111 protein-coding genes, 4 tRNA genes and 1 pseudogene (1 of these 116 cut by a window edge) are annotated in these 115,343 nt (G+C 50.2%); 61 read left to right on the top strand and 55 right to left on the bottom strand.

Features of this window, described 5'->3' with window-relative positions:
- Nucleotides 1-374 carry the 3' portion of a retropepsin-like aspartic protease family protein gene (locus tag J4G78_RS01110; protein WP_207988057.1) on the top strand. The gene continues 148 nt to the left of window position 1, outside the view, so the window shows 374 of its 522 coding nt (coding positions 149-522); the start codon falls outside the window, past its left edge; the stop codon is at nt 372-374.
- A gap of 28 nt (nt 375-402) precedes the next feature.
- Here the strand turns inward: J4G78_RS01110 and J4G78_RS01105 are convergent, their stop codons facing one another.
- A complete protein-coding gene (locus J4G78_RS01105) occupies nt 403-1,074 on the bottom strand; it encodes a PEPxxWA-CTERM sorting domain-containing protein (RefSeq protein WP_243457173.1) in 672 nt (223 codons plus the stop codon).
- A gap of 425 nt (nt 1,075-1,499) precedes the next feature.
- Between J4G78_RS01105 and J4G78_RS01100 the strand changes: the two genes are divergently transcribed.
- From J4G78_RS01100 to J4G78_RS01090, 3 genes are all read left to right on the top strand, one after another.
- Nucleotides 1,500-2,156, top strand: a complete 657-nt coding sequence (locus J4G78_RS01100; protein WP_207988056.1) for a PEPxxWA-CTERM sorting domain-containing protein — start codon at nt 1,500-1,502, stop codon at nt 2,154-2,156.
- Between the two features lie 190 nt (nt 2,157-2,346).
- Nucleotides 2,347-2,631 carry a hypothetical protein gene (locus J4G78_RS01095; RefSeq protein ID WP_207988055.1) on the top strand — a complete coding sequence of 95 codons (285 nt, stop codon included), beginning with the start codon at nt 2,347-2,349 and terminating at the stop codon, nt 2,629-2,631.
- Between the two features lie 862 nt (nt 2,632-3,493).
- Nucleotides 3,494-4,561, top strand: a complete 1,068-nt coding sequence (locus J4G78_RS01090) for a sugar transferase (protein ID WP_243457172.1) — start codon at nt 3,494-3,496, stop codon at nt 4,559-4,561.
- A 460-nt stretch (nt 4,562-5,021) separates the two neighbouring features.
- On the opposite strand, the gene J4G78_RS01085 is transcribed toward J4G78_RS01090, so the two are convergent.
- Nucleotides 5,022-5,111 (bottom strand) — tRNA-Ser (locus tag J4G78_RS01085).
- A gap of 233 nt (nt 5,112-5,344) precedes the next feature.
- Between J4G78_RS01085 and J4G78_RS01080 the strand changes: the two genes are divergently transcribed.
- Genes J4G78_RS01080 through J4G78_RS01040 form a run of 9 tightly spaced genes read left to right on the top strand, consistent with a single transcriptional unit; the run spans nt 5,345 to nt 14,074 of the window.
- On the top strand, nt 5,345-6,385 hold the full coding sequence (locus J4G78_RS01080) for a lytic murein transglycosylase (RefSeq protein ID WP_207988054.1): 1,041 nt from the start codon (nt 5,345-5,347) through the stop codon (nt 6,383-6,385).
- The gene (locus J4G78_RS01075; protein WP_207988053.1) at nt 6,369-7,400 is read left to right on the top strand and encodes a septal ring lytic transglycosylase RlpA family protein; all 1,032 of its coding nucleotides are present in this window, start codon (nt 6,369-6,371) and stop codon (nt 7,398-7,400) included. The genes J4G78_RS01080 and J4G78_RS01075 overlap by 17 nt, the downstream gene beginning before the upstream one ends.
- A gap of 41 nt (nt 7,401-7,441) precedes the next feature.
- Complete coding sequence (locus J4G78_RS01070) at nt 7,442-8,602, top strand: D-alanyl-D-alanine carboxypeptidase family protein (RefSeq protein ID WP_207988052.1); 1,161 nt, start codon at nt 7,442-7,444, stop codon at nt 8,600-8,602.
- A 4-nt stretch (nt 8,603-8,606) separates the two neighbouring features.
- Nucleotides 8,607-9,233 carry a dTMP kinase gene (gene tmk, locus J4G78_RS01065; protein WP_207988051.1) on the top strand — a complete coding sequence of 209 codons (627 nt, stop codon included), beginning with the start codon at nt 8,607-8,609 and terminating at the stop codon, nt 9,231-9,233.
- Nucleotides 9,234-9,237: 4 nt separating this feature from the next.
- The gene (locus J4G78_RS01060) at nt 9,238-10,272 is read left to right on the top strand and encodes a DNA polymerase III delta subunit-related protein (RefSeq protein ID WP_207988050.1); all 1,035 of its coding nucleotides are present in this window, start codon (nt 9,238-9,240) and stop codon (nt 10,270-10,272) included.
- 48 nt (nt 10,273-10,320) lie between these two features.
- Nucleotides 10,321-11,895: a methionine--tRNA ligase gene (metG, locus tag J4G78_RS01055; protein WP_207988049.1), complete on the top strand. Its 1,575-nt coding sequence runs from the start codon at nt 10,321-10,323 to the stop codon at nt 11,893-11,895.
- A gap of 6 nt (nt 11,896-11,901) precedes the next feature.
- On the top strand, nt 11,902-12,678 hold the full coding sequence (locus J4G78_RS01050; RefSeq protein ID WP_207988048.1) for a TatD family hydrolase: 777 nt from the start codon (nt 11,902-11,904) through the stop codon (nt 12,676-12,678).
- Between the two features lie 2 nt (nt 12,679-12,680).
- Complete coding sequence (locus J4G78_RS01045) at nt 12,681-13,451, top strand: MBL fold metallo-hydrolase (protein WP_207988047.1); 771 nt, start codon at nt 12,681-12,683, stop codon at nt 13,449-13,451.
- Between the two features lie 2 nt (nt 13,452-13,453).
- Nucleotides 13,454-14,074, top strand: a complete 621-nt coding sequence (locus J4G78_RS01040) for a retropepsin-like aspartic protease family protein (protein ID WP_207988046.1) — start codon at nt 13,454-13,456, stop codon at nt 14,072-14,074.
- Nucleotides 14,075-14,148: 74 nt separating this feature from the next.
- On the opposite strand, the gene J4G78_RS01035 is transcribed toward J4G78_RS01040, so the two are convergent.
- Both J4G78_RS01035 and J4G78_RS01030 read right to left on the bottom strand, forming a co-directional pair.
- Nucleotides 14,149-14,541: a response regulator transcription factor gene (locus J4G78_RS01035; RefSeq protein WP_207988045.1), complete on the bottom strand. Its 393-nt coding sequence runs from the start codon at nt 14,539-14,541 to the stop codon at nt 14,149-14,151.
- Nucleotides 14,541-15,344, bottom strand: coding sequence for a response regulator (locus J4G78_RS01030; protein ID WP_207988044.1), 804 nt, complete (start codon nt 15,342-15,344; stop codon nt 14,541-14,543). The genes J4G78_RS01035 and J4G78_RS01030 overlap by 1 nt, the downstream gene beginning before the upstream one ends.
- Nucleotides 15,345-15,731: 387 nt before the next feature.
- Here J4G78_RS01030 and J4G78_RS01025 point away from each other — a divergent pair, with 387 nt between their 5' ends.
- The 3 genes from J4G78_RS01025 to mazG all read left to right on the top strand — a co-directional run bounded on the left by J4G78_RS01025 (nt 15,732) and on the right by mazG (nt 19,295).
- Entirely contained in the window at nt 15,732-16,133 is a 402-nt protein-coding gene (locus tag J4G78_RS01025) for a response regulator (RefSeq protein ID WP_207988043.1), read from the top strand.
- A 13-nt stretch (nt 16,134-16,146) separates the two neighbouring features.
- The gene (locus tag J4G78_RS01020) at nt 16,147-18,453 is read left to right on the top strand and encodes a CHASE domain-containing hybrid sensor histidine kinase/response regulator family protein (protein ID WP_207988042.1); all 2,307 of its coding nucleotides are present in this window, start codon (nt 16,147-16,149) and stop codon (nt 18,451-18,453) included.
- Nucleotides 18,454-18,560: 107 nt separating this feature from the next.
- Nucleotides 18,561-19,295 (top strand): nucleoside triphosphate pyrophosphohydrolase, encoded by a 735-nt coding sequence (mazG, locus tag J4G78_RS01015; protein WP_207988041.1) that lies wholly within the window; start codon nt 18,561-18,563, stop codon nt 19,293-19,295.
- Here the strand turns inward: mazG and hflX are convergent.
- The 7 genes and pseudogenes from hflX to dusB form a co-directional block, all read right to left on the bottom strand.
- The gene (gene hflX, locus J4G78_RS01010) at nt 19,292-20,587 is read right to left on the bottom strand and encodes a GTPase HflX (RefSeq protein ID WP_207988040.1); all 1,296 of its coding nucleotides are present in this window, start codon (nt 20,585-20,587) and stop codon (nt 19,292-19,294) included. The two genes, mazG and hflX, sit on opposite strands and share 4 nt — an antisense overlap.
- Nucleotides 20,584-21,102, bottom strand: a pseudogene (gene hfq / locus J4G78_RS01005) (RNA chaperone Hfq); the annotation flags it as partial. The gene hflX and the pseudogene hfq, both read right to left, overlap by 4 nt.
- A gap of 110 nt (nt 21,103-21,212) precedes the next feature.
- Nucleotides 21,213-22,595 carry a nitrogen assimilation response regulator NtrX gene (ntrX, locus tag J4G78_RS01000; RefSeq protein WP_207988038.1) on the bottom strand — a complete coding sequence of 461 codons (1,383 nt, stop codon included), beginning with the start codon at nt 22,593-22,595 and terminating at the stop codon, nt 21,213-21,215.
- Nucleotides 22,596-22,606: 11 nt separating this feature from the next.
- The gene (locus J4G78_RS00995) at nt 22,607-24,931 is read right to left on the bottom strand and encodes a sensor histidine kinase (RefSeq protein WP_207990305.1); all 2,325 of its coding nucleotides are present in this window, start codon (nt 24,929-24,931) and stop codon (nt 22,607-22,609) included.
- 83 nt (nt 24,932-25,014) lie between these two features.
- A complete protein-coding gene (gene ntrC / locus J4G78_RS00990) occupies nt 25,015-26,433 on the bottom strand; it encodes a nitrogen regulation protein NR(I) (RefSeq protein ID WP_207988037.1) in 1,419 nt (472 codons plus the stop codon).
- A 4-nt stretch (nt 26,434-26,437) separates the two neighbouring features.
- Nucleotides 26,438-27,511, bottom strand: coding sequence for a two-component system sensor histidine kinase NtrB (locus J4G78_RS00985; protein ID WP_259371345.1), 1,074 nt, complete (start codon nt 27,509-27,511; stop codon nt 26,438-26,440).
- Nucleotides 27,511-28,506 (bottom strand): tRNA dihydrouridine synthase DusB, encoded by a 996-nt coding sequence (gene dusB / locus J4G78_RS00980; protein WP_207988035.1) that lies wholly within the window; start codon nt 28,504-28,506, stop codon nt 27,511-27,513. Before dusB ends, J4G78_RS00985 begins: the two co-directional genes overlap by 1 nt.
- 79 nt (nt 28,507-28,585) lie before the next feature.
- Here dusB and J4G78_RS00975 point away from each other — a divergent pair, with 79 nt between their 5' ends.
- The 3 genes from J4G78_RS00975 to J4G78_RS00965 are packed head-to-tail and all read left to right on the top strand — an operon-like array spanning nt 28,586 to nt 30,821.
- Complete coding sequence (locus J4G78_RS00975) at nt 28,586-29,755, top strand: bifunctional 2-C-methyl-D-erythritol 4-phosphate cytidylyltransferase/2-C-methyl-D-erythritol 2,4-cyclodiphosphate synthase (RefSeq protein WP_207988034.1); 1,170 nt, start codon at nt 28,586-28,588, stop codon at nt 29,753-29,755.
- 5 nt (nt 29,756-29,760) lie between these two features.
- Entirely contained in the window at nt 29,761-30,291 is a 531-nt protein-coding gene (locus J4G78_RS00970; protein WP_207988033.1) for a hypothetical protein, read from the top strand.
- A 14-nt stretch (nt 30,292-30,305) separates the two neighbouring features.
- A complete protein-coding gene (locus J4G78_RS00965) occupies nt 30,306-30,821 on the top strand; it encodes a CinA family protein (protein ID WP_207988032.1) in 516 nt (171 codons plus the stop codon).
- Here J4G78_RS00965 and J4G78_RS00960 read toward each other — a convergent pair.
- Entirely contained in the window at nt 30,770-31,258 is a 489-nt protein-coding gene (locus J4G78_RS00960) for a type II toxin-antitoxin system RatA family toxin (RefSeq protein WP_207988031.1), read from the bottom strand. The two genes, J4G78_RS00965 and J4G78_RS00960, sit on opposite strands and share 52 nt — an antisense overlap.
- Nucleotides 31,245-32,183, bottom strand: a complete 939-nt coding sequence (gene lipA, locus J4G78_RS00955; RefSeq protein ID WP_207988030.1) for a lipoyl synthase — start codon at nt 32,181-32,183, stop codon at nt 31,245-31,247. Before lipA ends, J4G78_RS00960 begins: the two co-directional genes overlap by 14 nt.
- 86 nt (nt 32,184-32,269) lie before the next feature.
- On the opposite strand from lipA, the gene J4G78_RS00950 reads away from it, so the two are divergent.
- The 6 genes from J4G78_RS00950 (at nt 32,270) to putP (ending at nt 37,259) form a co-directional block, all read left to right on the top strand.
- Entirely contained in the window at nt 32,270-33,244 is a 975-nt protein-coding gene (locus tag J4G78_RS00950) for a sodium-dependent bicarbonate transport family permease (protein WP_207988029.1), read from the top strand.
- A gap of 3 nt (nt 33,245-33,247) precedes the next feature.
- On the top strand, nt 33,248-33,559 hold the full coding sequence (locus J4G78_RS00945; RefSeq protein ID WP_207988028.1) for a P-II family nitrogen regulator: 312 nt from the start codon (nt 33,248-33,250) through the stop codon (nt 33,557-33,559).
- Nucleotides 33,559-34,185 carry a carbonic anhydrase gene (locus J4G78_RS00940; RefSeq protein ID WP_207988027.1) on the top strand — a complete coding sequence of 209 codons (627 nt, stop codon included), beginning with the start codon at nt 33,559-33,561 and terminating at the stop codon, nt 34,183-34,185. The genes J4G78_RS00945 and J4G78_RS00940 overlap by 1 nt, the downstream gene beginning before the upstream one ends.
- Nucleotides 34,182-34,808, top strand: coding sequence for a pyridoxamine 5'-phosphate oxidase family protein (locus J4G78_RS00935; RefSeq protein WP_207988026.1), 627 nt, complete (start codon nt 34,182-34,184; stop codon nt 34,806-34,808). Before J4G78_RS00940 ends, J4G78_RS00935 begins: the two co-directional genes overlap by 4 nt.
- Before the next feature lie 206 nt (nt 34,809-35,014).
- Complete coding sequence (locus J4G78_RS00930) at nt 35,015-35,773, top strand: NYN domain-containing protein (RefSeq protein ID WP_207988025.1); 759 nt, start codon at nt 35,015-35,017, stop codon at nt 35,771-35,773.
- 4 nt (nt 35,774-35,777) lie between these two features.
- Nucleotides 35,778-37,259, top strand: a complete 1,482-nt coding sequence (putP, locus tag J4G78_RS00925; RefSeq protein WP_207988024.1) for a sodium/proline symporter PutP — start codon at nt 35,778-35,780, stop codon at nt 37,257-37,259.
- Nucleotides 37,260-37,273: 14 nt separating this feature from the next.
- Here the strand turns inward: putP and J4G78_RS00920 are convergent, their stop codons facing one another.
- Nucleotides 37,274-37,813 (bottom strand): hypothetical protein, encoded by a 540-nt coding sequence (locus J4G78_RS00920; protein ID WP_207988023.1) that lies wholly within the window; start codon nt 37,811-37,813, stop codon nt 37,274-37,276.
- 47 nt (nt 37,814-37,860) lie between these two features.
- The gene (ettA, locus tag J4G78_RS00915; RefSeq protein WP_207988022.1) at nt 37,861-39,540 is read right to left on the bottom strand and encodes an energy-dependent translational throttle protein EttA; all 1,680 of its coding nucleotides are present in this window, start codon (nt 39,538-39,540) and stop codon (nt 37,861-37,863) included.
- Between the two features lie 108 nt (nt 39,541-39,648).
- Between ettA and J4G78_RS00910 the strand changes: the two genes are divergently transcribed.
- From J4G78_RS00910 to J4G78_RS00900, 3 genes are all read left to right on the top strand, one after another.
- Nucleotides 39,649-41,031, top strand: a complete 1,383-nt coding sequence (locus tag J4G78_RS00910; protein ID WP_375140346.1) for a M28 family peptidase — start codon at nt 39,649-39,651, stop codon at nt 41,029-41,031.
- A 3-nt stretch (nt 41,032-41,034) separates the two neighbouring features.
- Nucleotides 41,035-41,277, top strand: a complete 243-nt coding sequence (locus tag J4G78_RS00905; RefSeq protein WP_207988020.1) for a hypothetical protein — start codon at nt 41,035-41,037, stop codon at nt 41,275-41,277.
- A gap of 170 nt (nt 41,278-41,447) precedes the next feature.
- Entirely contained in the window at nt 41,448-41,747 is a 300-nt protein-coding gene (locus J4G78_RS00900; RefSeq protein WP_207988019.1) for a hypothetical protein, read from the top strand.
- Nucleotides 41,748-42,110: 363 nt separating this feature from the next.
- Here the strand turns inward: J4G78_RS00900 and J4G78_RS00895 are convergent.
- The 4 genes from J4G78_RS00895 to J4G78_RS00880 form a co-directional block, all read right to left on the bottom strand.
- Nucleotides 42,111-42,187 (bottom strand) — tRNA-Pro (locus J4G78_RS00895).
- Between the two features lie 105 nt (nt 42,188-42,292).
- Nucleotides 42,293-42,369, bottom strand: a tRNA-Ile gene (locus J4G78_RS00890).
- Nucleotides 42,370-42,506: 137 nt separating this feature from the next.
- A complete protein-coding gene (locus J4G78_RS00885) occupies nt 42,507-43,523 on the bottom strand; it encodes a polysaccharide deacetylase family protein (RefSeq protein ID WP_207988018.1) in 1,017 nt (338 codons plus the stop codon).
- 38 nt (nt 43,524-43,561) lie between these two features.
- On the bottom strand, nt 43,562-45,106 hold the full coding sequence (locus tag J4G78_RS00880) for a sensor histidine kinase (protein ID WP_207988017.1): 1,545 nt from the start codon (nt 45,104-45,106) through the stop codon (nt 43,562-43,564).
- A gap of 295 nt (nt 45,107-45,401) precedes the next feature.
- Here J4G78_RS00880 and J4G78_RS00875 point away from each other — a divergent pair, with 295 nt between their 5' ends.
- Nucleotides 45,402-45,875, top strand: a complete 474-nt coding sequence (locus J4G78_RS00875; RefSeq protein ID WP_207988016.1) for an Lrp/AsnC family transcriptional regulator — start codon at nt 45,402-45,404, stop codon at nt 45,873-45,875.
- Between the two features lie 62 nt (nt 45,876-45,937).
- On the opposite strand, the gene J4G78_RS00870 is transcribed toward J4G78_RS00875, so the two are convergent.
- Nucleotides 45,938-47,233: a tetratricopeptide repeat protein gene (locus tag J4G78_RS00870; protein WP_207988015.1), complete on the bottom strand. Its 1,296-nt coding sequence runs from the start codon at nt 47,231-47,233 to the stop codon at nt 45,938-45,940.
- Nucleotides 47,234-47,451: 218 nt separating this feature from the next.
- Between J4G78_RS00870 and J4G78_RS00865 the strand changes: the two genes are divergently transcribed.
- The 5 genes from J4G78_RS00865 (at nt 47,452) to J4G78_RS00845 (ending at nt 53,187) form a co-directional block, all read left to right on the top strand.
- Nucleotides 47,452-48,210: a YaaA family protein gene (locus J4G78_RS00865; RefSeq protein WP_207988014.1), complete on the top strand. Its 759-nt coding sequence runs from the start codon at nt 47,452-47,454 to the stop codon at nt 48,208-48,210.
- Nucleotides 48,207-48,911: an SDR family NAD(P)-dependent oxidoreductase gene (locus J4G78_RS00860; RefSeq protein WP_207988013.1), complete on the top strand. Its 705-nt coding sequence runs from the start codon at nt 48,207-48,209 to the stop codon at nt 48,909-48,911. Before J4G78_RS00865 ends, J4G78_RS00860 begins: the two co-directional genes overlap by 4 nt.
- Nucleotides 48,912-49,028: 117 nt before the next feature.
- Nucleotides 49,029-51,776 (top strand): DNA gyrase subunit A, encoded by a 2,748-nt coding sequence (gyrA, locus tag J4G78_RS00855; protein ID WP_207988012.1) that lies wholly within the window; start codon nt 49,029-49,031, stop codon nt 51,774-51,776.
- Entirely contained in the window at nt 51,773-52,309 is a 537-nt protein-coding gene (locus J4G78_RS00850) for a GNAT family N-acetyltransferase (RefSeq protein WP_207988011.1), read from the top strand. The genes gyrA and J4G78_RS00850 overlap by 4 nt, the downstream gene beginning before the upstream one ends.
- Nucleotides 52,310-52,347: 38 nt before the next feature.
- Nucleotides 52,348-53,187 (top strand): TauD/TfdA dioxygenase family protein, encoded by an 840-nt coding sequence (locus J4G78_RS00845; RefSeq protein ID WP_207988010.1) that lies wholly within the window; start codon nt 52,348-52,350, stop codon nt 53,185-53,187.
- Nucleotides 53,188-53,189: 2 nt separating this feature from the next.
- Here the strand turns inward: J4G78_RS00845 and J4G78_RS00840 are convergent, their stop codons facing one another.
- Nucleotides 53,190-53,855, bottom strand: coding sequence for a lysoplasmalogenase (locus tag J4G78_RS00840; protein WP_207988009.1), 666 nt, complete (start codon nt 53,853-53,855; stop codon nt 53,190-53,192).
- 72 nt (nt 53,856-53,927) lie between these two features.
- Here J4G78_RS00840 and trmFO point away from each other — a divergent pair, with 72 nt between their 5' ends.
- Nucleotides 53,928-55,277, top strand: coding sequence for a methylenetetrahydrofolate--tRNA-(uracil(54)-C(5))-methyltransferase (FADH(2)-oxidizing) TrmFO (gene trmFO / locus J4G78_RS00835; RefSeq protein WP_207988008.1), 1,350 nt, complete (start codon nt 53,928-53,930; stop codon nt 55,275-55,277).
- Here the strand turns inward: trmFO and J4G78_RS00830 are convergent.
- Both J4G78_RS00830 and J4G78_RS00825 read right to left on the bottom strand, forming a co-directional pair.
- Nucleotides 55,274-55,744, bottom strand: coding sequence for an EF-hand domain-containing protein (locus tag J4G78_RS00830; protein WP_207988007.1), 471 nt, complete (start codon nt 55,742-55,744; stop codon nt 55,274-55,276). The genes trmFO and J4G78_RS00830 overlap by 4 nt on opposite strands.
- A gap of 37 nt (nt 55,745-55,781) precedes the next feature.
- Nucleotides 55,782-56,453 carry a hypothetical protein gene (locus J4G78_RS00825; protein WP_207988006.1) on the bottom strand — a complete coding sequence of 224 codons (672 nt, stop codon included), beginning with the start codon at nt 56,451-56,453 and terminating at the stop codon, nt 55,782-55,784.
- Between the two features lie 154 nt (nt 56,454-56,607).
- Between J4G78_RS00825 and J4G78_RS00820 the strand changes: the two genes are divergently transcribed.
- From J4G78_RS00820 to J4G78_RS00810, 3 genes are read left to right on the top strand one after another with little or no spacing between them, the layout of a single operon-like run.
- A complete protein-coding gene (locus tag J4G78_RS00820; RefSeq protein ID WP_207988005.1) occupies nt 56,608-58,614 on the top strand; it encodes a TadE/TadG family type IV pilus assembly protein in 2,007 nt (668 codons plus the stop codon).
- Complete coding sequence (locus J4G78_RS00815; RefSeq protein ID WP_207988004.1) at nt 58,614-59,207, top strand: TadE/TadG family type IV pilus assembly protein; 594 nt, start codon at nt 58,614-58,616, stop codon at nt 59,205-59,207. The genes J4G78_RS00820 and J4G78_RS00815 overlap by 1 nt, the downstream gene beginning before the upstream one ends.
- A gap of 5 nt (nt 59,208-59,212) precedes the next feature.
- A complete protein-coding gene (locus J4G78_RS00810; protein WP_243457171.1) occupies nt 59,213-59,920 on the top strand; it encodes a TadE/TadG family type IV pilus assembly protein in 708 nt (235 codons plus the stop codon).
- Nucleotides 59,921-59,927: 7 nt separating this feature from the next.
- Here J4G78_RS00810 and J4G78_RS00805 read toward each other — a convergent pair whose 3' ends face one another.
- The 4 genes from J4G78_RS00805 to eno all read right to left on the bottom strand — a co-directional run bounded on the left by J4G78_RS00805 (nt 59,928) and on the right by eno (nt 64,191).
- On the bottom strand, nt 59,928-61,322 hold the full coding sequence (locus tag J4G78_RS00805) for a pyruvate dehydrogenase complex E1 component subunit beta (protein WP_207988003.1): 1,395 nt from the start codon (nt 61,320-61,322) through the stop codon (nt 59,928-59,930).
- A complete protein-coding gene (pdhA, locus tag J4G78_RS00800) occupies nt 61,322-62,311 on the bottom strand; it encodes a pyruvate dehydrogenase (acetyl-transferring) E1 component subunit alpha (protein ID WP_243457348.1) in 990 nt (329 codons plus the stop codon). Before pdhA ends, J4G78_RS00805 begins: the two co-directional genes overlap by 1 nt.
- Before the next feature lie 205 nt (nt 62,312-62,516).
- The gene (locus J4G78_RS00795) at nt 62,517-62,828 is read right to left on the bottom strand and encodes an FtsB family cell division protein (protein ID WP_207988002.1); all 312 of its coding nucleotides are present in this window, start codon (nt 62,826-62,828) and stop codon (nt 62,517-62,519) included.
- A gap of 88 nt (nt 62,829-62,916) precedes the next feature.
- The gene (gene eno / locus J4G78_RS00790; RefSeq protein ID WP_207988001.1) at nt 62,917-64,191 is read right to left on the bottom strand and encodes a phosphopyruvate hydratase; all 1,275 of its coding nucleotides are present in this window, start codon (nt 64,189-64,191) and stop codon (nt 62,917-62,919) included.
- Nucleotides 64,192-64,407: 216 nt separating this feature from the next.
- On the opposite strand from eno, the gene J4G78_RS00785 reads away from it, so the two are divergent.
- Genes J4G78_RS00785 through J4G78_RS00765 form a run of 5 tightly spaced genes read left to right on the top strand, consistent with a single transcriptional unit; the run spans nt 64,408 to nt 66,537 of the window.
- Nucleotides 64,408-64,965: a hypothetical protein gene (locus J4G78_RS00785; RefSeq protein ID WP_207988000.1), complete on the top strand. Its 558-nt coding sequence runs from the start codon at nt 64,408-64,410 to the stop codon at nt 64,963-64,965.
- A gap of 42 nt (nt 64,966-65,007) precedes the next feature.
- On the top strand, nt 65,008-65,421 hold the full coding sequence (locus tag J4G78_RS00780; RefSeq protein WP_207987999.1) for a phage holin family protein: 414 nt from the start codon (nt 65,008-65,010) through the stop codon (nt 65,419-65,421).
- Nucleotides 65,418-65,744 carry a hypothetical protein gene (locus J4G78_RS00775; RefSeq protein WP_207987998.1) on the top strand — a complete coding sequence of 109 codons (327 nt, stop codon included), beginning with the start codon at nt 65,418-65,420 and terminating at the stop codon, nt 65,742-65,744. Before J4G78_RS00780 ends, J4G78_RS00775 begins: the two co-directional genes overlap by 4 nt.
- Nucleotides 65,745-65,747: 3 nt before the next feature.
- Nucleotides 65,748-66,284: a hypothetical protein gene (locus J4G78_RS00770; protein WP_207987997.1), complete on the top strand. Its 537-nt coding sequence runs from the start codon at nt 65,748-65,750 to the stop codon at nt 66,282-66,284.
- A 19-nt stretch (nt 66,285-66,303) separates the two neighbouring features.
- Nucleotides 66,304-66,537: a DUF4170 domain-containing protein gene (locus J4G78_RS00765; RefSeq protein ID WP_207987996.1), complete on the top strand. Its 234-nt coding sequence runs from the start codon at nt 66,304-66,306 to the stop codon at nt 66,535-66,537.
- 9 nt (nt 66,538-66,546) lie between these two features.
- Here J4G78_RS00765 and J4G78_RS00760 read toward each other — a convergent pair whose 3' ends face one another.
- From J4G78_RS00760 to carA, 8 genes are all read right to left on the bottom strand, one after another.
- Entirely contained in the window at nt 66,547-67,188 is a 642-nt protein-coding gene (locus J4G78_RS00760; protein WP_207987995.1) for a rhomboid family intramembrane serine protease, read from the bottom strand.
- A 6-nt stretch (nt 67,189-67,194) separates the two neighbouring features.
- A complete protein-coding gene (gene greA, locus J4G78_RS00755; protein ID WP_207987994.1) occupies nt 67,195-67,668 on the bottom strand; it encodes a transcription elongation factor GreA in 474 nt (157 codons plus the stop codon).
- Nucleotides 67,669-67,782: 114 nt separating this feature from the next.
- Nucleotides 67,783-71,118, bottom strand: coding sequence for a carbamoyl-phosphate synthase large subunit (gene carB / locus J4G78_RS00750; RefSeq protein ID WP_207987993.1), 3,336 nt, complete (start codon nt 71,116-71,118; stop codon nt 67,783-67,785).
- Between the two features lie 2 nt (nt 71,119-71,120).
- Nucleotides 71,121-71,936, bottom strand: a complete 816-nt coding sequence (locus J4G78_RS00745; protein ID WP_207987992.1) for a ribonuclease E inhibitor RraB — start codon at nt 71,934-71,936, stop codon at nt 71,121-71,123.
- Entirely contained in the window at nt 71,933-72,307 is a 375-nt protein-coding gene (locus tag J4G78_RS00740; protein ID WP_207987991.1) for a ribonuclease E inhibitor RraB, read from the bottom strand. The genes J4G78_RS00745 and J4G78_RS00740 overlap by 4 nt, the downstream gene beginning before the upstream one ends.
- A complete protein-coding gene (locus J4G78_RS00735) occupies nt 72,294-73,250 on the bottom strand; it encodes a hypothetical protein (protein WP_207987990.1) in 957 nt (318 codons plus the stop codon). Before J4G78_RS00735 ends, J4G78_RS00740 begins: the two co-directional genes overlap by 14 nt.
- Before the next feature lie 114 nt (nt 73,251-73,364).
- Nucleotides 73,365-73,649, bottom strand: a complete 285-nt coding sequence (locus J4G78_RS00730; RefSeq protein WP_207987989.1) for a hypothetical protein — start codon at nt 73,647-73,649, stop codon at nt 73,365-73,367.
- 182 nt (nt 73,650-73,831) lie between these two features.
- The gene (gene carA, locus J4G78_RS00725) at nt 73,832-74,992 is read right to left on the bottom strand and encodes a glutamine-hydrolyzing carbamoyl-phosphate synthase small subunit (protein WP_207987988.1); all 1,161 of its coding nucleotides are present in this window, start codon (nt 74,990-74,992) and stop codon (nt 73,832-73,834) included.
- Between the two features lie 152 nt (nt 74,993-75,144).
- Between carA and J4G78_RS00720 the strand changes: the two genes are divergently transcribed.
- From J4G78_RS00720 to J4G78_RS00695, 6 genes are all read left to right on the top strand, one after another.
- On the top strand, nt 75,145-75,597 hold the full coding sequence (locus J4G78_RS00720; RefSeq protein ID WP_207987987.1) for a GatB/YqeY domain-containing protein: 453 nt from the start codon (nt 75,145-75,147) through the stop codon (nt 75,595-75,597).
- Between the two features lie 10 nt (nt 75,598-75,607).
- The gene (dnaG, locus tag J4G78_RS00715) at nt 75,608-77,476 is read left to right on the top strand and encodes a DNA primase (RefSeq protein WP_207987986.1); all 1,869 of its coding nucleotides are present in this window, start codon (nt 75,608-75,610) and stop codon (nt 77,474-77,476) included.
- Between the two features lie 48 nt (nt 77,477-77,524).
- A complete protein-coding gene (rpoD, locus tag J4G78_RS00710) occupies nt 77,525-79,549 on the top strand; it encodes an RNA polymerase sigma factor RpoD (RefSeq protein WP_207987985.1) in 2,025 nt (674 codons plus the stop codon).
- A 125-nt stretch (nt 79,550-79,674) separates the two neighbouring features.
- Nucleotides 79,675-80,370 (top strand): DUF6975 family protein, encoded by a 696-nt coding sequence (locus J4G78_RS00705; protein ID WP_207987984.1) that lies wholly within the window; start codon nt 79,675-79,677, stop codon nt 80,368-80,370.
- 107 nt (nt 80,371-80,477) lie between these two features.
- Entirely contained in the window at nt 80,478-81,323 is an 846-nt protein-coding gene (locus J4G78_RS00700) for an AAA family ATPase (protein ID WP_207987983.1), read from the top strand.
- A 15-nt stretch (nt 81,324-81,338) separates the two neighbouring features.
- A complete protein-coding gene (locus J4G78_RS00695) occupies nt 81,339-82,523 on the top strand; it encodes a vWA domain-containing protein (protein WP_207987982.1) in 1,185 nt (394 codons plus the stop codon).
- Nucleotides 82,524-82,527: 4 nt separating this feature from the next.
- Here J4G78_RS00695 and J4G78_RS00690 read toward each other — a convergent pair whose 3' ends face one another.
- Nucleotides 82,528-82,830 (bottom strand): hypothetical protein, encoded by a 303-nt coding sequence (locus tag J4G78_RS00690; RefSeq protein WP_207987981.1) that lies wholly within the window; start codon nt 82,828-82,830, stop codon nt 82,528-82,530.
- A 134-nt stretch (nt 82,831-82,964) separates the two neighbouring features.
- On the opposite strand from J4G78_RS00690, the gene J4G78_RS00685 reads away from it, so the two are divergent.
- Complete coding sequence (locus J4G78_RS00685) at nt 82,965-83,267, top strand: hypothetical protein (RefSeq protein ID WP_207987980.1); 303 nt, start codon at nt 82,965-82,967, stop codon at nt 83,265-83,267.
- A gap of 2 nt (nt 83,268-83,269) precedes the next feature.
- Here the strand turns inward: J4G78_RS00685 and J4G78_RS00680 are convergent, their stop codons facing one another.
- Both J4G78_RS00680 and J4G78_RS00675 read right to left on the bottom strand, forming a co-directional pair.
- The gene (locus J4G78_RS00680) at nt 83,270-84,466 is read right to left on the bottom strand and encodes an exo-beta-N-acetylmuramidase NamZ family protein (RefSeq protein WP_207987979.1); all 1,197 of its coding nucleotides are present in this window, start codon (nt 84,464-84,466) and stop codon (nt 83,270-83,272) included.
- Complete coding sequence (locus J4G78_RS00675) at nt 84,450-85,007, bottom strand: DOMON domain-containing protein (protein WP_207987978.1); 558 nt, start codon at nt 85,005-85,007, stop codon at nt 84,450-84,452. The genes J4G78_RS00680 and J4G78_RS00675 overlap by 17 nt, the downstream gene beginning before the upstream one ends.
- 38 nt (nt 85,008-85,045) lie before the next feature.
- On the opposite strand from J4G78_RS00675, the gene tyrS reads away from it, so the two are divergent.
- Both tyrS and J4G78_RS00665 read left to right on the top strand, forming a co-directional pair.
- Complete coding sequence (gene tyrS, locus J4G78_RS00670; RefSeq protein ID WP_207987977.1) at nt 85,046-86,278, top strand: tyrosine--tRNA ligase; 1,233 nt, start codon at nt 85,046-85,048, stop codon at nt 86,276-86,278.
- 85 nt (nt 86,279-86,363) lie between these two features.
- Nucleotides 86,364-86,690: a PilZ domain-containing protein gene (locus J4G78_RS00665; protein ID WP_207987976.1), complete on the top strand. Its 327-nt coding sequence runs from the start codon at nt 86,364-86,366 to the stop codon at nt 86,688-86,690.
- Between the two features lie 2 nt (nt 86,691-86,692).
- On the opposite strand, the gene recG is transcribed toward J4G78_RS00665, so the two are convergent.
- The gene (gene recG / locus J4G78_RS00660; RefSeq protein WP_207987975.1) at nt 86,693-88,747 is read right to left on the bottom strand and encodes an ATP-dependent DNA helicase RecG; all 2,055 of its coding nucleotides are present in this window, start codon (nt 88,745-88,747) and stop codon (nt 86,693-86,695) included.
- Between the two features lie 91 nt (nt 88,748-88,838).
- Between recG and J4G78_RS00655 the strand changes: the two genes are divergently transcribed.
- Together J4G78_RS00655 and mfd are read left to right on the top strand one after the other, a co-directional pair.
- Nucleotides 88,839-89,105 carry an FAD assembly factor SdhE gene (locus J4G78_RS00655; protein WP_207987974.1) on the top strand — a complete coding sequence of 89 codons (267 nt, stop codon included), beginning with the start codon at nt 88,839-88,841 and terminating at the stop codon, nt 89,103-89,105.
- 35 nt (nt 89,106-89,140) lie between these two features.
- Nucleotides 89,141-92,611: a transcription-repair coupling factor gene (mfd, locus tag J4G78_RS00650; protein ID WP_207987973.1), complete on the top strand. Its 3,471-nt coding sequence runs from the start codon at nt 89,141-89,143 to the stop codon at nt 92,609-92,611.
- A gap of 11 nt (nt 92,612-92,622) precedes the next feature.
- Here the strand turns inward: mfd and J4G78_RS00645 are convergent, their stop codons facing one another.
- On the bottom strand, nt 92,623-94,722 hold the full coding sequence (locus tag J4G78_RS00645) for a putative bifunctional diguanylate cyclase/phosphodiesterase (RefSeq protein ID WP_207987972.1): 2,100 nt from the start codon (nt 94,720-94,722) through the stop codon (nt 92,623-92,625).
- A gap of 101 nt (nt 94,723-94,823) precedes the next feature.
- Between J4G78_RS00645 and moaA the strand changes: the two genes are divergently transcribed.
- The 3 genes from moaA (at nt 94,824) to J4G78_RS00630 (ending at nt 96,718) form a co-directional block, all read left to right on the top strand.
- The gene (gene moaA, locus J4G78_RS00640; protein WP_207987971.1) at nt 94,824-95,810 is read left to right on the top strand and encodes a GTP 3',8-cyclase MoaA; all 987 of its coding nucleotides are present in this window, start codon (nt 94,824-94,826) and stop codon (nt 95,808-95,810) included.
- Entirely contained in the window at nt 95,807-96,580 is a 774-nt protein-coding gene (locus J4G78_RS00635) for an NAD kinase (RefSeq protein WP_207987970.1), read from the top strand. Before moaA ends, J4G78_RS00635 begins: the two co-directional genes overlap by 4 nt.
- A 63-nt stretch (nt 96,581-96,643) precedes the next feature.
- Nucleotides 96,644-96,718, top strand: a tRNA-Asn gene (locus tag J4G78_RS00630).
- A gap of 270 nt (nt 96,719-96,988) precedes the next feature.
- On the opposite strand, the gene J4G78_RS00625 is transcribed toward J4G78_RS00630, so the two are convergent.
- Together J4G78_RS00625 and J4G78_RS00620 are read right to left on the bottom strand one after the other, a co-directional pair.
- Nucleotides 96,989-98,662 (bottom strand): hypothetical protein, encoded by a 1,674-nt coding sequence (locus tag J4G78_RS00625; RefSeq protein WP_207987969.1) that lies wholly within the window; start codon nt 98,660-98,662, stop codon nt 96,989-96,991.
- A gap of 185 nt (nt 98,663-98,847) precedes the next feature.
- Nucleotides 98,848-99,771 carry a DUF1521 domain-containing protein gene (locus tag J4G78_RS00620; protein WP_207987968.1) on the bottom strand — a complete coding sequence of 308 codons (924 nt, stop codon included), beginning with the start codon at nt 99,769-99,771 and terminating at the stop codon, nt 98,848-98,850.
- Between the two features lie 196 nt (nt 99,772-99,967).
- Between J4G78_RS00620 and J4G78_RS00615 the strand changes: the two genes are divergently transcribed.
- Nucleotides 99,968-100,432, top strand: coding sequence for a hypothetical protein (locus tag J4G78_RS00615; RefSeq protein WP_207987967.1), 465 nt, complete (start codon nt 99,968-99,970; stop codon nt 100,430-100,432).
- The gene (locus tag J4G78_RS00610) at nt 100,429-100,854 is read left to right on the top strand and encodes a LuxR C-terminal-related transcriptional regulator (RefSeq protein ID WP_207987966.1); all 426 of its coding nucleotides are present in this window, start codon (nt 100,429-100,431) and stop codon (nt 100,852-100,854) included. The genes J4G78_RS00615 and J4G78_RS00610 overlap by 4 nt, the downstream gene beginning before the upstream one ends.
- Here the strand turns inward: J4G78_RS00610 and J4G78_RS00605 are convergent.
- Entirely contained in the window at nt 100,839-101,765 is a 927-nt protein-coding gene (locus J4G78_RS00605) for a DUF1521 domain-containing protein (protein ID WP_207987965.1), read from the bottom strand. The genes J4G78_RS00610 and J4G78_RS00605 overlap by 16 nt on opposite strands.
- Before the next feature lie 266 nt (nt 101,766-102,031).
- On the opposite strand from J4G78_RS00605, the gene J4G78_RS00600 reads away from it, so the two are divergent.
- Both J4G78_RS00600 and J4G78_RS00595 read left to right on the top strand, forming a co-directional pair.
- Entirely contained in the window at nt 102,032-102,634 is a 603-nt protein-coding gene (locus J4G78_RS00600) for a hypothetical protein (RefSeq protein ID WP_207987964.1), read from the top strand.
- Nucleotides 102,635-102,842: 208 nt separating this feature from the next.
- Nucleotides 102,843-103,748 (top strand): DUF6683 family protein, encoded by a 906-nt coding sequence (locus tag J4G78_RS00595; protein ID WP_207987963.1) that lies wholly within the window; start codon nt 102,843-102,845, stop codon nt 103,746-103,748.
- A 14-nt stretch (nt 103,749-103,762) separates the two neighbouring features.
- Here the strand turns inward: J4G78_RS00595 and J4G78_RS00590 are convergent, their stop codons facing one another.
- Genes J4G78_RS00590 through J4G78_RS00535 form a run of 12 tightly spaced genes read right to left on the bottom strand, consistent with a single transcriptional unit; the run spans nt 103,763 to nt 114,919 of the window.
- Nucleotides 103,763-104,413: a hypothetical protein gene (locus J4G78_RS00590; protein ID WP_207987962.1), complete on the bottom strand. Its 651-nt coding sequence runs from the start codon at nt 104,411-104,413 to the stop codon at nt 103,763-103,765.
- Nucleotides 104,410-104,865: a hypothetical protein gene (locus J4G78_RS00585; RefSeq protein ID WP_207987961.1), complete on the bottom strand. Its 456-nt coding sequence runs from the start codon at nt 104,863-104,865 to the stop codon at nt 104,410-104,412. The genes J4G78_RS00590 and J4G78_RS00585 overlap by 4 nt, the downstream gene beginning before the upstream one ends.
- Nucleotides 104,858-106,216: a FliI/YscN family ATPase gene (locus J4G78_RS00580; protein ID WP_243457170.1), complete on the bottom strand. Its 1,359-nt coding sequence runs from the start codon at nt 106,214-106,216 to the stop codon at nt 104,858-104,860. Before J4G78_RS00580 ends, J4G78_RS00585 begins: the two co-directional genes overlap by 8 nt.
- A complete protein-coding gene (locus tag J4G78_RS00575; RefSeq protein ID WP_207987960.1) occupies nt 106,213-106,827 on the bottom strand; it encodes a FliH/SctL family protein in 615 nt (204 codons plus the stop codon). The genes J4G78_RS00580 and J4G78_RS00575 overlap by 4 nt, the downstream gene beginning before the upstream one ends.
- Nucleotides 106,827-107,408 carry a hypothetical protein gene (locus tag J4G78_RS00570; protein ID WP_207987959.1) on the bottom strand — a complete coding sequence of 194 codons (582 nt, stop codon included), beginning with the start codon at nt 107,406-107,408 and terminating at the stop codon, nt 106,827-106,829. Before J4G78_RS00570 ends, J4G78_RS00575 begins: the two co-directional genes overlap by 1 nt.
- Nucleotides 107,386-108,174 carry a type III secretion system inner membrane ring lipoprotein SctJ gene (gene sctJ, locus J4G78_RS00565; RefSeq protein WP_207987958.1) on the bottom strand — a complete coding sequence of 263 codons (789 nt, stop codon included), beginning with the start codon at nt 108,172-108,174 and terminating at the stop codon, nt 107,386-107,388. The genes J4G78_RS00570 and sctJ overlap by 23 nt, the downstream gene beginning before the upstream one ends.
- Before the next feature lie 4 nt (nt 108,175-108,178).
- A complete protein-coding gene (locus tag J4G78_RS00560) occupies nt 108,179-108,610 on the bottom strand; it encodes a hypothetical protein (RefSeq protein WP_243457169.1) in 432 nt (143 codons plus the stop codon).
- Nucleotides 108,611-108,612: 2 nt separating this feature from the next.
- Entirely contained in the window at nt 108,613-108,909 is a 297-nt protein-coding gene (locus tag J4G78_RS00555) for a hypothetical protein (RefSeq protein WP_207987957.1), read from the bottom strand.
- Nucleotides 108,902-110,203, bottom strand: coding sequence for a hypothetical protein (locus J4G78_RS00550; protein ID WP_207987956.1), 1,302 nt, complete (start codon nt 110,201-110,203; stop codon nt 108,902-108,904). Before J4G78_RS00550 ends, J4G78_RS00555 begins: the two co-directional genes overlap by 8 nt.
- Entirely contained in the window at nt 110,200-111,987 is a 1,788-nt protein-coding gene (sctC, locus tag J4G78_RS00545) for a type III secretion system outer membrane ring subunit SctC (RefSeq protein ID WP_207987955.1), read from the bottom strand. The genes J4G78_RS00550 and sctC overlap by 4 nt, the downstream gene beginning before the upstream one ends.
- Complete coding sequence (locus J4G78_RS00540) at nt 111,984-113,966, bottom strand: flagellar biosynthesis protein FlhA (protein ID WP_207990296.1); 1,983 nt, start codon at nt 113,964-113,966, stop codon at nt 111,984-111,986. The genes sctC and J4G78_RS00540 overlap by 4 nt, the downstream gene beginning before the upstream one ends.
- 2 nt (nt 113,967-113,968) lie before the next feature.
- Nucleotides 113,969-114,919, bottom strand: a complete 951-nt coding sequence (locus J4G78_RS00535) for a lytic transglycosylase domain-containing protein (RefSeq protein WP_207987954.1) — start codon at nt 114,917-114,919, stop codon at nt 113,969-113,971.
- Nucleotides 114,920-115,343: the final 424 nt, after the last annotated feature.

Here is a 115,343-nt window from a genome sequence, read left to right as displayed (position 1 = left end):
GAATCGATTCGTCAGGAAAACATCTTATACATCGTGCAGCGGATGGTCTTTTCTACGTCAATGGAAAAATAAACGGTATTCCGGTAAAATTCGCCATAGATACTGGAGCAACCGTCGTCGTTCTCAATGCAAATGATGCTGAGCGAGTGGGTTTAAAGCCCCAACTGACATCGACCCATCGTATTAGAACCGCAGCTGGCTATAGTGCGATGAAATGGGCTGATGCAGATGAACTAGTTGTTGCCGGAAAACGCCTTGGAAAAATTAATATTGCCGTTATGGACGGTGGCCCCACGGTTTCTCTGCTGGGGCTGAGCGCGCTGTCGCGTATGGAGACAGTCACGATCAAAAAAGACAAACTCATCATTCGATGAGTCATTCTATAATCAGGAGTGTGAATTTCTAAATGGCGGCGATTTTCCGTCGACTACGACGCAGAGCTGAACCAATCAAGGTGAAGCCGAGAATGAACATCGCCCACGTCATAGGTTCGGGAACCGGAGAAATGACAGGAGGATCTGCCACAGGAGGCTCATCTACCGGAGGATCAACCACAGGGTCAGGATCGTTTAATGTTCCCGGGCTACCGCCACCGGAGCCGCCGCCAATTCCACCGGGACCACCGCCACGATTGCGCGGCGTATTTCCAATGTTGCCGCCCGGTCCAGGATTTAAAATACCACCGGGAACCGTTTGAGCTTCTGCCAATTCAGTTGGTAGATCGCCAAATTGCGGGACAGCTGCAACCGGATTATTTCCTCCAACTGCCTGCGAAGCAACATCGCGAGGGTCAGAAGGCAAAAAACGAGATCTTAATCTACGCTCTGGGCCATTGGCTCCATATCCCATCAACCGATCCAGCAGGGCATCCGCTCCACCAATCGTGAGATATGTAATAGGCAGTTTCTCCGGGACTGCCGTAAAAACAAACGGAGTCTCCGTTTCGGGCACCCACATAGCGCGATCATTATAGGGGAAAAGTGAAGCCAAACCAATGGCAGAACCAAAGATTAGAACCGCAGCGCGGCGACGGCGATTCGCCGATGCTATCAATCCACTCAAATTATCTGACACAATTTAATTCCCTGATGTCACAAGCCAACGCGGCCAAATATCGTTATCAAACGGTTAATTAGGCAAATTTATCGAATTTTGCAACGTCGTTTACCAGTTTCGGCCGCTTTAAATGTACAAAATTGTAAAATATAATATTAGTACACGGCTTATCCTTAAGAACCGAGTTATTAAGAGCGCGATTTGCCACATCAAGCTCAATTTCAATATGTTATCAAAGCACCTCATACTAAATATTTTAATTTTTAACCCAATAGCACACTCAGCTTCTGTCCCATATCTGGACGCTATCTCTGAATCCAAACATCAGCGATCTAAAAGGTAAACAAAAGGTTTACGAATCAATGAAGAATGCCTAAAACTCAATCTAGGTCGTATTATTCACTAAGCTGCAAGCGGTTTGGTACAAAATAAGGTTTGTTTTTATGTCGCTAAAAAATTTCGCAAAAGCTGCAGGATTGGGAGCTTTACTTTGTTCAACGTCAGCCAATGCTGCTATTGTTCTTTCTTACGCCCCTGTTGACGCTGTCTATAGTGGAGCAACTCCCGTAATCGATTTCGATTCACCGACACCTGAATTTTCAGGTGCAATCGTTACGGGAACTACGCCAGGCGATTTCACTGAGCCTCTCGGCGCTTCCGGCAACTATGGAGCAGTTGGCCCACTACTGGGGACTCCCGAGACACTTGATCTTAGTGGTATTCCAGGAGATCTGGCAGCCATAAGCTTTATTTGGGGCTCGGTTGACTTTAGCAACGTTCTTGATGTTCTAGATGCTAGCGATAACGTCATCTATTCGTTAACCGGCAAGCAACTGCTTGATTTTGGTGCGCCTGGCGGTTTGCCTTACACAAACCCAGAGCTTAACCCAGTGGTTACCTTGAGCTTCACTGATGGCGATTTAGGTCTGGCGAAAAAACTGCAATTCTCGGCAACAAAAAACTCATTCGAGTTCGATAACTTCGCAGTAAACGCTGTGCCAGAACCAGCAACATGGGCATTTATGATTTTCGGTTTTGGAGCGATTGGTACCGCATTGCGGCGCCGTCGGTCTGACAAGCCAGCTCTCAAGCTCGCCTAGTAAAGTTCAAACAAAGATTTTTAAAAGGCCGGTCCAATAGGATCGGCCTTTTTTGTTGACGGAGGCGATATCTGAAATTGAGAAACTGCGGTATCCAAATATTAGACCACGGTGAATATTTCCCCTAATTTCCAGCTTATTAACGATTGGGAAACCAATTTCAGCGCAAACCTGTGTTGGGAGGCCCAATATGCATGCGCGAAAAATTCGATATGATGACACTTTCATTGCAGATGAAGATCAAAAAAATGTAGCGGATACGATCAAAGTTACATCGACCGATAGCCTTCCTGTAGATTATGTTCCATCGCCCGCGCGGCAATTACAGCAACAATTGAAAGAGCAGTTTGATGATACTGTTGCTGTCGAAAAAATTGAAAAATACAGCGGTCTGTCAAGCATATCCATCATCGTTGGTAGCTGTTTAGCCCTCTGGACTGGCATAATATCACTCGGTCTCTGGATTTTCCAATAGACCGCTAAATCTCTTTTGTCAGTCCTGGCTATACTCGGATGGACGAACGACTTTTGTCTGTCAAATTTACAACGCAGCCAGAAAATTACCAATAAATCAGCCTTTCATTATAGTTTTGCGCCATATCTCAGCTAAGGGCATTTATCTTCATATTACGCCGCCGAAATAGGCCCGTCCTTCAGCCGATATAAAAAGTACAACTCATTATGTGGAAGACTTTGACGCACTGACCTATCAACGAGAAGTTGATGGCAGTGTCATTTCAATCTGGCGACGGGGATAGTTGCCATCAGGAAGTTGTCCCAAATCGGGAAACTAAAACCGACTAGTTGTTAATGGCTCTCTCCCGTTATGTCGGCTATTTGGGGTTCATGGCCTTGATAACAGGTCTATTTTGGCTAATTTTCCATAAAAGAACAACGATATCATCGAGTTGTAAGATTTAGGTTAACAAATCATTAGTTTGTGGCCTTTTGACTCATTTTGCTCTACGCCATCCTAGGGTTGCACGAACGTGTAAAGATGGATGGTGCGTTAGTTGGACGAGAGTTACCCTTTTTCAGGACAGCGATTAGAAAGTGGGACAACGGAGCGTTGGTCCCTTAAATCTGTTCGTCTTACCCTATATATTCTTCTGCAATTTCTCGATGTCATCGCAATTGTCGTTGGTTTCTTTCTCGCAAGTTTTTTGCGGGAAGACAAATGGCTCTCACCGCAGGGGTATCATATTGTCCTGCTAGTCGTTCCCATTTTCATGATGTTCGCCTTTACGCGAGACTCATATTCCATAGGCTCGTTAAAAAGCCTTTCCGAAAGCGTTCGCAGGCCATTTTCCGCGCTATTCGCGACGGCATTGGTCGTAATGATGTTCACATTCTTTTCGCAGACTGGCACCGACATATCTCGCCTGGCCTTTGTGTTTGCATTTGCTGCCAGCGCAACTCTTTTGGCCGTTGGCCGCTTTTTGGTGCATCAGATAGTTTGGTGGAAGCTCCGCGGCATCGTTATAGATCAATTATTGATACTTGATGGTGTGCAGCCAATCGCGTTTGAGAAAGGCATGTATTGCGTCGATGCCAAGGCTGAAAAACTATATCCCGATCCAATGGATCCCCACATGCTTTCGCATTTGTCTGAGGTTGTAAAAGGCTATGACCGTATCGTCGTTGCTTGCACACGTGAACGCAGATCTGATTGGGCTCTATTTCTCAAAGGTTCTGATGTTACCGGGGAATTGTTGGTTAGCGGAGCCAATAACCTAGGCGCAATCGGCTTAGGGGATTTTGATGGAAATGATACATTGGTGGTTTCCAGAGGTACATTAAGTCTTGTCAATCGATTGAAAAAACGAGCATTCGATCTAGCAATCACCATCCCACTACTCGTTTTCTTGGCGCCACTGCTAGTGATTGTAGCCATTGCAATAAAATTGGATAGCCCTGGCCCGGTTTTGTTCCGGCAACCGAGGGTCGGGCAGGGAAATCGTATTTTTAACATTTACAAATTTCGCAGTATGCGAGCGGAAAATGGCGATAAAAACGGTGATCAGTCCACCCAGATGAATGACCAAAGGATAACCCGGATCGGCAATTTTATCCGGAAAACCAGCATCGATGAACTGCCGCAGTTGATAAATGTCCTGAGAAGCGAAATGAGTGTCGTCGGTCCGCGGCCTCATGCATTGGGTTCACTCGCGGGCGACAAGCTTTTTTGGGAAATCAACCAGCGCTATTGGCTGCGCCACGCTTTGAAACCCGGAATTACCGGCCTTGCTCAAATTAGAGGCTTTCGCGGTGCTACCAATCGTCAAGAAGATCTTGAAGCTAGACTACAATCTGATCTCGAATATCTGGAAGGGTGGAGAATGTGGCGCGACGTCACTATCCTATTTGGGACAGCAAAAGTACTAATACATCCGAATGCTTATTAAACAAGAGCCCCTTAACCTGCTCAACGCGATGTCATTGTTCGAAATTTGATCCCGTGTTCAGACCATCTTGTAATCAACTTCGTCATTGGTGCCTCAATCTTCAAATGAAACAAATGAGATAGGTAAATCGCTATTAAGGTGAAAATCGTTGTCATGAATAAAATCGGCACAACGGAAAGTTCCAACGCTTTCAAAACGGCCACTAACAGCGTAATAATCATTATATGCGCGAGATAAAGCGTATAAGAGCTATCACCTAGCGGCGACAATTTCTCGACAAACTGCGGGAGATGGTATTGCTCCATAACAACGACACCGAATATCAAAAAGGCGCTAGGAATTCCCCAGATGATGATACTGGGCAGACTCCCGTACCCAATCATTATACCGAAGACAAATAAACCTATCGCGGAAATATAGCTGCTAGAAGGTGAGTTCTAAAACATTTCATGAATTTGGCTGGCGGACAGGGTGGGATTCGAACCCACGGAGAGCTTGCACCCTCGCCGGTTTTCAAGACCGGTTCATTCGACCACTCTGACACCTGTCCGCATTAGCCGAGAGCCTACTAGCGTCCTCCCTCTCAAAGCGCAAAGATTTTTATCTCGATTAACTTCGAGGGCATTAAATACAGGAAAACCAAAAATATGAACGAACTTAAAAAGCTGTGTTACAAGGCCTCATCCGACTACTTATCAGTTAACTGGTTTCTGATCTGCGATATTTAGGGATTCCCCTGAAACCAAGTTTGTGCGACAACATATTGAAGAAGGGAAGTTTTTCATGCGTTTTACCTCTGCGATTGCTTTTAGCGCACTTGCATTTCTAACGATACCGTCCAGTCCTGGTAACAATAGTGCGACCGCCCAGTCAGCCACTGGGTTTGATAATTATATGCAAGACGTCGGTCAAAAGGCTCTACAGCAAGGGGTAAGCCAAAAGACTTTGGATAGAGTTTTACCCAGCCTTTCGTATAATCCCCGTGTCATTCAATTAGACCAAGCACAACCCGGTGGTCGGCCCAATAGTGCTATTCCTCCCTTTGCGCCATATAAGCGGCGTCACGTCGACGCCGCGCGAATCAATGGAGGCAAGGCGAAATATCGGCAGCTCATTTCAAAACTTGCTGAGGTAGAGCGCGAAACCGGTGTTCCGGGCCCAATGATCATGGCTATTTATGGGCACGAGACCAATTACGGTCGGATTACTGGCAATTTTGATATTCCCAGAGCACTCGCAACATTGGCCTATGAAGGTCGGCGACGCGCTTTATTCGAGGCTGAGTTCCTAGCAGTTCTGAAGATGATTGATGAGGGGGTTCCGCAATCTGCGATGAAGGGTAGCTGGGCAGGGGCGATGGGCAAACCACAATTCCTTCCATCCGTATATCTCAAGCTAGCCAAAGATGGCAGTGGCGATGGCTATGCTGATATATGGAACAGTGAATATGATGCGGTTGCTTCAATCGCCAATTATTTCGTCAATGCTGGTTGGAGAAAAGGCGAGCCATGGGGAATTGCCGTTCGGGTTCCGGCATCACTTAACCGGTCAGCAATTGAGAATAAAACGAAAGCCGTGAGGTGCCCCCGGGTTCACGAGCGGCACAGCCAATGGAAAAACATGGCAGAATGGAGAGCTCTGGGCGTCGCTCCCGCAACCGGGCGTCGGCTTAGCGACGAAACAATGGCCACGTTGCTTGAACCAGATGGTCCAGGAAAGACCGCATATTTACTTACCGGCAATTACCGTGTGATATTAGACTATAATTGTTCCAACTTTTATGCGTTATCCGTGGGGTTATTGGCAGATGAAATTCGCAGTTAAACTGTTTCAAGCGGGCTTATGTACGGCTCTTCTGACAAGTTGCGGGACTATTGACGGAATCAATGACAATGCTGAAAAACGCATCCCGCAAAAGTCCTCCACGTCCAAAAATGCTGGAATATCAGATTTTCCGATAAAGGTCGGGAGCCCCTATAAAATAGGTGGCCGGACATATACGCCGGAAGATGTCGCTAGCTATGATGAAGTCGGTTATGCCAGCTGGTACGGTCAAGAACTCTCTGGAAATTCAACCGCAAATGGTGAGCTTTTCAATCCGGATGGTATAAGCGCAGCCCATAAAACGCTGCCTCTGCCTACTTATGTTGAAGTTACGGCCCTCGATACCGGACGAACAATCCTGGTTCGGATAAATGACCGCGGACCTTTTGCGAATGATCGTTTGATCGACTTATCGCATGGTGCAGCCAAGCAGCTCGGCATTGATCGTCAAGGCGTTGCCGGCGTGCGCGTCCGAAAGGTCAATCCCAACGAACAGGAGCGATCCGTGCTACGTAACGGCGGTGCCGCGACCCAACGTATTGATACTCCAGATTCTTTACTTTCCATCCTTCGAAAAAATCTTGCGAAACTGCCGAAAGCGAAAGCACCAGTGCAGCAAGCATCCACCTCGATGGCTACTTCACCGATCAACGACAGTGGAGTTGGAGCATCTTACGTTTCAGTATCTCGCAGCGAGCCGATATCATCAGAAGATCGAGACGGGAAGTTCATTGTCGAACGAGCAGAACGCCAACCAGTTTCGCCAAAGAAGGCATCCATTGCCAGTGCGCCCGCTCCATCATCGGGATATATCGTGCAGGTCGCCGCCTTCTCAAATAAAAGCCGGGCCGATGTGATGGCACGGAAAATCGGTGCCAAAGTCGTGTCTGATCGCACACGTACTATTTGGAGGGTTCGGTACGGGCCCTATGCTAACGAAAATGATGCGAAAGTGGGACTCGCGCAGACGCAAAAGCGCGGCTATAGTGATGCAAGAATCTTGCGCGCAAATTAGTCGCGCGCGGATGCCATATCTGATTTGAAACCGGGATATTGATGAACAAGATTTTATTGGCTTCACTGCCGCTTATCGCCATTTCTTCTGCTGTCATGGCGGCACCCAAATATGAGACGGATGCCCCGATCGCCTATATGACGGACCTGTCATCCGGTGCTATTTTATTTGAAAAAGATGCAGACAAACCGATTCCGCCTGCGTCCATGGCCAAAATGATGACCGTGTATGTCGCGTTCGACCAAATCGAAAAAGGCAAATTGAAGCTCGATCAGAAAGTCGATATCCAGCGCGCGACTTGGCAAAAGTGGCAGGGGCAGGGCTCTACCATGTTTCTTGGCGTGAATGACAATCCAACCGTAAAAGATTTGCTTCACGGTGTCATCACGCTGTCCGGCAATGATGCTAGCGTGGTCCTGGCCGAAGTCATTGGAGGAACCGAGGAAAATTTTGCGGATATGATGACCAAGACCGCAAAACGCATCGGGATGAAGAATAGCCGATTTGGCAATAGCACCGGATGGCCTGACGAAGGCAAAACCATGGTGACGGCGCGGGATCTTGGGACTCTTGGGGCGCGTCTTCCCGACGATTTCCCAAAACTTTACAAAGATTTCTTTGGTTTAACTGAGTTCACTTGGGGCAAAACCAATAGCGGCGCCCCGATCACGCAGCCCAATCGCAATCCTTTGCTTGGTAAAATTCCCGGGGCAGACGGGTTAAAAACCGGCCATACGGAAGAAGCTGGATTTGGTTTTACCGGCTCCGCAGAACAGAAGGGACGACGCATTGTCTCTGTTTTAGCTGGTCTTGATAGCTATAGTGGGCGAAGCAACGAGTCAGTCAAATTCATGAACTGGGGGTTTAACGCCTGGGAACCAAAAGCCCTTTTCAAAGAAGGAGCAAAAGTCCAAAGCGCTGAAGTCCAATTAGGCGACTCTTCCTTAGTTGATTTAGTCGCTCCAAAGGATTTGTTTGCGACCGTACCGAAAGGCTCCGACGGCAAGTTGTCTATGAAAGTGCGCTACAATGGGCCAATCAAAGCGCCGATTCAAAAAGGTCAACAAATTGCAACCTTGATCGTTTCGACCGGAGAATCAGGCACGCAATCTATGCCGCTAGTTGCGGCGGAAGCGATTGATGAGGCGGGATTTTTCGGGCGTGTCTGGGCTGGATTAAAGTCATTGCTTGGTATGGGATAAAAACATGGCTGGACGCTTCATAAGTCTGGAAGGCGGCGAGGGGACTGGTAAGTCCACGCAGGCGAAAGCCTTGGCCAAGGCGATTGAAAGCAAGGGTATCACGGTCCATCTCACCCGCGAACCCGGTGGAACGCCAGGCGCAGAAATAATCCGAAACCTTTTACTGACCGGCCAAGAGGACAAATGGAACATGCGGACCGAAGCGTTGCTATTTGCTGCAGCGCGGGCCGAACACTGCCAATCGTTGATAGAGCCCGCCCTTGAGAAAGATGAGTGGATTATCAGTGATCGGTTCATCGACAGTAGCCGCGCCTATCAAAGCGTTAGCGGTCAATTGAACGATGAAGATATTATGGCGTTACATAGAGTGGGCAGTTGCGGCCTGATGCCTCATCGCACTTTCATCCTTGATTTGCCCGAGGAAGTGGCTGCACGCCGCGCTGATGCTCGTGATCGCGGTGATAGCGACCGAATTGGCGGACGTGATAGCGACTATCATCATTCGGTAATGTCCAAATTTCGCGAATATGCAAAAGATGAGCCCGGTCGCATCAAATTGATTGATGCCGCAGAATCACAAGAAGATATTACGGCAAATTTGCTGCATGATCTGAGCGATCTGCTAGATTGACGGCATGACGTCATTTTTAGGCCATGACAAAGCACTGCGCATATTCCGCCAGTCTTTTGACAAAGGAACACTACATCACGCCTGGATCTTGGCGGGATCAAAAGGGATTGGAAAAGCGGGTTTTGCCAAACAAGCCGCTCAGTTCTTATTGGACTCAGATTCCACAGCTAACGGCAAAGACTTCAATCTTGATAATATGAGTCAAAGCGCCCAACTGTTAGCTGCTGGTTCTCATCCGGATTTTAGGCTCGTTCAACGCGGCGGTAAAACAGATAAGGAAGAGAAGAAAGCACGCGAAGAGGGATTAGAATCGCTCGAAGAACATGAACTGAAGCGTAACATCTCGATTGCTCAGATTCGAAACCTACAATCGCTTTTTGCTACTCAAGCCTCGATTTCGCGCTACCGTGTAGTCATCATCGACGCGATAGATGATCTTGAACGTGGCGGCGCTAATGCATTGCTCAAAAATCTTGAAGAACCACCGAAAGATACTGTATTTCTGTTGGTTAGCCATACACCTGAGCGCTTGCTTCCAACGATCAGGTCACGTTGTCAGATATTACGGTTCGATCCGCTCGACGATGACCAAATGCGACAAGCTCTATCGGCCTTGGCTCCGAAATTGGACCAACCAGAACTTAATGCCTTGATCGCAGCTGGCGAGGGCGCTCCTGGAAAGTCTCTTCAATATATCGATGCTGGTCTAGCTGAGCTGGAAAGCTTTGCTCGTGATATCATGCGAACGGGAGACAAGGATAATCAAATTAAGAACGACTTAGCGCGCAAATTATCGCTGAAAGCTGCAACCCCACGATATCATGCGTTTCTATCCCGCGCTCCCAGTTTGATAGCGCAACATATCAAGGCCGAAGGGATCAATTCCTCTGATACGCTTTCCGGCAAAGCCATAGACACCTGGCGCGAGGCGAGCAACTTGGCCGCAATGGCTATACCAAAAGCACTTGATAATCAGGCCGTTATATTTCGTCTGGGTAGCTTGATGGGAGCGCTTGCCGAACCCGACATGCGCGCATAAAGAGGAGCGATATGCGGCCGTTTTTGCCGGGATTCGAGAAAGCAATTCATGTCCAAGCCTTTTTATATCACTACCGCCATCAGCTATCCCAATGGCCCACCGCATATCGGACATGCTTATGAGGCCATTGCTACAGATGCGATTGCCCGATTTCAGCGTCTTTCGGGCCGCGATGTGCGATTCCAGACGGGCACTGATGAACATGGCTTGAAAATGGCGCAGGCAGCCGCTGCTAAGCAAATCGCACCGCAGGAGTTGGCGGATGAAATGGCCAATCAATTCATTGTGATGTGCAATAAACTTAATATTTCATATGACAGGTTTATTCGCACGACAGAAATCGATCATCACAAAGCAAGCCAGTCTATTTGGCAGGCTATGGCCGACAAAGGTGACCTCTATCTCGACAAATATGAAGGCTGGTACTCTGTTCGCGACGAAGCCTATTATGACGAAAGCGAACTAATTGAGGCTGAAGGCGAGGGGGGATCGCAAGAAAAGCTGTCTCCTCAAGGTACACCTGTGGAATGGACAGTAGAGGAAAGCTGGTTTTTCAGACTGTCCAAATATCAGAAACCTTTGCTCAAACTTTTCAACGATAATCCAGAATTTCTAAAACCGGATAGCCGCCGGAATGAGATGATCAAATTTGTCGAGGGCGGCCTTAAAGACCTATCAATTTCTCGTACTAGCTTCGATTGGGGTGTAAAAGTACCCGGCAGTGAAAATCATGTCATGTATGTCTGGATTGACGCACTGACCAACTATCTTACAGGGCTGGGTTATCCTCAGGAAACGGGTCTTTATCCCAAATTCTGGTCTGAAGGCAGCGATGTTACCCATATCATCGGGAAGGATATTGTGCGGTTCCATACAGTCTATTGGCCGGCTTTTTTGATGAGCGCAGATTTACCTTTGCCTAAACAGGTATTTGGGCATGGCTTTGTGCTCAATCGGGGCGAGAAAATGTCTAAATCGGTTGGCAACGTGGTCGATCCTGTCGCGCTTGCTGATACTTTTGGCGTCGACCAGTTGCGTTATTTCCTTTTATCCGAGGTTATATTCGGAAAAGACGGCAGCTATTCTGCCGAGATGATCGTCACAAAGACCAATGCCGATCTTGCCAATAATTTTGGGAATCTAGCGCAGCGCAGCTTATCAATGATCGCCAAAAATTGTGAAGAAAAAATTCCTTCAGCTGGGCCAGAGACGGCGGCAGAAGAGCAGCTTATCAGAGACTTAGGATCCTGTTTCACAAATATGAAAGCGTTGATGGAAAATGGCGACTACCCAATCCACTCAGCAATAGACCTTCTCCGAGAAAGGCTCAGCGCGACCAACCAATATTTTGCCGACCAGGCTCCTTGGGCTTTGCGCAAAACTGATCCAGCACGTGCTGACACCGTGCTTTACTATACCGCTGAATCCATTCGCCAACTTGCTATTATGTTACGATGGGTTATTCCTCAAAGCTGCGACAAAATGCTAGACTTGCTAGCGCAAGATACTGACAAGAGGTCTTTTGCCCACATGGACAATGTGATCGAACCGGGATTGACACTTCCGGTTCCGAGCGGAGTGTTTCCGCGTCTGGAAATGCCAGCTTCGGAAGGGAAGGGATAGTCACGGATGCTCGTCGATAGCCACTGTCACCTAAATTATAAAGGTCTGATAGAAGAGCAGGGTGCCGTGCTCGATCGTGCGCGTGAGAGCGGTGTAACGGCCATGCTCAACATTTCAACCCGTGAAAGTGAGTGGCGTGACATTGTTGCGACTGCAGAACGCGAGAGCGATGTCTGGTCAAGCATTGGTATCCATCCTCATGAAGCGGATGCTCATCCCGATATTGATTTAGCGAAGCTTGTCAAAGAAGCGCAGCACCAACGCGTTGTTGCTATTGGGGAAACTGGCCTCGATTACTATTATGACCATAGCGACCGCGACCGTCAAAGACAGAGCTTTCGAACGCATATCCATGCTGCACGAGAAACCGGCTTACCAATCATCGTACATACCCGGGATGCGGAGGATGATACAGCGGCGATCATGACAGAAGAAATGGAGCAGGGTGCTTATACCGGCGTCATTCACTGCTTTACTGCCAGTGAAGATTTTGCCCATAAAGCATTGAATCTAGGTCTTTATATTTCGATATCTGGTATCGTAACTTTTAAAAATGCTAAGGATCTTCAAGCTACCGCTACGAAACTGCCAATAGATCGCCTGTTGGTAGAAACAGATGCACCGTTTCTCGCCCCAGTACCTCATCGCGGTAAAACCGGTGAACCTGCTTATGTGGCCGACACGGCAAAGTATCTCGCCGAACTACGTGGCGAAAATTATTCGGAACTTTGCGAGACAACCGCACAGAACTTCTATCGGTTGTTCAACAAAGCACATCCTTAACATTGTCATTGAAACTCATCATTCTGGGTTGTGGAACATCTTCAGGCGTCCCGCGGATCGGCAATGATTGGGGTGATTGTGATCCAAATGAACCGAAAAACCGGCGGACCAGAGTATCCATTATCGTGGAAAGTCCTACCACTCGTATCTTGGTTGACACATCGCCGGACTTACGCGCCCAATTTCTAGCTTGTGATATTGATGCTATAGATCATGTTATCTGGACACATGATCATGCCGATCATTGTCACGGTATCGATGACTTACGGCAAGTGTTTCAGCAGAAACGAGAGCCTATCCCGGCCTATGCTCGCTCATTTGCCCTAGAAAGTCTTAAACAGCGCTTTGCCTATGCTTTTGAAGGTCATAAATATTATCCCTCTATATGCGACGGCCGCTTGCTCGAAACCAAGACAGAAATTGGTGATATCGTTGTTAAAACCGTTGATCAACCTCATGGCGGCATTACCTCTGCAGGATTGCGTTTCGAGCATAATGAAAAATCTATTTCCTACGCGACTGACTTCGGAGAAGTGACTGAAGACATGCGAAAAATGTTCAGAGGCAGTGATATATTTGTAGTCGATGCGTTACGTGAAAAGCCGCATCCAACCCATGCCCATTTAAACATGACACGCGATTTTATAGACTCTGTAAAGCCAAGATTAAGCCTACTTACGCATATGGACAAGTCGATGGATTATAACCGGCTTTGCGCTATATTACCGAAAGATATTCAACCAGCCTACGATGGACTCGTGATAGAGATATAGAATTGACCGAAGATCAGAACATCAATCTTGTATTTGCCATCGGTGCGCTGGTTCTCGTTGCGAGTGCACTATTTTCCAGGCGCATTGGCTTGGGCGAAATTGTCCGGTCCGTTTTGAGCTGGGTCGCCATATTTGCGATCTTTATAGTCGCATTTTCTTATCAACACGAAATCGTTGGGATTTGGCACAAAGTCACCGGAGAATTGACCGGCACAAATGAACAGCAAGTTGTCGGTGACACGCTTAAGATACGTCAATCACCTGATGGTCACTATTGGGCAAATGCAGAAGTAAACGGCATGCCAGTAAGGTTTTTGATTGATAGCGGTGCTACGACAACCGCGATGACATTGAAAACGGCCCGTGCTGCCAGTATCGATATCAACGAAGGTGGTTTTCCTACATATTTGAATACAGCTAACGGAACTGTAGAGGCACAGCGTGGAACCATCCAGTCGTTGCGCGTCGGCCCAATGACAGCACTAGAATTGCCAGTGGTGGTTGCAGAAGCATTTGGCGATTCCAACGTGCTCGGAATGAATTTTCTGTCTGAAATGAAGAGTTGGCGTGTCGAAGGCAGGGAAATGATCCTAGAGCCGCCCGAGCGTGCTCGTCGTCAATGATTTAACATAATATATATTATCAACTAATTATATTGAGTTGACGACCTGATGGAAGTCAGCCGTACATAAAGGATTTAATGCGCCATGTTTCCGCCGGAACGTCCCTGTTGCAGCAATGAATCCGCTAAAAATATCAAATATTCGGGATCGAAAGGCTTTTTAATATAAGCGTCAGCGCCAGCAAACGCCGCAAGTTGCATATCTTTTTGGCTATGTCGAGCAGTCAACATAAGCACTGGTGTATGACAGAAGTCTCGATGTAGTCTGATGGCGCGCAACACTTCCATACCTGACATTTCGGGAATGGAACAATCAAGGATGATAAGTTCCGGCTGTTTAATGCTGATAGCTTGCAGCGCTGATTTCCCGTCCTCGACCACACCGACAACATGCCCTGCTGTAGCTAAAGTATCCCGGACGATTTCACTCATAATGTTGTCGTCTTCTGCATATATAATCCGGGCCATTACGCGGGCCTTCCATGTTGCGCGGTGACCATCATGTCGGCCACAGCTTTTCTGATTTTTTTCGGTCGGTCAGCCAGTTTCCAGCTGATAATTCCCTTTTCAAGCTGCCGCGCCTTGGCACCAAGCTCTGCTTCTCCGAACAGTGCAGCCGTACCAATAAGATCATGCAAATGATTACAGGTTTCTTTAAGCGCCCGATCTGAGAAGGTTCCAATTCTGACGAGACTGGCCAGGCTCGACATGGCTTGATCCCGCCTAGCAAGATAGCGGACGTCAAGGTCTTCCGACATATAACTGTCGTTATCGGCCAGAGATGAAGGAGGCAACGAGGCTTGATCAGCTACCTCCCCTGCCCGATCCGGGATCCATTTAGACAACATCTTTTGCAATTCCGGTATCATGACTGGTTTTGCAATATGATCCTGCATACCGGACGCAAAACAACAATCGACATCTTCCTTGTAAGCATTTGCAGTAATCGCCACGATTGGAAGAGATTCGCCGGATACTCCACTAGCTCGGATCATCCGGGTAGCTTCATATCCATCCATAAAAGGCATTTGAACGTCCATAAGGACCAAATCGATTGGACTGTCTGTAGAATATGCATCATCGATAACAGCTACGGCTTCTGCGCCATCCATAGCTAATTGAGTGTTATAACCCAAACTCTCGGTCATCGTTTGGATCAATATCCTGTTGACATCATGGTCTTCGACCAGAAGCAAACGCCCCTTTGATTTTTCCTCTCTGGACACTCTTAAATGATTGATGGATTGATTTTCACGCTGGTCTGTTGGCACGTTTTTATTCCTCTGAGCTTGTAGTTATGTTCTGCCTATTTTGAAATAGAACCTACCCACAGAACATCGAATTCCCCGGGCTCTTGTTCTTGTTTCTGCAATCTAGGAAAGCTTCTCCTTTTTTGGCGGTCAAACCTAATTACGGTTGATCCGTACAAAGTTAATTTCGCAACATCATAAAATCCGAAATTTCGCCAACAGACTCTTTATATTTGGCAATATACAGCCAATTTTATGCGGCTTCGCCCCATTTTCATTTTTTCTATGATTCCAACATTAATAATGTTCTGTTCGACCCGTTATTATTTCCACTTGGTTAGTCAATATCTCGATTTGATCGGAAAATAGTGATTTTGACTATGGGGGTTACGAAGAGGCATTTTTCGGATGGCACAGATTTTAATAGCAGATGATGATGCACTGATCGGGGAGGTTATATTCCATCGGTTACAAGATAAGGGGCATAACGTCGTCGTGGTCGATGATGGTGGGCGCGTCGTGGAACAAACCCTCCAAACCAAGCCTGAGATCATCATATTAGACAACCTAATGCCCGGCTTGACCGGCACCGAAATATTATCCGAACTGCAAAGAAATGCATTCACAGCGACAATTCCAGTGATCATGTTGACAGCGCAAACAGGCCGGAATCAAATGATTGAAGCCTATCGAGCTGGTGCATCCGATTATATGACGAAACCGTTCGATCCTGAAGAACTGATTGATCGCGTTGCTGGCGTAATTGGACCGTCAGTCGGTAATTCTGACTTAGAACAGCCCGCTTTGTAATTTGGTTACTTTGATGACCAATTTCATGAAGAATTTCACGCAAAATCAAACTATTGCCGTTATCGGAATTTTGACACTGATAGGGTCGGCGGCTTTGCTCGGCATCACGATCTGGGCTTGGAAAATCACTAGTGTTACTAGCTATGATCGTAACCTAGCTACCTTCGAGGCTCTGACCGCAGATAACCGTCATGCTATGCGTAGCAGGCTAGATAGTTATCGGCAAAGCCTTGATAGCGGAGCCGCATTGTTTGCGGCCTCTGAATTAGTCCCGCTCAGCAAATGGGAAGCCTTCGTAAATGTTTTGAATATTGAGGAGACCCTGCCCGGGATCAATGGGATTGGCTTTATCGTTCCAGTATTGCAAGAGGATATTGCTGCCTATCTGGAATCTGCCAAAGCAAATGGTGTAAAGAATTTGGAGGTTCATCCTCGGACCGACCGGTTAGAAATAATGTCCATTACCTATATTGAGCCGTTGGAGCCGAATAAGGAAGCTGTCGGACTAGACATTGCCTTTGAGGATCATCGCCGTGAAGCTGCTAACTATTCGCGCAACACCGGTCGCGCAACAATCACAAAACACATTGACCTGGTCCAAGACAAAACAAAAAGTGCTGGCTTTTTGCTATTGCGACCGATGTATGAAGGGGGGAAACCTCTCGAGACCGCTATTCAGAGACGTGCCGCTTTTAAGGGTTGGATATATGCACCCTTCATTGCAGCGCGCTTTATGAAGGATCTTACTACTAGCCAAGGCAAGAGTTTTGAGCTTCAGGTTTATGACGGCACGGCCCCTTTGCAGTCCGATTTAATTTTCACGAGCAATAAAAATCAAAAAATTGCGGACCGAAAATCTGAGTATCAGATTAGTCGCACTTTTCCGATGATGGAACAGAACTGGACGGTCGTTTGGAAAAGTACACCGGAATTTGAGGCTAGTGTTCGGACTCAAGAGCCGATTCTGATATTGATCGGTGGCCTCGCTTTAACTGCTGCGTTTGTTGTCATGATGGTTTTTTACGCTCGGAGGGAAACCTATGTTCGCAATGAGGTGGCAATCAAGACCGAAGCCTTGGTCACTAAAGAGCAGGAAGTTCGCGGTGCGTTGGCAAAAGCTCAACGTGCAACCGAAGCAAAATCAAAATTTCTCGCAAATATGAGTCACGAAATTCGGACGCCAATGAACGGTGTCATCGGATTTACTCAATTGCTGGACGATGGTAATCTGTGCGAAAAACAGCAACGCTATGTTCAGATGATATTGGACTCGGGCGCTGCGATGATGAACCTCTTGAACGATATTCTGGATATTTCAAAGGTGGATGCAGGCTTACTCGCAATAAATGAAGAGCCCGTTGATGTTCCCAACATTCTGAAAATTTGCATGAAGTTAATCTCGCCGACAGCAGAGACCAAAGGGTTGGAATCTATACTGGACGTTGATCCCAAAATTCCGTCATCAATTAAAACGGATGGGTTGAGATTGAGGCAGGTTGTGCTCAACCTATTGGCTAATGCCGTTAAGTTTACCGAGGTTGGGCATGTAAAGCTCGCTGTCAAATATCATCCGGCAAAAATCTTAGCTGGCGGTTTTGACCAACCTGCTGAAATGGCAATTACTGTTTCTGATACCGGGATCGGAATTGATCCTGAGCGACAAAAGGTAATTTTTGAGCCCTTTTTGCAGGCTGATGACTCTACGGCTCGCAAATATGGCGGCACTGGGCTGGGCCTAACTATCAGCAGCCAATTGGTAGAATTGATGCAAGGCCGTATATCACTGACCAGTAAATTAAATGGTGGTTCTAAGTTTACCGTTATATTGCCTGCCAAAACATATGAAGATCCTATGTCGAATGACACCAACGATTCTATTGATAGCAGAGCCAGACGGCAAGAATTCTCGACGAGAAGACTGAACATATTGGTAGCGGAGGACCACGATGTGAACCAGTTATTGCTTAGGGAAATGCTAGCAAAACTGGACTGTGATCTCATGTTAGCCAGCGACGGCGCCGAAGCGGTGGCAGAAGCACGAGCCGCAGAAACCCAGAAACGACCGTTTGATCTTGTGTTAATGGATATTCAGATGCCCAACATGGATGGATTGAAGGCTACAAAAGCAATACGGCGCCACGGGATCACTGCAGCCCAGTTGCCAATCATTGCATTGACCGCAAACGCTTATGCTCAAGACGTAGAGAATTGTTTCGAAGCCGGAATGCAGGCCCATCTCGCCAAACCTTTTTCTATAACCGAGTTGAAGGATATTTTAGAGATATGGGGAACGGATTACCAAGAAGCTGAAGCGGCCTAATTTTGTCTTTGTCCGGGCCAAAAAGCGTCCTGAGTGCAGTGCATTGGCATAGCTGATGATAAGCGATAGGAAGTACTTCCTATATTGATGCAGGGATGAACAAGATAATGATTACACCGCTTCTCGAAGTCATGCGGCGCTTACGCGATCCAGAGACCGGATGCGAGTGGGATACTGTCCAGACCTTCGAAACTATTTCTCCTTACACAATCGAAGAAGCCTACGAAGTTGCTGACGCGATCCAGCGCAAAGACATGGGCGCGTTAAAAGATGAATTGGGCGACCTGCTTCTGCAAGTCGTCTTTCATAGTCAAATAGCATCGGATGAAGGCCATTTCTCGTTTGAAGATGTGGTCAACGCCATATGTGAAAAAATGATCCGCAGACATCCACACATTTTTAGTGAGACTAAGGAAACTCCCGGCTGGGAACAGATAAAAGCAGAAGAACGAGCAAAGACGGGAAACTTGAGCGCTTTAGATGGCGTGGCATTGGCCCTCCCTGCCCTATCACGCGCGCAAAAAATACAAAAACGAGCCGCACGTGTTGGTTTTGATTGGCCCGATAAAGCGCCGGTTAAAGCAAAACTGTTAGAAGAGCTTGGTGAAGTGGAACAGGCTGTCAGCCAAGAAGATATTCACGAGGAAATTGGCGATTTGCTCTTTTCGGCCGTTAACCTCGCACGGCATTATGGAGTTGATGCAGAACAAGCACTTGTAGATGCCACTGGAAAGTTCTCGCTACGGTTCAACAAAGTCGAAAAATCGGTTGGCCAAGATATGAAAGACATGTCGATAGATGAACTAGAAGAAGAATGGCAAAGGGTAAAATCTTCGCTCTAAAGGGCGTGAAAGCGACCCCAATTTCGACTGGACATTTGTACAGCTAGCACCAAATCATCATTGGCCTGTTCGGATTCCAGAACCCGGCCATGCTCATGCAACCACGCCAGCCTTTTTCCATCAGATACCGGTAGTGTAACCCTCTCAACATTATGATTCCGAGATAAATTTTCCGTCACCATTTCTATGAGTCCGTCGATACCTTGCCCCGTGGCGGCTGATATCAAACAAACATTATGAGGAATGTGTTCCGGCAATTGAATAACGTCCGGATCGTCCACGTCAATTAGGTCGATCTTGTTCCAAGCTTCAATGATCGGAGCGCCCTCCCCATCTTGCAACTCCACTCCCAACTCCCGTAAGATTTGCTCTACATCACTTGCCTGCCCATCACTAGAAGAATGAGAAATGTCTCTGACGTGGATAATTACGTCTGCTGCTGTGACTTCTTCCAGCGTTGCACGAAAGGCCGCAACCAATTGCGTAGGGAGGTCAGACACAAAACCTACAGTGTCGGACATTATGGCTTTGTCGTAGCCTGGCAAAGGAAACTGGCGCATCGTCGGGTCCAGAGTTGCGAAGAGTAGATCTTCAGCGAATACGTCCGCACCAGTCAAGCGATTGAAAAGTGTCGATTTTCCGGCATTAGTATAGCCAACAAGTGCGATTACAGGCCATGGTGCTTTCTGACGTCTGGAACGATGCAAGGTTCGGGTCTTTCTTAAGTGTGAAAGATCCTTACGCAGTTTAGCCATACGATCACGGATCATCCGGCGATCAGATTCGATCTGAGTTTCACCTGGACCGCCCAGAAAACCGAAACCACCACGCTGGCGCTCCAAGTGTGTCCAGCTGCGGACCAAGCGCCCAGCTTGATAATCCAGGTGAGCTAATTCTACTTGCAAGCGTCCTTCCGCAGTCGCTGCTCTAGCGCCAAAAATCTCTAAAATGAGACCTGTGCGATCAATCACTTTAACCTTTAGTTCTTCCTCAAGATTACGTTGTTGGATCGCACTTAAGGTGCCGTCGACAATCAATATATTGGCATCTTCCTGAACCAATATCGTCTTGATCTGTCCAACCTGACCCGAACCAAATAATGTCCCCGGCTTTGGGGCACGAACCGTGAAATACCTCGCAGATGTGGCTTCGAGACCGATTGCCAATGCAAGACCCACGGCCTCTTCTAGTCGGTATTCCAAAGCATTTTGATTCAGCGCTCCCAAGTCAGGATGAACAATGACCGCTTGATCGTTTCTCCCGTCCAGTTCGTTTTTTTCAAATGGAATCAATGGGAGCCTTCATCGGTATTGTTGTAATCAGCCAGATTAATCGCGCCGTCAGGCTGAATTGTAGAAATTGCGTGTTTATAGACCAGTTGGGCTAAACCTTCTCGTTCCAGCAATATACAAAACAAATCATAAGCTGCCACTTCGCCCTGTAGCATCACGCCATTAACGAGAAACATCGTAACAGGGTCGTTGCTATCACGTACAGCCGTCAGGAACACTTCCTGCAGCACGCCATTTTTCGCTTTCGCTCGTTCCATAAGATCAGAAAATGCCTGCATATCGAGACTTTGTGATGGCATGATCGTAGAAATGGCATGCTTATAAACCAATTGTGATTGACCATCGCGGCGCAGCAAAACCGAGAAATTGTCAAACCATGTGACAATACCCTGCAACTTGACGCCTTTTACCAAAAACATAGTTACGGGCATTTTCGATTTACGGAGAGAATTTAAGAAGAGGTCTTGCAAATTATTTGATTTATCGGTCATTTTTGACTTCCGGTTTTTGGCGGTTCGATGACCGCAGACAGGGGTTTAAGATGCGGCCTTACTAATTGGGGGAGCCGCATTACAGACATATATGGATTTGATGCTGATGCTACAACAGCAATTAGATAAACCCGCTATTCGACGCTTTGCTTCTTTTTCGCTGCAAGCCCCAGAATTTTGAGCTTTCGATGTAAAGCAGAGCGCTCCATCCCGATAAAATTGGCGGTTTTCGATATATTTCCGGAAAACCTTCTGATCTGAACTTTTAGATATTCTCGCTCAAAACTCTCTCTTGCCTCGCGTAGAGGGGAGCCCATCAAAGATGCAACCCCTTGATCCAGATCATCATCATTGCCCAATATCTCGGGCGGCAACATCTCGATTTCGATTTTACTAAAATTATCTTTTGGCGCTAATATGATCGTCCGTTCGATAACATTGCGCAACTGACGGACGTTACCCGGCCAATCGCAAGCCTGCAGTGCTGCCATGGCTTCTGTAGAAATTTCCGGTGGATTCAAACGTTGATCAGCGGCAAAACGGGCTGAGTAATGTTCTACCAATGTGGGGATATCTTCCCGGCGTTGATTGAGTGGCGGCAATTCGACAGGCACCACATTCAACCGATAAAAAAGGTCTTCCCGAAAACGTTTTTCCTGGATTTCTTCGTCCAGATTCCGCGACGTTGCGGATACAACCCGAACATCTACCTTGACCCGCTGGGTTCCGCCGAGACGAACGAAACTCTGCTCGGTCAAAACGCGAAGAATCTTACCCTGTGTGTCCAGTGGCATGTCGGCTACCTCGTCGATAAACAATGTACCGCCATGGGCCTCCTCAAGCAGTCCGATTTTTTCGACAACACCGCTTTTCTCTGTTCCGAACAACTCTTCTTCAACGCTTTCCGGCGAAAGCCGAGCAGCACTGATGGTCACGAACGGAGCGTTGGCCCGTGTGCTCCAATTGTGCATCAGGCGTCCCGCGACTTCCTTGCCAACACCCGCCGGCCCCGAAATCAATAAGCGACTGCCAGTCCCGGCAACGCGTTTGAGAGTTGCGCGCACGGCATTCACCGCCGCGCTATTGCCGGTGAGCTCATCAGCAAAGCCGACGCGCGCCTTCAGTATCTCATTCTCACGACGCAAGCTTTCCGTCTCGGTGGCTCTTGCCACCAAGTGCATAAGATGTTCTGCTTCAAACGGCTTTTCGATAAAATCAACGGCACCCTGAGAAATAGCTGCCACAGCCGTATCGATATTTCCATGTCCGGAAATCACAATAACGGGCAGTTTAGCATCGATTTTCTTGATTTCGGTCAGAAGCTCAAGCCCATCTAAACGAGACCCCCTTAACCAAACATCGAGCAATACGAGAGACGGTTTCCGCTCTTTGACGGCTGCGAGTGCTGAATCACTATCTCCTGCTACTCGGGTTTCGTAGCCATCGTCTTCCAAAACACCGGATATTAATTCACGAATGTCGGGCTCATCATCAACGATCAAGATATCTAATGCCATATTTTCGACCTCTAAATTGGGGGTAATTTATCTGTTTGCGGACGTTTTACGTCGTCTGTTTCGATCCGCTGTTTGAGTTGATCTACGGACTGGCCATCTTCAGAGAAGTTATCAGCCAAACGTTCCAGCTTTTTGGGGTTAAGTAATATAGTCACCCGTGTACCGCTGCCATCCTCGGGTGGGCAAGAGTCTGCGAAGGCTATCGTTCCAAAATGTTCTTCGACAATTTTCTTCACAATCGCCAAACCGAGCCCAGTACCCTTGTCTCGCGTTGTCATGTACGGCTCGACAATACGCTCTCGTTCGGCAGGAAGCCCAATCCCATTGTCATCCAGTTGGATTTCAATATCGTCTTCATATCGATGGACCGACATGACTATCTCGCCATCTTCTTTTGCAAAATCAGCATTACCTTCTGCTTTCTGCTCAATCGCTTCAACGGCATTTTTTACAATGTTTGTGAGCGCCTGCCCCAACTGCCTACGATCGCAAACCAGAGATGTTTGCGGATCATCTGCGTCAAACCGGAACTGAATCTTGGGATGCGCGACTTCTTGCAAAAAAATCGCCTGTTTCACGATGTCGGTTAGATTTTCTTCTCTGAAAACCGGTTTTGGCATCCGCGCAAATGAAGAAAACTCATCAACAATATTTCGTAGGTCGCCGACTTGACGAACAATTGTACCTGTCAGTTGGGAGAATATCGGTGCACCTTCATCAATGTTTTTACCAAAGCGTCGCTGTAACCGTTCAGCCGCCAGCTGGATGGGAGTAAGCGGATTCTTAATCTCATGTGCAATCCGACGAGCCACATCTGACCAAGCCGCACGGCGCTGATCCAGAAGCCGTTGCGTGATATCTTCAAAAGTAATCACATGCCCCGATGGTCCGCTAACGATTTTCACCTCCAGTGTGCGAATTTCACTACCGGTCGAAAACTGGATAATCGAATTTTCAACGCCTTCCTCAATCAGCGCCGTAAATTCAGGCGCGACTTCTGAAATCTGTGACTCCAGAAGATTCTCATTCTGCCTCGCGAGGAGAGCTTGAGCTCTCGAATTAACCAAGCTAACTCGCCCTGATTTATCCAGGCTGATTATGCCAGCTGTCACGGATTCAAGCACCGTTTCGATAAAGGCCCTGCGGCTACCCAATTGCTCGTTGGCTGTAAGCAAGGCCAAGGTCTGGGTCTCTAGTCGCTCTGTCATCCTGTTAAACGCTCTGCCTAACGTGCCTATTTCGTCCTTCTCGAACGGCGACGGTACGCGGGTCGCCAAGTCGCCTTCCGTAATTCTTTTGGCAGCGTGGACTAGTTCTCCCACCGGCCTAACCATTCGATCAGCAACCGCCAGTGCAATCCATAGGGCCAGCCCGACGATAAACAGCGAAACCACAAACAGAGCAATATTAAATTGTAATTGCAGGCTTCGCGATCGGGTGAACAAATTGTCGTAATCTTCAAGAACTGACTGCGCGCGCTCCCATTGACTAAGCGCCAACATGTCTGAATCACGGCCTGCATAGAGAAAAACCTGCGATTCCAAATCGAGCAGAGTTACGGCTTCGATCTTGTTAGCTTTGGCTGTGACAACATAGCTTTCGCCAGCCATCAACTGCTCAATCACTTCTTCAGTAATTTTAGTATCTTCATCGCCGCTATCCGGATTAACAGCTGCGGCCGTCCGGGCTACACCATCATCGCCATATTGAATAATCGCGGATTCGTTCAGTTTGCGGTTTAAAACCTGATAAGAATAATTTTCAGCAAATTCTGGATGGTTGATGCCTTTCTCAGCTAAAAAGCTACGCAAATCACCTGCCATCGTAATCGTTTCAAGGCCGACATCCCGGCGGTTTTGATCATAATATCCACGCGCCAAGTTGTTCGCATTTTCGAGCATACCGCGCGCACGATCAGAAAACCAAAATTCAACACCATATTGAAAGAGCAAGGATGCAAAAATCACCACCAGCAGCATTGGCACACTGGCTACCAAAGAGAATAGTGCTACTAGCCGTACATGGAGACGTCCACTGCTCCCCACTGCTGATTTTGCCGCCCTTCCCTTCGCGATGCGGCGGCCGAGCAAAACCAACAGAATAATTGCGGGAATTAGATTTGCGACAAGCAATGCGGCAGTCAGCGGCGGAGAAATAAAGTCAGTCCGGCCCGACTGAGAACTTAACAGCATATAGCTGCCGGCTGCCATGGCGAGAAACAAAAGTATCACGCCCCACTCTACTCTCTTCATCGCTTTATTGTCTTCTGCGAGAAGCGACAAACGCCTGAGCCAAGCCGGAGATCGCTTTTCAAGAGGAGGTTGAGGAGCATTCATTGTGGTCTTGATACAACAGATTCGTTGTAAAAACAGCACTAATGACGCAAAAATGTCACGCTTGGGCGTGTGGAGGAATCAGTCTATCGTGATCGTACCGGATCGATATCATATTCGGTGAGCTTTTTTCTCAAGGTGTTCCGATTAATACCGAGCATCGTGGCCGCCTTAATCTGATTACCATTTGCCTTGCGCAAAACCTCTTCCAACATAGGCCGTTCAAACTTTTCTAGTGCTCTGACATATAAGGAATGCCCCTGTCCCTTATCCGACATCAAATCACCGATAATGGACTTCACGATATCTGGAAAACCGGACCCTGATATTTGGCCCTGCTCTTCGTTGTGCTCGGCCTGCAAAATCTGTCTTATGGCGGCTTCAGATAACTCTTCTTCCCGAGCAGTAACGACAAGCCGGTAAATAAGATTTTTCAACTCTCTGACATTTCCGCGCCAACTATGGCGAGAGAGCAACTCCATGCCATCGGTTGTTACAGCCTTTTTTGGTAAGCCTTCTGATACAGCAAGGTTAAGGAAATGATTGGCCAAAGCTGGGACGTCACTGGCCCGATCGCGTAGCGGTGGTAGTTCTATCGGAACAACGTTAATCCGGTAGTATAAATCTTCACGGAATTTGCCCTCTTCGATCAGATTGACGAAATCCTGATTGGTAGCTGCAATGATCCGGACATCAAGCTTGATCAACCCTTTGCCGCCCACTCGGTTTATCTCGCCGGATTGCAGCGCACGCAACAGTCTAGTCTGCGCATGCATTGGCATATCGCCAATCTCGTCCAGAAAAAGGGTGCCGCCCTGCGCCTGTTCAAATTTGCCCGCCGCGCTGCTCACCGCCCCGGTAAACGCTCCTTTTTCATGTCCGAACAATTCTGCCTCGATCAAATCGGTTGGAATCGCGGCCATATTAACGGCGATAAACGGTCCGGCTTTGCGATGGCCTAAAGTGTGTATGGCTTCAGCGACCAATTCTTTGCCAGTACCAGATTCACCCAAAATGAGCACCGAAAGATCATTGCGCAAAAGCCTTGCAATCATTCGATAAACTTCTTGCATCGCTGGACTACGCCCCACCAGCGGAAGATTATCTTCCTCCAAATTTTCCGTCGACAATCCAGCGCTACGCGGTTTCATCGCTTGCTGCACAACTTCAACCAATTCATCTAGGTCAAAGGGCTTAGGGAAATATTCAAACGCGCCAGTTTCGGAGGCGCGGACTGCAGTATTCAGAGTATTTTGAGCTGATATTACGATAATGGGCAGGCTTGGATCTCTTACTTTCACAGCATCCAAGGTAGCAATTCCGTCGTCTTCGCCCAAACCCACATCTGTAATTAGAAGATCATATTTACCACTAGCTAGCAGCGCATCCCTGTCTTCGACAGATTTACAACTATCTACTGCCATGCCTTCAGCCTTCAATGCGGTAGAGATAATATGACTGACTGACGGATCGTCTTCAACCAACAAAACCGTTTGCTTATCCATCGAACTACCCTCTTTCCGCTACGGGTAAAAACAGAATGAACTGGGTATTCTTTGCGCCACTAGCCCGTTTATATCTTACCCTTCCGTTCATATCGTTTATCAATTTCCTAACAAGCGCCAAACCAAGACCCTGTCCGTCTCTTTTGGTCGATACAAACGGTGAAAAAATATCCTGCTCAAGTTCGGGGGGCACTCCAGGACCATTGTCTCTCACAATGATTTCAACTGGCAATCGAACGATTTGATCGGAACCATGAACCGACAGGGATGCGCCGAAACTATAGCGAGTGATGACTTGAATATCCCGATTATCAAGCTTCTTTGTGGCGTCTACGGCATTGGACAATAGGTTGGTCAAAACCTGCAGCATCGCGTCTGGATCAACCAAAACCTCTGGCAAGGAGGGGTCGAATTGGTCCGTTATCTTAAGATCGCCATTATGCGCAGTTTCGATCGACTTTCTAGCCCGGTCAATCAAAGAATGCACATTTGCGGGCTCCACTTTGGCGGGTTGTTTGGTCGAAAGGCTCTGCATTCGGTCGAGTAAATTCGCGATCCGTTCAACCTCTCCTTTGATCATGTGAGTCAAAGGCCTTTGGTCATCGCTCAGGGAACGATCGAGAAGTTGTGCTGCACCTTTAATTGCCGCCAAAGGGTTTTTAATCTCATGTCCCAATATATCAGGTGCTCGTACTGAGAACTGTTCTTGTTCGCTCGACCGTCTTTCTATAACCGGTCCATCTGCAGGAAGTGGCGCAATTGAGACGATCCGCCAACGTTGATCGGACGGTATAGTGTGAATATCAAAATTCACTAAACCGCCTTCTTGCCCCTTTACGATAACAGGAACGCGTCGAGCAGCGACATTTGCTTCCCTGTTCAGCAAGGCTTTGGCCAAACGCTCATCCTGAAACTGAATTTGATCTGCAACATGCGCACCAATTAAATGTCTGGCGCTTTGCCCAAGAAAATTTTCAGCGACCGGATTTACCTTTGCAATCTGGTGGTTCTCATCGATAATCAGCAAAGCATCTGGCAAACCAGCAAAAATCTGTTCTGCCGACGGCAAGTCCGCCATTAGGCCGCAGCTTTTTCGAGCCAAGGCGTATAAAAATCCCGCAACATGACGAGCACTTTGGTCGCGTCCATTTCTTTATTGGCTTGATTACGAAAATCTGCGGACCCTGGCAGCCCCTTAGTGTACCAACCAATATGCTTACGCGCGACTTTGACACCAATATCTTCCCCGTAAAGGTCCAGCATCGCGCGATAATGTTCTTCCAAAACTGCATATTGGGACTGTAGATCGGGGTCAGGCAACGTTGTTCCATGCTCAAACCAGTGCATCACTTGTCCTAACAACCAAGGTTTTCCATAAGCGCCTCGCCCGATCATCAGGCCATCCGCCCCGCTCTCCGTCAAAGCGCGTTCACAATCTTCGATTGTGCAAATATCACCGTTTACAATAACAGGTACAGACACAGCATCTTTTACTTGCCGTACAAAAGTCCAATCAGCGCTGCCTTTATACATCTGGCATCGTGTACGACCGTGAACAGTGATCATCTTTGCGCCAAGATCTTCTGCTATATGAGCAAGTTCTGGAGCATTTAGGCTGTTGTGGTCCCAGCCCATCCGCATTTTTACCGTCACCGGTACGTTCACAGCTTTAACGGTCGCTTTGATAAGAGCTGCAGCCAATGGCAAATCTCGCATCAATGCAGAGCCTGCATCGCCGTTTACCACTTTTTTTACTGGGCAGCCCATGTTGATATCGATAATTTGCGCGCCGCGATCTTCATTTAATTTTGCCGCTTCGGCCATCGCGTCTGGCGAGCAACCAGCCAGCTGCATTGACACTGGTTCTTCACTGGGATCCCATGCGCATTTTTGCAACGACTGGCGCGTTTCACGGATCATTGCTTGGCTCGCAATCATTTCGGTCACATTCAAACCGGACCCGAAGCGACGCACCAATTTACGAAACGGCAGATCGGTCACACCGGTCATTGGTGCCAACAACACTGGGCTGTTGATCGTTATATTATCAATCGATATGGGTTCTAATGTCATGTCTACTGCCTAAAATTTAAGCAGCCTTTATCGTCAAAGCGGCTGGCAGGCAAGAAGGGACTGGGCTAGATCACTTGGAATGACTGATTCTGTTGCGCAAACCCCTCAAAATCATGCTTTGATCGTCGCTGCTGGCCGAGGTGAACGGTCTGGTTTGGGGCTACCCAAACAATATGCTCTTATACGAGGCCTCCCCATGGTGCGGCACAGCGCGGTCAAGTTTCTGGAGCATCCAGATATTTCCAAGCTTTGGGTAGTTATCCAAGCTGGCCAAGAAGACCAGCTACTCGATGCATTGGAGGAATTGAATAACTATGAAATTGTTATGGGCGGCGCTACGCGTCAAGACAGTGTCAAAAATGGTTTGTCAGCGATCGCCGCAGCTGGCGGTGCAAAAAACGTCCTGATTCACGATGCCGCGCGCCCTTTTTTATCACAAATGATGATTGATAGGCTACTTGCATCTCTGGAGCACGAAAGCGGGGTGATCCCAGTCCTCCCTGTAGTAGATACAACGATAAATATTATAGATAGATATTTGGAACAGGCACTGGATAGAGACGCGCTTTGGCGCGTACAAACTCCGCAAGCTTTTAACTTCAATAAGCTGCTAAAAGCCCATGACCTATCGTCCGCAGAGTTTGATGCAACTGACGACGCGCAAATTTTCAAGGCTGCAGGAAATCAGGTAGCTATTGTTGAAGGCGATGAAGCGTTGAAAAAATACACTACAGCCGCCGACTTTGACCAACTATCGGAAAAAAATATGATCCAAATACGCACTGGGACGGGCTTCGATGTCCACCAACTGGCTGCTGGTGAAGAATTATGGTTAGGCGGTCTGAAGATTGCTCATGACAAAGGACTTGCGGGGCATAGCGATGCTGATGTGCTACTCCATGCTTTGACTGATGCTTTGCTCGGCGCCGCTGGCGCAGGCGACATTGGCGATCATTTTCCGCCTTCAGATCCGAAATGGCGCGGCGCGTCATCCGACAAATTCGTCGAATTCGCGGTATCAGTCATTAAACAGAAAGGTGGCGCCATCAATAACGTCGACATGACTGTGATTTGCGAAGCACCTAAAATCAAACCACACCGAGAAGCAATGCGGCAGAATATCGCAAATATGCTTGGCCTTCCGACCGAGCAAGTCAGTGTGAAGGCCACCACAACCGAACAACTGGGCTTCACTGGCCGCGGCGAAGGTATTGCGGCTCAGGCAGTTGCAACAATATCAATGGAGTAAGAGTAATGTTGACAAAAATAGCAACGGTTCCCGCCATTCTGGCATTGTTAAGTTCAACCACGTTACAAGCAGCAGAAGCTGATCAATGTATCCCCCCGGAAACCGCAGAGTCGCTGATTACATATGTTTTGCCTGTCGCTCTGGGCGCTGCCAGAAACAAATGTACGAACAGTTTGCCCGCGACCGCAGCTTTACTGCAGGTCGATTCAGCGCAAATGCAGCGTTATGTAGCAGATTCTCGTGATGCATGGCCGGAAGCGAGCACCGCTATCGGAATGCTCGTAGGGCAGGACCTGCCTGAAAACATGGAAATGAATGCCTTTCGTCCGCTGATTGACGCCATGATCCCGGCTATGCTTGCTGAAGAAATCAAAGAAAAAGACTGCCCGACGATCAACAAAGTTTACAAGCTGCTCGAGCCAATGCCGACTTCTAACATTGCGAGTTTAACAGTGATGGTGGCGCAGCTCGGCAATAGTGATAAAAAAGGTGACAAAAAAAGCACCTTCAACATTTGCAAAGCGGCGATCGAATAGGCTAGCGGGATCTCATGCAAAATCTACTGCCCGAAAAACTCGTCAATTTGGCGGAGCAAGTTATTGATTCTAACAGAAAATCTGGCCGGAGAATCGCTGTAGCCGAGAGTTGCACCGGGGGTCTAGTCGCCGCAGCGCTTACAGAAATAGCTGGCAGTAGCGATGTGTTTGAATGTGGTTTCAACACCTATTCTAACGGAGCCAAACAGAAAATGCTCGATGTAAGTGACGATATGCTTGAAACATTCGGTGCCGTATCGATCGCTGTGGCCTGGGGTATGGCTCGAGGGGCTCTGGAAAAATCAGAATGCGACGTGGCTGTTGCTATAACTGGCGTTGCCGGCCCCGGCGGTGGAACGGAAAAAAAACCGGTAGGGACAGTGGTTTTTGCTAAGGCCGAAAAGGGCAAAAGCATTGATGATGTAGTGGCTGATCGCCATAATTTTGGAGCGGATAAAAGCCGGGCGGATATCCGGCTTCAAGCAGCGCTGGTTGCGCTTGAACTGTTGCTTCCTGATACATCCGAATAGTTATTGCCGTAAATAACACCAGCGCGCTCTTCAAATGCGCTGGTCATTTTATGCAAAGCCTTAGCAAACATTTGGCCTGCAAGCTTTTCAAACATCCGATTTTTGAATGTGAACTCAACGTAGAAATCAACATAGCTGCCGCCTCCGTCACGTTCTCGGAACATCCATTCGTTGTGGAGTTGCTTCAACGGCCCATCCAGATAATCGACCTCTATTGTGCGGTTCGTAGCATCCTTTACCACACGCGAAGTAAACTGCTCGCGTAGTCCCTTAAAGCCAACAATCATATCGGCGACCATTTCGACCTGCGTGTCGGAACGTATCCGTGTTCCCACAACCCATGGCAGAAATTCTTCATAGCGTCCTACATCAGCCACCAGTGCATACATTTGAGCGGCACTATAGGGAAGCTCGCGGGTCTCTCTATGCGCCGGCACGGGCTAGCTTTTCCTCACGGGCCTGACGCATTTTCGCAAAATCATCGCCCGCATGATAGCTCGAACGGGTTAGCGGACTGGAAGCCACCAACAAAAAGCCTTTGGCACGTGCTATCGAAGCGTAGGCATCAAAAGCTTGTGGTTTGATAAATTCATCCACCTTCACATGTTTCGGCGTTGGCTGCAGATATTGGCCCATAGTCAAGAAATCGATATCGGCAGACCGCATATCGTCCATCACTTGATGTACCTCAAGCCGCTGCTCGCTTAAGCCAAGCATGATTCCAGATTTTGTGAAGATCGAAGGATCAAGTCGCTTCACCTGCTCCAAGAGACGAAGCGACGCGTAATAGCGTGCGCCAGGCCGGATATTAGGATAAAGCCGAGGAACTGTTTCCAGATTATGGTTATAAACATCTGGCCGGGCGGTAACGATCGCTTCAACCGCTGCATCAGCCTTATTACGGAAGTCCGGAGTTAAAATCTCGATTGTCGTATCTGGTGTCGTCCGGCGTAGTGCCTCAATGACTTTTATAAACTGGCTGGCGCCTCCATCAGGCAGATCGTCCCGGTCCACCGATGTTATAACGATATGCTCTAGGCCCAGCTTTGCTGCAGCATCCGCTGTATGTTGCGGTTCCAGCACGTCGACCTTCATCGGCATGCCGGTTTTGACATTGCAGAATGCGCAAGCTCGGGTGCAGACATCGCCCAAAATCATCACGGTTGCATGTTTCTTTGTCCAACATTCACCGATATTGGGACAAGCCGCTTCTTCGCAAACTGTATTAAGCTTGTGCTCGCGCATCAGCTTGCGGGTCTCTTCAAACCCCTTGCCCATCGGCGCTTTCACGCGAATCCAGTCAGGTTTCCTTTGCCGGACAGGCTTGCCAGAAGGCGATGCTATCTTCGTAATTTCGTTCATTTCTATGAGATAGCGATGACAGACGCGCTTGCCAACCGCGATATGGCTGCTAATTCTAATATAAATTGTTTAGATAGCGGGGCATTATGATCGTCGAAACACTCACCTCCCCCGTCATACTTTTCTTCATTCTTGGTTTTTTTGCCGCCTTCATCCGGTCCGATCTTGCTATTCCAGAAGCCTTTGCCAAGGCCATGTCCATCTATCTGATGGCAGCCATCGGCCTGAAGGGTGGGGTTGAGGTCGCTTCCACCGGCTTTTCAATGGATCTTGTTGCAGCCGCAGTTTCAGGTGTCCTGCTCGGCTTCACGCTTCCGATTCTGGCTTTCATATTGTTACGGTCTTTTGCAAAACTTGGCGCGATTGACGCTGGCGCTGTCGCTGCCCACTACGGATCGGTAAGCGTTGTGACCTTTGTAACAGCTGTAGAGCTGTTAACCGTTACAGGATTGCCGCCGGATGGCTTCATGGTCGGCGTTATGGCACTGATGGAAATCCCGGCTATTATCACTGGACTATTGTTAGCCCGAGCCTATTCTAAAAGACTGAAAGATAGCGACAACGCCGCCAATGATAGCGGATCAAACCTGATGCACGAGGTTCTAACCAATGCCTCCGTGATCCTGCTGCTAGGCGCTTTCATAATCGGTTTTATCGCTGGTGCCGAAGGGTTTGAACCGATCAAACCGCTCTTCGCAATCGGATTTAATGGTGTTCTCTGTCTTTTCCTGCTCGACATGGGCCTTATTGCTGCCCGCCGTTTGCTGGAAACCCGCAAAATCACAGTCCCATTGGCGACACTCGCGATATTACTTCCAATCATCAATGGCACTATCGGAACCGTCGTCGGAACCTTTGTTGGCCTCGATCCGGGATCGGCCGCTATTTTGGGGGTTTTGTGCGCCAGCGCCTCCTATATCGCGGTACCAGCGGCTATGCGCCTGGCCCTTCCCCAGGCCGATCCGGGCATTTATCTGGCGATGTCGCTGGGCATTACCTTTCCATTCAACATTCTTTTCGGTATCTCTTTGTTTGCCGCAATCGCAAAATTTCTGGGGTAAGATATGGTCGCAACAGTTCAACGCAAACGGATAGAGATACTGGTCGATAATCCGCTTATCCCGAAAATTATCAGCTATGTGAAACAGGTCGATATTTCTGGCTGGAGCGTTATCAAAATAGCATCGGGCGGTGGCCGCGATGGGCGATGGCAGCAGGATGAGGTCAGTGGAGCTGCTGCGAAATCACTTGTGCTGATGATCGCAAACGAAGAAAAGGCGGGTCAGTTGACGGATGTGCTGGCTCCGCTACTAGACAGCCACAGTTTGCTGCTAACCGTCGCAAATGTGGAGGTCGTCCGGGGGGATCGTTTCTAATGCCTGAATTTCATGCACTACTGGAGGGATATAAGCGTTTCCGGGAAGATGCTTATCCTAAACAGCGGGCGCGTTACGATGAATTGTCCAAAATCGGCCAAGCGCCGCCAATCATGGTCATTTCCTGCTGCGACAGCCGGGTTGATCCCGCAACCATCTTTGATACGGGACCAGGCCAGATGTTCGCCCTGCGCAATGTCGCCAATCTCGTGCCTCCCTATGATGACAGCGGTGGGATGCATGGCGCGTCTGCGGCGATCGAATTTGGTGTCACTGGGCTGAACGTCAAACATATTGTGGTACTGGGGCACGGCCAATGCGGCGGGATTAGTGCGGCCTTAAAAGGCGGTGAGCTCGGGCTTCCCGGCCACAGTTTCATTGACGAATGGATGTCGATCATCACAGAGGCCCGCGATGAGGTTGTCTCGGCAAACCATGCAAATCCACAACGGGAACTGGAACTGGAAGCCATCAAGATCAGCCTCAATAATCTGCGGAGTTTTCCCTTCATTGCCGAACGCGAGCAAAGCGGCGAGATTAAATTGCATGGTGCGTGGTACGCCATCGGCGAAGCCACCTTATTCACTCTCGACGAAGCCAATGGGCGATTCGAAGCGGTGGAATGAGCGAGCAACCCGAACAAGCTTTTCTGAACGACCTGTCTCTTTCCCTCGCCGAAGGATGGAAGCTGTTGGGCCGCGGATCGAAGGATCGCAAATCTCCGCTGCACACGCCTTGTGTCGGAACGATCAGCCCAACCGGCCTGCCCCGACAACGCATCATGGTGCTGCGGGAAGCACGCAAGGACGACCGGCTACTGCGCTTCCACACCGATAATCGCGCAGGCAAAACAGATGATATAGCCGAGGACGCGCCGATATCGGTCCTTGGCTACCATCCAGGGGCCAAAATACAGCTGCGCCTTTCCGGAACCGCCAGGATCGAAACCGATAGCGCTGCAGCTGATAAAGCCTGGTCGGAGACATCGCTTTTCGGGAAGCGCTGTTATCTCGCGGAGCCGGGTCCCGGAGCAGCAACCGACAAACCGATATCAGGACTTGCCAGCGACCTTGAGGGCCGCAAGCCCAATGAGGAGGAAGTCCTTCCCGGACGCCCCAATTTTGCAGTTTTATTGGCGGAAATTGAACAGATAGAATGGCTTTATCTCGCCCATACCGGTCACCGGCGCGCGTTGTTCTCATGGGACGCAACCGCCACGGAATGGACCGGACAATGGCTCGTGCCATAAGAGACGGCAAGAGTGGACGTTCCGCGAGTTTCTAAAGTATCGACACTGAATCGCCCTAAATTTCTCCTATTGTTCATTTAAATAGGTATTTTTCTGTCAAACACACCCGTGTTGAAGAGTCGAAAATATCTTGTGAAATGGAGGCAATGTAGGAAAGCCGTTTTTTCCGCTTGAAGCCTCGCCACGCGAAGTTCATCACTGTGGCAATGACAAAATTACATAATGATAATATCGCCCTGCTGATTGATGCTGACAATGCCAGTCATGCCGGACTTGATCCGGTTTTGACGGCACTGGCTGAGCTGGGCACGGTCAATATTCGGCGCGCTTATGGTAACTGGCGCAAACAGTCGCTGAAGGGCTGGGTCGATATCTTGCACAAATATGGCATAGAGCCACAGCAGCAATTTGACATGACCAAGGGCAAAAATGCCACTGACATGAAGATGACCATTGATGCGATGGACTTGCTGTTTCGTGGCAATATCGGCGGCTTTGGCGTGATGAGCAGCGATAGCGACTTCATGCCGCTGGCCATGCGCATCCGGCAGGAAGGCATTCCCGTCTACGGCTTTGGGAGCGCCAAGACGCCCGAAGCCTTTAAACAGGCCTGCAGTCGTTTCATCGATGTCGATGCGCTGATCAAGGCCAATAGAAGAGAACGCAGCGGCGATAGTGGCGCCAAGACGGCTGCGAAAGCCGATGATGGTGAGGAGGAGCCCAGTGCGCGAGGCAAGGTCGATGACCAATTGCTCAAGCTGCTCATCGACGCTTACCAGGCGAGCAAGCGAGATGCCGAAGGCTATGCAAGCCTGTCGGAAGTCGGGAAGATTGCCGGCAACCGTTCCAGCTTCGATGTGCGCAATTACGGCTTTTCAAGGCTATCGGACATGTTCGAAGAAGTTCCGAACTTTCAGACAAAACGTGATGATAAGAGCCAGTTATTTGTGAAACGGTTGCGCTAGCGCCATGCAAACCGGAACATTGATATCGCTCGCCCTGTATTTTGCCGCCATGCTCGCCATCGGATTTTATGCGTGGCGCAAATCAACCGATAGCAGCGAAGGCTATCTGCTCGGCGGGCGCAAGCTCAGCCCTGCAGTGGCAGCACTCTCCGCCGGAGCCTCCGACATGTCGGGCTGGCTGTTGCTCGGCCTGCCGGGTGCACTTTATGCGGCGGGAATGGTGGAGGTCTGGATCGGAATCGGGCTGTTTGTCGGCGCGCTGATCAACTGGATCATTGTCGCGCCCCGCCTGCGCGAACAGACGGAACAACTGGGCAACGCCCTCACCATTCCCGAGTTTCTCGCCAACCGCTTTCCTGACAAGGCACTGGCTTTGCGTATCACGTCAGCCATCATCATCGTGTTGTTTTTCGCGGTCTATACCGCCGCCGGCCTAGTCGGCGGTGGCAAGCTGTTCGAGACCAGTTTCGCCGGGCTTTTCGGCCAAACGGCGATGAGCGACTATATGACTGGCATCTGGATTACCGCGGGTGTGGTGCTCGCCTATACCATGGTCGGGGGGTTTCTTGCGGTCAGTCTGACCGATTTTGTCCAGGGCTGCATCATGGTTGTCGCATTGGTGCTGATGCCACTAGTCGTTTTAAGTGGTGATGGTGGCGTCGGGGCAGTTACATCGCAGCTCAATAGGATTGATCCGGGCTATCTCAGCTTGACCGCTGGACTGTCCTTTGTCGGATTTCTTTCGGCTGTCACTTGGGGTTTGGGCTATTTCGGACAACCCCATATCATTGTCCGGTTCATGGCCATCCGTTCGGTCGCGGAAGTCCCCAAAGCGCGCAATATCGGCATGAGCTGGATGGGTGTGGCTTTGCTCGGAGCGATCGGTGTCGGAATCACAGGCCGCGCTTATGTCGAGATGAACGGACTGGTGCTGGAAGACCCCGAAACCATCTTCATCCTGCTTGCCAACACCCTGTTCCACCCGCTCATTACCGGCTTTCTGCTCGCCGCTCTGCTGGCCGCCATAATGAGCACCATCAGTTCACAGCTGCTGGTATCGTCCAGTTCCCTGACCGAGGATTTCTATCGGTTATTCCTGCGCAAACAAGCCAGCGAGCGGGAGACGGTCAATGTCGGGCGGTTATTCGTCGCTTTGGTGGCCTTGCTGGCTATCTATATCGCGCGTGATCCAGATAGTCAGGTTCTGGGACTAGTGAGCAACGCTTGGGCCGGCTTTGGTGCCGCGTTTGGACCGTTAATCTTGCTGTCGCTGACTTGGAAACAGATGACCGGAGCGGGCGCTGTTGCGGGATTAGTGACCGGCGCGGTTGTGGTGATTATTTGGATAGCTCTGGGCTGGAATGCCGCATTTATGGGTGGGCCGGGTGTTTACGAAATTATCCCGGGATTTGCGATGGCCATGGCGGCTATTATTGCTGTTAGTAAGCTCTCAAATCGTCAGACAGTTAGCGCACAAGCACCCTGAGCTTTCCTAGATAGCTATTTCCACTTAACCAGTTTTAGTCCGGTCAGCATTCCGTTTGCTTCTCTGGCATCCCGAATTTCGGTAAAATCAGGTTTGCCTTGAAGGGCACCCATATTGATCTTCATATCCAGAAGAGCAATTTCCCCTTCTGCCAAAGTCACTTCATGCGAAACGGCCGCTGATTTGCTGCCGCTCGACATTTGCGCAGTGACTTCATGGGTGCCGGGTTCAACTTCCGCCATCAGGAAATACTTACTGCGGATCTGGCTGTTAAACTGATCGCCAATGGTGATGTTCATGCCCTGTTGGCCAGCCACAAACCCCTTGCGCATCACGTATATCCGGGCTTTCCCAGTAGCTGGGATCATTTTCATGGCTTCAGCCGTTTCCGCCGGATCGGCTTTGTCGCCTGACTTGTTGCGCATCAGAACCACAACCACAAAAATGGCCAACGGGATTAGCAGCCACGCGAAACCGGAAAATTGCAAACCCAGGAACATACCGATGATTATAGCGCCAGCAAAAATTGCAATATTAAGAGGTGTCATTTTCATGGCTTGATATCCCCGATGCCGATAATTTGATTAGGTACTATGGCAATTTAGCGCGTCAATTTCTTGTATGCAACACGGGTCGGACGATCCGCAGCATCGCCTAGACGGCGCCGCTTATCTTCCTCATAGCTTTCGAAATTGCCTTCAAACCACTCAACATGGCTGTCGCCTTCGAACGCCAGAATGTGGGTGGCGAGCCGATCAAGGAAGAAGCGGTCATGCGAAATTACCACGGCGCAGCCAGCGAAGCTTTCCAGCGCATCTTCCAATGCGCGCAATGTTTCGACATCAAGATCGTTGGTTGGCTCGTCGAGTAGCAGCACATTGCCGCCCTCTTTCAGCATTTTGGCGAGATGCACGCGGTTGCGTTCACCGCCTGATAGCTGGCCGACTTTCTTCTGCTGATCGGTGCCTTTGAAGTTGAACGCACCGACATAGGCGCGGGTCTGGACTTCATTTTTCCCGAAGGTGAAAAAGTCATGGCCACCGGAAATTTCTTCCCAGATATTTTTCGAAGCATCCAGCGTATCCCGGCTTTGATCGACATAGCCCAGTTTCACCGTGTCACCGAGTTCGAGTGACCCGCTATCGGGCGTTTCTTGCCCGGTAATGATCCGGAAAAGCGTTGTTTTACCAGCACCATTGGCCCCGATAATACCGACAATACCACCGGGTGGCAGCGAGAATTCGAGATTTTCGAACAATAGCTTGTCGCCATAAGCTTTGGTCAGACCCTTGGCCTCAATCACCTTGGAGCCCAGGCGTTCGGGTGTTTGGATCAATATCTGCGCCTTGCCAACCTGACGGTTTTCCTGTGCCGCGACCAGATCATCGAATGAGCGGATACGGGCTTTGGATTTGGTTTGCCGCGCTTTGGGAGACTGCCGCATCCATTGCAGCTCGCTCTCAATAGCTTTCTGCCGGCTCTTATCTTCCCGCTCTTCCTGCGCCATCCGCTTGGCCTTGGCATCGAGCCAGTTAGAATAATTGCCTTCAAACGGGATCCCGCGGCCGCGATCAATTTCCAGCACCCAATTCACCACATTGTCGAGGAAGTAGCGGTCATGGGTTACGAGAATGACATTGCCGGCATAATCGATCAGATGCTTCTCCAGCCAAGCGACGCTTTCCGCATCCAAGTGGTTGGTTGGCTCATCGAGCATGAGAATTTCAGGCTTGTCGAGCAACAGGCGGCACAGCGCCACACGGCGTTTCTCACCACCGGACAGATCAGTCACCGGGCTGTCACCAGGCGGGCAGCGCAAGGCTTCCATCGCGATTTCCAACTGGTTGTCCAAAGTCCAGCCATCTACCGCATCAATTTTTTCCTGCAGCGTGCCCATTTCTTCCATCAGCGCGTCAAAATCCGCATCTTCCGGCGGATCGCCCATGATGTTCGAGATTTCGTTGAACCGCTCCACCAGATCAGCGACAGGACGGACGCCGTCCATGACGTTTTCCTTGACCGTCTTGGTCTCGTCCAGATCAGGCTCCTGCGCAAGGTAACCCACGCGAATATTCTCGCCGGCCCAGGCTTCGCCCTGAAATTCGTCATCCTGACCAGCCATGATTTTCATGAGCGTGGATTTACCCGCACCGTTTTTACCGATGATGGCAATTTTCGTACCCGGCAGGAACTGCAGGTGAATATTATCGAGAACCGGTTTTGGCGCTCCGGGGAAGGTCTTGGTGAGACCTTTCATGACATAGCTATATTGGACGGCCATCTGGCGGTATCCTTTGACTTCAATGTGGTTAGATTTGCGCACCGCCTAGCGAAATGAACGCCAACTCGCAAGAGAGCATTGGCAAACAGCAAAAGGCAAGTTAGGCAGTTGTCCATGATAAAAAGCTCCACCCTGCTCGCAGGCGCGTCCGCGCTTCTTTTCTCCACAGCTGCTTTTGCGAATTCGCATGATCCTGCGGCTATTCAAACGAAAGCGCTGCAAGATAGCCTCGCCTACGAGATAACCGAAGGCTTGACCACGGAAGTCGGCCCGCGTCAGGCCGGAACCGAAGCGGAAGCCCGGGCCCGCGACTGGTCGGTAGCAAAGCTCAAGTCTTTGGGGTTTCAGAACGTCCGCAACGAACCTTTCATGATGCCCACATGGGTGCGTGGCGCGGAAACTGCAGAAGTAACGGGTCCCTATCCTCAAAAAATGCATGTGACCGCCTTAGGCAATAGCGCCAGCACCGGCGCAGCCGGAATTGAAGCCGAAGTCGCCTATTTCGACTCGCTCGCCGCCATGCAGGCAGTCCCCGACGGCAGTTTGGCTGGTAAAATCGCGTTCGTGACCCATGACATGCATCGCACACAAGATGGCTCCAGCTATGGCGCTTATGGACCTGTGCGCTGGATCGGCCCCAGCGTCGCCTCCAAAAAGGGCGCGGTCGCCTATGTGATTAAATCCATTGGTACGGATCATCACCGCAACCCGCACACGGGCAATATGAACTTTGCTGAGGGCGTGAAGCCAATACCTGCAGGTGCGCTCTCGCTGCCGGATGCTGACAATCTGGAGCGGATGATCAAACTTGGCAAACCTGTCACGCTGAAGCTGGTGATGACGCCGCAGAATATCGGCCAGCAAGAATCCGGCAATGTCATCGCGGAAGTCACCGGAAGCGACTCGTCCAAAGGCATGATTCTGATTGCCTGTCATCTGGACAGCTGGGACTTGGCACCCGGTGCGTTTGATGACGCAGCCGGTTGCGGCATTGTGACCGCCGCGGCCAAGCATATCATGGATCATGGCCAACCATTGCGGACGATCCGCATCCTGTGGGCGGGCGCAGAAGAAGTCGGCCTTTGGGGCGGCAAAGCCTATGCCAAGGCTCACACTGGCAGCAACCATGCCATTGCCATGGAGTCAGATTTCGGCGCGGATAGTGTCTGGCGTGTCGAGTTTAATTTGCCGGATGGCGCCGAAAACATCGAGAAACAGATTGCTCAAGCGCTTTTGCCTCTGGGTGTGAGTGCGAACGGTCCGCCAGCTACTGGTGGCGCTGATGTGCGAGATATCATCGCCAGCAATAATCTTGCGGTCATTGATCTTCAGCAGGATGGCACCCGCTATTTCGATCTCCATCACACCCCCGACGACACACTCGACAAAATTGATCCGAAGCAGATGCGCCAGAATGTCGCGGCATGGAGCACGGTCTTGTCCATCATCGCTAACAGCGATGCCGATTTCACCATGCCAGCAAAAGAGTAACTGATGCGAAAACTCTTTCTCCTAATCTTAAGCTTTGGCATTCTTGGCGCTTGTTCTGAAACACCATTGGAAGATCAAAACGAAGACGAAGTTACTGCGGTAGAAAAGCAGATCGAGGGTGATGCCAAGTCACTCGAAGCGGCAGCCGATGAAGCTGTCAAAGAGCTGAAACTGGAGATTGAGGCAGACCTGTCGGACGATGGAATAGCTACGCCCATGATGCCTTCAGGCGAAAATAGCCAATAAAAGCAATGCGAAAGCGTTGTTTTAATCCACGGCAATCGTTAACAGATGCCCTTCTTGGTTAACCATATCTCGCTATCTCAGTTTAGCGCTCCACGCATATGTTGACATTACCGGCCAGATACCGGTGCCAGTTGCTAACCCTCATTTCGGCAACTTATGGAGAGCAATATATGATTTACGGTGACTCATTGCACATCGATGCACAGGTTAAACAAAGCAATTCGGCATCCGTTCCCTGCGTGGTGACGACGATTTCCGATACGATCATCAAGATTGATTGCACAGCTCAACTTAATCCGGACATTGGACTGACCCTGAAAATTCCGGGCATGAATATATTGACGGCCAATCTGCTTTGGAAAAAGCATGACGAATATGGGTGCCAGATTGATTATACTTTCCATCCTGCCGTCATCAAAAGCGTGATGGAGCGACTGGACCGCAAACGCATGGTCGCGCATGCTTGCTAAAACAATGTGACAGTCTTAGCGGTCTCGCCGTCGCCTGGCCTTTCGCTCTTTGCGAAGAACCGTGATTCCCACCACAGAAATAATGACCATAACCGCTATCATTGCATAGCCAATTATGAGATCCGTCGACATTGCTAGCCTCCAACTCGGCCCCAACATCTGTTTACATCCATAATGAATGTAAGCGCACGTAAAATCGTTGGGGCGTCAAATGGCGGCCGTTTTGGTAACCAATCCCCCGGATTAGGCATCGGGAGCTAGTTCTGTTTTGGAATGTCGTTGCCGTGGCGTCAGGTCACCCTTCGCTTGCGCTCGGGATTTTTTCGGTCGCCAATCCGCCGGATTGGCTTTTATCCGAAAAAATGGTCGGGGAGACAGGATTCGAACCTGCGACCCCCTGGTCCCAAACCAGGTGCGCTACCAGCCTGCGCCACTCCCCGACGCGCGCTTCCCCTAAGCCGTGGTTTAGGGAAAAGCAAAGAGTTTTTGCGTCTTTTTTTACCTAACGCAAAAAGGACGACTTGTCGCCCCATTTCACGGGAGGTTGGTGGGCCCGGAGGGATTCGAACCCCCGACCTAGCCGTTATGAGCGGCCAGCTCTAACCAACTGAGCTACAGGCCCCAGAATAACCGCATTTCAATGAAATGCCGCTCCTCAAGGTTCGCTGCGATAGCGGAAGCATTGATGATTTGGCAAGCCGCTAAAGGAAATAATTCTTTGCGTGGCAAAACCCCGCTTGGTCGCCCCCTATTTTGAACCTATTTGCGGCCTGCAGCTGCGATTATCAATAAGTCGTCCATACCGATCGGGGAGACATCGCGCTCCATCAAATGGTCCAAAATATCTCTCCACCAGTCATAGAACCGGTCGAGATCCGCTTCGGTTCGCACATAGGGTGTATGGCCGGGCGATAAGGATGGCGAATGGAAAGAAAATACAAGGAGTTTAAGCTGGTCATCCAGCGCAACGTCAATGGCTTCCTTGGCCTCTCGCGCGGACACACCTTCGGGCGTCAGCGGAATGCGCTCCAGCATCTTTGATTTTGACAATATCGCTCTGAGCAAATTCGACCGATTGAAATATGGGGACAATAGATCGGCCTGTTTCCGTAAAAGTCCGGAAAAAACGGTCGTCAGTGGTATTTCCAAAAGGGTGTGCCTTTGATCCAACCAAAATGGTTCCGGGCCAATATGGGCAAAGTCCGGTCCGGAATCACCGCTATAGTCGAAGCGGGAGCGGACACTGCTATCTATGGTGAAACCAAGTTTCGATAATATGTCTATGCTGTTAGGCCCGACGCCATAGCGTCCCGCACGATAGATAGTTGGTCGCTTTCCCGTTCTTTGGTCGATGAAATCGCGCAGTTTTACAATCTTATTCTCTTCAAGTTCTTTAGGAAGGTTACCGACAAAGCTATTATGATTATTTAGCTCTTCTTCAAATGGAGGATTGATCCAGGGATGCATATGAACACCAATGGCGGCCGTACCACTTTCAACAACCAATTTCAGGAAAGCCGCTGCATCATCATTTTCAACGATAGAATAGTCGACAAAATATACCGGCTTAACGCTATAATTCTCGACAAATGATTGAAATTTCTTGAGCTTGCCAACCGAAACATTCGTATGCCCGCTGCGCTGGAAAGGTTTATTCCAGTCAAATTCTTCTTCGGTGTCGACACTGATCAAAAAGCGCCGACCAAGGTCTTCGGGCAACGCCATCCGGCTTGTTGCAGCGAAGTTATCAGTGCCTTGCTTCAACGTCGAAAACATCGCGGCCCCGCTTGTTCAGTCAACCGGGTATAGGCCGGTTATTCTATTTCTGTTTCCCTAAGCCCAATCTCGCTAGTCGCAGCCGCAGGTAGGGTCAAGCCTATGCTATCATCGGAAATCGTTAATGATCCGTTGGCGGATTTAGCCAAATTACGCACCAGGCGAAGCGAGAAACCGAGACCTAAAAGCGGCGCATCACTGCTGTCCCCATCAATTCCCCGCGAGGGGTCCAACAATTGTTCTTCAGAAATCCCTTTGATCCGGGACGGACGGGAAAGGCTGAAATAATTGACCGGCTGTCCACCAATCTGGGTCCTTAGGTCGGCCCGTAACTCTTCGCCATTTTCGCATGCAATAATGGCTGCTGACAACAGCCGCGCAAAAATGCGCTCAACCGATTCACTATCCAAAGCGAAGGATCGCACCGGCTCTGCCTTGTTGATGCGAAGGTCTACAGATTTGCTGTCCGTCAGGCTTTGCAAACGTTGCGCAAGACGCTCCAGCAACCAGTCAGGTTCCGTCAAACCCGATAGACTCTCCATTTGGCCCGCATCAATTTTTGCGGCGATATCAATATCTTCAAAGCCAGCGAGCAGACGCCGCGCTTCATCTGTAATCGTGCGCGACAACGAACGATATTCAAAAGACGCCGGCCCAAATAGCTGCTGTTCGATAATCTCGCTAAAGCCGATAATCGCGTTAAGCGGAGTCCGCAATTCGTGGATAAGCTGCTGCAATTGCTCGCGCCGTTCGACGTCAAGGTCGTTGTGCCCGGCATCTTCTGCGGCATTGGGTCGCCGCATAACGCCGCGATAGCCCTTGAAACGCCCCGTTTCTTCGCCAAAATACGGGATTGCCGACATCCGCCAATCACCCGCGACCACCGGAGCGCCGCATAGTCGCATGCGCGCATTTTCAAGCGGCATCCGTTGACGGAAGGCGGCTGCGCCATAGGCGTCCGGTCCGGGGCCGTCATCGAAAGTGGGTTCTGCTATCGTAACGCCGACGATAGCACCTTTTGGAGGCCCTTCGGCCCAAATGATCGTGCCGCTATCATCGGTTTCAAAGTTGATCGCATTAATGGCATCGACGAAATAGCTCCGATGCTCCAAATCCCTTAAGGGTATGTCAGTCGATCTCTTCTTTTGATAGTCAGCAATTTTCGCCACGAGTGCACTAATTTGTGACGCTTCTTCTGTTTTTGGCTCAAGATGCTTTTCAACCAAGTTATCGTTTTCCGCATCTTCCACGAAAAGCAGAGGTTCTGATGGTTCATCTCCATCCAAGGCATGTATATTCAGCATTTTGCTGGCTAAAGGCCTAAGATCCGGTCTCATCTTGACAGCTTCCTGTCCGCGAGTTGATAGCTGCGGAAGAACATCGATCCATTCTTCATCGGACAAGTCAGCGGCAATAATAGCGGCGTCGCAAATCGGATCATCATCAGCACAAAGATAAACCAATAGAGGCGCAGACCGAAGCCGACCATATAGAGCTTTAACCGCAGCGACGCGATCTGCTTCATTTACCTTATCATGCAAGTCGCGCAGCCGCGTTAAACCGGACTGAACGTCTTCGTTCATCAGTTGCCCGGGCTTCTGCGCTAAAAGATCGACTACTTGACGCCATTGCAGAGACGCTGCTGTGCCCACGGGAAAAGGGCCCTTCAGTGCGGTTGTTAGGCGATCATCGTAGCGCAATTATTGTCCCGTTTTTTCAGATTTGTGAATAAGTTAACAAGTTGATAACGGCAATATTTCAAAACCGTAACCCCCGAAAATACCGCGTCACAATGTGGGACAAGTGAGCAGCCATTGCGTGATGTGCTAATTATATTATAACAACATAATGATTCGCGAACGGAAATTGCATAAGACTATGACTGATATAAATTTGGACGAAATTGACCTACAAATTCTGGAGCGACTTCAGAACGAAGGACGTATCACTAATGTGGAGCTTGCCCAAAGCGTTGGGTTAACAGCTCCGCCGTGCTTGCGCCGTATGCGTGCTCTGGAAGACAGCGGAATCATTACCGACTATCATGCCGCTATTGATCCGGCGAAAATGGGATTCACGATAACAGTTTTTGCAATGGTTAGTCTGAAAAGCCAGGCAGAATCTGATCTCCAGGCGTTTGAGGAACATATTGAGAGCCTTCCCGAAGTCCGCGAATGCTATATGCTTAATGGCGAAATTGACTTCATGCTAAAGGTTGTTGCAAAGGATCTGCAAGAATTTCAGAAATTTCTGACCAGCAAATTGACCTCTGCACCAAATGTGGCCAGCGTGAAAACATCGCTTACTATTCGGTCGGCAAAAAACCTTCCAGGCGTTCCGATTCGAGAATAGCGATCACTGCAGCACAAAAAAGGGCGCCTGAAGCGCCCTTTTTCGAAGTTTAACAACCCGCCTTAGCTTGCGGTTGGAGCAGGTTCCGGTGTGGCCGTTCCGGCGGCTTTTTGATCAATCCACAAAGACCAGAAATTGGCGATACTTTTTCGTGAACCAGTAACACTGGAGAAAGCCTGTTTCGCATCGTCCCAGTTGCTTTGGCCGACTTGCGCAATACCCAGACCCATTTGTGCGCGCGCTGTATCTACGCCGCCCTTGCTAATCGCTGACTGATATAGAGCAGCTGCTTTGGCATAATCTCCATAGCCCAACAGAGCATCTGCCGTCGCCAATGCTATCTTGCCGTTGGCCGACTTGTTGGCATCACGTTCTGAGGCGCCTAGACTAGCTTTATCTGCAGCAACCGAGCCACGCGCAGCAGCTAGTGTTTCTGTTACATAGCTACTGGATGATGGAACATCGCCTTTGGCAAGCCCTTCCTCCAAAAGTGAAACTACTTCACCAGGCAATCTCCGCGGATCAGCAGCGTCAGCATATTCAAAATAATCCCTTTCACTCTCCATGGCATCGGCTTTGCGCATCAACCGCATGAGTTCGAGGTTTTCTTGGTTCGATAATTTCGGGTTAGCTGAATCCCGATAAACCGAAAGCGCAGCGCGCCAGTTTTCACCTGTTGGATAGGCTTCCACCAGTTTATAAGTCCAATTGCCGGCTGCGCCATTGACATTATTTTTCATCGCAATCCCGGCGCCGCGACGATACCAGTCTTCAGGCGCTTTGGCGCCACTAGCTTTTTCAGCTTCAAGTGCGCGCTCTAGAGCAGCCAATCCTTCTTGGTTCTTATTCTCTTTGAAATAAGCTTCGGCTATCAAAGCACCGATATTATTCTGTCGATAACCCGCATCAAATGCCTGTTGGAGCCTCTGTTGCGCTTCGGCGTAACGACCGCCTGAATATGCAAAATTGCCAGAGAAGAAAAGGAAAGACGGCAATTGCTCTGCAGAGGTTTTACCACTGTCGATCGAAGCGTTAATGCCCTTCTCTTGCAATGCGGTGTCTTTAAGGCTTGACCCAAGCTGAATGGCCAGCTGACCAGCGATAAACTTGTCATCGGCTTCTAAAGGCTGCGCCAACAAAGATTCCACAAGCGGCTTAGCTGTCGCCGGCGTTTCGCCTCCCATCGCTTCTTGGATAGCCGCGACTTGCGGCCGAATTTCTTTGCTTATCTTAATTTCTGCTTCTTTGCTTTTTTTCTTTTTCTTCTGGGCGTGCGCCTCTTGCGGTAAAGCTGAAATGGCTAATGTTCCAGCGGTAGCCAGAGCAACAGCCATAGAAAAATGAGATAGAAAACGCATAAAATTCCTCCGAATAAAAACTTTGTTGTTACCGAACCAACGTAAGGGCCCCGAATATGGTTGCACCATAAACTGTCTTGGCATTAATACCAAGTTTCACATGCTTTTATAGGGTGAATCCGCTGAATAGATGTTGAACGGAGACGCCTGTAATCGCATCTGTGTGTCGATAAATTGTATAAGGGTGTAAATTCCCGATATTGTGAGGTTAACTTTCTGTGATTGCCATTATTTCTCCCGCCAAGTCGTTGGATTTCGACAGCGCTCTTCCCGATCATCAAACTACCAAAATCCGGTTTCCTAAAGAAACGGCGCGATTGGCTGTAGCTATCTCTAACCTCTCTAAAAAGAAGCTCAAATCAATCATGCCAGTCTCCGACAACCTGATTGATCTTAACCGGGGACGTTACAGCCAGTTTTTCGACCAACCCGAGCGTTCCGCCATCTTCGCGTATAGCGGTGATGTTTACACTGGATTTGAGGCGCAAAGCCTGAGCAAAGAAGGATTGGACTTTGCACAGGGACATTTGCGAATATTGTCGGGGCTCTATGGCCTGCTGCGCCCATTTGACCCAATTAGGCCGCATCGCCTTGAAATGGGTACCAAATGGGCCCCGCGATACAAAAAATTGACCGACTTCTGGAAAGATAAAATCGCTTCGGAACTTGCCAATGACCTAGACGAAACTAGTGAGCGTATAATCGTCAACCTGGCAAGCAACGAATATTGGGCAGCGGTAAAACCGCATGTTGATAAATTAAATGCTCGGATTATCGAAGTCGATTTCCGCAAAGATGGGCCCGACGGTCCCAAATTCATAAGCTTTGAAGCCAAACGCGCCCGCGGCATGATGGCCCGCTATATCTGCGAAAATCATTTACAAGATGCAGAAGCTCTTAAAGGTTTTGATAGCGACGGATATCAATTTGACACTGAAAATAGCACTGATGAGAGCCTGCGCTTTGTACGTTCATGAGCAATAAGACTGCAATTATCGTCGGTGCTTCTGGAGGCATTGGTCGCTCAATGGCTGATGTGCTGGAACAAGAGGAGGAATTCTCCCAAGTCATCCGGTTGTCACGTCGCCCTGAAAGTCCGACCACAGTTGACCTCAAATCAGAGGAATCGATCGCCTCCGCTGCCCGTTGGCTTAAAGATCAGGATATCAAGCCTGACATGGTCTTTGTTGCTACAGGATTGCTTCATAGAGGACAAAAAGGCCCCGAAAAAAGCATGCGGGAGCTTGATACGGACTGGATGCTGGAAAACTATCAGATCAACGCCATTGGCCCTGCTCTGATCGCAAAACACTTTCTGCCGCTTATGCCCAAAGACCAGATTATTAGGTTTGCAGCTATTTCTGCTCGCGTCGGTAGTATTTCGGACAACCGGCTTGGTGGATGGTACGGTTATCGCGCAGCCAAAGCGGGGCTCAATATGATTATCCGCAACCTCTCGATCGAATGGGCACGCAAGAACAAACGCAGCATTATTGTCGCGCTCCACCCCGGCACCGTCGATACCGGGCTCAGTGAGCCGTTTCAGAGCAATGTGCCTCCTGGTAAATTGTTTGATCCTGAACGGGCTGCATTGCAGCTATTGGATGTTCTGGACGGTCTAAAACCTGCCGACAGTGGGAAGATTTTTGCCTGGGACGGCGAGGAAATCAAACCTTAAAATCTGCCGCCGTCTTTTATTGTAAATTCGGCCCGAAAAGCTGGCTTTTTCAAGCCGCCTCCATTACAAGAATCACAATCAAAAAACTCGGCAAAAACCAAATAAAAAGGCCTGTTTGTGAACGAACAAACCACTGCACCAGAACCATCTGATATTGAACCGATTGATATCGTCGATGAAATGAAATCGAGCTACATGGATTACGCCATGTCGGTCATTGTCAGCCGCGCGTTGCCTGACGTTCGGGACGGCCTGAAACCAGTTCATCGGCGGATTTTATTTTCGTCCCAAGAAGGCGGCTTTGTCGCCGGACGGCCTTATCGCAAATGCGCCAAAATCGTCGGCGATGTTATGGGCAATTATCACCCCCACGGCGATAGTGCGATTTACATGGCGCTGGCCCGGATGACACAAGACTGGTCGATGCGAGTACCGCTGATCGATGGCCAGGGTAATTTTGGCTCAATGGACCCGGATATGCCGGCATCCATGCGGTATACAGAGGCGCGGCTCAACAAAGTTGCGAACAGTCTGCTCAACGATCTCGACAAAGACACGGTAAATTTTGTTGATAACTATGACGGTAGCCGCAAGGAACCTTCGGTTTTACCTGCCCGCTTCCCCAACCTGCTTGTTAATGGCGCAGGTGGTATTGCGGTCGGCATGGCGACCAACATTCCGCCACATAATCTCGGCGAAGTGATCACTGCCTGTCTTGCTTATATGGACAATTCAGCGATTACAGTAGATGAATTGATTGACATCATCCCGGGCCCTGATTTCCCCACAGCACCACTCATTTTAGGCCAATCTGGCGCTAAATCCGCTTATAGAGAAGGTCGGGGTTCGATAATGATGCGCGCGCGCCATGAAATTGAGGAAGGCCGTGGCGATAAGCGCTCCATTGTCCTGACATCCATTCCTTTTCAGGTTGGTAAATCAGGCCTAGTGGAAAAAATTGCGGAAGCAGCAAAAGACAAGCGGATTGAAGGTGTTTCCGATATCCGGGACGAATCAAGCCGGGCCGGTGTTCGTGTGGTTATCGATCTGAAGCGTGATGCGACGACTGACGTTGTATTGAACCAGATTTGGCGCTTCACCCCTGCTCAATCGAGTTTTCCAGCCAACATGCTGGCCATCCGAGGCGGACGGCCTGAAGTGCTCAACCTGCGCGATATTATCGAAGCATTTGTCAAATTCCGTGAAGAAGTCATTACCCGGCGGACAAAATTTGAACTAAACAAAGCCCGCGAACGCGCGCATGTCTTGCTTGGATTGGTCGTAGCGGTCACTAATATGGATGAAGTGGTGCGCATCATCCGCGGATCATCGACACCAGTGGAAGCGCGTGAATCCTTGCTCGCACGTGAATGGCCGATTGCCGAAATTGCTGGCTATATCAAACTGGTCGAAGCCATCGAAACTGAGGTTGAAGGCGATATTTACAAGCTTTCCGCCATTCAGGTGAAGGCGATACTGGATCTGCGTCTACAGAAATTAACTGCTCTTGGCCGTGAAGAAATTGGCGATGAATTGAAAGATCTTGCAACTGCTATTGAAGAATATCTCTCAATATTGGCCGATCGCGTAAAACTCTATGCGGTGATGCGTGAGGAACTGGAAACGGTACGCGATGAATTTACGACACCGCGTGTCAGCGAAATTACCGCGGCCTGGGATGGCCTGGAAGATGAAGACCTGATGGAACGCGCCGAGATGGTCGTGACTGTAACCCATGGCGGCTATATCAAGCGAACACCACTCGATACTTTCCGCGCGCAGAGGCGCGGCGGCAAAGGCCGAGCCGGTATGGCGACCAAGGATGAGGACGCGATTACCGAATTGTTTGTCACATCGACACATACCCCGGTGCTGTTCTTCTCTACCCATGGCAAGGTTTACCGCCTGAAGGTCTGGAAACTGCCGGAAGGCGGGCCACAGACCAAAGGGCGACCGATGGTCAATCTATTGCCTTTGGCGGAGGGCGAAACAATTTCGACCGTTTTACCGCTGCCAGAAGACGAAGACGAATGGGGCAAATTGCATGTGATGTTTGCAACCGCCAAGGGCGGTGTCCGGCGCAACAGTATGGACAGCTTCACCAATGTGCCCTCGAACGGCAAATTTGCCATGAAATTTGATGAGGATAGCGATGATCACTTGATCGGTGTGGAATTGTTGACCGATGATGATGATGTACTGCTGGCGACAAAAAATGGCAAGGCAATCCGCTTTGCTGGTGATGCCGTGCGGTCTTTCCAGAGCCGCACATCGACCGGTGTCCGGGGGATTGCGCTGAAAGGCGATGATGAGGTGATCTCTCTTTCCGTATTGCGCGGATTCGAAGCCTCTACGGAAGAACGTGATCAATATCTCAAAGCCGCGCCCTGGAAAGAGAATGAAAACACTTCAGAACTGTCTCCGGAACGTCTTGCAGAATTTGCTGAAACCGAAGATTTTATCCTGACAGTTTGCGCTAATGGCTATGGGAAGCGCTCCAGCGCCTTTGAATATCGCCAGTCCGGTCGCGGTGGCCAAGGCATATTGAATATCGACAATATCAAACGTAACGGCACGGTTATCGCCAGTTTTGAAGCCAAAAATGAGGAACAGATCATGTTGGTCACTGATCAGGCCAAGCTGATCCGGATGAAAGTGGCGGATATGAGAGTGATTGGCCGCAATAGTTCCGGCGTTAAGCTATTTGATGTTTCGCCAGGTGAAACTGTGGTTGGCGCAGCCAAGATTGACGAAGAAGATGAGCCGGAGAACGAAGCGGAAGAACTGGTAGCCGAGGAGTTAATAGCTGATACTCCACCAGAAACTGCCGCAGAACCCGAAACCGGGGATGATCCTGAAACATGACCTCCAGCGCGCCGAGCTTTTTAGTTAAAGACGGCGCGCTGAGCTGGCCAGAAATCGCGGATATGCGGCAACGAATCTATCCGCCCGAAAAACTCATCAACACACCTATGCACGGCATAGAATGGTCACATGCACAGCGGCGCGTGTTGCTTTACGTTGAGCGTGAAGTCAGGGCTGTCGCGGGCATTCATGAACGTGAAGTTCTTTGTGACGGTCAAAAAACTGCGGTCGCAGGTATTGGCGGCGTCATGACCGAACCGGAATTTCAGGGCCAAGGCTATGGCAAGCTGGTCATGCTTCACCTTGTGGACATACTGCGAACTGAGGGTGAATGTGCGTTCGGCTTGCTGTTTTGCGAGGACCACAATGTCGCCTTTTATGATAAATTGGGATGGGTCTTGTTTGAAGGTGATCTCGTAGTTGAGCAACATGGAAAAACTGGCCCCTTTGCCTTCAGAAATACTATGGTGCTACCAGTAAACGAGCCAGCCAAAAGGACGGGCCATATCGATTTGTGCGGATTGCCATGGTGAAGTCTGGCCGCCTATTCTGGGACTAAGGAGAGGATCACATGCCCATCGTCGTCACACCTTCGGGGCAAGCCTGCGGGGCTGTCGTATCCGGAATTGATTTGTCTGAGCCTTTAAATGACGAAATAGTGGCAGAAATTCGTGCTAACTGGCTCAAACATCATGTGTTATCCTTTCCAAGACAAAACATGTCCGACGATGATCTGGAACGCTTCACGCTCTACTTTGGCGATTTTGGCCATGACCCCTTTTTCGATCCGATTCAGGGCCGTGAGCATATCGCTGCCATTCGCCGCGATGCCGATGAGACATCCCCGCTTTTTGCCGAAAACTGGCATAGCGACTGGAGTTTTCAGGAGTATCCGCCTGCTGGCACCTGTTTATTAGGTATCACGATACCACCAATCGGTGGTGACACTTTGTTTGCAAATCAACATGTTGCACTTGACGTCATGCCGTCAGATATGCGTGCAAAGCTAGAAGGGAAGATTGCGATTCATAGCGCTCGAATGGCCTATGCACCGGATGGAGCTTATGGTGAAAAGGATGAAGGACGCAGTATGGCCATTCGTCCGGACGAATCAGCACGGGAGACACAGCGTCATCCTCTTGTTCGGGCACATCCTGAAACCGGCAAGCTCGGCCTGTTCAGTTGTATGGGCTATATTATCGGGTTTGACGAAATGACCCAGACAGAAGCCTGGCCTTTATTGACTGAGCTTTATGCTTGGCAGAGCCGCGAGAAGTTCATCTATCGCCATAAATGGGAACCCGGCACATTGGTGATGTGGGACAACCGGTCGGTGTTGCATTGCGCCACCGGCGGTTATGAGGGCCATGACCGCTTGCTGCACCGAACAACTATTGCGGCCAGCGCTTGATATTACGGGTTCGAAATAGCCATTTCTTTGCGTAAAGTTCGCACCACTCCGGTCACGATCAGAAACTGTCCGACATAATAAAATGGCCATATCGTCCATTCAGGAATGGCAGAGTTCTCAAGAAATCCCATCTGGGCAAATATGAAAAGATCAGAAATGACGAACAGCAAAGCACCAATACCAACCCGATAGCGCGGAAAACTGCTGGTCCAAGCCATTGCCGCCATGACCGCAAGAAACAGGCTGTAAACTGCAAGCCCCAGCGCTTCGGAGCGATCAGAAGGTAAGGACCAAACGATAAACATCGTGATCGGCACCAGTAATATCGCGAATGCCTTTTGACTGAAAACGGTCTTCCCGCGCCGATGCCGGGCGTAAAGCCAAATCGCAATACAGTGCCCGACAATGAAGGCCCCTGCCCCAGCCATAAGGTTAAATTCGATCAGCATATCGCCCAAGGCGCCAAAGGCCATAACCGCTGCGATCAACTTGCCTTCAAAATTATGTGCTCGTCGCGTGGCGTAAACAGCTAGAAAACCGACCCCTGCGCCTTTCCAGAACATCAGGTACATGCCCGGAATATTACCGTCTTTCACAAAGAAGTAACTGATCCCGAACAACAGGCTGAGCAGTAAATAAGGCCGGGACTCGATAATCGCGCGTTTCATATTGACGGCCTATCATGCTCGCTCCCTCTCTGCCAGATTGACTTTTGTTCCGTCCGGCAACACAGAGACGCCATGACAGATGTACACATAATCGGCGGCGGGCTCGCCGGATCAGAAGCAGCATGGCAATTGGCAGAAGCGGGTATAAACGTACGCCTTTCCGAAATGCGCGGCAGCGGCGACATGACGCCTGCGCATCAGACGGACGGGTTGGCAGAACTAGTATGCTCCAACAGCTTCCGGTCCGATGATGCCGAGAAGAACGCGGTTGGCCTACTCCACGCCGAAATGCGCGACCTCGACTCGATAATCATGGGCGAAGGCGACAAACACCGTCTGCCTGCTGGTTCTGCACTAGCTGTGGATCGCGATCATTTCTCCAATGGTGTCACCAAGGTACTAAGCGAGCATCCGAACATTGAACTGGTCCGCGAACGGATTGATACGCTTCCCGACAGCGGCTTGACCATTGTTGCTACAGGTCCTCTCACCGCCATGACGCTGGCCGAAAGCATTGGCGCAGCGACTGGCGAAGATTCGCTAGCCTTTTTCGACGCGATTGCGCCGATTGTCCATAAAGACAGCATCAATATGGATATCGCGTGGATGCAATCACGTTGGGACAAAGTCGGACCCGAAGGTGATGGCAAGGATTATATCAACTGCCCAATGAATCGCGATCAATATGAAGCCTTCATCCAAGGTTTGCTTGACGGTGAAAAGACCGATTTCAAGGAATGGGAGAAAAATACCCCCTATTTTGAAGGTTGCATGCCCATTGAAGTCATGGCGTCACGTGGTCCTGAAACACTTCGGTTTGGGCCGATGAAACCGGTTGGCCTCACCAATCAACATACTGGCGAAAGTGCCTATGCGGTCGTGCAGCTGCGGCAGGATAATGCGCTGGGCACGCTATGGAACATGGTTGGTTTTCAAACCAAGCTGAAATATGGTGCCCAAGCAGACCTTCTTCGGTCGATACCCGGCCTTGAAGACGCAGAATTCGCGCGGATGGGCGGACTGCATCGCAATACTTTTATAAATGCACCTAAGTTGCTCGACCGAGAGATGCGCCTAAAGAAAGCACCACATATCCGCTTTGCTGGCCAAATTACTGGTTGCGAAGGTTATGTCGAAAGTGCTGCGGTGGGCCTGATGGTGGGGAGGATGGTAGCAGCAGAAATCAAAGGCGAATCGTTGCCCTATCCGCCACAGACAACGGCGTTCGGGGCTTTAATGTCCCACATTACTTGCGGCGCGGACGCGCAGGACTATCAACCTATGAACATCAACTTCGGGCTCTTTCCGCCTCTTGAACAACGTGTAAAAAAGAAAGAGCGCAAGGAAGCTTACACCGCACGTGCCCGCAGAGATTTCTCCGATTGGCAGCGGTTGCTGATCGGCCAACCGCAAGCTGCCTAGCATTTGCAGCGTCGAGCAGATGTTCGTTTTGGTCGCGTCGTACGGAACTCAGCACGCGTTAATTCGCCGTTGGCATCCTCGTCAGCTCCAGAAAAACGATCACTGGTTGTCGCGGCCCATTCTTCGAATGTCAGCAAGTTATTTCCGTCCTTATCCAGCGCTTTAAACGCTTTGGTGCGGCTACTCATCAACTCGAGCCGAGTGATAACCTCATCGCGATTGCGGTCATAGCGGTTAAATCTTCTTTCCTCCCGAGATGCTTTATAAGCTTTCGGCGGGCTCGGTGGCGGCGGACCTAATGTCGGCGCGGTTTCGTCGGCTTTTGGCAATGCCAGCGGTTCGATAACGTCTGGCGGTGGTGGAGCTTCCGGAATAACGACATCCTGCCCGTTCGCTCCCATCCACAGGAATAGTCCCGCAGTCATGAGCAACATCATGCTCGCCGCGCCAGCGACATACCGTTTCATGCGCCGTTCTGCCCCTACATCTTATTCGACTTTGGTGTTAACAGCCGGTAACGCCGTGCCAAATGATCTTACTAGCGACCCATGGCCGATAAAGGTCGGCTGCTAACGATCCTTTTGTTGCATCGCTTTGCGCTAATTTACAGAAAATTGAGAGCGGCCGTCCGCTACTGTCAAAACGAACAGATGACACTGATTCATAAATCCGTTGGCATTTTTCAAACGCCTGTTGGCGCATATCTGGATCGCTGCAATAGCGGGCCAAATCCCAAAGCGCCCAACCCTGCGCTCCCATCTTCTGATCATCAGCCATCATATTATTGGCGCCAAGCGCAAATTGAAAAGCACCCTCCCCACGCTTGACTGCATATTGGTTGAATTGCTGATCATTCCATGGAAAGTCATCCAATAGAAACTCCCAACCCTCCAAAAGGTCTATCAAAGGCAATAAATCGGTTCCTTGCTGCTCCGCTTCGGTAATCAATGCGACTAGCGGTTCGCCACTCGGACGGTCTTTGACAGGCTTGGTTAAAATATCGCGCCACCAGGTTAACCGCATTTGTCCAATCAATGTTTCAGAGGTGGAGCGGATAACCTGACCAAATCTCGAATCCAGTGCAAAAGCAATTGCATAGCGAGAACGATCTTGGCGTTTTGCATAGGCTAAAACCAATCGTTGCAACGGATCCAATTGTAAAAAGGCGTCATTCATCACGACGCCGTCGCCAGTTTCCTGTCGAAAATCAAGGTAAAGATCGCTTTAACCAAAGCCATTGGTCCGCCGCTAACCCTTTTCTCCCTATCAGACACGCTGAATTGAAATCCAATTGCGTGAAAATTTGACGCACAGATCAAAGGCCAGGGGCATGGTTACGAAGAACGAGATAAAATCGCAGAAGTCATTTTTGCAAAAATTGCGCTCGGATGCAGCCGGTAATACTCTTGCAATGGCAGCGGCAGCATTGTTCCCAATCATGGGCCTTGTCGGCGGCGGCGTTGATATGGGCCGCGCCTATATGGCGAAAGCCCGCCTGCAACAGGCTTGCGATGCTGGTGTTCTGGCTGGTCGGCGTAATATGACCCAAGATACCATGACGGCGGCAGATATCGCGGAAGCCCAGAAGTTTTTTGACTTTAACTTTCCTGAGGAATCCTTCGGTTCGACGAAGTTTGACGCGACCGTGATGGACAAAGACGGAACAGTCGCATCGGTGAACAAGCTCGTTTTCCAAGATGGCGCCGATGCGCGCGTGGTCGAGGGACAAGCCCAGACAACAATTAAAACGACGCTAATGCGGGTTTTCGGCTACGAGAACATGGTCATCAAAACCGATTGCTCTAGCCGTTTGGACGTTGGTAATGTCGACGTCATGATGGTGCTCGACGTTACTGGCTCCATGGGGAACAGTGTATCAGATGGTGGTTCCAGACTTGATGCTCTTAAAGTGGCGGTTGAAGATTTCTATGGTATTTTAGGGCCCGGAGGCGGAGCGACCGGTGAGCAAATTCGGTATGGCTTTGTTCCCTATTCCAGCACAGTCAATGTCGGAGAAATTCTTTATGATGCCAATCCGGACTGGCTAATTGGTGGTAACGTAAATGAACGCGCGACTTACCAAACTCGCCAAGCCGTATTTGAAGTCGAAGATAAAACTGCTCCGGGCTATTCCCTGGTAGAAAACGATTTTGTTGAGTCTTTGAATCAATTGGATGGCCCGGAATGTACCGATCGCTATGCTGAAAATTTGAATGTTGATACTTATTTTGTGCCCAATCCAGACGGCAACCCTGTGGCTATTTCCGAGACTAGAGCCGGAAACATAAAAACCGTGGTGACGGACAGATTCAGCTATCTAAGCTGGAACGGAAGCACAGATGCTCCACCAGCTGGCGCTACCGGCTCGGCAAATTGGCGGGTATGCGAACGCACCCGCACGAGATCGACGGAAGAAATCCCCATTGTTCAGGTAGATAAATGGGAGCCAGGCGCTCTCCGGATATCAGATTGGGTATATAATGAGTTGACGCATGACGTTTATGATTATGTGCGTTCAATCAAGTCTGGTAATCCAGCTGCTCAGAATCCTTCAGAAGGCGCAGAAGCTCTGGAACGTTGGGACGGTTGTATCGTCGAGCGCCAATCCGACAATAGTATAACCACGGCTACAACCACGATTCCGTCGGACGCATATGATTTACAGATAGATCTGTTGCCGACCAACGCGGTCACTAAATGGTCTCCGTTCTGGAGGAACTTGAAGTACGATCGATCAAGCAATCCGGCCACATCGGGATCGAAAATCGCGCTGAGCGGAGATTCGGCGGCTTGTCCAGCTCCAGCACGGAAGCTTCAGTCTTACACGACCTATGATGACGGTTCTACGAACGATCTGCAGAGCTATATCGATGGGTTGCAAGACGGCGGTTTCACCAACCACACCATCGGCATGATCTGGGGTGCTAGATTACTGTCAGCTGACGGCTTGTTCAAAACCGAGAACGAATCTGCGCCTAACGGCTTCAGTATTGGCCGCCATGTTGTGTTTATGACCGATGGATCGATGGTCATCCGACAGACTAACTATGGGGCCTATGGATTTCAGAAGCTCGATGACAGCATTGCAGCCGCAAATTCCGGCGATGGCACGCTGGAAGATCTCCAAGCCCATCGCTTCCAACTCATGTGTGCAGCCACCAGAGCAAAAGGCTGGACCATTTGGGTGGTGCAATTCGGTGTTACCAATGTCACCCCGAATATGCTGGCCTGCGCCAGTAGCCCCGGCAATGCTTCTGCAGCGACCGACAAAGCGTCCTTGCAAGCGGCATTCGCAAATATTGCACAGAAAATCGGCGGATTGAGGTTGTCGAACTAATGACCATAGAAACAAAAAACACTCGGCTGAGCCAGGACGAAAATGGCGCGACGCTTATGGAATTTGGCTTGATAGCTGGTCCATTGATAACACTTTTGCTGGGCATCATGGATATTGGCTATCAAGGCTATTTGGACACAATGTCCAAATCCATAATGCATCAAGTGGCTCGTCAAGCTTCTGTCGGTGGTAAATCGGTGACGGATATTGAGACAGAGGTAAAAGACGCTCTCGATCCACTATTGCTGAAGGATGCAACCGTAACGGTTTCCGTCAGAAGCTATTTCGATTTTACCAACATCGGGAAGCCTGAAAAATTGACGAAAGATCTCAATGGGGACGGCAATCTCGACAGTGGTGATTGCTATCTTGACGGTAACGGCAATGGTGTTTTCGATATCAATACAGGCCGCGGCGGAACCGGTGGACCTGATGATATCGTGAATTACGAAATCACTATTGATTCTCCGCGTGTCTTCCCACTGGCTGGATTATTCGGTGGCAGCAAAACGATGCGAAGCTACAACGCTACAGCCGTGCGGAACCAACCTTATGGTTCTCAGGTCCCTGACCCCGAATTGTGCGAGGCTTAAACAAAATGACGATATTGAAAAACTCTATCCTCAAAAAATTCTCCCCCGATAACCGTGCAACACGGTTCCTCAAAAAGCTGCACGAGGACAAAAGCGGCCTCGCTCTTATTGAGTTTGCTTTTACCGCTCCATTCATGTTGACCGTAGGTCTCACCGGAATGGAGACAGCCAATCTGGCCGTCGGACATCTGCAGGTCAGTCAAGTTGCCATGCTGGTCGCTGATAACGCATCACGGGTCCGAAATTCTATTGATGAAGCGGATATTCGTGAGATCTTTACGGGAGCCCATCTTACCGGCAGTAGTATCGACTTTTCGCCCAATGCAAGGATTATCCTTTCGAATCTTGAGCATAATGGGGAAACTGGCTCTGATGAAGGACAGTGGATACGTTGGCAAAGATGTTACGGCGGCAATACGTCATATACGTCAACCTATGGAAATGAGGGAGACGGAGAGAACGATTCTTCTCTATCCGCTGGTATTGGTCCAGTCGGCAAAAAAATATCGGCTACACCAGCATCAGCAGTTAATTTTGTTGAAGTCGTATATGATTACAAGCCACTGATATCTGACCGCTTTTTTGGCAATATCGTCATTCGGTACGAAAGTGCGTTCGTTGCCCGTGAACGCAACGACCACGCGATGAAGAATGCCAGCAACATTTCTGCTAGCGAAAGGTGGACGTGCAATCGTTACGCTGTGATCACTTGATCTAAACCTACCGGTAACAAACCTTTTTCGCAGCCGTGATAACCCTGTCACTGTCAATCAGTGCCGCTTTTTCCAGATTGGCAGCATAGGGTAGCGGAACATCTTCATTGGTCACCCGCGTAACAGGTGCATCAAGATCATCGAAGCCCTGCTCCATACAGACAGCAACAATCTCGCTGGCAATGGAACAAGTCGGCCAGCCCTCTTCCGCAACGACAATACGGTTGGTCTTTTTCAAGCTCGCCAAAACAGTCTCGGTATCGAGCGGTCGCAATGTGCGCAGATCGATAACTTCGGCATCGATTCCTTCGTCCGCTAGCTTATCTGCAGCTTCGAGCGCCAGTCCAACGCCGATCGAATAGCTCACGATCGTGACATCATTCCCCTCACGCATGATCCGCGCTTTCCCGATCGGAAGGGTATAATCGTCCATGTCCGGAATTTCAAAAGACCGGCCATAAAGTAGTTCATTTTCCAAAAATACTACGGGGTCAGGACATTGGATTGCCGCTTTCAGCAGGCCTTTGGAATCAGCCGCATCATAGGGCGCTATGACAATTAGACCTGGAACACTGGCATACCAAGGCCCGTAATTCTGGCTATGTTGCGCTCCCACACGGGATGCCGCGCCATTGGGACCACGAAATACAATCGGGCATCGCATTTGGCCTCCCGACATATAATTGGTTTTGGCCGCGGAATTGATAATATGATCAATCGCCTGCATCGCGAAGTTAAACGTCATGAATTCGACCACAGGCTTTAATCCGCCCATAGCTGCACCAGCACCAATACCGGCAAAACCATGCTCTGTGATCGGCGTATCGATGACCCGCTTTTCGCTAAATTCGTCGAGCAGGCCTTGTGTTACTTTATAAGCGCCTTGATATTCCGCGACCTCTTCACCCATGACAAAAACGCGGTCATCCTTGCGCATTTCCTCCGCCATGGCATCGCGGAGCGCTTCCCGGACGGTGATGGTGGTCATCGCTGTACCATCAGGAACAGCGGGGTCGTTGACGCGAGATATGGGGGCTGCTGGCGCTTCGTCCATAATCTCGGGTTTTGATTCCTCCGGTTCTTCGGATTTGTCTGCTTTTTCCTCTGGCGCCGGCGCTGATTTGGATATTTTATCGCCATTGTCGGAAGCAGCATCGTCGTCTTCACCAGTCATTTCCGCAATCACAGCACCAACCGCGACCCCATCCGTTCCCTCTGCAATGATGATTTTCGAAATCACGCCTTCATCAACCGCTTCAAATTCCATTGTCGCCTTATCGGTTTCAATCTCCGCCAATATGTCGCCAGAGCTAACTTCATCGCCCTCCTTAACGAGCCATTTGGCCAACGTGCCTTCTTCCATAGTGGGCGAAAGCGCCGGCATTTTGAGTTCGATTGCCATCAATATTGCTCCACCAAAACATCGGTATATAATTCGGACATTTCCGGTTCTGGTGACTCTTCGGCAAAATCAGCCGCCTCCATCACCGTTTTGCGAACCTTTTTGTCGAGGGCTTTCAAATCTTCCTCTTTGACACCCTGTTTTATCAGCATCGCTTTCAGGCGTTCAATCGGATCAGATTTTTCGCGTACATCCTGCACTTCATCGCGACTGCGATATTTTGCCGGGTCGGACATGGAATGACCACGATAGCGATAGGTCTTGAGTTCCATTAATACCGGTCCCTTACCGGCTCGTACATATTTCAGGGCTTCTTCAACCGCGCCGCGTACGGCCAGAACATCCATGCCATCGACCTGCACGCCGGGAATGCGGAAACTTTCGCCGCGCCGGTATAGTTGATCTTCGGAAGAGGAGCGATTGACACTCGTACCCATCGCATATTGGTTATTTTCAATTACGAAAATGACCGGCAATTTCCAAAGCTCGGCCATGTTGAAGCTCTCGTACACCTGTCCTTGATTGGAGGCACCATCGCCAAAATAGGCAAGGCAAACACCGCCATCTTCTTTATACTTGTGGCCGAAGGCTAGCCCCGTGCCGAGTGAAACTTGAGCCCCGACAATGCCATGACCTCCATAAAAGCCATGTTCGACAGAGAACATATGCATCGAGCCACCCTTGCCCTTCGAAATTCCGGAGGCGCGCCCCGTCAGCTCCGCCATGACAATATTGGGATCAATACCGCAAGCAAGCATATGACCATGGTCGCGATACCCGGTGATCACGCTGTCCTTACCAGGTTCGATTGCCGATTGCAGTCCGGTGACGACGGCTTCCTGACCGATGTAGAGGTGACAAAAACCGCCGATCAAACCCAATCCATAAAGCTGCCCTGCTTTTTCCTCAAAACGCCGAATAAGCAGCATCTGCTCATAAAATTCCATCAATTCGGACTTCTCAGCTTTATATGACGGTGTCTTAAGCACCGCCGTCCGACTGGCGGACTTTGCCGGAGCTTTTTTCGATGTAGCTTTTGCTGGTGCTTTTGATTTTGATGGGGCTTTCTGGGGAGTTTTTGCCACGCTTACGGTTTCCTGTATTTCAGATGCACAATACCATAAACAGATAGGGCTAGATTCCCAAGCCTAATACGTTGGAAAGCACACAAAAAATTGGATTGGGTTTTCAAGCCTATTTTAGCGGAACGATAATCTCATCAGGGTGGACAAAATTGCCTTCTTTCCTAAGCAATTCGCCAACCAAATCGGGATCCGCACCCTTTGGATCGAGCAACTTGACGCGGTTCTTTAGTGCATCGCGTTCTGATTCAAGCGCAGCGAGCTGAACATGTCGTTCTTGCAACGATGTACTATATTCACCCCAAGCTAAGATGCCAGTTGGCCCAAGAACAGCATAACCGGCAATGGCGAGCAGAGTCAGCAAAGCAAAGCCTGGCCCGAGCGCCGCCTTAATCAGTCCACCAATTTTCTCTTTCTTGGCCATATTCTCTCTTGAATCAGAATATTGATTCGCTGGCAAGCGTGTTAACACTTTTATCTGTTAACTCAGGCAATAAGCGGATGAGGCGACTTTATTGAAAGATTGACCGCCCGGCATAATCGGCAATGCTATCCAGTTCTTCTTCGATCCGGATCAGTTGGTTATATTTAGCAAGCCGGTCTGACCGCGCAAGGCTACCCGTTTTAATCTGACCGCAATTTGTCGCCACCGCGAGGTCAGCAATAGTCGCGTCTTCAGTTTCGCCGGAACGGTGCGACATGACCGCCGTGTAAGAGGCGTTGTGGGCCATACGCACCGCTTCCAACGTTTCCGATAACGTGCCAATCTGATTGACCTTCACCAACAAGCTATTGGCAAGACCGTCTTTAATGCCTTGGGACAGGCGTGCGGGGTTGGTGACGAACAAATCATCGCCAACCAATTGCACTGTGTCACCCACCGCATCAGTCAGCAGTTTCCAGCCTTCAAAATCATCCTCCGCCATGCCATCTTCGACCGACTTGATCGGATAGTCTTTGCAAAGCTCAGCAAGATAGTCTGACATTTCCGATGGCGACAAGACCTTGCCTTCACCTGAAATATGATATTGACCATCCTTGAAAAATTCGGTCGCTGCACAATCGAGCGCGAGTACAACTTCATCACCAGCCTTGAATCCAGCTTTCTCGATGGATGCCATGACAAAATCCAGCGCATCTCGGGTCGATCCCAAATTGGGCGCAAAGCCGCCTTCATCGCCCACCGCTGTGGCAAGTCCTTTTTCGGAAAGCCCCGCTTTCAAAGTATGGAAAATCTCCGACCCCCAACGCACCGCTTCTGATATACTATCGGCACCAACCGGCATGACCATAAATTCCTGAAAATCAATGGGGTTATCCGCATGCTCGCCTCCGTTGATGATGTTCATCATCGGCACCGGAAGCACGCGCGCCGAGACGCCTCCTACATAACGGTAGAGAGGGAGCCCGCGCGCATCTGCGGCTGCCTTGGCAGCGGCAAGACTAACACCAAGCAAAGCATTAGCACCCAAACGGCTTTTATTCTCGGTGCCATCCAGCGCAATCATGATGGCGTCGATTTCTTCCTGATCTTCAGCATCAACGCCGAGCAATGCCTCGCTAAGTTCGCCATTGACCGCTTCAATAGCTTTCAGGACGCCTTTGCCGAGATATTTGCTCTTGTCTCCGTCACGAAGCTCAACGGCTTCATAAGCGCCGGTCGATGCGCCCGATGGCACGGCTGCCCGGCCAAAACTGCCATCTTCCAGAAGAATATCAACTTCAACAGTCGGATTGCCCCGGCTATCCAAAATCTGGCGAGCGTGAAGATCTAATATGGCGGTCATTTTCTGGAACACTCCTGCGGAAGTTTGCGTATCGCAAAGCCCTTATCGATATGATAGGCTTGTGGCAATCGCCAGCTGTATATTAGATGGTGATAATGACGTAATATGCCCTTGAATCATAGGGATTAGACACCATTTGGTCTTAAGGGAAAGACTGTTCGGTATAGGTATCGATCATGTCAATTTGGCAAGGGCTTTGAGGAAGGGATTTTAAATATGGCCGTCGATCAGGAAAAGAAAACAGCAACGCGCAAAACACCTGCGAAAAAGGCGCCAGTGAAAAAAGCACCGGTTAAAAAGGCAGCCGCAAAAAAGACAACTGCTCGGAAACCGGCTGCTAAAAAAATCGCCACCAAAAAAACATCTGCCGCAAAACCGTCCGCTCCTTTGAAAGCCGGAGCGACTAAAGCCGCGGCATCAAATGCAAGTACGACGAATGATCTGAAAGATCGTGCAATTAACAAAGCCCGCTCAACAGCCAATGACGGCAAAGCGAAGGCCGGAGAAGCAATTGGTACATTGAGTGAGATGATCGAGAACAGCGCCAAAACTATCGATGAAAATGTTGGTGAAAAATATGGCGACTATGCCCGCTCTGCGGCTGATGCCGTTTCCTCCTTCGCAGAAAAAGTTAATTCCAAAGACGTCGATGTGATGGTTGAGGATGCCCGCGAGTTTGTCCGCAAAAAACCGGCAGTCGCAATTGGTGCTGCTGCAGTCGTCGGACTTCTCATTTCTCGTCTGATCAAGTCCGGAACAGATGATCGCACTTAGACCCGGTATAACGATTGCTGGTTGGATCATTGTGGATGATAGATGTTGGACGATAAAATTGTGGCCATAAAAGATCAGCCGTCACCTGATGAAGATGAAGTGTTGCCAGCTCATACCTCTGATTCTGACGATAAATCCATAACAGACCAAGTCGGTAATCTGGTAGATGACGTCCGCAAGTTGGCGGAAGCGGAACTGGAATATTATCGGACAAAATTATCCGTAAATATGGCAGCAACAAAGACTGTTTTGCTTCTGTTCAGCGTCGCAATCATAGTTGGAGCCACTGGCCTGGTGGCGCTGATATTGGGAATATTGCTAATATTGTCGCATTATTGGGGGCCTGTAGCTGCAACAGCCCTGTTGACGGGAAGCGCATTGCTTGTGACAACGGTACTACTGAACATGGCAATTAAAAGGGCGCGTAAACTACCTCTGGATGAAAATGACCCATGACCCAAAAAAATGATGATATATTCAAACTGCGCAATCTTGCGATAGAAAAAGAGCAAGCGCGAGAAAACGTGAAGAACGACATCTCCGAGACCAAAGAACGGTTACGTCCTTCCAACCTAATTCAGGAAGCGAAACATAAGGCGATGGAACGGGTTCAAAAAACTGGCGAAAGCGCATTGCAAGGCGTAAAAGATAATCCTGGAAAGGTTGCTACTGTTGCTGCTGCCGCAGCTTTGCTGGCATTGCGCAAACCGGTAACCAATTATCTTGCCAATCGTACTGCGGACAATGATGGCGCGAGAAATAACGACGCTGAGGAGTGAGCCATGAGTAAATTATCCGACAACATAGAAAAAGCCCGCGCAGCGTCTCGGGAACGTCTTGAACTAGCTAAAGAAAAGGCGGGCGAAGGCACAGGCATTGCTCTTGAAAAAATGTCCGAGAGTAAACAGCGTGCTGCAACCTTATTGGGTGACGGAAAAGTGAAAGCCGCCGAAGGCGTTGCCGCGACCAAAAAAATCGCCAAAACTGCCGCTAGCAAATCGGAAGAAACAATCACCAAAAACCCATTGGCTGTGGTCGCTGGTGGTTTGGCACTCGGCGCGCTGATCGGCGCCCTGTTACCCAAAAGCAAAACGGAAACCAAATATGTCGGCGGGGCTGGCAAAAAAATCAACAACTCAGCCAAAAAAGCCTATGGCGCGGCAAAGAAAGCCGGACAGGAGCAGATTGATAATCTTGGCCTGAGCAAAGACAGTGTTCAGGATCAAATTAAAGATCTGCTTGGCAAAGTCGCCGAAGCTGCTAAGAGCGCCGCCGAAGCCGCAAGCGATGCGGTTAAATCTGACAAATCAGGCAAATAATTAAAAGAACGGGGCACGTATGAGCGAGCGCAGCAAAATTCATCTGGTAATGGGCGGACGGGTCAAAGATCCACGCGGGCTGGATTATGAAAACCTTGATCAGGTCGATCTCGTTGGCGTTTATCCCAATTATGAAGAAGCGGAAGAAGCTTGGCGCTCCAATGCCCAACGCACTGTCGATGATGCCGAGATGAAATATGTCATCGTGCATCTACACAAAATACTCGAACCAGAACTGCCTGTCGAAGAGTGAAGTGAGCACCTAGGCGTTCTTAAAGCGCCATTGCAACAACGGCCGTGTCAAGACTAGACCGGCGACAAACCCACCAATATGGGCAAAAATTGCGATGCCGTTAAGGCTTCCACGCGTGGCGATGCCAATCATCACCTGGATGCCGATCCACGCCAGCGTCAACCATGCAATACGCACCACATGACCCGGGAAAGGCCCTACCGGCTTCACCTCATTGCGAGCGAATAATAACGCATAAGCGCCCAATATCGCAGAGATGGCGCCGCTGGCACCGACAACGGGAATGACCGACTGACTGTTAAATATAAATTCTGCGAGTGAAGCCGCATAAGCCCCCAGCACATAAAGAACCGCCATTAACTGCGGTCCGAGGGCCTGCTCAACAAAGCGTCCGCAAAATAACAACATCAGCATATTGAACGCAATGTGCATCAACCCGCCGTGCAGGAATGCCGAGGACATAGGCGTCAGCCATGCTGGCACCATTCCGCTTATGCTATCAAACTCGGGAAGTCCCTCGCCCAACCGGACTGGGAAAAACCCGCCACGCAGAATTGCATCCTGTTCCAGTCCAGAAATCCAAAGCAACAGGAAGACCACGACATTTGCGATGACCAGCCCGTTAGTTAGTTTTCCGTTCGGCAGGTTCATGTCAAATCAGATAAACTCGATTTTTTCCAGCAGATAATATTTGTCGCCCGATGGCACAGTGACTTCAATCTCTTCGCCGACGCTGCGGCCGATGAAGGCGCGGCCAATCGGGCTGTTATAGCTGATTTTGCCAACTTTTGCGTCTGCTTCAGCCTGACCGACAAGTTGATATTTCACGGGCTTATCATCTTCGTCCAGCAAGGTCAGCGTTGCGCCAAACACGGCTTTGTCGCCAGACAATGTTGTCGGATCAATGACCTGCGCGCGGCTAAGCTTGTCTTCTGTATCGGCAATAGTTGCTTCTACTTGACCCTGGCGCTCTTTTGCGGCGTGATATTCAGCGTTTTCCGACAGATCACCGTGCGCGCGCGCTTCCTCGATCGCATCAACGATACGCGGCCGCTCTTCTTTCAGCGCCTTCAGTTCGGCTTCCAGTTTTGCATGACCCTCAGCCAGCATCGGTACTTTTTCTACAGCCATTTTTTGGCCTTTCTTCGTCAATTCACAGCGATTTTTAGCACCACTGCGTCAAAAATAGGTTCCCGGCGCCCCTCCCTGTGAAGGCTCGCCCGCAGTGTGACAGATTGTCGGGGATTAAGTCTGCGAAGCCTTATAATAAGACTGAAGCGCACGAACTTCAAGAGTCTCGTCGCGCATGGCCGCAATTGCCTCCATCGCCGCTACACTGGCCGTGGCGGTCGTGTAATAGGGAATTTTGCCGTTCAGCGCCCCTGCCCGGATCGATTTAGAGTCTTTCAGCGACTGCCAGCCTTCAGTCGTGTTGAAAATCAGATCAACTTCCGCATCGATAATCCGGTCAACAATATGCGGCCGGCCCTCAGCCACTTTATTGACCTTCTCCACCTTTATGCCCTTATCGGTCAGATAATCAGCGGTTCCGCTGGTTGCGATAATTTTGAATCCCAACTTCTCAGCCAAACGGGCCGCAGGCTCAATCACCTTCTTGTCCGTTTCTTTCACAGAAACAAATAGTGTTCCGCCATCCGGCAAGTGATTATTCGCGCCTAATTGCGCTTTACCGAAGGCAATTGCGAAGCTGTTATCGATGCCCATAACTTCCCCGGTAGACTTCATCTCTGGCGATAAAATAGGGTCAATTCCCGGGAAACGGTTGAAGGGAAAAACAGCCTCTTTCACAGCAATATAGTCGATGTGCCTATCAATCGGCGGCAAATTTGCAAGTTTCTCGCCCGCCATCACACGCGACGCAATTTTTGCAATCGGCACACCAATCGCCTTGGCGACAAAGGGCACCGTCCGGCTCGCCCGCGGATTGACCTCAATCAGATAGACCTCGCCATCTTTCACCGCGAATTGAATATTCATCAAGCCGCGCACTTTCAAACCAAGGGCCAAGGCCTCTGCCTGCCGTTCCATCTCCGCAATAATCTCGTCGCTGAGATTGTAAGGCGGGATGGTGCAGGCACTATCGCCTGAATGGACACCAGCTTCTTCAATATGCTGGAGCACACCGCAAACCACGACCTCATCACCGTCACAAATCGCGTCAACGTCCACTTCCACGGCATCGCGTAAATATTGGTCAACCAGAACAGGCTGATCACCTGATACTTGCACGGCGGTGTTGATATAGTCTTCGAGTTGGGCCGGACCATCAACAATTTCCATCGCGCGTCCACCGAGCACGAAACTCGGCCGGATCAATACCGGATAGCCGATGCGTTCCGCGATTTTCACCGCTTCTTCTTCCGTCCGCGCCATTCCGTTTTCGGGCTGTTTCAAGCCCAGATCATTGACCAGCTTCGCAAAACGCTCCCGATCTTCTGCCAGATCAATCGCATCCGGTGTCGTGCCAAGGATTGGGATTCCCGCATCTTCGAGCGCAGAGGCCAGCTTGAGCGGCGTTTGCCCGCCAAATTGGACGATCACGCCGACCAGTTCGCCCTTGCTCTGCTCCACAGCCAGGATTTCCAGCACATCTTCCGCCGTCAGCGGCTCAAAATAAAGCCGGTCGGACGTATCATAATCGGTCGAAACGGTTTCCGGATTGCAATTGACCATGATCGTTTCAAAACCGGCATCGGCCAGCGCGAAACAGGCGTGGCAACAGCAATAATCGAACTCGATCCCCTGCCCGATACGGTTCGGGCCACCACCCAAAATCACGACTTTACGGCGATCAGAAGGCTGCGCTTCGTTTTCCGGTTCTCCAAAAATCGGCGCTTCATACGTCGAATACATATAGGGCGTCTTCGCCTCGAACTCCGCCGCACAGGTGTCGATCCGCTTGAACACGGGACGCACGCCTAGCTTGTGGCGCAGCTCGCGCACCTCTTTCTCGGTCGTGGCTCCTGCCATGGCGGCAACGGCGTCATGAACCAGCCCATGTCCGCCAGCAACAGCACGCCCTGCCCCGCCGGCAACATGCACGGCATCGACCGCCAGCTTGGCGAGCCGTTCGTCGGAAAAACCCATGGATTTTAGTTTGCGGAGTGCTTCCGGAGCATTGGGCAAGCCATTGTCCAAAATATCCTGTTCGGCATCGATGATTTCGCGGATACGTGCCAGAAACCAGGGGTCATAATGCGCGATTTCATGAATTTCAGTGTCACTAAAGCCTTCACGCATGGCCTGCGCTGCGACCAGCAGCCGATCCGGCGTAGGCCGTGCTAGCTCCGCTGCAATCTCATCCCGCGGCGCGCCCATAAGCGCTTCCACACGATTAAATCCGTCCAGCCCGGTCTCCAGACCACGCAGCGCCTTTTGCAGTGATTCATGAATATTGCGGCCTATCGCCATGACTTCACCGACAGATTTCATCGCAGTGGCCAGCAAAGGCTCCGCGCCTTTGAATTTTTCAAAGGCAAAGCGCGGGATTTTGGTGACGACATAGTCGATGGTCGGCTCAAAACTCGCCGGGGTCGCGCCGGTAATGTCGTTATCAATTTCGTCGAGCGTATAACCAACCGCTAGCTTCGCCGCGACCTTGGCAATAGGAAAACCAGTGGCCTTTGATGCCAGCGCCGAACTGCGCGAAACCCGCGGATTCATCTCGATGACAACCAGCCGTCCATCCTTTGGATTAACTGCGAACTGTACGTTGGAACCGCCTGTTTCCACTCCGATTTCTCGCAAGACAGCCAAAGAGGCGTTGCGCATAATCTGATATTCTTTGTCAGTCAGAGTCAGCGCAGGCGCGACCGTGATCGAGTCGCCGGTATGCACGCCCATGGGATCAACATTTTCGATCGAACAGATGATGATGCAGTTGTCGGCTTTGTCGCGGACAACCTCCATCTCATATTCTTTCCAGCCAATGAGTGACTCGTCGATCAGCACTTCATTGGTTGGTGAGGCTTCCAGCGATGTTCTGATATAGTGAATGAATTCTTCGCGGTTATAGGCCACCCCTCCGCCGGTACCGCCCATGGTAAAGCTGGGCCGCATGATCGCGGGCAGCCCGATATCCTCAAGCACCTCCAGCGCCTGCTCTTCGCTATGCGCAATGGCGGAGCGTGGGCTTTCCAGCCCGATCTTATCCATCGCCGCCTTGAACTTCTCGCGATCTTCGGCCTTGTCGATGGCTTCAGCGTCCGCGCCGATCATCTGGACGTTATATTTTTCGAGCACACCCATTTTGTTGAGCGTCAGCGCGGTGTTCAGTGCCGTCTGCCCACCCATGGTCGGCAGCACCGCATCCGGGCGTTCTTTGGCGATGATCTTCTCAACAATTTCCGGCGTGATCGGCTCGACATAAGTCGCGTCCGCCATTTCCGGATCGGTCATGATTGTCGCCGGATTGGAGTTGACCAGGATGATCCGGTATCCCTCCTCTTTCAGCGCCTTACAGGCCTGTGTCCCCGAATAATCGAATTCGCAAGCCTGTCCGATAACAATCGGGCCAGCGCCAATAATCAGGATGGATTTTATGTCAGTTCTTTTTGGCATATTTAGTGGATCTTTTTAAGTAAACGGCGGAAGATAGACGAAGAATTTGAGTTTCCAGACAAAGATTGGACCACAACAGTTTCCCAACCATCATAAGTCACATCGAATTTCGACGCGATTGAAATCAGTTGCGGCGTCAGTGCTGCAAAACTTTGATAATCAGCTCGCATTTCTTTTGCCATCACCAATCCGGAATCGTCTTCGAGCCAACGTTCAAATGAACACCCCAACTCCAGCAACTCTGACCTTAGGGCCATCATATTTTCACGAGCCCCGTAAAACCAAAACTCAACCTTCCTGGGAACAGAACCGTCATCGCCTTGTTTTGACAGAGCCTTTATAACCGACTCGTCTCCGTTTAATTGAACCTCAGCGTCAGTTGGAATCAATACCGGAAAAATAGAATGAGCCTCAGTTCTGGTCAAAATCTCGAATTTTATGCTGTCGGATACACCAACATATTCCACGCAATCTGTGAGTTGATCGGAGCTCTCTGCTGCAAAACAGATAACTCTTCTTCCTTCTCCACTGATAACCGCAATTTCAAAAAGTGGTAAATTGAGATTGTCGATCCGATCCAAAAGACTGTCTTCAATGTCATAGAGCTTAGACGCCACTTCGTTTGAGAACATCCCGTTGTCTACAAGCCTTGATCTATCTACGATATAAGATACTCCAACCAAACCAACCGCCTCAGCATGATCCCTAACGGCCTGATTTTCCCTCGATCTTACAACCAATGGCATATCCCGTTTGGAAGTACGCGATAGAATGAGCCATTGATCTTCTTCTCCTGATATCGAAAAGCCCTCGATCACGCCGGATTCTCATCAGATATCGGTCCATTTTCATTACAGGAAAAACACCCCCAACCATCGTGGTCAATGTCATAATCCTGCTCAATTTCAAGGCATTTGCGGGTCAGCTCTCTTATGGTTTGCTGAAGGGTATCGGCATCAATTTGCAATTCAATCTGCCACTCGCCTTCGTCCTTTTCGACATAGGCAGATTTAAAGCCGAGTTTCTTCGCGTCATTTTTCAGTTTGTTGAGGTTTGCAACAGCCCCAACAAATTGCACATTAATCTCGCGCACCACATGGTCCAGATCGCCGCCTGCCGCCATGTTTTTCAGGATTTCGTCATCCGTCGCCCATTCTTCGGCCAGATGTGCGGGATCAATTGCGCTCATTATTGCCCTCCTTGGGTAAAGACACTTCGTTGCCGACAAAGCCAAATTTAATGCCCGGTAATGTGCGGATGTAGCCCAATGCGCAATCAACCGGTTCAAATTTCATATTTTTGGGCGGTTCAAAACGCACCTGATTGCCTGCCTCCAGCGTCAAAGCGCTCTGCGGTAGCCCGCATCTGAATGTTATTTCGTCAAGCCGGGATTGGGTGACTTCATTGCCTTTGTCCACTTTGTTCATCGCGTCCTTCAGCATCAGTTCCACCGGATTGTCGAGCAGCATTTGAATATGGTTGGATGTCAGTCTAGCCATACAAAACAGGCCGTTGGATTCAGCCGACGGCGCGGATTCTGTGCGGCTCGCGATGGCGCAGGTTTTTTCGGCATAGGTTTTGAACGCCAATTGCGCCTGCTGTAGCCTATGGGAATCGATTTTTCGGGCATCTAACTCCGCATAAATGTTGATCAGCACGCCATCCATGCGGGCCATTTGCAGGGTCAGCGCCATGGTGTCGCAATCCGTCCGCTGGCCGCCGGGCCAACCGGAAAAATCAATCTGGTCGTAACAACTATCAATATCCTTTTTCGCTGGCCATTTGCCATAAGGCGCAAGCGTCCAGTCGACACCATAGGTTCTGGCGGCGCGCAGGGCGCAGGTAAATTTCTCGCCGAGCGCTGGATTGGGCAATATCCACAAATAGCTGCCAGAGCCATCTGCTGCTTTGTCGAACCGCACGACCGTGTCGTCCACCTTGCACTCTTTACGAATAATCCCCGCATAGCGCTCACCCGCTGACCGATATTCATTGGCCTCTGCTTCGGAGCGCGCATCAGGTCCGCTGTCATTCAATATCGGAGCTTCTTCGCCAGGCAAGGCATCCGCCTTACAACTGCCAAGCAGGATTGCAGATAGTCCGATAAGCAGATGCATATAGCCATTACTCACAACGAAAGCCGCGGTTTTTCAGAGCTTTCGATGATAGAACTGCTGATCGTAAAAAAGGGGCTCTCTCCGCGCCAGAGGGACGGAGAGAGCCTTTAACGTATAGATAAAGCTGCTTTATTCCGCTTTGGAGGTATCCTCGACCTCCGGCAATCCAGCCTTGAGCATATCGTCGACCATTTCGCTGGTGCACGCTTGCAGACTGCCCATCATGGCTTTTTTGGCATCCGCTGTGTTGGCATCCTCGGGAATATCCTTGGTCATGCAGGTACAGATTTTTTCTGGGTCTATAGAGCTCGGAAAGGCGTCGGCTTGCGTCATACATTCCGTCATCGCTTGTTCTTTGACAGGAGTGCAGGCCGCGAATAGGATCGTGGCCGAAATTACGAGAAATTTCCGCATTATGTTTTTCCTTAATATTTGCGTAGATCTCATCACATAGAAAATGTGAATAGAACGGCACGAACCCTGCTCGATCCCCTTCGCAATTTTTAAGGTGGTTTGTCACTGTTTCGATTTTACTTTTCCGGCCAATTTTGAATTTTCTATCCAATTGGATGATTTTTGGTTCACAATCATGCGCGTCAGAGCATTCCGACAAATTTTTGGAACAGATAGAAACTGTCTTGAGGACCAGGGCTGGCTTCGGGGTGATATTGTACGCCAAAGGCGCGTTTATCCTTGAAGGATATGCCGCAATTGCTGCCGTCAAACAGGCTGGTATGGGTTTCCTCCACCGCGTCGGGAAGCGTTGCGCTGTCGACGGCGAAACCATGGTTCATGCTGGTAATTTCAACCGTACCATTTTCATGCCGCTGCACCGGATGGTTGGCACCGCGATGCCCTTGAAACATTTTCGTGGTTTTTGCGCCAGCTGCAAGTGCCAGCATCTGGTGTCCCAAACAGATGCCGAAAATGGGCACATTTTTGCCGAGCAACTTCTTGATCACCGGAACAGCATATTCTCCGGTGGCCGCTGGATCGCCAGGACCGTTGGACAGAAAAACCCCCGCTGGCTCTAGAGCCATAATATCATCAAACGATGTTTGTGCAGAAACAACAGTGACTTTTGCGCCAGCCTTCACAAGATTTCTGAAGATATTCCGTTTCGCGCCATAGTCAATTGCCACAACATGCGGTCTTGTCTCCATATCCTCCACCGGTGCGTAGCCATGTCCCAGTCGCCAAATACCACTGTCCCAGATTTTGGTCTGATGCCCCGTCACTTCGATGGCCAAATCCATGCCTTCAAGCCCCGCCCAATCCCGGGCCTTCGCAAGCAGATCATCAATATCAAACCGACCATCAGGATCATGCGCAATAACTGCATTGGGCGCGCCAGCTTCCCTGATCCGGCGCGTTAAGGCCCGTGTGTCGACACCGGCCAATCCGATGCGGCCATTGTCAGCCATCCATTGATCAAATGGCTTGTTATTCCGGAAGCTGCTCGGCTCCGTAACGTCTTCGCGCACGATACAGCCCAGCGCATGCGGGCTATCGGCTTCAACATCCTCATCATTGGTGCCGACATTGCCGATATGAGGAAAGGTAAAGGTGACAATCTGACCAGCATAGCTCGGATCGGTCATTACTTCCTGATAACCGGTCATCGCGGTATTGAAGCACACTTCCCCTACTGCAGAGCCTGTCGCACCAAAGCCCCTGCCCCATACTATAGTGCCATCGGCCAATACCAATATCCCAGTGGCGCCCTTGGGAGCGGCGGGGATACTGGTGTCGGTCATGGGCATTGTCCTTTAATATGGCAGGAGCCCCATGCTCCTGCGCTTCAAGCAAATTTCGCCGTGCCTAGGGGACGAAAAATCACCCTGCAATCTATGAAAAAAAATAAGTTGCGGCTATGTTGGTAGCTTATTCCAAAATTACGGGGAACGCTATGATTCGCGATGACGTGAAAGCGGCACAAATTGCGGCCATGAAGGCTGGTGACAAGGATCGAACTGCAGCTACGCGGGCGATATTGGCGAAGATCAAGGACAAGGATATCGAGCTACGCACCAAGGATAGCACGCTTGATGACGATATCATGGTCACCGACGTCCTTCAGAAAATGGCCAAACAACGGCGCGAATCTATCGATATGTTCGAATCAGGTGGCCGCGAAGAACTGGCCAAGGGCGAGAAAATGGAACTTTCCGTGATTGAGGAATTTCTGCCCGCCCAGTTGAGCGAGGCGGATACGGCGGCGCTGATAGATGGCATCAAGGCAGAGCTTGGTGCGGAATCGATGAAAGATATGGGCCGCGTAATGGCGGAACTGAAATCCCGTCACGGCAGTGAAATCGACATGAGCAAGGCCAGCGGTCTGGTGAAGGCAGCGTTGAGCTGATTCAAGGCCTATGACCCTCTCTCCGCAATGGCTTGACGAACTGCGCAGTCGGACGACTTTATCGACGCTGATCGGCCGGACGGTGAAAGTACAGAAGGCGGGGCGAGAGTTTAAGGCCTGCTGTCCGTTTCATAATGAAAAAACACCCAGCTTCACCATCAACGACGAAAAAGGCTTTTACCATTGCTTTGGTTGCGGCGCGCATGGCGATGCCATCCGCTGGATGACGGATCAACGCGGTCTCGGTTTTATGGACGCGGTAAAAGATCTGGCGGCCGAGGCACAGATGGAGGTCCCTGCCCCCGATCCGCGGGCTGCGCAGCGGCAAGAAGCACGTGCCACATTACATGACGTCATGGCGGCAGCTCAGGATTGGTTTGTTGCCCAGTTTAATGGAATAGAAGGCGCTGCTGCCCGGGAATATCTCAAGAACCGCGGTATTTCAGAGAAGACTATCCGGGACTTCGGCTTTGGTTTTGCGCCCGATTCACGCGGACGGCTGAAGGAAGCACTTTCTGTTCACGGCGTTGATCAGCTGGTGGAAGCTGGCCTGCTTATCAAGGTTGACGATCGCGATCCTTATGATCGTTTTCGGGGACGGTTGATGATCCCGATCCGCGATCCGCGTAGGCGGGTCATTGCCTTTGGCGGCCGAATATTGGGCCATGGCGAGCCTAAATATCTCAATTCTCCCGACACGCCCTTGTTCGATAAGGGCCGCACGCTCTATAATCTCGACAAGGCATCTCCCGCATCGCGCCAGACCGGACGGATATTGGTGGTCGAAGGCTATATGGATGCCATTGCATTGGCGCAAGCAGGTTTTGAGGATGTAGTGGCACCACTCGGCACCGCACTCACCGAACATCAGATCGAACGCATATGGAAAATGGTAGAAGCGCCAATACTCTGTTTTGATGGCGATAATGCCGGGCAAAAGGCCGCCATGCGCGCTGCTCTGCGCGCATTACCTATCCTACGCCCTTCTCACAGCTTGAATTTCATCGCCTTGCCCGCAGGACAAGACCCTGATGACTTAATTCGTTCTGAGGGGCCGCAGGCATTTGGTGCGCTGATCGATCAGCCTCAGATGCTTGGCGAAAAAATCTGGCAAGTCGAATTTGAGGCCGAACCACTCAACACTCCGGAAACCAAAGCTGGTTTAAAAAAGCGTCTGTCCCATCATGTGCGCGACATTGCCGATCAGGACATTGCCCAGCATTATCGCCAGGATTTTCAAGAACGATATGAAAATGCCTTTTTCGCGAAGCGCGATAATCAATCGAGACAGCGGCCTTTCACCCCCTCAAAAGGTGGATTCAAATCTCCATATGTCCCTTTTAAGCCAATGGACGATACGAAGTCCGTTTTAATCGACGGCTACGACCTGAGGATTGCAAAAGGAATTTTGGGTGGTTTGATGCGCCATCCATCGCAGATTTCCAAGCATTTTGAAGAGCTAACCGTCCTCAGACTTGCCGATTCGCAGATGCAGGCCCTTTTGTCCGAGTTAATTCGTGCTGCAATGCGTAAAGAAATGCTTGATATGCAGGGCCTTCTTACCATATTGGAACAGACAGATTGTTATAATGTCGCAAAAGGGCTGTTACGGGCCGATGCGCTGAATTTCACTTTCAACCGCAAAATGCCAGATCATGCCCCGTCGGATGTTATCGAACGGGCACAGAATGATTTGGCAGAAGCGATAAAGGTGATCACAGCGCGACCGGGACTGGAAGCGGCTTTGGCGGAAGCAACAAGACGGGTGCAGGATAATCTTGATGAAGAAAGCTATGCGGAACAGCAACGATTGCGGCAGGCAAAGCAGGAATTTCATGAACGATTGGTTGAGATCACCCAAGTAGACGACATCGTGTGAATTGTGTGAACTTTGAAGATTAGTTTTTAATTTTAGGGGCCTTGAAACTTGGCAAGTAAAGCAAAAAAATCAGCTGCGGCAGAAGACGCACCACTTATTGATATGAATGGCTCCGCGGTTAAAAAACTTCTCACGAAGGCAAAAAAGCGCGGCTATCTGACCTATGATGAATTAAACGAAGCCTTGCCGCAGGACCAAATGTCCAGTGAGCAAATCGAAGATGTGATGTCATCCATTTCCGACATGGGCGTGAAAATCGTCGAGAATGACGATGAAGCCGCTGAAGAAATGGGCGGCGATGAAGTCGAATCTATCGACGGCAAAGACAAGGACAAGAAAACACCGGCAGCTGCAGCGCCTAAAAAAGCAGCTGGCGATCGTACCGATGATCCGGTGCGCATGTATCTGCGAGAAATGGGCGCTGTAGAATTGCTCAGCCGCGAAGGCGAAATCGCCATTGCTAAGCGTATCGAAGCTGGCCGCGACACGATGATCTGGGGCCTGTGCGAAAGTCCGACGACTTTCAACGCTATTATAGAATGGTCTACCGCGCTGAATGATGGCGAGATGCAGCTGCGTGAGATTCTTGATCTCGATGCCATGCTCTCCAAAGATCCCGTTCCGGAAAATCTTGAAGATGAAGACGATGATGACGGGGAGATCAGCGAGAAAACAGCTGGCCCGTCATTCAAGGATGATGACGAAGTCGAAGATGAACCGGAAGCCGCTGAAGGCGAAGGCGATGATGAAGACGAACTGACAGAACGCCGTACCAAGCGCGTTGTTGAAGAAGAGGAAGAGGATAACACCCTTTCCCTGGCGCAAATGGAAGAGGCATTGAAACCGGAAGCCTTGGAAAAATTCGCTACTATTACGTCTGTTTTCAAGAAATTCTCGAAATTGCAGAATACCCGCATGGATGCTTTTGCCGTCGGTGATGATTTCCCGGCAGCATCAGAAAAAAAATATCACAACCTGCGCGAAGAGCTGACGGCTTTGGTTGAAAGTGTGCAATTTCATGCAAACAAAATCGAATTTCTGGTCGATCAGCTTTACTCGTTTAACCGTCGCCTAACTGCTCTTGGTGGTCAAATGCTGCGTCTGGCCGAGCGTCACAAGGTACCACGCCGTGCCTTTCTGGAAGGCTATATTGGTCATGAACTGGATGATGGCTGGCTGGCAAGCATGGCCAAGACCGATAAGAAATGGGCAGCTTTCGCTGAGAAAGAAGCTGTATCGGTAGAGCGTATCCGCGCAGAAATTTCAGATATTTCGGCCGCAACCGGGACGTCGCTGGAAGAGTTTCGCCGCATCGTCAACATGGTTCAAAAGGGTGAACGCGAAGCGCGTATTGCCAAGAAGGAAATGGTTGAAGCCAATTTGCGGCTCGTTATTTCCATCGCCAAAAAATACACCAATCGCGGCCTGCAATTCCTGGATTTGATTCAGGAAGGCAATATCGGCCTGATGAAGGCAGTCGATAAATTTGAATATCGCCGCGGCTACAAATTCTCGACCTATGCAACTTGGTGGATTCGTCAGGCAATCACCCGGTCGATCGCGGATCAGGCGCGTACGATACGTATTCCGGTCCACATGATTGAGACGATTAACAAACTCGTCCGCACCTCACGCCAGTTCCTTCACGAACAAGGGCGTGAGCCAACACCGGAAGAAATGGCCGAGCGCCTGTCCATGCCACTTGAAAAAGTGCGCAAGGTCATGAAAATCGCCAAAGAACCGATCAGCTTGGAAACACCTATTGGTGATGAAGAAGATTCGCATCTTGGTGATTTCATTGAAGACAAAAATGCGATCATTCCTGTTGATGCTGCGATTCAAGCCAATTTGAAAGAGACCGTAACTCGCGTTCTCGCTAGCCTGACCCCGCGCGAAGAACGCGTTCTGCGGATGCGCTTTGGTATCGGCATGAATACCGATCACACGCTTGAAGAAGTGGGTCAGCAGTTTAGTGTTACACGCGAACGCATCAGACAAATTGAAGCAAAAGCGCTGCGGAAGCTGAAACATCCAAGCCGTAGCCGGAAAATGCGCAGTTTTCTGGATCAGTAAAACTAGGCTTTGTTGTCGCTTTGGCTACTATGGTTTGCACTTAACTAACGCGGCGTAAACCTGACCTTTAGGATTACGTTCTATATCCAAAGACTAATGAGGTTTGTCTGACTTTCGAGAGTTGGATGAATCCAACCGAACTCTTATGTGATGTGAGCGCAATGCAAGAAACCAGTTTTATACCATCCGCGCGACCATCGTTGATGGACCATGTAACAGAACACGGTTCGGCATCTGTCGCTTATGTTAAAGCCATCAACAACGATTTTTCGGAGCTTAGCGGTAGCGATATAGCTGATATCGCGCATTTTTTATGCGTACTTCATGGTCGTCATCCGGGTGTTGTCGATCATGCTGCTACTAAAACTGCTGACATTGTTGCCCGCGAATGGTTGGTGGAAGCCATGGAAGGCTTCACCGCGGAACGGGCTTTTTTGACACGATTAACCGTTGCAGCAGGGCCGATATCGGGCGTTCGAACCGAAGACCAGAGCAACGCAACGGTATTGGCACAGCGCAAAGCATTGGAAATGTTGTCCCAATCTGATCGTAATGGTTGCGCTTTGGGCGCTTCATTTGCGCTGGTCCTTGACTGGCAAGCTGTTCGACCGTTGCTTGAACAGATCGCTGTAAAACTTGGTGTTGAACCGCGCGCAGCGATATTACCTTCATCAGAAAAAACGGCCGCACTTAATGCAGAGTTGGCAGAATCAAATATCGTCGAGCGCGCCATTAACTTCGGTGTAGATCAAATATTGACCCAACATCGCGGCCTATGGCAGCTTTTGGAAGCGCGCAGAAATGCCCGAAACAGCGACTGACAATAGATATCCCTTATTTGCTTCATTAACTAAATGATTAACTTGCCTCAAAACGGCCTTTTCCCTATCGCTAATCCATTGACGTTTACGGCAAGGGATTATGAAATATGCGTTTTGACGGCACCAAAGATTATGTAGCAACCGATGATTTGAAGGTTGCGGTTAACGCTGCCGTTACGCTTCGCCGGCCTCTCCTCGTAAAGGGAGAGCCAGGTACGGGTAAAACCGTTCTTGCGCACGAAATTGCCAAGGCAACCGGCGCGCCGCTGATCGAATGGAATGTAAAATCTACGACCAAGGCGCATCAGGGCCTTTATGAATATGACGCAGTGGCGCGGCTTCGTGACGGTCAGCTTGGCGACGAGCGGGTTCATGATATTTCGAACTACATCCGGAAAGGCAAGCTCTGGGAAGCCTTTACAAGCAAAGAATTACCGGTCCTGCTGATCGACGAGATCGACAAAGCCGACATCGAATTTCCCAACGACTTATTGCAGGAACTCGATCGCATGGAATTCCATGTTTACGAGACAAAAGAGACCATCAAGGCAGCCGAGCGCCCCATAGTGGTTATTACATCCAACAATGAAAAAGAGCTCCCGGACGCATTCTTGCGCCGCTGTTTCTTCCACTATATCAAATTCCCGGATCGCGAGACGATGCAGGAAATTATCAACGTTCATTTCCCAGATATTCAGGGAATATTGGTCAAAAAGGCGATGGATATTTTTTATGATGTCCGTGAAGTTCCTGGACTTAAGAAAAAGCCCAGCACCTCAGAATTGCTCGATTGGTTGAAGTTGTTACTCGCAGAAGACATGCCTCTCGAAGTGCTGCAATCACAGGATCCAAGCAAAGCGATTCCGCCTTTGCACGGTGCTTTGCTTAAAAACGAACAGGACGTCATGTTATTCGAACGCTTGGCCTTTATGGCGAAACGCGAAGCGCGTTAAACGGAGCGACAACCAATGTTCTTCAACTTCATGGACGAGCTACGAGCAGCAGGAATTACTGCCTCGCTGAAGGAACATCTGGTGCTTTTAGAAGCACTGGACAAGGAGGTCATCCAGCGTCGTCCCGAAGAATTCTATTATCTGTCCCGCGCAACTTTCGTAAAAGATGAAGGCCTTCTGGATCGCTTTGATCAAGTTTTCTCGAAAGTCTTCAAAGGCATAGAAACCAGCTACGGGATGCAGGAAGAGGAAATTCCGCTCGATTGGCTGAAGGCGGTTGCGGAGAAATATCTGACCGAAGAAGAAATGGCAGAAGTCAAGAAACTTGGCAGCTGGGACGAAATTATGGAGACGCTAAAAGAGCGCCTTGCCGAACAAGAAAAGCGCCATGAAGGCGGCAGCAAATGGATTGGAACGGGCGGTACGTCGCCCTACGGTAACAGTGGCTATAATCCGGAGGGCGTTCGAATTGGCGGTGAAGGCGGCCAAAAGAAAGCAGTAAAGGTCTGGGATAAACGCGAATTCCAAAATCTTGATAACACCAAGCAGCTTGGTACCCGCAATATAAAAGTGGCTCTGCGCCGCCTGCGCCGGTTTGCCCGCGAGGGCTCAGCCGACGAGCTTGATATAAACAGCACTATCAATGGCACTGCGAAAAAGGGGTGGCTCGACATCCATATGCGCCCAGAGCGGCATAACGCTGTGAAATTACTTTTATTTCTTGATGTTGGTGGATCAATGGATCCTTTCATCAAATTATGTGAGGAACTATTTTCAGCGGCAACGTCTGAATTTAAAAACTTGGAATTTTTCTATTTTCATAACTGTGTTTATGAAGGCGTATGGAAAGACAACCGTCGACGCTTTTCCGAACGGACTAATACCTGGGATATCCTCCACAAATATGGCCATGACTATAAGCTGATTTTCGTTGGTGACGCCTCAATGAGTCCTTATGAAATCACCCATCCAGGTGGTTCGGTTGAACATTTCAACGAGGAGGCGGGCGTGACTTGGCTTCACCGGATGACCAATACCTATCCTGCAACCGCCTGGTTAAACCCGGTGCCCGAAAAACAATGGGGCTATTCGCAGAGCGTAAAGATCGTCAAGGAATTGATGAATGACCGCATGTATCCCTTGACGCTCGAAGGTTTGAGCGATGCGATGAAGGAATTGACGCGCAAACACGGATCATGAATTTCTAGGTCTCTACTACCAGCAATGTCTGGCCTTGATATTTCTCAGCAGCAGCATCAAACAAATCATAAGGCTCGAATTGCCGTTCTTCCACGGTGACATCCTTTAAACCAGAAAGTTTAAACGTCCCCAACTTTAATTCGCGCGGAGGTTGCCCCTCACGCTCCAAGGTCACCGCGTCGACATGCATTTCATCATGGCGGGTATAGAGGATATGCGGTGCGAGCGTAACTTGCATCCGGTTATAAGTGGCCTTCACGCATTTCTTTAATGCAACGCCTTCGAAAAATTCCTTGCTCGGTAACATTGGGACAAAATATCAAAAACAACAAAGGACGCAAGGCCTATGTTGCGCCGCACCATTTTTGCATTTTTACCAATAGCGGCTACTCTACTTCCTGATATGCCCCAAATATGATAAAAGGCAGGCGGAGATTAATGATGCCTAAGCCGCTACTGCTTGCTTTTTTTCCGCTAGTCGCCACTACAAGCTTCATTCAGGCTGCGCCGCTTGATCCTGAATGTATTGATCATGTTGAAAATATCGATTCGGGAAAAATTCCTGAACCGACCATGCGTGCGCTTGGTGATGAGCCACCCGCAGCCCAAATTGCCGCTGTTGATCGCCGGGTGAATAATTGTTCTGTGCTGGTATTGATAAATCCGCAATTGGCTGGAGAACCACGTTGGACCCCACCACTTGAAGCTCCCACCGTCAAACAATATCAAACTTTCGGTGATTGAAATCAGTAAATCAGATGGTCTTTCAACATCTGACCCCACACACGCTCATCCGGCGCAACTATAGCTTCCAGATCATTTGCAATTGTCGATGGACTTTCAATCCACTCCCGCAATCCGGGACCGCCATTGATCACATCAAAGGCCAACTTGCCCTCTTCATATTCATACGCAAAATCGCGCCATAGTTCATAACCGAAATATAGCTTGTTAATCGCTTTGAGTGCTAGCGCTTGCAATCGCCAGGGACGAAACGCTGCATGGTCGTAGGACGGACCTTCAGCATGGATTTGAACGCCACCGCAAAGCATTCCGACATGCTTGTGAAAAGTTGGTTCAAACCAACATTCCCGTAATATACATCCTTTGAGCCACTGTGGAGCCTTGCGCTGCATTTCAGCGATTACTGCTTTTGCATCTATGTCAGGGGCTCCGAATAATTCAAGCGGCCTGGTCGTACCTCGCCCTTCCGACAATGTGGTGCCTTCAAGCATCACAGTGCCAGCATAGGCCCGTGCCATTGAAAGGTTGGGAGCATTGGGACTCGGGTTGATCCATATCCGGTCTGTAGGCCACCCAAAACCCGGTCCCTCAGGCTGCCAACCTTGCATTTCAACGACGTGATATTCCACGTCCAGATTAAAATAGCTGATAAACCAGTGCCCCATTTCACCCATGGTCAAACCATGCCGCATAGGCATAGGGGCCGCACCAACAAAACTTTCCCAGCCTTCTTCCAGCATCATACCTTCAATCGGTCGTCCCGCAGGGTTAGGACGATCAAGCACCCAAACAGTTTTGCCATGCTCAGCCGCTGCCTCCAATATGTAGCGCAGCGTTGTGATGAACGTATAAATCCGGCAACCTAGATCCTGCAGATCAATCAGAATAATATCAAAGCTATCCATCATCTGCTTGGTGGGCCGACGCACTTCACCATAAAGGCTGAATATTGGAATCCCCAAAACCGGATCATCATAATCTGGTGATTCGATCATATTATCCTGTTTATCACCGCGCAGGCCATGTTGTGGTCCAAAGGCCGAACTCAATTCTATACCGTCGCATTGCGATAGCGCGTCCAGCGAATGGGTCAGATTCTCTGTAACGGAAGCGGGATGCGCTAACAGTGCAATCCGCTCTCCGGCCAGCGGTGCCCGCAATTCCGGTTCAGCGAGAAGGCGATCAATTCCAAATTTCATACGTTACCTGCTGCCTTGAGTTGGTGCTTGAAGCAATCCTTGTGATGAAAATCGGGTGAACCGGGGGATGCGCCAAGGCCCAGTAGGATTTTGGGCCACTTTGTTCAGCAATTACGGCAGAAAAAGAAGCATTCAGGGAGGATTCTCCCCATATGTCCGGCAACCCCAAAGTTACCTCGATTGCGACATGAGAATCGCTCAAATCCAGAAAAATATCAGGTGACTTCGGCAACTGGAGGTTCCTCATCCCGTCGCGATAGTCGGAAAACTGATACGCAGCCCAACGACTGGACGGTGAAAAATTAAACTCACAATATCTATTGGCTGACGATTCTTGCAGGAATAATTCAAAACAGGTCGTTTCCCATAATCCATCAGCCCGTTGAGACTCCGCCAAATCCGGTAAATCGAGGTCATGCAGTAGCCCCTCGGCATGATATCGTAACCACAGACTGCCATGCGCTTGCCACTCATAAGTCAAGGAAATTTCATCCACCACAGAAACCGGCGTCAAGGGATGGCATTGCAGGCTTAAACGCATATTGCGAGTTTCCTCTGCTGCATGTAACGAACCACTCCATGACCAATTATCAATCTGACCTCCTCCGCTTAATGAATGATCGCGGCTATATCCACCAATTAACAGATGCTGATGGACTGGATCGCCTTGCAGCCAAAACGATTATTCCCGGATATGTCGGTTTTGATGCAACGGCAACGTCTTTACACGTTGGCAACTTGGTTCAGATCATGCTGCTACGACGTCTGCAACAGGCAGGACACAAACCTATAGTGGTTATGGGCGGCGGAACCACGAAGGTCGGGGACCCTTCTGGCAAAGATGAAGTCCGCAAGTTGCTCGACAATGAGGGCATTAACGCAAATATTGCATCGATACGCTCTTCATTTGAGCGGTTCCTGACTTTTGGCGACGGGCCAACGGATGCAATCATGGTCAATAATGCTGATTGGCTCGACAGTTTGAAATATATCCCGTTCCTGCGTGATGTTGGTCGTCATTTTACGATCAACCGAATGCTGACGTTCGATTCGGTTAAGCTGCGTCTTGATCGCGAGCAACCCCTTACCTTCCTGGAATTTAACTACATGATATTGCAGGCTTACGACTTTCTTGAATTGTCGCGCCAGCATGCCTGCCGCCTGCAACTGGGTGGCTCGGATCAATGGGGAAATATCGTCAATGGTATCGAACTTGGTCGCCGCATTGACAGCGCGGAGCTGTTCGGCCTGACCACGCCATTAATCACAAAGGCGGACGGATCAAAAATGGGCAAATCCGTCGATGGTGCTATTTGGTTGAACGAAGACCGCTTGAGTCCTTATGATTACTGGCAGTTCTGGCGAAATACTGATGACCGCGATGTCGGTAAATTCATGCGGCTGTTTACCGATATTGATCTGGACGAAATTTCTCGTCTCGAAGCACTTCAAGGTGCAGAAATTAATGAGGCTAAGAAGATACTTGCTGATGCAGCAACGGCAATGGCCCATGGTTCAGATGCAGCAGCGAATGCGGCGACCACCGCCCAGAAAACTTTTGAGCAGGGCCAGTCCGGCGGTGATCTTCCAGTGCTAGAGGTTACCGCGGATCAGATTTCGGTGCTCAACGCATTGGTTACTATAGGTTTTTGTGCGTCTAAGGGGGAAGCCAAGCGGATGATCGCAGGCGGTGGTGCTCGAGTAGATGATGAACAGATCAAGGAGCCAGGCACGATGATCACAATGGCAAATACTGACATCAAAATATCAGCCGGCAAGAAAAAGCATGGTCTATTGCGGCGTGCGGTTTAGAATCTCCAATATATTTACGGCAGTTTACCTTTTATTCGGAAAACGCAGTTAATAAAGGGTGTCACCCAACGTCGGAGCACCCTAAATGCCAAGTATATCCAGTCCGAAAACGCCAGAAATGCGTCGTGCAACGCGTTTTCCTGTGGATTATGAAACGATTTGCGAAACCCGCAAAGATGGTGAATTTACGGTCAAACTTAGCAATATTTCCGCTCATGGCTGCCAGTTTATCCATGAGGTCGAATTGAACAAGGGTGACCGGGTTATTGTTCGTTTACCGGTCGCAGGTCGTATCGAAGCGTTTCTGGTCTGGTCCCATAGCGGTCGATCCGGCTTTGAATTTGAACGAGTGATCCGCGAACCCGACTTCGTGGCATTGCTAGATCAGATCGAGCATGCAGACTCCCGATAAGCCTATCCGCTGCGGAGCAAGCTTACCCCCCAGTCGCGTTCAAATAGATATAATGCAATCCGTGCCGCTTGTCCGCGTGTACTGTCAAGGCCGCCATCGCGATCTAATAACAAGCGCGCATCATCGGTAGCGGCTGCAATCAAATTCGATATCTGTTCCGGTGATGCTATGCGAAAGCCAGCATCGCCCGACTGACGCGTACCCAGTAATTCTCCAGCCCCGCGCAATCGTAAGTCTTCCTCAGCAATCTTAAAGCCATCATTTGTCTCTCGTAACAGTGACAGACGCGCACGGGCCGTTTCGCTGAGCGTATCACCACGGAGCAACAGGCAATTAGATTTGACGTCTCCCCTACCCACACGTCCGCGTAATTGATGGAGTTGCGCCAGACCAAAGCGGTCTGCGGCTTCGATGATCATCAGACTCGCATTGGGCACGTCAACACCCACTTCGATGACAGTCGTCGCGACTAGCAATTTGATATTGCCTTGCTGGAAACGCTCCATGACTGCATCTTTTTCAGGGCCTTTCATACGTCCGTGTACTAAGCCAACCTGATCGCCAAATCGTGTTCTTAGGATCGCCGCGCGCTCTTCAGCTGCGGCCAAGTCGCTTTTCTCGCTCTCCTCAACCAACGGGCAAACCCAATATGCCTGCCCATTGGCTGCGATATGCCTGGCCAGACCATCGACAACTTCCGGCAAACGAGCGTCCGCAATGACCCGCGTTTCGATCGTCTGGCGGCCTGGTGGCAGCTCGTCGATGCGGGAGACATCCATCTCGCCATATTGACTGAGCGTCAATGTTCGCGGAATTGGAGTAGCCGTCATCGCAAGAAGATGAGGTGTATGGTCTGCCTTCTGAGTCAACATCAAGCGTTGTGAGACACCAAATTTATGTTGCTCATCAATGACCGCCATTGCCAAGTTTTTATATTGGACTTTTTCCTGAAAAATTGCGTGCGTCCCAACCAAAATATCGATGGAGCCATCGGCGAGCCCCATTAAAGTGGACTCCCGCACTTTACCCTTGTCCCGCCCGGTCAGGATAGCGAGATTAACCGGTAAACCCGTTAACAGCTTCTGCAGACCCTCGAAATGTTGCCGCGCCAATATTTCCGTCGGTGCCAGAAACGCTCCCTGATAGCCGGCTTCGACGGCATTGAGTAAGGCCATTAAGGCAACCAGCGTCTTTCCTGATCCAACATCGCCTTGCAACAACCGCAGCATCGGAGACGACTGTGCTAGATCGCCTTCAATCTCAGAAATACAGCGTTTCTGTGCTCCTGTGAGCTCAAAAGGCAGATTGATCTGATCCCTCAAACGCCCGTCACCCTGGATTGAAACGCCTTTCTTGCGACGATTGCTAGCGCGCACCAACATGAATGCTAACTGATTAGCGAAAATTTCATCATAGGCGAGCCGGTCCGATTCATTACGGTCCTCTTGGCTATGCAATGAAATAATATCGCTTCGCCAGTCACTCCAATTTTTGGAGACCAACAGGCTTGGCTCAATCCACTCTGGTAGCTCCGGCGCCAGATTGACAGCTTGCGCTATCAATTGCCCCATCCGTTTGTTGCCCAAGCCATCAGCCAACGGATAAATCGGTTCTACCAGAGCGATGTCTTTCTCGTCCGCCAATTCCAATACATCGGGATGCAGCATCTGCAACTCGTCACCATAGCGTTCCAACTTGCCCGATATGATTTTACTCTCGCCCAAAGGCAGCAGCTTCTTTGGCCAACCCGTATTTCTGCCAAAAAAGGTCAGGCTGATATAATTGCCCTGCGCATCCGTCGCCTGCACGCGGAACGGGCTGCGCGGACCGCCGCTACGATAATCTGCAGGGGTCACTTCCACTATTATTGTTAAACCGACATCTGCCTCGTCCAGCTCTTCCACATGCTTTCGCCGCATCCAGTAACTGGGCTTATGATAGAGCAAATCTTTGACTCGCGTCAGACGCAGTTTCTCAAGCGGCTTAGCAAGTGCCTTGCCGACGCCTTTGAGCGACTGGGTTTCGCCAAATAATGGATTGAGTATCTCGGGCCGCATGTCTATCCGCCTATATACGCGAGCGGGCCTGATTTACCAGAAAGAGTCCGCACATCATTGCGTAACAAAAAATCTTGGATCAGGAGCAGACATGGAACGCGAAGTCAGGCTGAAACGGTTACATTTTCGCAGCTGGCATCGCGGTACACGCGAGGCCGACAATATGATTGGCGGCTTTTTCGACAAATGGGGTCAAAGCTGGTCGGACGCTGAAATCGATTGGTTTGAAAAGCTGCTCGAACAAGAAGATGTTGATATCATGGCCTGGGCGATTGGCAAACAGACGCCGCCAGAACAGTTTCGAAACGAACAAATGTCCGCCATGCAAAAGCTCGACTATTTCGACTTCACCAAGTGATATTCTTTAAAACCGAACTGAAGAAGAAATCTTAAGTGTCATATTTAGATAAATTGCTTTCTGCTGACTGTGGTTTGACTCTGGCTGGAGTAACATCAGGGTATAGGCCTTATTGCCTTGCCGACATAGCCGTTCAGTCTGGTCAACGAACGGTGTTCATAGCAACCGACGACGCAGCAATGAGCGCCGTTGCAGAAGCCGCGCGATATTTTCAGCCCGAATTGGAAGTTATTGAATTTCCCGCTTGGGATTGCCTGCCCTATGATCGAGCATCCCCGGCCCTTCACACAACGTCAGAACGACTGGCAGCCCTAGCGAAGCTCGCCGTACCTGCCACTGGCGGGCAATTGGTTATCACGACGGCTAATGCCGTCACACAGCGAGTCCTGGAGCCCGCGCGAATAAACGAACTTGTTACGAGGCTGGCTCCTGGCAGCGTGGTAGAGCAAGAAAAGCTGATATCTTTTCTCTACGCCAATGGATTCGTGCGGGTTGATACAGTGGCTGATAGCGGTGAATTTGCTGCACGCGGCGGGTTGATTGATCTGTTCCCGCCCGGGGCTGATATGCCTTTGCGCATCGACTTATTCGGAGACGAAATAGAGACTTTGCGCCAATTTGATCCTGCGGATCAAAGAACAATTGGAAAGGTCGAAGGTTTCGATCTGTTACCCGTTTCGGAGGTTTTGCTTGACGAAAACAGCATTACCCGTTTTCGCACGCGCTATCGCGAACTGTTCGGTGCCGTGGCGACCAGCGATCCGATTTATCAGTCCATATCCGAAGGCCGTAGGCTCTCTGGCATGGAGCATTGGTTGCCGCTCATCGAAGAACGTTTAGTGAGCTTTTTCGATTATCTTGCTGATGACACAATCATTGTTCGAGACGCTGCGGTGACTGCGGCGGTAGACGCGCAATTTGCATCCATCATGGATTATTACAAAAACCGTCAGGAAGCAGACAAAGCCAATCTGTCGAGTTATCGACCATTACAGCCAGATAGGCTTTATCTGGAGCCATCCGAATGGCGTGTGCAACAATCCGATGGTCCAATCCACATCATTAGTGAATTTGACGAACCAGAATCATCCACCGTGCTTTCTTTATCGGTATCATCTCCACGTGATTTTTCTCCCGAACGCGCTCGAAATGAGAATATATACAAAGCGCTAGCTGTGCATCTCAATACGCTTACTAAAGCCGGCACGACGGCAATATTGGCAAGCTATAGCAACGGTTCCCGTGCAAGACTGTTTGACTTGCTTCACGATCACGGTGTCAGCACAGCAACCATTTGTGATGACTGGAAATCAAGCAGTGCCGTTGGAGCGGCGGTTGCTCTGACTGTCTTACCTCTAGCTTCAGGATTCCGCACTGACGATATCGCACTGCTTACCGAGCAAGATATTTTTGGTGACCGCTTGGTGCGCAAATCGAAACGGCGCAAGAGCGGTGATGCCTTCATTGAGGAGTTATCGGCACTTAGTCAGGGCGATCTGGTGGTTCATTTAGAACATGGGATCGGCCTTTATGAAGGTATTGTGTCTATTCCAGTCGGTGAAAGTCCGCATGACTGCGTCGCGCTAAAATATGCAGGCGGCGATAAGCTATTTGTTCCGGTTGAGAATATTGATGTCCTTAGCCGGTACGGCGAAGGTGGCGAAACCGTTGTTCTCGATCGATTGGGCGGCGAAGGCTGGCAAAGGCGTAAGTCGAAACTCAAGGAACGTATAAGAGCCATAGCGCATGCACTTTTGAAGACTGCCGCAGCCCGGGCCTTACAACCCGCCTCACCAGCGCGAATTGAAGCAAATGAAATGGCTGGCTTTGTTGATCGCTTTCCGTATCAGGAAACGGACGACCAGCAACAAGCAATCGAAGAAGTTCTTGGCGACATGGCCTCGGGCAAAGCCATGGACAGGCTCGTCTGTGGTGATGTCGGTTTCGGTAAAACCGAAGTTGCTATGCGGGCCGCATTTGTGGCGGCAATGGCGGGTATGCAAGTGGCGATCATTGCCCCTACTACTCTCCTCGCGCGCCAGCATTTCAGTAATTTTGAAGAGCGCTTCCGTCCCTTCCCCGTCAATCTTGGTAGATTGTCGCGCCTGGTACCGGCTGCTGAGGCAAAGAAGACCAAAGAAGGGCTGACAAATGGCAATGTAGATATTGTCATTGGCACACACGCCCTCTTGGCAAAGTCGATCGAGTTTCAACGGCTCGGCCTGATTATTGTCGATGAAGAACAAAAATTTGGAGTCACGCATAAAGAGCGGCTGAAGGCCATGAAAGCCGATGTCCATGTTCTAACGCTCACAGCGACACCTATCCCGCGGACGTTACAAATGGCCATGACCGGCTTGCGCGAGCTTTCTGTTATCCAAACACCACCTGTAGATCGTCTCGCGGTGCGCACCTATGTGATGCCATGGGATCCGTTGCCGTTGCGTGAAGCGCTGATGCGCGAACATTATCGTGGCGGGCAGAGTTTTATTGTCGTTCCGCGCATCGCTGACCTGCCCGAAATTCAAGAATTTCTGAAAGAATATGTGCCAGAAATTAGTTTCGTCGTCGCTCATGGTCAGATGCCACCAGCTCAAGTCGAAGAACGTATGTCGGCTTTTTACGACAAAAAATATGATGTCCTTTTGGCGACAACGATTGTTGAGAGCGGCCTTGATATTCCAAGTGCCAATACGCTGATCATCCACCGCGCTGATCGGTTCGGACTCGCCCAGCTTTATCAATTACGCGGTCGGGTTGGACGTTCGAAGACCCGCGCCTATGCCTATATGGTGACGCCGAAAGACCGGATCATAACTGAAAAGGCAGAAAAACGGCTGAAAATTTTGGGGGATCTCGACAGCCTTGGGGCTGGCTTTGAGTTGGCAAGCCACGACCTAGATATTCGCGGGGCAGGAAATTTGCTGGGCGATGAACAATCGGGTCATATTCGGGAGGTTGGCTTTGAACTTTACCAATCGATGCTGGAAGACGCGATACTGGAAGCCAAGGCAAAAGGCGCCGGGCTAGACGCCGCCGCCGAAAGCTTCTCGCCGCAGATCACCGTCGATGCACCGATCTTGATACCAGAAAATTACGTGCCCGATCTATCGCTCCGCATGGGCCTATATCGGCGCATGAACGGACTTCAAACTTATCAAGAGATTCAGGCCTTTGCAGCGGAAATGATTGATCGTTTCGGTGAATTACCAGTCGAAACTGACAATCTGCTCAAGCTGATGGAAATCAAAATGAACTGTATCAAAGCCCATATTGCGAAGATTGAAATGGGTCCGCGCGGTGCATTAGTTAGCTTTCATAAGGATAAGTTCCCGAATGTTCCTGGTCTGCTCGCCTATGCTGAACGCCTGAAAGGAACAGCAAAGATCAGACCAGATAATAAGCTGTTTATTGAACGACGGTGGCGTGATCCACGATCACGGCTTCACGGCCTAACACAACTGAGCAATGGATTATCAAAACTGGCCCAACAGAAACAAAACTAACGCTTTTCATATCAGTTGCTCAGCAATGCAAATATTTCAAACTCCTCGGCTGAAATAGGTCCAGAACGCAGAAATCCTTGGAAATATTCACAGCCTTGATCCGCAAGTGTTGCCAGCTGAGCCTCTGTTTCGACGCCTTCGGCAATGACCGATAAACCTAGACTGTGCCCCATTTTGATGATCGATTTGACCACCACCTGGTCTTTTGACGAACCGCTGATATCGCTTGTCAAACCGCTATCAATCTTAAGATAATCGAGTGGTAAATTTTTCAAATAGGCTAAACTGCTATAGCCTGTTCCAAAATCATCAATAGCGATTTGCAGTCCCTGCTCCTGTAACGCAGCAAGACGCCGTGCGGCGCTCTTAAGGTCGCCAATTAGCTCGCTTTCGGTTATTTCCAGCGTTGTTCGTGCAGCTTCAAATCCGGCATGATCAATACCCCGCATCATATTTTTAACGAAATCAGCATTCGCAAGGTCGCCGGCGGTGATATTAATGGACAGCCGTAAAAAAGACAGACTTTCGGGCCATTGGCCTGCCGTTTCGAAAGCAAGTTTATGAATATGCGAAGATAACAGCTCCATTAAACCAGCGCGCTCCGCTACTGAAAATAAAGTCGCCGCACCCAGAAATCCGAGTGTCGGATGGTCCCAACGCGCCAAGGCCTCGGCGCCTACCAACTGCCCGGTTCTCACTTTGATCTGCGGTTGCAGCGCAATCGCTATATCCCCACGCTCTAGCGCGTGAACCAAATCAGCCTCTAATTGCTGTTCTAGCAGGATATTTTTCTCAGAGGAATTGCTTACACGCAAGGGCAATGCATCAGATAGCATTGCCTCTGCCAAAGCGAGTGTTGCGCGTCTGACTAACAGTGTTTCATCCGCTGACTCTTCTGAAATAGCAACTCCTGCCCGCGCCACCAACCCGATATCACGTGCTTCGATTGAAATGGGTGCAAAGACTTTACTCAACAATTCTTCAGCATAATCTGTGTATGTATTGGCTATCTCGTCACTGGCACTTTCCAGTTGCGTAGCCACAACAAAATTCTGCCCGTCCATTCTGGCCACGAGACAATTATCGAGAGGATGAGCCATCGTTTCTGTAATTAGTCGTTGACCGATCCGGCGCATAATTTCGTCACCAATGGCGCGCCCATAAGCCGCATTGATTGTCGCAAAATTCTTTAAGCCAAACATGACTAGGCCGATCTTATGATGGTTCGCAAGACGGCGGCGCATCCAATTTCTAGCGGCGGAACCATTGCGCAAACCTGACAGCAAATCTCGCCCGGTCCAACCAAGATCTGTTTCATTGTCGCTGACACGTTCAAGGCTTCCTTGAATTTTGTCTCCCGAATCATGCAAGTGATGAATAATCTTCTCGCCGTGCAGCAGGTGAGCTACAGCGGCCTGCGTTGCTCCTGCGCGCAAGCGCCCCATCGCACCGCGGACGCGCAAGCGCTCCTCGGCCGCTAAAATTCGATAAATTCCTGTGACAGGATAAATGTCAAAATTAACCGCAGAAAGGTTTGATCTCAATTTTTCGCTGATCCAGTTTTGACTGATAGCAAGTTTTGAGAATGACCATTGCTCCCCCGCTTGTATCAACAATCTGTTGAAATCATTGGTAGCTTTTGCTCCTCCATGCACATTTTCAACATAGCGATAAGCAAATTTTATGGCTTGCTCAAGATCGGCATACGGATTGGCAATATCCAGAAAATGGGTAGCACCGGCATCATAACATTTCGCAGCAATATTCCCCTGCCCGCTCTGATCTGCCAAAGCGAGAATCGCGATGCGGCGTTGTTCGTCCAGCCCCGCTAACTCAGCAATCGCAGCCAACCCATCATCAACTGCATCGCGCAAATCAACCAGCGCAATCAGGGCGTTGGAAGATAGAAACCGACCTCTCAAACCATCTTTGCGTCGAGCAGAGCTAACATACCAACCGCCCGCAGACACTCGTGAGGCCAACGGATCGCGGTCATGGAACGACAATAGAAACAGATTTGTTAAATCCACCTGCCCCGATAGTGATTGCGACTTTTGAATGACTTTCGATATCCCCGTTTCTTTGAAATGAACCGCTTTGGCAAAATGCAAATATTCCTATCCTTTTCCATAGCGGCTAAATCTTTATAGGCCGTTGCCTGCATGTGAACAAAACGCTAGGATTTTAGCCAGCAAATGAATGGAATATGGTGATGTTGGACGGATTTGGCCGTAAAATCGACTATTTACGCATATCGGTTACCGACCGATGCAATTTTCGTTGCCAATATTGCATGTCAGAAAATATGACTTTCATGCCAAAAACCGAGTTACTTACGCTCGAAGAAATCACCCTAATTGCCGAACGTTTCATTGGTCATGGTGTCAAAAAAATCAGGCTTACAGGCGGCGAGCCTTTGGTTAGACGGGATATGAGTGATGTGATCCAACGACTTGGACGCAAAGTAAAATCTGGAGACTTGGAGGAGTTGACACTGACAACCAACGGGACACTGCTGAATGAATATGCAAGCCATTTGGCTGCCAGTCACGTACGGCGGATCAATGTCAGTATGGATACGCTCGATCCGGCAGACTTTGCGGAGATAACCCGCGGCGGAAAAGTTGAGCAGGTTTTAGGTGGCATAGAGGCCGCCAAGCAGGCCGGTATTCACATTAAAATTAACATGGTTGCACTGCGCGGATTCAATCAGGAAGCCTTGTTACCGATGGCCGAATATTGTTCCAAAAACGGTCATGACCTGACAGTCATCGAAACTATGCCACTGGGCGATGTCGGCGCAGATCGGAAGCTGGAACATATTTCCGCCGAGGAATTTATCGCGCCGCTCTTGGCCCGATATTCGGCAAATCCAATTGCCCATAAAAGCTCTGGACCAGCCCGTTATATGGCCATCGAGCCCTTGGGCCTCCGACTTGGTCTGATTACACCACTCAGTCAAAATTTTTGCGATAATTGCAATCGGCTTCGCCTGACAACGGATGGTAAGATATTTATGTGTCTCGGCCACAATGCGCATGTTGATTTACGCGCAGCAGTGCGCAATGAGGGCATCGAGGCTGTCGACCGGTTACTTCAGAAAGCTTTGAAGCTCAAACCGTTACGACATGATTTTAATGCGCAGTTAGACGGGTCCGCAGATATATTGGAGCGTCACATGAACGTCACAGGCGGATGAGCGAAACAAAATGGGCACTGATTGTGTCCCCTACCCCGCAGGCTCAGGAGGCGGGAGAAAAGCTCAAGCCTTTGATGGACTGGGTATCAATTGACGATGCTGATCAGGCGGTAGTACTGGGCGGCGATGGTTTCATGCTGCAAACCTTACATCAGATGCTAAATCGGCGTAAAATCATGCCTGTTTATGGAATGAACCTCGGCACAGTCGGTTTTCTGATGAACAATTGGCATGAAGATGATTTGACCCGGCGTATTGAGAGCGCCAGACCGTTTAAAGTGCGGCCTTTAAAAATGGAGGTCGAAACCATTTCCGGTGCCAGCTTTGTATTACCTGCGATTAACGAAGTATCGTTGTTGAGAGAAACCCGGCAAACCGCAAAACTTGAGATTGAAGTCAACAACCGAATCATGTTGGAAGAGCTTGTCTGCGATGGTGTTTTGATCGCAACACCAGCAGGTTCAACCGCCTATAATTTATCAGCAAATGGACCGATATTGCCGCTAGGATCAAATCTATTGGCATTGACGCCGATCAGTCCCTTCCGACCACGGCGCTGGAAAGGCGCTATTTTGCCCGACAAAATGCCGATCAGTATCAAAGTTCTAAACGCGGAAAAACGGCCTGTCAGTGCGGTTGGAGACCAGCAGGAAGTACGTGATGTCGCCAAGGTGACTGTCTCCATTGATCGCAACCAGACACTTTCCATGTTATTTGATCCCGAACATGCGCTGGACGACCGAATTGCTATGGAACAATTTGTTGTTTGATGGCTTGCCGGGTGCGAATGACGTTGCTATAGCCGCGCTCGTTGTGATGCAAATCGCTTCTATTCCCCGGTAGCTCAGTGGTAGAGCAATCGACTGTTAATCGATTGGCCGATGGTTCGAATCCGTCCCGGGGAGCCATTTTTTCTAAAAATCAAGGCTTTTGAAAAAGCTATTCTTCGGCCCCCAGGCTTTTTCCTTCATCGGTAAGGCAAAAATCTGAGATGTTAAGAGCACGATAATCCGGCAGATCGCCAAAATACGCGCAGTCATATCTCTTCAGGTGAGTCGCAATGTGGCAGCATGTATTGGTTCACCAACGATAGGTCTGATGACGCGCTAAAATATCCACAATAGCTTGCCAGCCAGGCGCCTATGCGAAAATAATTCAAGTTGATCTAGAGCGAGATGCTAACCTTCGGGTCCATCATAAAATTGATCAAGCCGGTCGTCCAGTGGCCCAAGATAGGAGTCGTCCAGACCATTAAGTGCGGAGCGCAAAATCTGTCCGAACTCCACAAGTGGTCCGCCGGTTTCTTCAAACTCGTTCCGTGCGATATTTTCAGCGCGGTCTACCAATAGGCTTTCAAGACGATCGGTCCCCTGCCCGACTATCAAATTACCGATTGGCCCTCCAACCGGGCCGCCGATTTTACTGATCGCTTGACTGGTCAAAAAGTCAGTAAAGACCCGAACATTGTCAATTTCTGTTTGGGCATTCCCGCGCGCGTCAGCAACATATTGCCGGCCGCCCTCTTGAATGGAACCCAAAAGCACTCCAAAAGTCGCTGCTGCATTTTGACGGATATTGGGCGGAAGGCTTTCATTAAGAATGACGTTGGACAGTCTGAACATTTCGTCCGTTATGGCATCAGCCGTTGCTTCTAAATCTGAAAATGACGGATCAAGTAGCACATTACGGACGAAATCCTGGACCACCCTTGTTGCCGCAAGCCCGCTATTGGGATTCGCATTCCGCCAGTCACCTTCAACAAGCCGGGTGATATTGGCATTGAAATATTCACCCAGCTGATTGAATGCGATTTCTTGATTGTCGCTTGAACCAAGGCCATTGCTATACTCGCCATCAGCGGAGCGAACTAGCGTCGCAAACAGTTCATCGGCCTGACGCTGCCGTTGCGTGTTGGTCGATGTAGACGCAGCATTGATGAGCGTTGACAGAACTTCTACCGCGCTATGACCGGGAGGCGTATTTCGACCCTCAAAACTGTCGCGAGTGGATACAGCCAAGAGCTGCTCGACCAAGCTTCTGTCGCCAACTTGCGTGTTTAGGTCGCTATGGCGCCCAATTTCATTCATTACCAAATTGGCGGCTCGGGTTCTGCCATTGGCTGCCGCCATATTGGCAACATCTGCTGCGGCGAGCAACTGATCAACGCCAGGACCTGTTTGATCGTAACCCAGCCTTTGCGCATCGGTCAGCAGCTTACCGGCAAGACTGTCCAATGTATCGCCGTTGGTAATACCGGTGAGTAGAGAGCGCAATCCGTCGGAGGATGCACTGCGTCCTAGCGACGCTGTAGATGTGTTAGGATTAAACAGGCCATGGAGGTCCGTAGCGCTCAAACGGCCATTATCAGCACTGCGTGCAATGGAATCCTGGAGCTGTCCGCGTGCCTGGTCACCATTGACCAAGGCTTCGCCATCGCCGATATACTCAAACGCCTCTCGGATGTTCGATGCGGCCTGCGGCGTCATTTGATGCCCTTCCAGGGTAGTGTGATTATCCAATCGCGAAATCTCCACCAACCGCGCAATATATTCGTCTTTCTGAGCCTGGCTCAGAGATGAGTCACCGAGAACACTTTCAATAGTAAAGGCCGTGCTGTTTCCAAAGGTTGTACCAGCATTCTGGATGGTGAATTCGAGCAATTCCGTTACTGCCGGGTCCTGCTGGTTTCGTGTAGCGGTTTGGGCAGCAGCGGTGTTATTGAACTGGGCCTTTACTACTTGCGATTCTGCCGGACTCAGGTTGTTCACTCTCGCTTCAATCGCTCTGATGCTGGCGTTCTGGATCGTATTCGCGGCTGTTTTAGCGGCGGCGCCTATTCCTGGCGTATGCATGTCTCTCTCCTACCCAATGGAACCAAAATATAATCATAATATAGATCATTGTTGCGCGAAGCCGCATAAGCGATCCGATGATAAGCCTAGTCGAATCGCTTATAGGCAACGGCAACAACCACCCCGTTTTCATTACTGCCCTAAAGACATGCTTATCCTACGAGCGATATCGAAAGCCGCTATGGTTACGCGTCAAACAGCTGCGGCATCAAGCGCGCAAACTCGGCTTGAGCAGCATCTGTTTGCGGTAGATTAAACAACATGCCAAACATCAGAAAATTACCAAGAAAACTGCCCAGCTCACCCAGACTTGGTAATTCGCTACCAGGCCCATATTCCCCGCCCGGGCGGGTGGCATTGAGGTCTTGCTGGGTCGCCAGCTCACCCGTCAATTCGGAATTCCAACCGGAACCGCAATCATTTTCATGCAAAACATAACCATCGCGGTGGGCGGCATCGACACTGTAGCCATTGTTCGACATCGTCATTTCAAGATCGCCAAGCTGGTTCTGGCTAATACCATCAACAACCAGTGCGTTTGAACCTTTGGTCACGACAACCTGACTGGCGACGTACATATTGGGATTACCGTTCCACTGCTCGGTATTGATCGTAATTTTTGTGCCATTCTCCAATGTAAACGTAGTCGTGCCCCAAAAATCAAAAGCGCGCTTGCCATCTACATCAACATGGGGATCACCCCAAATTCGTGTTTTCTCGCCAGTATTTTCATTGAGAATGAAAATCTCACTGTTTTTCTCGTTAAACTGCAGGGTATATCCATCACCAAGATCGACATCCGCAGTACCCGTTCCGGTCATTTGTGCCGTCCATTGCTGTTGCGGCTGAACATCCGGCATGGGACAAGGTGTAAATGGTGGAATACAGCCGCCTGGCAAGACACCACAACCCGGCATGCCAGAGAAACAGCGCAAGCCAAGCATCATCGGCAACATACCACCAGCAAAAGGACCAGCGTTGAGCGGGTTGAAAAATTGTCCCATGATACCGGCAGCAAGATTAAGCTGCATGCCGTTCATCAGTTGCACCGGCGTCAGAGGCGAAGCAAGAGTGAGAAAATTATTCTGCGCGGGATTCGTTGGGGTCATGGCTGCATCCTTTTTGGTCACTTGTGACGGCTCATGCTCGCCGAGCCATTAGATGAAAGGTGTCATTAAACCGACCAGTCGTCACTCAACATTATGCTTAGACCAGCTAATCGTTATGACTATGCGCGAGGCGGAAAGGCGGCTCTAATCGTCGCAAAAGATTGTAATGAAATGAGTGAACGGTTATTCTAGCGCCATGAGCAATGATATTCGTACCGGTTTAAGCGGGGTTAGCGCATTGCGCCTGTCAGGTCGCGGCAGTGGCAGCCGCGCAGGAGCCGCCTTATCGTCATTGGCGGCACAAATTGCCGGGCATGTCGCTGATACGCTCAATCTTGCGGCACAGGATGACCAGAGTGATAGGCGGCGTGGCAAGAATTTTATCACAGCCAACGATTTATATGAAATAGAGGCGCTATCGGGATCTCTTTCCCGCGACTTATCTGCCAATGGATCAGAAGCAGTCAGACTGACCGCCGCTTTACATCAATTTGCTGAGCGCAGCGCTACGTTACTGGGTGCGCGGCCTGCTGCTTATTCGGTCGAGCATTTGGTGCATGCCATAGATGATGCCGTTGGCGATGGAAAAAGCCCAGAAGATTTTGAGAGCGTATTGGCAACAATAGAAAAAGCCTCCTTAGCGGTCGAGAATGCGCAATGACCGATCAGCGTCCATCAGGCGGAATTGCATCCTCTGCACAGGAGCAGAGGACCACCACACCGGAACGTCAAGGAACCGGGGTTGATGATATCGAACAACTCGCGGCTCTGATCGCACGTATCAAGGATAATGAACAAGCAACTGATGCAGCCCAAAAGGAATTGCGCATCGGTGAATTTCAGGTCGAAGGGTGGCGCGTACCGGAAAGCTATCTTGGTCCACTGCAAACATTATCGCGAACCGAGGCCGCTGTGATGCGTTTTTTGGGTTGGGGTCGATCCAACGCGGACATCGCCAGCCTACTCAATATTCACGACAACACAGTCAGAACGCATTTAAACAACGCCATTGGTAAGTTGGAGGTCGACGGTTCACGCGGTCTTGTGGCCTTGGCTGGCCTGTTATTTCATCCCGTCAACTGATCTGTATTTTGTAGTGCAGAGACTTGGCTGCGATCTTTAGCCGCCAGAATCTCTTGCAAGCGGTAGTTTTGGTCTGCGGAATTTGATTCATGGCGGATGTCAGCATTGGCGGTCAGACTATAGCCAAGACTGGCAGCTGAATTGTTTAGAAATCGATTGAAAAGCCGACTTACATCATCAAGACTATAGTGGTGTCGGCTCGGTCCATACTCGCCATCTGGCGCTGTCTTATCCAGATCGACCTGACTCACTGCTTCACCAGTAGCGGACTGGACCCAGCCTGTCCCGCTGCTATTTTCTCTCACAATATAGCCATCAGCCGTCACCAAATCTTCAAGCCGCCCATTAAAATTACTGTCTATGGCCAAGTCACTTCTAGTCGCGTTGCCAACACCGGTTATGATGACTGCACGATAGTTTTTTGTTATAACAACACGCTCCAATATATACAGATCGGGATGATCGGAAGCAGCAGCCGTTTGGACTGTTATCTTGGTATTGTCCCGTAGCGTAAATGTCATGTCAGCCCAAAAACGCAACGCGCCTGTTTGATCCTGAAGAAGGTCAACTGCGCCCCAGATATGGGTTACGGCTCCGCTTTGTCCGTGATGGATAGTTAAAGACCCTGCCATCTCGTCGATCAGCAGTCGGTAGTCTCCGTCCAGATTAATAGCCGCTATACCCGTGGCAATATTTTGAGCCTGCCATGCAATATCCGGCGACCGTGTAATAGAATCCACCGCTGCCAGTTGTACATCCATCGTTATCGGTAGGGCGGCCTGTGTTATAGAAGTTGCCGGAAGGGGGTTGCTGGCTTCAATTGTCAAATGCCCGTTCATTGTGTTGACGGAAGCCGTTCCTAATGAAAGCGGCAACCCACCCCCACCATAAATCGCCAATGCCATTGTCATATCATAGTCCCCCAATTGCCCTGTTTACAGACACTTGCTCTCAGCATAGCGCCTTTAAACGAAGCTATATCCATAGACTATCAAAGCGTCAGTCAGCGAAACGACCACTGATCCTAAGCATAATGATGAGGGGTTCTAAGCATTATGCCGAGGGAAAGGCTTTTCGAATCCATGCATAAGGATGGACGACGGAAAGAGATATGACATCCTTTCCTCCCGGATCAGCCCAATGGCCCCGGCAGCTGTATTTTTAAAGGAGAAATGAAATGGGTATCGGTGGAATTTTCAAATCTATGGTCAATCCTATGAACCTGGCACAGCTTGCCATGGGTCCAGCTGGTTGGGCTTCTTTAGCAACACAGATGATTGGCAGCGCCATTGCGCAAACAGCCATCGCTCAATTGGGTCAAATGATGGGCCTTCCACCATCCATGATCTCTGCGGCGCAAAACACCTTTGCTCTAGCTTCTGGCACGCAAGGTATGCCAACTTCTATCGGCGACGCCGTATCCCAAGTCGGCGATATGTTCGGCCTTTCGCCAAGCCAACAAGGCATTCTCGAGCGTAATGCGATGAGCGACTTAAACGACTTCGTGTCCAGTCTGTCAGAAGGTAAAGATGCCAAAGAAGCCAGAGCAGGCGGCAAGGGTGGCAGCTGGTTGATGGCTATTGCCGAGGTTCTGGGCAAACAGCTGGACAAACAAGCCAAGGAACTGGAAGAAATGGCCGGTCAAATCAGCGATGATACGCCAAGCCTGACCGCCAAATTTGGTGCCAAGTCTCAGCAATTCTCGATGATGTTCAACGCGACCAGCACAGCGATTAAAGCGATCGGGGAAGCGATGTCTCAAATGGCTCGCAAGCAATAATAATCACACAAACAATCGAAAAGCCCGGGGCATGTCCCTGGGCTTTTTACGTGTGCATTCTAGATTATATTTCAGCCAGATATAGTGAGATGGCGGTGTTGGTACTCAGTTTATATTCATCTCATCTCTGGCAGCTTTTCAAAACATGTTGCGTTGTTAAATTCCGAGTCGAATCTCAACTGATCGAGAACTATCTGGAGCTGAGAACATGCGAAAATATCCTTCAAAATTTTTAGCCACGTTATCTGTTTTAGCCGCCGGGCTTTTTGGCCTTTCTCCGGCCCACGCGCAGTTCGATATTGGTGGTGGTTTCATCGACGCTGGCGTTCATGGCGCAGTGATGAAAGGCGTGACCAAAAAAGCGAGAAAATCAGCACGCACCCCGGTGCCAGGCACAGCGCAAAGAGCCCCATTCAGCGCTGGCCAACAAAAAGCGGCGCTTCAATACGAACCATCGATGCAGCAGCGTAAGAAAAACTTTGCAAATTTCGTCAAAAAAACCCGCAAGGCAGACCCCGCTGGCGCGACTCAACTCGAGCAGATGCTTACACAAAATGATGTCATCGGACTTATCAGCCGGGAAGTGTCGAGCGCGGGACTTTCGGTCAATAATGTCGCCGATGCCTACACAATATGGTGGATCACTGCCTGGGATGGTGCGCAAGGCACTAACCGTGACCTAACCCGAGGTCTTGTGTCACCGGTTCAGCAACAAGCGACAACGGCCCTGCTTTCAACGCCACAATTTATGGGTGCTACAGATGCCCAAAAGCAAGAACTTGCCGATGCCTATCTTGTTCAAGCGGCTTTGATTGGCGGCTATGTAGAGGCGACCCAATCCGATCCTGCGCAACTGGATAAAGTGAAGGCAGCCATAAAGCAGGGTGCCCGGGCAGCCGGCATGGATCTCGATAAGATGATATTGACGGACAGTCGAGGTTTTCAGCCGCGCGAGACGAGTGACGCCAGCGACGCAAAGCCTGATCAACCTGAAGAACGGTTGGCATCAGCAACCGAAAAATCTGGAGAAAATGAGTTCAGTTACGGATTGATCGCTTTAGCGAGTGGTGTCGGATTGGCAGGAGCATTTGGCCTTGGCCGCTTGCTTCGATAAACAAAGCCAACGGGTTAACCAGATTTGCCGGCAAAACTAATCTCAGCCAGTTTGATTGGATGTTGTTGCAAACGATCTTTTAGCTCACGGCGTAGCAATTTACGATCATTTGCCCCCAGGGCACCTGGCCGTGCGATCAAAACAATGGAAATATAGCCCGTCGCCGAGCGGGCTAACACCGCACTTTCAATCGGAAGTCCGCCAGCAAACTGCAAAGTAAATTGGCTTTGCTGCCCGCGTTGTACCTGTTCGGCAATGGCGGCGGCCATGCGATCAATCTGGGCTTTGAACTCCATGTCGATTTGCCCGGCTGGCGCGCTTTGAGCAGCTATCTCCCTTCCACTTTGGAACGGGTTGCTACCCTGAGCTATCCCGCTCCAAGCGAAAATTTCCGCATCTGTATCGTGCGCCCTGCCTTTTTCTGCACCACCTTTTTTTTGGTGGTCGGCGCTAGCTCTATTCTTTTTTTGCTCCGCCCCGCCATCATCATTGTGGCTCACCGTTGGTTTACCCAGATTTTGTGAACGGGCATCATGGTCTTGATGCTGATGCAAAGACCGTTCAAACTGACTTTGATTCTGCGGAGACGCCTTTTGTTGTGACGAAGATGACCGCGGCGATGGTGGCCCAAACCGATTGGCGGAGGGATCATGGTTGATCGTCATGATGTCTCTGGTCGATGACGCGAACCATCCTGTATTTCTTCAGCAAGATTATCTTCGGCTTTCCGTTCCTCGGCCTTTTGCTGCATTCGACGGAGGTTTTGCAAGCCATCCAATTTTACTTGCGCCTTTAACAAGGCCTGTGCCGCTTGCTTCAAACCACTCTCGCATTGCTGTTCTGAATCGCACATGGCGTCATGATGGACAGCCGCTTCCTGCTGCTTCTGCTCGGAGATCTCTTGCCATATCCAGGCTTGCTCCAGCGCAGGATTAGCATAGCTATGTTGCTGAGCTGCAAGCATTTGCTTCTGGTGGTCTTCCAAATTTTGCGCGGCCAAATTTCGCGCTGTTTCCGCTTCAATCAAAGCAGCTTTTGCCTCTTTCAGCTTCCTTTCGCTGCGCCTTCGGCGAAGAGCACCAATTTTTTGCAAACTTATGAAGTCAAGCTCAGGCATCGACCGCCTCAGTTAAGTTGCGCATCAAAGCGCTACTTTCTGCCGCACTGGATTTTTCGTCTATAGGCTGACGTAAAAAATTGTTGATGCCAGCGCGCGCCGCCAATGCAGTATCGGCAAGCGCGTCTTGCCCCGGTTGATATTCACCCATCTGGATAAGCAGTTCAATATCAGCCAAACGGGACAGCATGGCCCGCATACGTCTAGCTGCTTCAGCCTGACCAGCACCGACCAGCCTCCCTGCTAGTCGAGACAAGCTATTGGGGACGTCAATCGCCGGGAAATGGCCGCTGGAAGCCAATTTGCGAGACAGATGAATATGGCCATCCAAAAGCGATCGCACTTCCTCGCCAATGGGATCACCATCCTCATCTTCCAGCAACACCGTATACAGACCAGTAATCGATCCCGTTCGCGCTGTCCCCGCTCGTTCAAAAAGTTGCGGCAGTTCGGCAAATATCGACGGCGGAAACCCTCGCCTGACTGGCGGCTCGCCCGCGGCCAGACCGATTTCGCGATGCGCGCGGGCGAAACGCGTGACGCTGTCCATCATCAAAACCACTTGTTTGCCCTGATCACGCAAGCCCTCGGCTACTGCGGTCGCCGCCTCGGCTGCCCGCACCCGTTCCATCGCAGGACGGTCGGAGGTCGCGGCTATGACAATCGCTTTAGCCAACCCTTTCGGGCCTAGTACATCTTCGACAAATTCGCGCACTTCACGACCGCGTTCCCCGATCAAGGCGATTACGAAAGCATCGGCCTGTGCATGACGGGCTAACATCCCAAGCAGAGTGCTTTTCCCGCTACCGGCTGCGGCAAAAATTCCGATGCGTTGTCCTTGCCCAAGCGTCATTAATCCATCAATTGCGCGTACCCCCGTTTCAAAAATCGCCGAAATGGGTTCTCGCTCCATCGGGTTTGGCGGTTCGCCACGCAAACCACGTGCGGGTTGGCGCGAAACTGGTCCAAGGCCATCGATCGGTTGCAGCGCAGCGTCATAGACCCTGCCCAACAAGTGATCACCATAGGGCACTTTCATCTGGCCACCGCGCAAGATAATCTCACTGTCGGGAGCAAGGCCGCGAACCGGCCCAAGCGGTGTTAGAATAGCGCAACCGTCGTTAAAGCCCACAACTTCAGCGGAGACTATCTCACTAGAACCAGGCGTCTTGATCTCACACAAATCACCGATATGTGCTCGCACCCCTTTTACCCGCAACGATGTTCCAAGTACACTGACCAGCTTACCACGTTGCTCTACAAGCGGCGCCTCGCGTAGAGCCTCTAACAAGGAACTGCTGCTGTGGGCCTTTGCCAGTTTTTTTTGGGGAAACACCATGATGTCGTTCATCCGCCTTGCATCCCTGCAGCTACGTCTGTTTTTAGACCCCAGCGAGCACCGAGTGTTTCCAGTTGCAAATCGAGTCCGCACAAGACCGAACCCGATCGCGTGCGAATAATACAATCGTGAACCTGCAAACTGCTATCCGCCCGAACCAACCGGGAAGCGTTATCCGACAGGCCATTTTTTACTTCTTCTGCAACGCCGGTGCACAAGGTAATGGTTTCGACATCTTCAATTTCTAGATTTGATAAGGCGCGTTTTGTCAGCGCTGTCATTTTTTCGACTTCGGGAATAGCGCCCAAAATGTGATGAACAGCTTCATAAGCAAGCGCAGCCAAATCTCTTTGCCGCACCGTCTGATGGTCAGCTATCTCGTTTGCAATGGGCAGGACCGCAGCAGCGATGTGGCTCTGCATCTCCTCCAGCGCAGCCTTGCGGCCTTCTGCAAAGCCTTCTTCCACGGCCTGAGCTCGGTCGGCATCATATTTTTTCTTGATCCGTTCCGCTGCGGCCAGCATTTCAATAGTAGTTGATATATTTTCAGCATCGGCCTGTTTTATGATCGGCTTGTCTGCGAATAACGCCTTGTCTGGGCTTTGAAAAAGCGAATAGGCCATCAGTCCCGCTCCGCGTCCGACGGAACAGGCGCCGTTTCAATGAGCTGATAAGCCAAATCACAGATCGCCCGGGCCTCTTGGGATGTTACAGCACTGCATGGAACATCAGCCGCGCGATCATCCGAACATGAACGAGCCGCCCGGTCCATCAACGCCGCCCCACAGCGGGATATTTCGTCAGGAGTTGGAAGTGGCTGGTCGAGCGGCATAATGTTCGATGTGGTTGGCCTCGGTGCTTCCATGATCCGGTCGAACAACTGCTCGCCAACTCCATCCGTAACAGTACGAAGAGCTATACCATCCAGCTCTTGATCCAGTTGGGGACGAAAACAAAGCAGTCCAGCAGCATAAGACAATTCCTGCCGATCAGCGTTTGGATCAGCCGACCATAATGGCAGAGCAGCCAAATCTGCAAAACTCATACGATCATCATTGTCCATGAACCGGTTTGCAAAGCGAGCGGCCCGCGTCATTGGCGGGCCGCCATCAACTAGTCGATATTTCCGGATCAGCATCTTACGCGACAGACGGCCGCGGCCTGGCGCATCAGTGCCGACTTCAGCTGCGTTTGGTGGAAGCATAGGCTTTTTCCGTTACCGGATCTCTTTGTGATGAAAGATTACGGGCACTGTGGCGGCGGCGCGTCCTGACGAACCGCCATGAAGCAAACAACGTTAATCCAATCGCGCCGACTATCGCCGCCCAGCGCAACCAACCGAAATCGGGCGTCCATGCCGCTGCTGCAGGTTGGGCTATCGCCTTGCCAGGGACCATAACTACCGAGACTTTTTCGTAAGTCAGTCCCTCAATACTATTGGCTACCAGCGATTTTACAGAAGACGTCTGGTTATCAAGATCAAAGCCTGGGCGATATTTTATAAAAACCGAAGCAGATGACGGCTTCACCTCCCGCGACAACGGGTCAGGCTCGGGCAGGGTCAAGTGTACACGTGACTGAACGACACCATCAATTTCGCTAATCGTATGAGACAGCTCTTGAGACAAGCCGTAGATCAACCGTGCTCGCTCTTCCAACGGAGAGGACGTGAAACCTTCTTTTTTGAAAACACTGCCCAAATTATCGTAGGTCTGCCGCGGCAGACCATTTGAGCGAAGCAATTGTACGGATCTCGCAAAATCATCCTGTGCGACAGCGACAGACCAGACATTATCTTCCATCGCATGCTTGCTTGCCGATATGCCAGCTTCCGATAATACGGCCACAACTTCATTCGCCTGCCCCTCAGACAGATCGCGATGCAGTTCCTGTTCCGAACAGGCAGCCAAAGAGACAGCAAGCACCAACGCCAAAAGCCATCTTGCAAATCCCAAAACCGCAGCGCCCATATCGCTATCCCTGCTGCCGGAACAACTGCTGAACACCGTCAGCACTGCGATTGGCGATGTTGGATGTAAGCTGACACTGGAACATAAATTCCTGACATCGCATCGTCAAATTGACAATCTCGCCCGGCGTCAACGATCCACCACTGGCTTCTGCGCCTTTGGCGTAGTCAGAAACAGATTTGGCCTGCACATTCACCTTGTCGAGCGCGCCGATCATTCCCGACATTGCTTTTGGCATGCCGGTAGTTGAGGCCGTACCGTTAATGCTGCTGATCCGGTCCATAGCCGCATCGAAACGCGATTGTTCAGCAGGGGACGGTCCCGTTCCTGCGGAGCTGTTGATATTATGGTTTTGCAGGTCAACAACCCTAGCGGGGCTAGCATTGCCTGCGGCGACGGAAGCTGCTGATGCAGCCGAGATGATTTCCGCACTCATGATCAGCTCTTGCGCGCCATAGTTTCAAGCGCTTTGGAAATGCTGTCCATAGATGTGTGTGAGCTTTGCGACATAAAACTGAGACGCATGGATTCAGCTGTTAACAGTGTAATTTGTGACGGCGAATCCTGTCCTTCCGTTAAGGTGTTCGCACGCATCTCAATCTCGTTAGCTTGATTATCCAGTGCGTTGCCCCAGGCATTAGCAAAGGCTTCGAACCAATTGCTGCTGCGCGCACGTTGGCCCGTGCTTGGCGTAGCTGCTAGCTGATTAAGACTGACATTTAGATCATTACTCATAGTCATTTCCTTTCTGCGTTACATTTGGGTCGGCTTGTTGTTCTTCTACATTCGCACCGCTTGCTGGTTCTTCAGAAGCAGAAGCGGGAGGTGCGGCGCTTGCTGAGGCGATCGTCATCGGCGAAGGCGGCGGCGCAAGCCTGATTTCTTCAACCTGGCCGGCGCGTTCAAAAGACAGAGCGCCACCGCGGGCGCGAACGATCTTATGACCGGTCGGTAGGGTTGCGCCTTCGAACCAAAAGGAACCATCAGCGGTGACAAGATGGCCGGGTTCACCGTCAACATAGGTTGCCAACCCATATTTTTCTGAGTTGAAGAAATATTTCAGGTCTTCCTGGCCCCGCGCTCCCACCAATGCGAAGCTAATCCCTGCCAATTTCGGTAGATCCTGCTTCAGTTTTTCGCGCAACTCGGTCTGCCGGTCAACTGGCAGATATTCAGAAACGATTTCAATTTTCCCAATCCCAGACGGTTTTGCCTCGGCGTCAATGCCTTGACCGGACAGCATATCGCTAGCCGCGCGAGCGAGCCCTTGGGTCGTTTCAATATCGACAATAGCACCAGAGAAACGGCGGTCGATCAAAGCCTGCAATCGTTCTATCTCTGCTTCATCACGGACAATGCCGCTGATCAACATCTTACTTCCTGACGGATCTACACCAACGGTTACACCCGCAAAGCCTGCATCCGCGAATGCCAACTGTGCATCGTCGACGCCATTAATCTCGCTATCCACAATTTGCTTTAGTGGTTCGATGGCCAAGGCCAGCATCAGCGCAAAAGCCGCCACCATCAGAAATCCTGGCCCTTTCATCCAGCCCGGCAAATAGCTCATCAAAGACGTCCAGCGTGACCGCGTCTGATCGGATAATGTCGGTCGAACAACATCTTTCAGCTCCAGCGTGCCATCGCCCGAGCGTAGCGCGATCGCATTTGCTTCACCCCAGCGTTCGGAGCCAGGTCTTCCAACCGCAACATGATATTCGCCTATCTTGATCGGCACATATGGCGGGAGTGCGATGCTCTCTCCCTGCGCGATTTCGCTGCCCAGCAAAATAGCATGCCCGCCGACGATATGAGCAATTACATCATCGCCCCGGGTGGTGAGTTCGACCAATGCCCCAACCGTTTCGCGCCCTCTTAAAACAATGTCGCTGTCCAGACTATGCCCGAGCACCATTGTTGTTCCGGGTACCAGATGATGTTCGGCACCAGCCAGTCTTCCATCCAATACTCTTAAGAGCGTGCAAAATTCCGAAGCAGTTGCAGAGATGTCGCGCTCCAACAGGCTCATCTATTCCTCCGCTCTTTCTTGGTCTTGCCTTGCAATTGCTCCAACGGGATCGGAGCGCGCCTGGACGTGCTCGTCATGCGGCTTGGCCCACCCTGCCCAACCACGCGCGGCGTAATCAGAAACAGCCTTTCTATCCGGGAACTACCCTTACGGCGCTTTTTGAAAACATTGCCAAAGAGCGGAATGTCGCCAAGGACCGGGGTCTTTGATTTGAAATCAAACGTGCTGTCGACGGTTAATCCGCCTAGCAACACGCTCTCACCCTGGTTGACAATCGCCTGACTGGTGACGCGGGATCGCTTCAGGACTGGCAGGCCGTTTACACCGGACTGAGTGGGCGAACCATCTTCGATATCAATCTGCAATTGCACGCGGGTTTGATCACCTTCTCGCACTATAGCGGGCGTGACACGTAATACCGTGCCAATTTCAATCCGTTCCAATCGGCCAAATCGCCCCTCCACCTCGACATAGATTTCCTGGCTGTTGCTGAACAATGCTGCTCTGTTGTCCATCGTCGTCAGCTGCGGCCGCGATACAATGCTCAGCGCGCCGCGTCTTTCCAATGCCGTAATTCGCGCACCAAAAATATCACCAGAGCCGGTGACATATTCGCCCTGAGCATTGGGGGCACTAAAGCCTGGCACCGGATTGGCAGACACCCCTCCGAACAGAACGTTAAGGCCGTCAATTTGTAAGTTAAAGTCAATGCCAAGATCTTTCAGCCGATCGATGTTGAGATCAATAATCGCCGCTTCAATCTCGACCATTCGTGGCGGCAGATCGAGCGAAGAGATGATACCTTCATAGACCTTCATCGCCTGCGGACGATCCCTCACGATTACAGCATTTTGCGTTTGATCAACCTCGATACGGGGGCCGTTAACGTCCCGAAGATCTGGTTTTACCTTTTCGTCTTCATCCAGTGCGGCAGGAGGCGATAAAATATTGATGCCGCCATCCAATATTCCATAGTCCGATGGCGGAGGCCGATTGAAGACATCAACATCATCACCGCTAGTGCGAACGGTGGCCGATGATCGGCCGTCACCCATGATACCGCTCAAAATGCTCGCGAGACCCGGATTGCGGCTTTCACGGTCTCCGGTTCTGGTGAAAGTGTCATTGGCCTGCGCATAGCGGAGAAAGAATATGCGCACTTCATACGGACTACGTTTTGATGCGGGCACCATCACTTGCGATCGCACTTTGTAGGCGAGCGGTGATACGATCGGCTTTTCATAGGCTGCAGGAGTTACAGGTGGGTTGGCTACTGACGACATTTTTGCGCGGGATGCCATCGCTCCGACTTGTTCCAGAAATGCCGGAACGCCAGAGGCGATCACCATTCGGCCATCAGTTTTAACGCTATTATATTGATCCGTCAAACCCATGCGTTGGACGTCGCTGACCAACCGTGCTCCGTCGACATCATCGAAATTTCGGGTCTGAATTTCGCTGGAGCTATAAATTCGGACAACAGATTTGTCGTAAAAACCAACAAGATTAAAGGCCCTTGAAACTTGGCCCCAAATTGCCTGAGCATTGCCCTGAAAGCGGCCGTTGATTTTCTGTCGGCCAATAGATGCGCTGACTTTTGCGCGCAAACCAGTTTCTGCAAATAACTGTTTCAAAAAATCCGAAACATCGCTGTTGCGCGCAGTAATACTGACATCTTTGGATGGAATTGGTGGTTTTTCGGCAAGAGCCGGTGCTGCTATGGCAAGGCATAGCCCACCTATCGCGCCGCGCAAAAATAAACTAATTTTTGGCATATCCATCATTCTGCGGCTTCCAATTCATCTTGTTTTTCTATGGCTTGTGGTGCCCAACGCAGTTCAGCGGCGATGTCCAGGGGAACTGAGGGTATTAATTCGTTGAACGAAATAACTGGCAAATCGAACAGATCAGCGGCGATCATCAACCGCAACGGGCGCCGCAAATCACGGGCGGTCAATATCGCCGATGCATTGGCGGCTTTTGCTTCGCTTTCAACCAGATCGATCAGAGCGCGCATCTGAACCGGCGTGATTGCAAGGCGTGTCTGCCCTTCCACTTCGGTCAACGTGGCGCGAATATTTTCTTCCGCTTCGCTGCTGATCATCACTACCGGCAAGCGCCCACCCTTCAATACAGGCGAAATAATCTGGCGGCGGATGCTAGCACGAACCATTTGTAATAACGCAGGAGCCTCACGCTGTTCCTGCCCAGCTTCGGCAATGGCCTGGACCACATCGCGGAGGTTTCGCAAAGAGACTTGCTCTTCGGCCAGCATTTTGAAAATCTCGGTGATTGTGCCAGTCGGGACGCCGCGTACGGCCTCTTTGACAACTTCCGGGTAATCATCACCAAGCCAGTTGAGCATGTCGGTCACTTCCTGCAGCCCTAGGAATAGGGGCAGGTTGCGCCGCAATTCGAGACTGATAGGCGCTGCGGGTTGGTCGCTTTCCGCTTTATCGAATATGCCGTCGCCAAGGGGCGCACCAAAGGCCGCAAGCGACCAAAGGACGTTGTCCCCAATCTGATCATTGTTCAGGGACATAGGAACAATTTTGGCGGGAGGTAAACGAACCCCTAAATTATCCTGAATGGACTGAAATTCCCGCTTTACCGATTCGGAGAGGCCCACAAACCGCTCGGCATCGCTCTCTGGGTCAGACCCCGGCATGCCGATGGTCAAACGCAACGGATCAACCGCAGAAAGTTGGGCCCGCTCAATCAATATCTCGCCGCCATCGTCGGCTTTGGGAGCTTGCGCGACCCCAAAGCGATCGCGGATATAGCGTCCGGTGTTGGGGGACAACCATAGTCCGCCAACCATCATAGCTGTCGCCAGGCCAAGGAAAACCAGCGTCGGAAAACCGGGAATAAGACCCATGAGCAGGCACATGCCTGCAGCGATGAACAGCACGTGCGGCTTGCCAGTCATCTGCTTTGCAATCGCTGGACCAAGATCACGATCGGTTGTTTCGTCAGTCGTCCGTGTAACCAGCAAGCCTGCTGACATGGCGGCAAATAGAGCCGGAATTTGTGCGGCCAACCCGTCACCGATGGTCAGGATAGAAAAAGTAGTCACCGCTTGGCCCATGCTCATATCCAGATAGAGCGTACCGACGGCGAGGCCGCCCAAAAGATTGACAATAACAATGACTATCGACGCGATGGCGTCGCCTTTGACAAATTTCATCGCACCATCAAGGCTGCCATGAAATTTGCTTTCCTGTTCCAAAGTGTGGCGCTTGGCTTTTGCTTCTTCCTTGGACAATATGCCCGACCGCAGATCGCTATCAATGGAGAGCTGTTTGCCGGGCATCGCATCAAGGCTGAAGCGTGCAGATACCTCCGCAACCCTCTCTGCCCCTTTGGATATCACGATAAATTGAACCACCGTGATAATCAGAAAGACCACGAGACCAACCACAAGATTTCCGCCCGATACCATCTTGCCAAATTGTTCGACAATCTGGCCGGCATTCGCATCCGTAAGGATCATCCGGGTCGTCGCTATACTGATCGCTAGCCTGAATAATGTTGTCAGCAGCAGAACCGTTGGAAAGGTCGAAAAATCTAGCGGCTTCACAATATAGAGCGCGCTTAAAAGCAGCAGGATACCGATGCAGATATTTGTACCGACCAGTATGTCCAGGGCAACTGGCGGCATCGGCAAGATCAGCAGCGTGATGACCGCGATCACGAGAAGCACCAAAATCGTATCTGCGGCGCGAATAGGGATGTTTATATGAGACCTTAGCCGAGAAAGCATGGTCAAAATTGCACTCCCTGATAACCATTTTCACCGATTAGACGGACGTAATGAGCCTTGACACTGCGCACATAATTCTGGGTTTCTTTATAGGGAGGAATGCGGTTTCCATATTTGCTGACCGCACCTTCGCCAGCGTTGTAGGCGGCCAGCACCAAGTCAAAATCGCCATCATATTTGGCGTGCAAGTCTCGTAAATGTCGCGCGCCCGCATCGACATTGCTGGCTGGATCGGTCAACCGCGCTCTGGGCACACCCAACATTTGGCCGGTTCCCGGCATAATCTGCATTAATCCGACTGCACCAGCTTGACTGCGAATGCTGGCACGGTAGCCAGATTCCTGCTTGATCACTGCATGTAGCAACAGGGGATCAATGGCATAGCGTAAAGCTATCTCAGAAATCAGGGCATCATGGCGAGTGGAGTAGCTGCGTGGCCGCAGCGTCAGGATGTCGTTGTCCAGTGATTGACCAGCGACAGCACCAATTGGCGCTGTGGTCGTTGCCATTTCTTCCCAGGCGCTGATCTCCTGAATATCTGGAGCAATTCTGTGGATCAGCTGCTCATCTTTGCCGATAGGGCGAGGGCGAATAACTGCATGGTGATATTGCGGTTCTGAACGCGTTTCTGTTTTCTGTTTGGCCCGCTTTGCTTGCGAGACGTTTCTTGAGCGTTGATTGTCGAAACGGCTGTCGACATCGCTATTGCTTTCGATCCTGACCGGAGCGACCGGACGCATGATCGTTTCGGGCGGCGCAATGATAGTTTTTTCCGAACACCCTTTGAGTGACTGAAATCTTGAAACCGACGAAGCATCTGCAACGCGAATGGCACCATCTGTCGGGCAATTGAACATCAACTCCGAAGCAAATTGCTCGGAATCACCAACTGATATTTGTTGAGCGTGGGCCGCAATCGGAAACAGATAGGTTGGTAATAATATAGGTGCCAAAAAAAGAAATCTACGTGCACTGCCGCAAGGCGCAATGCGCCTAGCAGGTCCCTCAACAGCCAGCATAGCCAAACCTTTCGCCGAGAAATAGGGGGGTTATCGACCAAGCCTAAATCCCCAGCTTCGTCGTCCATGTCTCGGTTCTCAATTGAGTAAACTCGTTTTGTGACAAAGTAAAGAAAGGTTAAAATTCCGTTTCGCACTCAATTGACTCGAGTGTTAATAAGAAAGATCGCCGGAAAAACGCGATGACGCCTGAATTTATCATGTAATCCCAGCGTATTTTTTGTATAACTAAAGTGTCACAAAACCTCGCACCCGCCCATGATTTCAGGCTTTTTGAGCATAAAAATTCTGATAACGCACGATAACGTAGCGTCAATTCCAAATTCACAATGCCCTGCATCACAGAATGTTGACTTGC

It is taken from the genome of Parasphingorhabdus cellanae (assembly GCF_017498565.1).
Lineage (GTDB): Bacteria > Pseudomonadota > Alphaproteobacteria > Sphingomonadales > Sphingomonadaceae > Parasphingorhabdus > Parasphingorhabdus cellanae.
This window is presented reverse-complemented; position numbering and strand designations above follow the sequence as displayed.

Bases quoted from the DNA above. Each gene is read 5' to 3' on its own strand.
- J4G78_RS01100 (WP_207988056.1), top strand. From the start codon at position 1,500: ATGTCGCTAAAAAATTTCGCAAAAGCTGCAGGATTGGGAGCTTTACTT.
- J4G78_RS01095 (WP_207988055.1), top strand. From the start codon at position 2,347: ATGCATGCGCGAAAAATTCGATATGATGACACTTTCATTGCAGATGAA.
- J4G78_RS01090 (WP_243457172.1), top strand. From the start codon at position 3,494: ATGATGTTCACATTCTTTTCGCAGACTGGCACCGACATATCTCGCCTG.
- J4G78_RS01080 (WP_207988054.1), top strand. From the start codon at position 5,345: ATGCGTTTTACCTCTGCGATTGCTTTTAGCGCACTTGCATTTCTAACG.
- J4G78_RS01075 (WP_207988053.1), top strand. From the start codon at position 6,369: ATGAAATTCGCAGTTAAACTGTTTCAAGCGGGCTTATGTACGGCTCTT.
- J4G78_RS01070 (WP_207988052.1), top strand. From the start codon at position 7,442: ATGAACAAGATTTTATTGGCTTCACTGCCGCTTATCGCCATTTCTTCT.
- tmk (WP_207988051.1), top strand. From the start codon at position 8,607: ATGGCTGGACGCTTCATAAGTCTGGAAGGCGGCGAGGGGACTGGTAAG.
- J4G78_RS01060 (WP_207988050.1), top strand. From the start codon at position 9,238: ATGACGTCATTTTTAGGCCATGACAAAGCACTGCGCATATTCCGCCAG.
- metG (WP_207988049.1), top strand. From the start codon at position 10,321: ATGTCCAAGCCTTTTTATATCACTACCGCCATCAGCTATCCCAATGGC.
- J4G78_RS01050 (WP_207988048.1), top strand. From the start codon at position 11,902: ATGCTCGTCGATAGCCACTGTCACCTAAATTATAAAGGTCTGATAGAA.
- J4G78_RS01035 (WP_207988045.1), bottom strand. From the start codon at position 14,541: ATGGCCCGGATTATATATGCAGAAGACGACAACATTATGAGTGAAATC.
- J4G78_RS01025 (WP_207988043.1), top strand. From the start codon at position 15,732: ATGGCACAGATTTTAATAGCAGATGATGATGCACTGATCGGGGAGGTT.
- J4G78_RS01020 (WP_207988042.1), top strand. From the start codon at position 16,147: ATGACCAATTTCATGAAGAATTTCACGCAAAATCAAACTATTGCCGTT.
- mazG (WP_207988041.1), top strand. From the start codon at position 18,561: ATGATTACACCGCTTCTCGAAGTCATGCGGCGCTTACGCGATCCAGAG.
- ntrX (WP_207988038.1), bottom strand. From the start codon at position 22,595: ATGGCATTAGATATCTTGATCGTTGATGATGAGCCCGACATTCGTGAA.
- J4G78_RS00995 (WP_207990305.1), bottom strand. From the start codon at position 24,931: ATGAATGCTCCTCAACCTCCTCTTGAAAAGCGATCTCCGGCTTGGCTC.
- ntrC (WP_207988037.1), bottom strand. From the start codon at position 26,433: ATGGATAAGCAAACGGTTTTGTTGGTTGAAGACGATCCGTCAGTCAGT.
- J4G78_RS00985 (WP_259371345.1), bottom strand. From the start codon at position 27,511: ATGGCGGACTTGCCGTCGGCAGAACAGATTTTTGCTGGTTTGCCAGAT.
- dusB (WP_207988035.1), bottom strand. From the start codon at position 28,506: ATGACATTAGAACCCATATCGATTGATAATATAACGATCAACAGCCCA.
- J4G78_RS00975 (WP_207988034.1), top strand. From the start codon at position 28,586: ATGACTGATTCTGTTGCGCAAACCCCTCAAAATCATGCTTTGATCGTC.
- J4G78_RS00970 (WP_207988033.1), top strand. From the start codon at position 29,761: ATGTTGACAAAAATAGCAACGGTTCCCGCCATTCTGGCATTGTTAAGT.
- J4G78_RS00965 (WP_207988032.1), top strand. From the start codon at position 30,306: ATGCAAAATCTACTGCCCGAAAAACTCGTCAATTTGGCGGAGCAAGTT.
- lipA (WP_207988030.1), bottom strand. From the start codon at position 32,183: ATGAACGAAATTACGAAGATAGCATCGCCTTCTGGCAAGCCTGTCCGG.
- J4G78_RS00950 (WP_207988029.1), top strand. From the start codon at position 32,270: ATGATCGTCGAAACACTCACCTCCCCCGTCATACTTTTCTTCATTCTT.
- J4G78_RS00945 (WP_207988028.1), top strand. From the start codon at position 33,248: ATGGTCGCAACAGTTCAACGCAAACGGATAGAGATACTGGTCGATAAT.
- J4G78_RS00940 (WP_207988027.1), top strand. From the start codon at position 33,559: ATGCCTGAATTTCATGCACTACTGGAGGGATATAAGCGTTTCCGGGAA.
- J4G78_RS00935 (WP_207988026.1), top strand. From the start codon at position 34,182: ATGAGCGAGCAACCCGAACAAGCTTTTCTGAACGACCTGTCTCTTTCC.
- J4G78_RS00930 (WP_207988025.1), top strand. From the start codon at position 35,015: ATGACAAAATTACATAATGATAATATCGCCCTGCTGATTGATGCTGAC.
- putP (WP_207988024.1), top strand. From the start codon at position 35,778: ATGCAAACCGGAACATTGATATCGCTCGCCCTGTATTTTGCCGCCATG.
- J4G78_RS00920 (WP_207988023.1), bottom strand. From the start codon at position 37,813: ATGAAAATGACACCTCTTAATATTGCAATTTTTGCTGGCGCTATAATC.
- ettA (WP_207988022.1), bottom strand. From the start codon at position 39,540: ATGGCCGTCCAATATAGCTATGTCATGAAAGGTCTCACCAAGACCTTC.
- J4G78_RS00905 (WP_207988020.1), top strand. From the start codon at position 41,035: ATGCGAAAACTCTTTCTCCTAATCTTAAGCTTTGGCATTCTTGGCGCT.
- J4G78_RS00900 (WP_207988019.1), top strand. From the start codon at position 41,448: ATGATTTACGGTGACTCATTGCACATCGATGCACAGGTTAAACAAAGC.
- J4G78_RS00885 (WP_207988018.1), bottom strand. From the start codon at position 43,523: ATGTTTTCGACGTTGAAGCAAGGCACTGATAACTTCGCTGCAACAAGC.
- J4G78_RS00880 (WP_207988017.1), bottom strand. From the start codon at position 45,106: ATGAACGAAGACGTTCAGTCCGGTTTAACGCGGCTGCGCGACTTGCAT.
- J4G78_RS00875 (WP_207988016.1), top strand. From the start codon at position 45,402: ATGACTGATATAAATTTGGACGAAATTGACCTACAAATTCTGGAGCGA.
- J4G78_RS00870 (WP_207988015.1), bottom strand. From the start codon at position 47,233: ATGCGTTTTCTATCTCATTTTTCTATGGCTGTTGCTCTGGCTACCGCT.
- J4G78_RS00860 (WP_207988013.1), top strand. From the start codon at position 48,207: ATGAGCAATAAGACTGCAATTATCGTCGGTGCTTCTGGAGGCATTGGT.
- J4G78_RS00850 (WP_207988011.1), top strand. From the start codon at position 51,773: ATGACCTCCAGCGCGCCGAGCTTTTTAGTTAAAGACGGCGCGCTGAGC.
- J4G78_RS00845 (WP_207988010.1), top strand. From the start codon at position 52,348: ATGCCCATCGTCGTCACACCTTCGGGGCAAGCCTGCGGGGCTGTCGTA.
- J4G78_RS00840 (WP_207988009.1), bottom strand. From the start codon at position 53,855: ATGAAACGCGCGATTATCGAGTCCCGGCCTTATTTACTGCTCAGCCTG.
- trmFO (WP_207988008.1), top strand. From the start codon at position 53,928: ATGACAGATGTACACATAATCGGCGGCGGGCTCGCCGGATCAGAAGCA.
- J4G78_RS00830 (WP_207988007.1), bottom strand. From the start codon at position 55,744: ATGAAACGGTATGTCGCTGGCGCGGCGAGCATGATGTTGCTCATGACT.
- J4G78_RS00825 (WP_207988006.1), bottom strand. From the start codon at position 56,453: ATGAATGACGCCTTTTTACAATTGGATCCGTTGCAACGATTGGTTTTA.
- J4G78_RS00820 (WP_207988005.1), top strand. From the start codon at position 56,608: ATGGTTACGAAGAACGAGATAAAATCGCAGAAGTCATTTTTGCAAAAA.
- J4G78_RS00815 (WP_207988004.1), top strand. From the start codon at position 58,614: ATGACCATAGAAACAAAAAACACTCGGCTGAGCCAGGACGAAAATGGC.
- J4G78_RS00810 (WP_243457171.1), top strand. From the start codon at position 59,213: ATGACGATATTGAAAAACTCTATCCTCAAAAAATTCTCCCCCGATAAC.
- J4G78_RS00805 (WP_207988003.1), bottom strand. From the start codon at position 61,322: ATGGCAATCGAACTCAAAATGCCGGCGCTTTCGCCCACTATGGAAGAA.
- J4G78_RS00795 (WP_207988002.1), bottom strand. From the start codon at position 62,828: ATGGCCAAGAAAGAGAAAATTGGTGGACTGATTAAGGCGGCGCTCGGG.
- eno (WP_207988001.1), bottom strand. From the start codon at position 64,191: ATGACCGCCATATTAGATCTTCACGCTCGCCAGATTTTGGATAGCCGG.
- J4G78_RS00785 (WP_207988000.1), top strand. From the start codon at position 64,408: ATGGCCGTCGATCAGGAAAAGAAAACAGCAACGCGCAAAACACCTGCG.
- J4G78_RS00780 (WP_207987999.1), top strand. From the start codon at position 65,008: ATGTTGGACGATAAAATTGTGGCCATAAAAGATCAGCCGTCACCTGAT.
- J4G78_RS00775 (WP_207987998.1), top strand. From the start codon at position 65,418: ATGACCCAAAAAAATGATGATATATTCAAACTGCGCAATCTTGCGATA.
- J4G78_RS00770 (WP_207987997.1), top strand. From the start codon at position 65,748: ATGAGTAAATTATCCGACAACATAGAAAAAGCCCGCGCAGCGTCTCGG.
- J4G78_RS00765 (WP_207987996.1), top strand. From the start codon at position 66,304: ATGAGCGAGCGCAGCAAAATTCATCTGGTAATGGGCGGACGGGTCAAA.
- J4G78_RS00760 (WP_207987995.1), bottom strand. From the start codon at position 67,188: ATGAACCTGCCGAACGGAAAACTAACTAACGGGCTGGTCATCGCAAAT.
- greA (WP_207987994.1), bottom strand. From the start codon at position 67,668: ATGGCTGTAGAAAAAGTACCGATGCTGGCTGAGGGTCATGCAAAACTG.
- carB (WP_207987993.1), bottom strand. From the start codon at position 71,118: ATGCCAAAAAGAACTGACATAAAATCCATCCTGATTATTGGCGCTGGC.
- J4G78_RS00740 (WP_207987991.1), bottom strand. From the start codon at position 72,307: ATGAGCGCAATTGATCCCGCACATCTGGCCGAAGAATGGGCGACGGAT.
- J4G78_RS00730 (WP_207987989.1), bottom strand. From the start codon at position 73,649: ATGCGGAAATTTCTCGTAATTTCGGCCACGATCCTATTCGCGGCCTGC.
- carA (WP_207987988.1), bottom strand. From the start codon at position 74,992: ATGACCGACACCAGTATCCCCGCCGCTCCCAAGGGCGCCACTGGGATA.
- J4G78_RS00720 (WP_207987987.1), top strand. From the start codon at position 75,145: ATGATTCGCGATGACGTGAAAGCGGCACAAATTGCGGCCATGAAGGCT.
- dnaG (WP_207987986.1), top strand. From the start codon at position 75,608: ATGACCCTCTCTCCGCAATGGCTTGACGAACTGCGCAGTCGGACGACT.
- J4G78_RS00705 (WP_207987984.1), top strand. From the start codon at position 79,675: ATGAATCCAACCGAACTCTTATGTGATGTGAGCGCAATGCAAGAAACC.
- J4G78_RS00700 (WP_207987983.1), top strand. From the start codon at position 80,478: ATGCGTTTTGACGGCACCAAAGATTATGTAGCAACCGATGATTTGAAG.
- J4G78_RS00695 (WP_207987982.1), top strand. From the start codon at position 81,339: ATGTTCTTCAACTTCATGGACGAGCTACGAGCAGCAGGAATTACTGCC.
- J4G78_RS00690 (WP_207987981.1), bottom strand. From the start codon at position 82,830: ATGTTACCGAGCAAGGAATTTTTCGAAGGCGTTGCATTAAAGAAATGC.
- J4G78_RS00685 (WP_207987980.1), top strand. From the start codon at position 82,965: ATGCCTAAGCCGCTACTGCTTGCTTTTTTTCCGCTAGTCGCCACTACA.
- J4G78_RS00680 (WP_207987979.1), bottom strand. From the start codon at position 84,466: ATGAAATTTGGAATTGATCGCCTTCTCGCTGAACCGGAATTGCGGGCA.
- J4G78_RS00675 (WP_207987978.1), bottom strand. From the start codon at position 85,007: ATGCGTTTAAGCCTGCAATGCCATCCCTTGACGCCGGTTTCTGTGGTG.
- tyrS (WP_207987977.1), top strand. From the start codon at position 85,046: ATGACCAATTATCAATCTGACCTCCTCCGCTTAATGAATGATCGCGGC.
- J4G78_RS00665 (WP_207987976.1), top strand. From the start codon at position 86,364: ATGCCAAGTATATCCAGTCCGAAAACGCCAGAAATGCGTCGTGCAACG.
- recG (WP_207987975.1), bottom strand. From the start codon at position 88,747: ATGCGGCCCGAGATACTCAATCCATTATTTGGCGAAACCCAGTCGCTC.
- J4G78_RS00655 (WP_207987974.1), top strand. From the start codon at position 88,839: ATGGAACGCGAAGTCAGGCTGAAACGGTTACATTTTCGCAGCTGGCAT.
- moaA (WP_207987971.1), top strand. From the start codon at position 94,824: ATGTTGGACGGATTTGGCCGTAAAATCGACTATTTACGCATATCGGTT.
- J4G78_RS00635 (WP_207987970.1), top strand. From the start codon at position 95,807: ATGAGCGAAACAAAATGGGCACTGATTGTGTCCCCTACCCCGCAGGCT.
- J4G78_RS00625 (WP_207987969.1), bottom strand. From the start codon at position 98,662: ATGCATACGCCAGGAATAGGCGCCGCCGCTAAAACAGCCGCGAATACG.
- J4G78_RS00620 (WP_207987968.1), bottom strand. From the start codon at position 99,771: ATGACCCCAACGAATCCCGCGCAGAATAATTTTCTCACTCTTGCTTCG.
- J4G78_RS00615 (WP_207987967.1), top strand. From the start codon at position 99,968: ATGAGCAATGATATTCGTACCGGTTTAAGCGGGGTTAGCGCATTGCGC.
- J4G78_RS00610 (WP_207987966.1), top strand. From the start codon at position 100,429: ATGACCGATCAGCGTCCATCAGGCGGAATTGCATCCTCTGCACAGGAG.
- J4G78_RS00605 (WP_207987965.1), bottom strand. From the start codon at position 101,765: ATGACAATGGCATTGGCGATTTATGGTGGGGGTGGGTTGCCGCTTTCA.
- J4G78_RS00600 (WP_207987964.1), top strand. From the start codon at position 102,032: ATGGGTATCGGTGGAATTTTCAAATCTATGGTCAATCCTATGAACCTG.
- J4G78_RS00595 (WP_207987963.1), top strand. From the start codon at position 102,843: ATGCGAAAATATCCTTCAAAATTTTTAGCCACGTTATCTGTTTTAGCC.
- J4G78_RS00590 (WP_207987962.1), bottom strand. From the start codon at position 104,413: ATGACGATCAACCATGATCCCTCCGCCAATCGGTTTGGGCCACCATCG.
- J4G78_RS00585 (WP_207987961.1), bottom strand. From the start codon at position 104,865: ATGCCTGAGCTTGACTTCATAAGTTTGCAAAAAATTGGTGCTCTTCGC.
- J4G78_RS00580 (WP_243457170.1), bottom strand. From the start codon at position 106,216: ATGAACGACATCATGGTGTTTCCCCAAAAAAAACTGGCAAAGGCCCAC.
- J4G78_RS00575 (WP_207987960.1), bottom strand. From the start codon at position 106,827: ATGGCCTATTCGCTTTTTCAAAGCCCAGACAAGGCGTTATTCGCAGAC.
- J4G78_RS00570 (WP_207987959.1), bottom strand. From the start codon at position 107,408: ATGCTTCCACCAAACGCAGCTGAAGTCGGCACTGATGCGCCAGGCCGC.
- sctJ (WP_207987958.1), bottom strand. From the start codon at position 108,174: ATGGGCGCTGCGGTTTTGGGATTTGCAAGATGGCTTTTGGCGTTGGTG.
- J4G78_RS00560 (WP_243457169.1), bottom strand. From the start codon at position 108,610: ATGAGTGCGGAAATCATCTCGGCTGCATCAGCAGCTTCCGTCGCCGCA.
- J4G78_RS00555 (WP_207987957.1), bottom strand. From the start codon at position 108,909: ATGAGTAATGATCTAAATGTCAGTCTTAATCAGCTAGCAGCTACGCCA.
- J4G78_RS00550 (WP_207987956.1), bottom strand. From the start codon at position 110,203: ATGAGCCTGTTGGAGCGCGACATCTCTGCAACTGCTTCGGAATTTTGC.
- sctC (WP_207987955.1), bottom strand. From the start codon at position 111,987: ATGATGGATATGCCAAAAATTAGTTTATTTTTGCGCGGCGCGATAGGT.
- J4G78_RS00540 (WP_207990296.1), bottom strand. From the start codon at position 113,966: ATGCTTTCTCGGCTAAGGTCTCATATAAACATCCCTATTCGCGCCGCA.